The sequence below is a fragment of the Lichenicoccus sp. genome (assembly GCF_965277665.1).
Taxonomy (GTDB): Bacteria; Pseudomonadota; Alphaproteobacteria; order Acetobacterales; family Acetobacteraceae; genus Lichenicoccus.
In genome coordinates this window covers 1826582-1939055 of the sequence record NZ_OZ255835.1, presented here as the reverse complement: position 1 = coordinate 1939055, position 112474 = coordinate 1826582, and the positions used below count along the sequence as shown (strand labels likewise).

The following is a 112474-nucleotide window of genomic DNA, read 5'->3' as shown; positions in this document are numbered from 1 at the left end:
GGGCTTCCGCATGCTGTGGATCGGCCAGCCGGCTGGCACCTCCCCGGAAGGCCTTCATGTTCGCAAGCGTCGCCCGTGCCCTGTTCGGCTCCGCCAATGACCGGTCGCTGAAGGCGCACCAGCGCCGGGTGCCCGAGATCAACGCGCTCGAGCCGTCCATCCAGATCCTGGACGACGACGCGCTGGCTGCCAAGACCGCCCTGTTCCGCTCCCGGCTCGCCGCCGGCGCCACGCTGGACGACCTGCTGCCCGAGGCCTTCGCGGTGGTGCGCGAGGCCTCGCGGCGAGTGCTCGGCATGCGGCATTTCGACGTGCAGCTGATCGGCGGCATGGTGCTGCACTCGGGCCGCATCGCCGAGATGCGCACCGGCGAGGGCAAGACCCTGGTGGCGACGCTCGCGGTCTATCTGAATGCGCTGGCCCAGCGCGGCGTGCATGTGGTCACGGTCAACGACTACCTAGCCCGGCGCGATGCCGAGGAGATGGGCCTGCTGTATGGCTTCCTGGGCCTGTCGACCGGCGTGATCGTGCCGAACCTCACCGACGACGAGCGGCGCGCGGCCTATCATGCCGACGTCACCTACGGCACCAACAACGAGTTCGGCTTCGACTACCTGCGCGACAACATGAAGTACCGCCTGGAGGACATGGTCCAGCGCGACTTCGCCTACGCCATCGTCGACGAGGTGGATTCCATCCTGGTCGATGAGGCGCGCACGCCGCTGATCATCTCGGGTCCGGCGGAGGACAGCTCCGACCTGTATCGCCGCGTCGACGAGGTGGTGAAGCAGCTCGTGCAGGACCCGGCAACGTACGACAAGGACGAAAAATTCCGCACCGTCATCCTGACCGAGCCGGGCACCGAGACGGTCGAGCAGATGCTGGCGGAGGCCGGCATCGTCACCGACGGCGCGCTGTATGACATCCACAATATCAGCGTGGTGCATCACGTGCAGCAGTCGCTGCGTGCGCACACGCTGTTTTCGCGCGACGTCGACTACATCGTGCGCGACGGCAAGGTCATCATCATCGACGAGTTCACCGGTCGCATGATGGAAGGCCGGCGCTACTCGGAGGGTCTGCACCAGGCGCTGGAGGCCAAGGAGCACCAGGAGATCCAGCAGGAGAACCAGACGCTCGCCTCCATCACCTTCCAGAACTATTTCCGGCTCTACGAGAAGCTGTCCGGCATGACCGGCACGGCGATGACCGAGGCCGACGAGTTCGCCGAGATCTACAAGCTCGATGTGGTGGAAATTCCGACCAACGTGCCGGTGATCCGCCTCGACCGCGACGACGAGGTCTATCTGAATGCCGCCGAGAAGTACAAGGCGGTCAGCAACCTGATCGAGGAGATCAACAAGACCGGGCAGCCGATCCTGGTCGGCACCACCAGCATCGAGAAGAGCGAGATGCTGTCTGGGCTGCTCAACCAGCGCGGCGTCAGGCACAGCGTGCTGAATGCGCGCTTCCACGAGATGGAGGCCACCATCATCGCGCAGGCGGGCGCGCCGAACGCGATCACCATCGCCACCAACATGGCCGGCCGCGGCACCGACATCAAGCTCGGCGGCAATGTCGAGATGCGCATCCGCCAGGAGCTCGGCGGCGTTGAGGATCCGGTGGAAAAGGCGCAGCAGGAGACCGCGCTGCGCGACCAGGTTGCCGACTGGCACGAGGTGGTCAAGGATGCGGGCGGCCTGTTCGTGATCGGCACCGAGCGGCACGAGAGCCGGCGCATCGACAACCAGTTGCGCGGCCGCGCCGGGCGCCAGGGCGATCCCGGCGGCTCGCACTTCTTCCTGTCGCTGGAAGACGATCTGATGCGGATCTTCGGCTCCGAGCGCATGAGCGGCATGCTGCAGCGCCTCGGCCTGAAGGAAGGCGAGGCGATCGTGCATCCGTGGATCAACCGGGCGCTGGAGAAGGCGCAGAAGAAGGTCGAGGCGCGCAACTTCGACACACGCAAGAACCTGCTCAAATACGACGACGTGATGAACGACCAGCGCAAGGAAGTCTATGCGCAACGCCGCGAGTTCATGGCGGCGGCGGATGTCTCCGAGATCGTGGCGCAGATGCGTCGCGAGCTGATCGAGAGCCTGGTCTCGCGGCGCATCCCCGAGCGCGCCTTCGCCGAGCAGTGGGAGAGCCGCGAGCTGGCCGAGGATTTGCAGCGGCTGCTCGGCCTGGACCTGCCGGTGGCCGAGTGGGCGCGCGAGGACGGGATGGACGGGCAGGGCGTCGCCTTGCGCACCGAGCAGGCGGCCGAGGCGTCGATGGCGGCCAAGAGCGTCGCGTTCGGCGCCAACGTCATGCAGTATATCGAGAAGCAGCTGCTGCTCACCACGCTGGACGCGGTCTGGAAGGAGCATCTGCTGCTGCTCGACCAGCTGCGCCAGGGCATCGGACTGCGCGCCTACGCCCAGAAGGACCCGCTGAACGAATACAAGCGCGAGGCCTTCAAGCTGTTCCACGGCATGCTCGACGAGATGCGCGAGCGGGTGACGGCGATGCTGGCGCGGGTCGAGCTGATGCCGCAGGCGGAGGAGCCGGTGCCGTTCGAGCGGGTGTCGGCGGAGACAGGGCCAGTGCTGCGTCCTTCAGGAGCCAGCTTCCTGCCGGATCGTGGCGACACGCTGGTGATGGGCGGCGTCGGCGAGGCGCTGCTGCAGGAGGTGTCGGAGGCATCCGAGACGCATCTCGCCGCCTGGGCCGATACGCCGCGCAACGCGATCTGCCCGTGCGGCTCGGGGCGCAAGTTCAAGCACTGCCACGGCCGCTTGAACTGAAAATACGGACACACGCATGGCCGGCCATTCCCAGTTCAAGAACATCATGCACCGCAAGGGCGCGCAGGACGCGCGTCGGGCGCGCCATTTCGCCAAGGTGATCCGCGAGATCACGGTGGCCGCCCGCAGCGGCCTGCCGGATCCGGGCTCGAACCCCCGCCTGCGCGGCGCGATGGTCGCGGCGCGCGAGATCAACATGCCGAAGGACACCATCGACCGCGCGATCAAGAAGGCGGCAGGGGCGGCGGCGGCCGACGACTATGTCGAGGTGCGCTACGAGGGCTACGGCCCGGCCGGCATCGCGCTGATCGTCGAGGCGCTGACCGACAACCGCAACCGCACGGCGTCCGACGTGCGGGCGGCGTTCTCCAAGCATGGCGGCAGCCTGGGCGAGACCCACTCGGTTTCGTTCCTGTTCACCCACCTGGGCGTGGTGCGCTACCCCGCCGAGGTGGCGGCCGAGGAGGCGATGCTGGAGGCGGCGATCGAGGCCGGCGCCGAGAATGCCGAGAGCGGCCCCGACGGGCATGAGGTGACCTGCCCGGTCGAGAGCTTCTTTGCCGTGCGCGACGCGCTCGAGGCGCATTTCGGGCCGGCGGAGAGTGCGAGGCTCGACTGGCGCCCGGGCACCGTGGTGACGCTGGACGAGGAGTGCTGCAGCACCCTGCTCAAGCTGATCGATGCGCTCGAGGAGAATGACGACGTGCAGTCGGTGTATGCCAATTTCGAGCTGCCCGACGACGTGGCCGAGAAGCTGTCCGCCTGAGGCTCGCTTGACCCTGATCATGGGGATCGACCCGGGGCTCAGGTTCACCGGCTGGGGCCTGCTCGAAGCCACCGGCAACCGGTTGCGCCACGTCGCCGACGGGGTGATCGCCACCGACGGCGACGAGCCGGTGCCGCTGCGCCTGAAAATGCTGCACGACCATCTGCAGGAGCTGTTCGCGACGTTCTCGCCCCACGAGGCGGCGGTCGAGGAGACCTACGTGAACCGCAACGGCGCCGCCACGCTGAAGCTCGGCTATGCGCGTGGCGTCGCCCTGCTGGCGCCGGCCCTGGCCGGCATCGCGGTCAGCGAATACGGCGCGATGGCGGTCAAGCGGGCGGTGGTCGGCACCGGGTCGGCGAGCAAGGAGCAGGTCGGCATGATGGTCCGCCGGCTGCTGCCGGGGGCTGTGATCCGGCGCGCCGATGCCTCGGATGCGCTCGCGGTGGCGATCTGCCACGCGCATCTCCGGCAGTCGCACCTGCGCATCGCGTCCGGGACCCGCATGGCATGATCGCCCAGCTACCATGATCGCCCAGCTACCATGATTGCTCAGCTGCCATGATTGCTCAGCTCATGGGCCGCCTGGCGCAGGTCGAGGCGGACCGCTGCGTCATCGACGTGAACGGCGTCGGCTACCTGGTGCAGGCCTCGACCCGCACCCTATCGGCGCTGAAGCGGCCGCCGGAACCGGCCCGGGTGCTGGTCGAGACCATCGTGCGCGAGGACGCGATCCTGCTGTATGGGTTCGCCGACAGCGCCGAGCGCGACTGGTTCCGGCTGCTGACCACGGTGCAGGGCGTCGGCGCCAAGGTGGCGCTGGGCATCCTGTCCGGCCTGTCGCCGCGCGACCTGATCGCGGTGATCGCGGCGGGCGACCGCTCCAGCCTGACCCGGCTGCAGGGGGTCGGGCCGCGGCTCGCCGACCGGCTGCTCAGCGAACTGCGCGAAAAAGCCGGTGGCATGCCGACCGGCACCGGTGCCACGCTGGGACCGGTTGCCGGTGGCGGCACCGAGGCCGACGCGCTGGCGGCGCTGGCCGGGCTCGGGTTCCGGCGGCAGGAGGCGGCGCCGGCCGTCACGCGTGTGCTCGACCGGCTCGGCGCCGATGCGTCGCTGGATGCGGTGCTGCGGGACAGCCTGAAGGAGCTGGCGAAATGAACGACCAGCCATCCAGAACCATCGACCAGCGCCGACTCGAGGAGGACGCCGCCGAGGCGAGCCTGCGGCCGCAACATCTCGGCGAGTTCATCGGCCAGCAGGCCAGCCGCGAGAATCTTTCCGTCTTCATCCAGGCGGCGCGCGGGCGTGGCGAGGCGCTCGACCATGTGCTGCTGCACGGGCCGCCGGGGCTGGGCAAGACCACGCTGGCGCAGATCGTGGCACGCGAGTTGGGCGTCGGCTTCCGGGCGACCTCCGGGCCGGTGATCCAGCGCGCCGGCGACCTCGCCGCCATCCTGACCAACCTGCAGCCGCGCGACGTGCTGTTCATCGACGAGATCCACCGCCTGCAGCCCGCCATCGAGGAGGTGCTGTATCCGGCGATGGAGGATTTCCAGCTCGACCTGATCATCGGCGAAGGCCCGGCGGCACGCTCGGTACGGATCGACCTGTCGCCGTTCACCCTGGTGGCCGCGACCACACGCGCCGGGCTGCTGGCGACGCCGCTGCGCGACCGCTTCGGGATCCCGCTGCGGCTGGTGTTCTACACCGCCGCCGAACTGCGCCTGATCGTCTCGCGCGGCGCCGAGAAGCTGCGCTTCGCGCTCACCGACGACGGCGCCGAGGAGATCGCGACGCGAAGCCGCGGGACGCCGCGCATCGCCGGCCGCCTGCTGCGCCGGGTGCGCGACTTCGCCTCGGTCGGCGACACGCCGGCGCGCCCGGTCGACCGGGCGTTGGCGGATGCGGCGCTATCGCGACTCGAGGTCGACAAATTGGGCCTGGACGCGATGGACCGGCGCTACCTGAGGCGCATCGCCGAGCACCATCATGGTGGTCCGGTCGGCGTGGAGACGCTGGCGGCGGCACTCGCCGAGGCGCGCGACACGCTCGAGGACGTGGTGGAGCCGTTCCTGATCCAGGAGGGGCTGGTGCTGCGGACCAGTCGCGGCCGCATGCTGGGCGAGCGCGGCTGGCGGCATCTGGGGCTGGTGCCGCCGCCAACCCAGCCGGGCCAGCCCGAGCTGCTGTACGACCCCCCCCTGTCCGACCCCCCCCTGTCCGAGCCCCCCCTGTCCGAGCTAGAGGGCTGAACGATGCGCCACGTCTTCCGCCAGCGGGTCTATTACGAGGATACCGACGCCGGCGGCGTGATGTACCATGCGCAGTACCTGGCGTTTGCCGAGCGCGCCCGCACCGAGGCGATGCGCTGGCTCGGGCTGCCGGTCTCTGCCTTGCTGCGCGAGCACGGCATCGGCTTCGTGGTGCAGCGCGCCTCGGTGCTGTACCGGCGGCCGGTGCGACTCGACGACGAGGTCGAGGTCATCACCACCCTGCGCGAACTGACTGCGGCGCGCATGCGGCTCGACCAGGCGATCCGCGGCACGCCAGAGACCGAGCCCGATTTGAAGGCCATGCTCGAGATCGATCTCGCCTGCATCCAGATGCAGACACTGCGTCCGTCGCGCATCCCGCCGCACTGGCGCGACTTGCTGGCGCAGCTCGCCGACACCGAGGATGCGTCTCAGAAATAATTTGCCGCCGCTCCTGACCGCTTTGTAACGCCGCATGAAGAGAGTTCGCTTCTGCTTTGGCCGCGAAGGCTTTAAGCAGGCGCGCGACGGGCCGCAGCGCTTGGCGCTGCTCTTATCAAAAGCAAGCCGGGCATGATCGATCGATCTTGCCCGGACGGAGATCATGATGGCGGTTGTCGGAGGCGGTGTTGGATCGCGCGGTTGATGCGGTGAACCTCGGCGCTGCCGCCGCCGGCGACCTCTCGCTCTGGGGCCTGTTCATCCAGGCCTCTATCGTCGTCAAGCTGGTGATGATCGGCCTCGTGCTCGCCAGCGTCTGGGTATGGGCGATCATCTTCGAGAAGACCATCTCGCTGCGCCGCGCCAACCGCCAGGCCAGCGCCTTCGAGGACCGGTTCTGGTCCGGCGGCTCGCTCGATGACCTGTACGAGACCGAGGGCGCTAAGCCCGCGCATCCGATGGCCGCCGTGTTCGGCGCCGCGATGGGCGAGTGGCGGCGCTCGGCCCGGGTCAAGGGAGCGGACCTCAGCCGCGGCAGCGTGCAGGAGCGTGTCGACCGGGCGATGGGCATCACGGTGACGCGCGAGCTCGAGCGGATGGAGCGCTGGATGATCTTCCTGGCCTCGATCGGCTCGGTGGCGCCGTTCATCGGCCTGTTCGGCACCGTCTGGGGCATCATGCACTCGTTCTCCGCGATCGCGGCGATGCACAACACCAACCTTGCCGTGGTCGCCCCCGGCATCGCCGAGGCCCTGTTCGCGACCGCCATCGGCTTGGTCGCGGCAATCCCGGCGGTGCTCGCCTACAACAAGATCAGCTCCGACCTGTCGCGTTTTGCCGCCAGGCTCGAGGCGTTCGGCACCGAGTTCGGCGCGATCCTGTCGCGCCAGTCCGAAGAGCGGGCCTGAGCGATGGCGATGACCCTGGGTCCCGGAGGCGGCAGGAGGGGGGGTGGCAGGGGGCGCGGCCGCTATCGGCCGATGTCTGAGATCAACGTCACCCCGCTGGTCGACGTCATGCTGGTGCTGCTGATCATCTTCATGGTGACGGCGCCGCTGATGACCAGCGGCGTCAATGTCGACCTGCCGAAGACCGACGCGAGCCAGGTCAATGCCGACACCAAGCCGATCACCGTCACCATCAAGGCGGACGGCTCGCTCTACATGGGCGACGATGCGGTGACCACGGACGAGCTGGTGGCCAAGCTGCAGGACGCGTCGAAGAACGACCCGACGCACCGCATTTTTGTGCGTGGCGACCAGCACATCGATTATGGGCGGGTGATGGAGGTCATGGGCCGCATCACCTCCGGCGGCTTTACCCATGTCGCCCTGCTGGCCGAGCAGCCCGCCGGCCAGGGGCCTGCCCGATAATGCTACTACGCCGGCGATCCGACGCAGCTGCCTGCGCTTCCGGTGCTCACGGCCAAACGGCCGCTCCGCTCCGGTTCTCGGGAGCCACGCCGGCCGTGTCGCTTCGCGACACTCTCACTCGGCGTAGCGCATTCTCGGGCAGGCCCTGAGAACACTACATGGCGGCGCTCCTGCCTGACGACCCGCTGCTGCGCCGAGGGGCCTATGTGTCCGGCGGCCTGCATCTGCTGGTGCTGTTGTCGCTGATTGTGGTGATGCCGCTCGCCAAGCCGCCGGAGCCGCCGGAGCCGCCGGCGGTCGAGATGGACTTCACCGGGCCGCCGGCCGCCTCGGCGCGCGCCGACCAGGCCAACCCCTCGCCGCAGCCGCCGGCGCCGGTGCCCAACCCGGCGCCCCCCAGCCCGGTTCCCCCCGAGCATGTGCCGGTCGAGGAGGCGCCGCCACCGCCGCCGCCGCCGCCTCCGATGCCGCCGCCCCCCGAGGTGGCGCCGCTGCCGATCCCGCCGCTGCCGACGCCGCCGAAGCTGCAGGCGCCGTCGCCGGACAGCGTGCGCGCGCCGCCGCCGGTGCCGAACCCGCCGTCGCCGTCGCAGAGCGTGAGCCCGCCATCGCCCGCGCCGCTGCCCGCCTTGCCGCAGATGGCGTTGCCGTCGCACCTGACGCAGCCGAACAAGACCAAGAACGCGGCGGCGGACACGCATTCGCTGCTGGCCACCCTGGACAAGTTCCGCGCCGACCAGAAGCAGACGCATGCGCCGACCGCGCACGCCAATCCGGCACAGGGCGGGGCACCGACGCGTGGCCGCGACATCACCTCGGCGCTGAGTGCAGGCGACCAGCACGCGATCGCGGGCGCGGTGCGGCGCTGCTACGCCGAGGACACCGAGGCCCGCAACTACGCGCAGTTCCAGGCGCATCTGACGGTCACCGTGGACGCCACCGGGGAGGCGCGCATGGTGGCGTTCTCCGGGCCTGATCAGGCCCGCATGGATGCCGATCCGTCCTATCGGGCGCTGGCAGAGCGCGCGCGGGCCGCGGTGATGAACCCCGCCTGCGCCAAGCTGCCGCTGCCGGCCTCCGAGCTCGGCGCGGTGCACCAGATCAAGTTCGTCTTCCGGCCCTGAGCGGGGCTGCGACCCAAAAGCGTGACAAATAGGATGCAGACGATGGCTTCTGACTTCTTTTCGCGCCGCCAGGTGGTGGCGGGCTCGATCGGCGCGGGGCTGGCCGCATCGCCGCTGAGCGCATTCGCACAGGCACCCAATCCGGCGACGGCGAATGCCCCGGGGGCGGCCGAGATCACCGTCGACCAGGCGCACACGGCGCCGATCCCGATCGCGATCCCCTCCTTCGGCCCGGGCATCGGCGACCAGATCACCCAGGTCATCGGCGACGATCTCGGCGGCAGCGGGCTGTTCCGCGTGCTCGGCACGGCGGCAGCCGCCGGCGGCGCGGGCACACCGGACTTTTCGACCTATCGCAGCATCGGCGCGCAGGCGCTGGCCGCCGGCAACGCCTCGGGCTCTGGCGATCTACGCGTGGAATTCCGGCTCTGGGACGTGCTCGCCGGGCAGCAGATCCAGGGCACCGCCTACACCACGGGTGCTGCCAACTGGCGCCGCATCGCGCACAAGATCGCCGACGTCATCTACCAGCGCATGCTGGGCGAGCGCGGCTATTTCGACACCCGCATCTGCTACGTGGCGCGCTCGGGCCCGCGTGGCCGCCAGCAGACCAGGCTGGCGATCATGGACCAGGACGGCGCCAACAGCCGCTACCTGACCAGCGGGCGGTGGCTCGTGCTGACGCCGCGCTTCCATCCGACGCGCGACCAGATCGCCTTCATGAGCTACGCCAACGACCGGCCGCGGGTCTATCTGTTCGATCTCGCCAGCGGCCGCGAGGAGGTGCTGGGCGAGTTCGAGGGCATCAGCTTCGCGCCGCGTTTCGCCCCGGATGGCGGCTCGGTGGTGCTGTCGGCGACACGCGGCAGCGGCTCGGACATCTTCCGCGTCGACCTCGCCAGCCGGGCCTCGCAGCGCCTGACCAGCTCGGGATCGATCGATACCAGCCCGTGCTTCAGCCCGGACGGCTCGCAGATCGTGTTCAACTCGGATCGCGGTGGCAGCCCGCAGCTCTATGTGATGAGTGCGTCCGGCGGCGAGGCGCGCCGGATCAGCTACGGGTCGGGCCAGTACGGCTCGCCGGTCTGGTCGCCCCGGGGCGACCTGATCGCCTTCACCCGCATCGGCGGCGCCGGCTTCTCGATCGGCGTGATGCAGCCGGACGGCACCGGCGAGCGCATCCTGACCCAGGGTTTTACGGTGGAGAGCCCGACCTTCTGCCCGAACGGGCGGGTGATGGCGTATTGCCGGCAGAGCGCCGCCGGGGCCGGCGGTGCGGGGTTCTCGAGCAGCCTCGCCACCATCGACATCGCCGGCTTCAACGACCATCCGCTGCGCATGGCGGGCGGCGCGTCCGATCCGGCCTGGTCGCCGCTGAACGGCTAGGCGGGACTGAGGACAGAGCCGGAGCGGCAGGCAGCATTGCAGCGGCGACACGGCCGGGCAGAATTTTGCCACACAGGCCGGATCGGCGTTCAGGCGACTTGACCGGAAGCGAAACGACACCGTAATTCGCGACGAGTTAACGCTTGATTGCTGTTTCGACCCGTGACGCTCTCGAACTCCTCAGGAACCTGACCATGAAACTGAAGCTTCTCGGCGCCATCGGGCTGGCCGCCATGCTCGCCGCCTGCTCTGGCCAGAACGCCAACACGGGCGCCGCGTCCGGCATGGGCGCGTCCGCGGCTCCGACGGGTGCGGCGGCTCCCGGCAGCGAGGCCGACCTGGTGGCCAATGTCGGCGACCGCGTCTATTTCGCCCTGAACGAGAGCAACCTGTCGTCGGACGCCCAGGGCACCCTGGATCGCCAGGCCACCTGGCTCGCGCGCTACCCGCAGGTGACGATCCAGGTCGCCGGCAACTGCGACGACCGCGGCACCGAGGAATTCAACATCGCGCTCGGCGAGCGACGCGCCAATGCGGCGCGCGACTATCTGGTGTCCAAGGGTGTCTCGGCCGGCCGTGTGACCACGATCTCCTATGGCAAGGACCGCCCGACCGCGCTCGGCGACGACGAGCAGTCCTGGCAGCAGAACCGCAACGCGATCACGGCGGTCCATTAAGACCTCGCCGGGTGCATTGCGGCGTCGGGGCGGTTCAACCGCCTGTCGGACGATTGCTCTGAGTGAACGGCCGGACGCTTATCGTCCGGCCGTTGCTGTTTTAGGCTATCCACTGCGGCGCCGTTGGGGTGTCCAGGCGGATCGGGATATTCTTCATGCATTTGGCGTGCATCGGTCGGGTTGCGGCTTCGGGACTTTTTGCCCTTCTCCTCGCAGGCAGCCTGTCGGGCGGATCTGCCCACGCCCAGCTCGACAGCCGCGAGGCGATCTCGCTGCAGGACCAGATCCTGGAGCTGCGCCACGAGATGCGGCAGATGCAGTCCGGCGGCGGCGAGGGCAGCGCGCCACCGATGGCGCCGTCCAGCACCAGCGTCGACCAGGGTGCGGGCTCGCCGCTGACCTCGCAGCTGCTCGACCGGGTCTCGACGCTGGAGGCGCAGGTGCGCGACCTGCGCGGTCAGCTCGACCAGCTCAACAACCAGGTGCAGCAGCAGAACGCCGCGCTGAGCAAGCAGATCGGCGACATGAGCTTCGCCGTGCAGCAAGCCCATCCCGAGGGCGGCGTTCCTGGCGGCAACGCGGGCGACGCCGGGCCGCCGCCGCCGCCTGCCCGGCCGGAGCGGCGCACGCCCGAGCTGGCGCTGCAGCAGGGCAATGCGGCCTTGGCGCACCGCGACTATGCCGGCGCGCAGGCCGCCGCCCGCGAGGTGCTCGCCGGGCCGAAAGGGCCGCGGCAGACCGATGCGCAGTTCCTGCTCGCGCAGTCGCTCGCCGGCCAGCGCCAGTACCAGCAGGCCGCCACCGCCTATTACGACGTGTACACCCATGCGCCGCACTCGGGGCGCGCGCCGGACGCGCTGCTCGGCGTCAGCGCGTCGCTGCTGGCGCTGGGCGACAAGACCGACGCCTGCCAGGCGTTGCAGAAACTGCGCGCCGAATTCCCGTCGCCGCAGCCACGCGTGAGCCGCGCCTCGCTCGCCTTGCGCGGTCGCGGCGGCTGCCGCTGATCCGACGCGACCGCGATGCAGCCTGCCGTCTTCCAGGAGCTGGGGGCGGCTGAGTTCGAGCGCCTGATGCGGCCGCTCGGGCCTTGGGAGGGCCTCGGCCGGCTGGCGGTCGCAGTCTCCGGCGGCGCGGACTCGCTATGCCTGGCTTTGCTGGCGCAGCGCTGGACGACGGCACGCGGCGCCGGCTGCCTCGGCCTGATCGTGGATCATGGCCTGCGCGACGGCTCGGCCGACGAGGCGCAGGCGACCGTGCACCGCCTGCGGCGGATCGGCGTGGCAAGCCGCGTCCTGCGCCTGCACGGCCTGCAACGCGGGCCGGCCCTGGCCGCGCGCGCGCGCGCCGCTCGCTATGACGCCCTGACGCGGGCCTGCCGGCAGCAGGGCATCGTCGATCTCCTGGTCGCGCACCATGCCGGCGACCAGGCGGAGACCGCGCTGATGCGGCAGCGCGCCGGCAGCGGGCCGGACGGGCTGGCGGCGATGGCGCAGCTGGTCGAGACGTCGGCGCTGCGGCTGCTGCGGCCGCTGCTCGGCGTGGCGCCCGAACGGTTGCGCGCGACGCTGCGCGATGCCGGGTGCGACTGGATCGAGGACCCGTCCAACCAGGATGCGGCGGCGCTGCGCACCCGCCTGCGGCGCGAACTCGATGGCGCGGAGCCGGGCCGGCGGCCCACGCTGCTGCGGGAGGTTGCGGCTGCCGGGGCCGCGCGCATGGCGCGCCAGCAGGACCAGGCCCGGCAACTCGCCCGGCTGGCCGAGCTGCGGCCACAGGGCTTCGCCCTGCTGCCTCCTTGCCTGCTCGGGCCTCAGACGCTGGGGCCGCTGATCCGCACCGTCGCCGGCGCCGCGCATGCGCCGCCGATGCGCGCCATCGCGGCGCTGGTGCGCCGGCCGCGGGCGGCGACGCTGGGGGGTGCGAGGCTGCTGCCCGCAGGACGGCTCGGACCGGGCTGGCTGCTGGTGCGCGAGGCGAATGCCATGCAGCCGCCGGTGGCCGCCGCCGACGGCGTGCTGTGGGACGGCCGGTTCCGCCTGCACGCCCCGGGGGTGACGCTGCCGCCGGGCGCCCGTGTCGGGGCCGCGCGCGGGAGGCGCACCGCAGAGCCGTCCGAGGCGCGGCTGCCGGCGGTGGTGCTGGCCGCGATGCCGTGCCTGTACGACGACGCCGGGGCCGCGATCGCGCTGCCGGGGGGGGCCGGCTTTGCCTTCGAACCCGACGCTGCAGCAAGCCAGGCGGCGGCATTCGGCGGCCCGTGAATGCGCTGCGGGCCGACGTTGACGCTTTATCCGCATCCTGCCGCGCATCGGGGGTTTGCGGTGTTGCACCGCGACCCATGTAATGCTTGCTTCAAGCGACTGGCGCCAACTCCTGGGCCTCGGACCATCCGGACGCTCGACTTCGCCGGGCGGCACGGAGTAGTCCAGGACAAGCGCCTGTCGGGTAGGTTCCTGTGACCGTGGAAACGCAAAGTCGATGAGTAATTTTGGCCGCAACCTGGCGCTCTGGGTCATCATCGCGGTGATGCTCGTGCTGCTGTTCAACGTGTTCCAGCCGGGCAGCGGCCAGCACGCCTCACAGCAGCTCGCCTATTCCGACTTCATCGGCGACGTGAATGGCGGCCGTGTGCGGCAGGTGACGATCCAGCAGCACAACGTCACCGGGACGCTCACCGACGGCACCAGCTTCGAGACCTACCTGCCGGAAGACCCGACCCTGGTGCCGCGGCTGACCGAGAAGGGCGTCGAGGTCATCGCCAAGCCCGAGGACAGCGACGTCAATCCGCTGCTGCGCTACCTGCTGCAGTGGCTGCCGATGCTGCTCCTGATCGGCGCCTGGTTCTTCGTGATGCGGCAGATGCAGTCCGGCGGCGGCCGCGCGATGGGCTTCGGCAAGTCACGCGCCCGCATGCTGACCGAGAAGCAGGGCCGCATCACCTTCGACGACGTGGCCGGCATCGACGAGGCCAAGCAGGAGCTGCAGGAGGTCGTGGACTTCCTCAAGGACCCGCAGAAGTTCCAGCGCCTCGGCGGCAAGATCCCCAAGGGCGTGCTGCTGGTGGGGCCGCCCGGCACCGGCAAGACGCTGCTCGCGCGCGCCATCGCCGGCGAGGCCAACGTGCCGTTCTTCACCATCTCCGGCTCCGACTTCGTGGAGATGTTCGTGGGCGTCGGCGCGTCGCGCGTGCGCGACATGTTCGAGCAGGGCAAGAAGTCCGCGCCCTGCATCATCTTCATCGACGAGATCGACGCGGTCGGCCGGCATCGCGGCGCCGGCCTGGGCGGCGGCAACGACGAGCGCGAGCAGACGCTGAACCAGATGCTGGTCGAGATGGACGGCTTCGAGAGCAACGAAGGCGTCATCCTGATCGCGGCCACCAACCGCCCGGACGTGCTCGATCCGGCTTTGCTGCGTCCCGGCCGCTTCGATCGCCAGGTGGTGGTGCCGAACCCGGACGTGAACGGCCGCGAGAAGATCCTGCGTGTGCACATGCGCAAGGTGCCGCTGGCCAGCGACGTCGAGCCGAAGGTGATCGCGCGCGGCACGCCGGGCTTCTCGGGTGCCGATCTCGCCAACCTGGTGAACGAGGCGGCGCTGCTGGCGGCGCGCCTGGGCAAGCGCACGGTGGCGATGAGCGAGTTCGAGAACGCCAAGGACAAGGTGATGATGGGCGCCGAGCGCCGCTCGCTGGTGATGAGCGAGGAGGAGAAGCGCCTCACCGCCTACCACGAGGGTGGCCATGCGCTGTGCGCGCTGTACGAGCCGGAGAGCGACCCGCTGCACAAGGTGACGATCATCCCGCGCGGCCGGGCGCTTGGCGTCACCTTCAGCCTGCCGGAGAACGACCGGCTGTCGGAGAGCCGCGCCTACCTCAAGGGGCTGCTGGTCAAGATCATGGGCGGGCGTGTCGCCGAGGAGCTGATCCTGGGGCCGGAAAAGGTGACCGGGGGCGCCTCGAGCGACATCAAGCAGGCCACGCGGGTGGCGCGCATGATGGTCACCGAGCTCGGCATGAGCGACAAGCTCGGCATGATCTCCTACGGCGACAACAGCCAGGAGGTGTTCCTCGGCCATTCGGTGACGCAGAACAAGAACGTGTCGGAGCAGACCGCGCGCGAGATCGAGGCCGAGGTCAAGGCGATGATCGATGCCGGCTACAACCGCGCCAAGGAGATCCTGGTCAGCCATATCGACGAGCTGCACCTGCTGGCGAACGGGTTGCTGGAGTATGAGACCCTCTCGGGGGCGGAAGTGCGGCAGATCCTGCGCGGCGAAAAGGTGATACGCACGGTGATGGACGACCCGATGCCGGACAGCCGGCGCGCCTCGGTGCCGAGCACCGGCGGCTTCCGGCCGGACCCGGCGCCGCCGCCGGGTGGCGGCCTCGGCCCGGCGCCGCAGCCGGGCTGAGCGCGGGACACACGGGACCGGAGCAAGGGCGGGGCACATTCCCGCCTTTTGCTTGTCCGGCGGCTTCTCCGGGGATCATGCAGACACTCATCGAACCGCTCGGCCTGCTGACCGGCCGCGACGCGCAGGACGCGCTGGCATCCCGGCTGGCGCTGCCGTTGCAGGGCGGCGACACCGCCTTCTCGCTCGTGCGCCTGATCGGCGCGGGGGCCGACCGGATCGTCGCGGTCACCGCGGTGCCCCCGGAGTGGCAGGCTTGCCTGCGTCTGGTTTCGGCGCCCCCGCCGCTGGCCGGCCTGCCCGCGGGGCCGCTGGTCATGGGCATCCTCAACGTGACGCCGGACAGCTTCAGCGATGGCGGCCGGCATCTCGCGGTCGGCGATGCGATCCGCGCCGGCATGGCGATGCTCGAGGCCGGCGCCGACCTGATCGATGTCGGCGGCGAGAGCACCAGGCCGGGTGCGGCTTCGGTCGCGCCGGCAGCCGAACAGGCACGCATCCTGCCGGTGGTCGAGGCGCTGGCGCGCCATGGCGTCATCTCGGTCGATACCCGCAACGCGGCGACCATGCGCGCAGCCCTTGCGGCCGGGGCCACGGTGGTCAACGACGTGTCGGCACTTGCGCACGATCCGGCGGCGGCCGCCACGCTGGCCGACCAGCGCTGCACGGTCGCCCTGATGCACATGCGTGGCACGCCCGCAACCATGACCGGCCTCGCGAGCTACGGCGATGTCGCGGTCGAGGTGGTGCGGGAACTTCGGCACCACCGCGACGCCGCGATCGCAGCGGGGATCGCCCGCGACCGCATCCTGGTCGATCCGGGCCTGGGCTTTGCCAAGGATGCCGCGCAGAACCTCGCGCTGCTGCGAAGGCTGCCGCTCCTGGCCTGCCTCGGCCAGCGTGTGCTGCTCGGCGCGTCGCGCAAGCGCTTCATCGCGCAGCTCGAGGGTCAAGTCGCCGGCGCACGCGACGCGGCGTCGCGCGATCCGGGCAGCATCGCCGCCAGCCTGTCCGGGCTGGCACTGAACGGCTGCATCCTGCGCGTGCACGATGTCGCCGGCATGGTGCAGGCGCTGCGTCTCTGGCAGGCGATCCGGCACTAGGAGGCCGCCTGCAAACACCCTCTGCTGGCGATCCGACGCGGCTTTTCTGTGCTCCGGTGCTCACGGCCATCAAGGCCGCTCCGCTCCGGTGCTCGGAAAGTCACGCCGGCCGCGGTCCGGCGGACCGCTCTCATCCAGCAGCAGGCGTTTCCAGACAGCCTCCTCTATCAACCGACAAGCAGAGCATTATGCATGCATCATGCTCTGGGATAGGCTCGGCCGGATGGACGCCACACGCAGACTGTTCGGCACCGACGGCATACGCGGCACCGCCAACACCGACCCGATGACGGTGGAGGTGGCGCAGCGCCTCGGGCAGGCCGCCGGCCTGCGCTTCAAGCGCGGCGCGCACCGGCACCGCGTCGTGCTCGGCAAGGATACGCGGCTGTCCGGCTACATGATCGAGTGCGCCCTGGTTTCCGGCTTCCTGTCCGCCGGCGTCGACGTGACGCTGGTGGGACCCCTGCCGACGCCGGCGATCGCGATGCTGACGCGCAGCCTGCGCGCCGATCTCGGGGTGATGATCTCGGCGTCGCACAACCCGTTCGAGGATAACGGGATCAAGCTGTTCGGCCCGGACGGCTTCAAGCTCTCCGACGAGGCCGAGGCGGAGATCGAGGCGCTGATGCGCAGCGAGCTCGGCGGCCGACTGGCGGCACCCGACATGATCGGCCGCGCCTCGCGGCTGACCGATGCGGCGGGTCGCTACATCGAGAGCGCCAAGTCGTCGTTCCCGCGTGGGCGGCGCCTCGATGGCTTGCGCATCGTCATCGACTGCGCCAACGGCGCCGCCTACCGGGTGGCGCCCACGGCGTTGTGGGAACTGGGCGCCGATGTGATCCGCATCGGCTGCACGCCCGACGGCCTCAACATCAATCTCGGCTGCGGCTCGACCAGCCCGGCGGCCCTCAGCGCAGCGGTGCTCGAGCACAAGGCCGATCTCGGCATCGGGCTGGACGGCGACGCCGACCGGCTGGTGGTGGTGGACGAGCACGGCCGCGCCATCGACGGCGACCAGATCCTGGCCCTCATCGCCAGCTCCTGGCAGCGCGTTGGGCGTCTTGCGGGCGGCGGCGTGGTGGCGACCGTGATGTCGAACATGGGCCTGGAGCGGCAGCTGGCCGGGCTCGGCCTGTCGCTGGAGCGCACCGCGGTGGGCGATCGCTACGTGGTCGAGCGCATGCGCGAGCTGGGGATGAATCTCGGCGGCGAGCAGTCCGGCCACATGGTGCTGTCGGAATTCGCCACCACCGGCGACGGGCTGATCGCCGCCCTGCAGGTGCTTTCGGTGCTGGTCGAGCGTGGCCAGCCGGCCAGCGAGGTCTGCCGCATGTTCACGCCGTTCCCGCAGAAGCTGCGCAACGAGCGCTATGCCGGCGCCTCGCCGCTGCTCGATCCGGCGGTGCTGGAGGCGCGCCGCTGGGCCTGTGATCTGCTCGGCGAGCGCGGCCGGCTGCTGCTGCGCGAGAGCGGCACCGAGCCGCTGGTGCGGGTCATGGCCGAAGCCGAGGATGCGGCGCTGGTCGATCATGTCGTCGACCGCCTGTGCGAGACCATCCGCCGCGTCACCGTCGCGGCATGACGGGGCCGGCGGCCCGATCCTGATGCAGGGCCGATCCTGATGCAGGGCCGGGTCCTGGTCATCGCCGGCAGCGATTCCGGCGGTGGCGCCGGCATCCAGGCGGACATCAAGACCATCACCGCGCTCGGCGGCTATGCGGCGACCGCGATCTCGGCGCTGACCGCGCAGGATACCAATGGCGTGCACGGCGTCATGCCGGTACCGGCGGAGTTCGTCGGGCAGCAGATCGACGCCGTGCTGGACGATCTCGGCGCGGACGCCTTCAAGACCGGCATGCTCGACCGCATCGACGTGATCGAGCTGGTCGCGCAACGCATCGGCAATCATCCCGGCATCCCGTATGTGCTCGACCCGGTGATGGTGGCGAAGGGCGGCGCGCGGCTGCTGGCGAAGGATGCGGTCGGCAGCCTCAAGCGCAGCCTGGTGCTGCTGGCCAGCGTGATCACGCCGAACCTGCCGGAAGCCGAGGTGCTGTGTGGCCGCACCATCACGAGTGTCGCCGACATGCATGCAGCGGCAAGCGCGCTGCTCACCCTGGGCGTCCCGGCGGTGCTGCTCAAGGGCGGCCATCTGCGCGGCGACCGGGTGGTGGACCTGCTGGCGACGGAGGCGGGCGTCGAGGCCTTCGAGGCGCCCCGCATCGACACCCGGCACACGCATGGCACCGGCTGCACCCTGGCGAGCGCGATCGCCATCGGCCTCGCGCAGGGAATGACGCTGCGCCAGTCGGTGCGGCGCGGGCGCGACTATGTCCGTCGCGCCATCCTCGCGGCACCCGGCTACGGCGCCGGACACGGGCCGCTCGATCATGGCGTCACCGTCGATCTCGGCCGCCTCGGCGCCTGAACGCGGCCGGGCCGGCCTGTCGGCGGCGCTGCTGCCCGCCGGGCTGCTGGCAGCAGGACTGCTGGCAGGATGTGCGGCAGGCGGCCCATCGGCAACCCAGGCCTGCCGGATCGACCGGGTCGCCGACCTGCCGATCCTGCCCGACGCCCGCCTGCCGGCGGTTCGCGCGACGCTGGAGGGTGAACCGGTGGTGTTCTACATCGATACCGGTGCGGCGCTCTCGATCCTGACCCGGTCGGCGGCGGATCATTTCGCATTCCGCGGCGCCTCGGCGCTGCGCATGGGGCTGGGCGGGATCGGCGGTGTCATCGATGCGCCCGTCGTCATCGTCCACCGGCTCGACCTCGGGCACGGCGTCGCGCGCGACATCGCGATGCCGGTGGCGGGCAATCTCGGTCCGCCGGTACAGGGGCTCCGGGTTGCCGGCCTGTTCGGCGCCGATTTCCTGTCGAACTACGACGTCGACCTGGATCTGCCGGGCCATCGATTTGGCCTCTACGACCTCAGGCACTGTGCCGCGGCGATACGGCCGCTCGATGCGCCGGCGTTCGAGGTTCCGTTCCGCCTGGAGAGCACGCGGATCAACCTCCAGGTCAAGCTGAACGGCAAGCCGATCGATGCGGTGCTGGATAGCGGGGCGGTCGGCACCCTGGTCACGCTGGACGATGCGGAGCGGGCCGGGGTGACCCGCGCGATGCTGCGGTCGGAGCGCAGCGGCTTTGCGATCGGGATCGACGAGAGCCGGCTGCCGGCGCACCGGCACCGCTTCGATGCGCTGGAGATCGGGGACGAGACGATGCACGACTACCAGTTCGCGGTAGCGGACACCGACTTCACCTTGATCGGCGACGACTTCCTGCGGGCCAACCACGTCTGGATCTCGTATTCGCGCCGCCTTCTCTTCGTCCAGCCGAAACCCAAGCAGCCGCGCTAGCCTATGAAACCGGCCGGTCCGGTCATGGGCCGGCCGGTCGGTGGGCTTAGAGACCGTCTGAGAATGCGCTATGCCGAGTGAGAGGCGCCAACGGCGCCGGCCGTCGTGGCTTTCGAGAACCGGAGCGGAGCGGCCGTTTGGCCGTTAGCACCGGAAGCGCAGAAAGCCGCGTCGGATTGCCGGCATAGTAGCATTATCAAACGGTCTGTTAGTAGTAGCGCCAGTAGCGGCGGTGATGCGGCCCGTAGGCCCAGGCGCGATGGTGCCAATGCTGGCCGTGCCAGTAATAGTGTGGCCCGGCCCAGCCCGGCGGGGGCGGAGGATAGGGCTGCGCCGAGGCATCCACCGCGGGCAGGATGCAGACCGAAGCGATCGCGGCTGCCGCAATGACGCGACCGGCGCGCTCCGTCAACGTAGCAAGTCTCATTCGTGCCCCCTTTTCGGCATGGATATCGGCACACGTAACGGCGAGCCCTGAACAACGTTCCCGCCCACCATCGCCCACATGAAATGATTTCGTAACGAGGAATACCCTGACCTTGCCCTAACCGCATGGAACGACAAGCTTGCCCGCCAGTGTGTCAGGCCGAGGCAGAGGCGCCGCATGGCGCCGCCCGTCGTGCCTATCGAGAACCGGAGCGGAGCCGCCTTCTGGCGGTGAGCAACGGAAGCGCAGCCAGGCGCGTCGGATGCCCGGCCTGGCGCACTGGCGGGCAAACTTTTCAGGTGGTGCCGCTGAGGTAGCCACCATCGACGACAAGATTGGCTCCGGTGACGAACCCGGCGGCGGGGGAGGCGAGGAACAGGCAGGCGCCGACCAGGTCCTCGGCGCTGCCCCAGCGCTTCAAGGCCGAGCGCGCGGCGATCCTGGCTTCCGAGACCGGGTCCTGCCACAGCCCGGCCGTCATGTCGGTGCGGTGGTAGCCGGGTGCGACGGCATTGACCCGGATGCCTTCCGGCCCGAAGGCGTGCGCGAGATGCCGGGTGAGGCCGAGCACGCCGGCCTTGCTGGCGCCATAGGCCGGCACCGCCGGATCGGCGAGCGTGCTGAGCATGGAGGCGAAGTTGATGATGCTGCCCTGCGCCGCGCGCAGCTTCCCGCGGGCCGCCATCGACAGCCGCATCACGCTGTTGAGGTTGACGTCGATCACCGTGAGGTAGGCGTCCTCGTCGAACTCGCGGACCGGCAGCGCCACGCCGGCGGCGTTGACCAGCACGTCCAGGCCGGGCAGGCGGTCCACGAAGGTGCTGATCGCCTGGCTGTCGCGCACGTCCAGGCGCTCGAACCGCACGCTGGCGTCGGCATCCTCGGCGCGCAACGCGGCGAGCTTGCGCTCGGAGGTGCCGGTCGCGGTCACGCGGGCGCCGGCGCGTGCGAAGCCGCGCGCCACCGCGAGGCCGATGCCGCTCGATCCGCCGGAGACCAGGACGTGGCGGCCGGCAAACAGGCCGGTTGCGAAACTTTCGATCGGATCGGGCATGCTCGTCTCCGCGCTCAGTGGGATATCCGGTCCAGCGCGTCGTAAAGCGCCTGCGCCTGCGGGCCGCGACTGTGCGCGGTGACGGCGTCGAAGATCGGCTGCAGCCTGGCGTAGCGCTCGGCCCAGGCCGGATCGGGCAGGATCTCCCCGCGATGGCGCACGCAGCCGGCCACTGCCGCGCCGAGGGTCGCGTAATGGCCGAGCGCGGTCGCGGCCATCGCGGCACAGCCGACGATGCCGCATTCGGGCTCCTCGGGAACCAGCACGGGGACATTGTAGGCGCTGGCCTTGATCTTCAGCCACAGGTCGCTCTTCGATGCCCCGCTGGAGGCGACGACGCGTTCGATCGCATGGCCCGCGGCGGCGGCCATCAGCCGCAGCGAGTGGGTGGCGGCGAAGGCCACGCCCTCGACCAGGGCGCGGTCGAGATGGGCCAGGCCGTGCCCGGCGGAGAGGCCGAAGAACTGCGCCCGCACGTTGCGCGACGCGCCGAGCCGCTCGCCGGTCAGGTACGGCAGGAACAGCAGCCCGTCGGCACCGGCCGGCGCCGCCGCCGCGCGATCCATGATGGCGGCGTAGTCGGCGCGGCCGTCATGCAGCGCACGGCGGCCCCAGCGCACCGCATCGCCGCCGGTCTCCAGCAGCATGAACGCGCCCCAGCCGCCCTCGATGGTGGCGACGTTGCAGATCTCGGGATCGAGCAGCGGCCGCTCGCTGATGACCGTGATGATGCAGGAAGTGCCGGTGACGTCCGACGCCAGGCCGGGCCGGCAGACGCCCGAGCCGAGCAGGGCGACCGGGTAGTCCGCGCCTCCGACCAATACCGGTGTGCCCGCGCGCAGCCCGGTCAGCGCGGCCGCGTCCGCAGTCAACGACCCGAGGATCTCGAGCGGCTGGCGCAGGTCGGGCAGCATGCCGATGTCCAGACCAAGCAGCACTGCCATGCGGTCCGACCAGGTGCCGGTGGCCGGATCCATCAGGAAGCTCAGCGAGCCATCGCCGGGGTCCATCGCGGCGATGCCGGTCAGCCGGTAGTTCACGAAATCCTTCGGCATCAGCACGTTTCGGGTGCGCGCATAGGCGCGGGGGTCGTGTTCGCGCAGCCAGGCGAGCTTGAAGGCGGGCCAGGCCGGGGTGGCCGGGTTGCCGCTGTCACGCAGGTAGTCCTGCGGCCGATGCCGAGCCTCGAAATCCTCGACCAGCGCCGTCGTGCGCTTGTCGTTCCAGAGCGGCACGGTCTCGCGCGTCAGGCGCCCCTCGGCATCGAGCAGCACGGTGCCGTGCATCTGGCCGCAGGCGCAGATCGCGGCGATGCGGTCCTGCAGGTGCTCCACCGCGCCGGCAAGACTGCGGATGGTGGATACAACGCCATCCCACCAGGCGGCGGCGCGCTGTTCCGCCCAGCCGAATTGCGGGACGATCTGGTCATGCTCGCGGCTCACGACATGGATGATGCGCCCGGCCAGATCGACCGCTGCCGCACGCACGCTGCCGGTGCCGATATCGATCGCCAGCACGAGATCCTGAGCCATCGAGGGGTCTCTCCCGGCCAGCAAGACCGGTAGCGTTATTCCCGGCTTTGCCCCTCGTCAAGCAGGTCGGGCCGCCGTAACCGTTGAACAGCGACCAGAGAGGTAATAAAACTACCTAAATACCGCGGTTTTGCGTCACCGTGATCATGTCGATGGTCCGGCAGGCTGCTAGGCCGGGTCTCAGGTGGCTGGCTAGCAGACCGGTTGATGCGCCGGCGGTTCGGCTTCGAGGTCCGGACTAAAATCATCCGGATCGGGAAGCGCCGTGATGCCGCGCAGGACAGGGCTGCGCAGGGCGAGAAGTGTCAGCAGCCAGCCTGAGCATGCGGCGAAAGCAAGCGAGGCGCGCAGGCCTTCATGTTGTCCGAGCCACCCGCCGATCAGGGCACCCGGGGCGGCCGGAATAAGGATCAACCAGCGCATGGTGCTCGTCATGCGACCGAGCATCGCCGTCGGCGTCGCCGCCTGGCGCAGGGCGATGAAGTTGACGAAGATCAGGATTGCACCGAAGCCCAGCAGCATCAGATCGACGGCGAACGCGACCCGGCCCAGGTGCCCGGCGGGAGAGGCGGCGAGGACCAGCGAGCCGGACGCGGTGAGTGCAAAGCCCAGAATGATGCACCGGCCCGGACCGGCTCGCCGGCTCAGGCGTCCGCCAACCAGGCTCCCGAGCACGGTTCCCACGCCGAGGCAGACATAGGAGAGGCCGACCGCCGCGCCGCTCATCGCCAGGTCGCGCGTGGCAAACAGGATGTTCACACCGACTGCCGAGCCATTGCAGAATTCCCAGGCGGCGACAAACCCGGCCAGCACAACGAGAAGATGGGTCCGGCGGACGAACCGGCCGCCGGCCAGCAGCTCCAGCCAGAATCCGCCGGCACCGCGCGCTGGAGTCTCGTCGATGCTGATGCCGCCAAGGATCGAGGCCGACGTCAGCAGCAGGACGGCGTTGAAGAGGAGTGCCACGGGCGCCCCGAGAAACCTGATGAGCAGACCGGCAATCGCCGGCCCCGCGACCTCGGCGCCGGAGTTGGCGAGCGCGTTCTTCGCATAGGCTTCGATCAGGCGGTCGCGTCCGACGATCTGGTTGAGGACGATCTGCGAGGCGCTGCCGGCCGTGGTGTTGACCAGGCCCACGACGAACGCGACCAGCAGGAGCCAGGGAACCGACAGGAAACCGAGCCAGTGCGCGACCGGAACACTCACGGCCGCCGCCGCGAGCGCGAGCTCACCGGTGACATAGACCGGCAGCTTGCGCACGCGATCAAGCCAGACGCCGGATGGCAGCGAGAACAGGGTGAAGGGCAGGGTCTCCATCGCCGTGAGGAGGCCCATGGCGGTGGGGGAGGCGCGCAGCGACACCGCCGCGGTCAGCGGCAGGGCGAGCAGCATGATCTGCATACCGAACGAACTCGCCAGCACGGAGGCCCAGAGACGACGATAGGTGGGATCGCGGAGAAGGTCGTCCGGTCCGGCGGTGACGAGTTTCCGGAAGCCTTCGAGCAGGCGGGCCAGCCGCATAGGATCGCGGTCAGGCGGGCGGCAGCGGGCTGCAGGCGACCGCGGTGGCGCGCGCCAGTACCGTCATGCGGCGTGCGGCGACCGCGCCACCGGCCATCTCGCCCGCAAGATGCGCCAGCAACGGGGTGCTCAGCGCCGCGTGCGCCGCGCTGTTCACGGCGACCTCGGTGACCGCTGCGGCGCCCGCGGCCAGCGCCGAGCGGCGCAGCAGGGCCAGCGTGCCGAGCAGGCCGGGCCGCATGCCATAGACGCCGGCGACCTGGCGGATCAGCCGCAGCCCGCGCCAGCTGACCAGCAGCACCACCAGCGACGGCGCCGGGGTCGCCGCCATGCCGGCCACCACCTGCAGCGCCGCGCGCCGGCCGAGCGCATCCGAGCGGGCGCGCAGCCGGGCTTCGACGCCGGCGCGCAGCAGCGGCACGATGGCGTCGGGGTCGTTCAGGGCGGCCAGCGGCGGCAGCAGCGCGCGACCGCCCTCGACCTCTCCCAGCCAGCGCCGCGCGGCGCGCGTGCGGATCGCGGCATCCGGCGAGACCAGGTCCTGGCGCAGCCGGTCGACGCTGCGCAGGCGGAACAGCGCGTGGATCTCGCGCGCGGTGCCTGACAGGATCAGCCCGAAGCCGAGCACGGCGATGACGAGCGTGAGCCAGCCGAGCACCACGTTGCGCGCGAACTCGGCGGCGACGAAGTTGCCGGTCTGCAGCGCGGCCAGCCCGACTGCCAGGATTGCGGCGCCCCCCAGCATCAGGGCCGGCGTGCTCCAGCGCCCCGCGGCACCCGGGCCGTCGCGGTCCGCGGCGACGGCGCCCGGCAGCGCCTCGACGGCTTGCGGCTCCAGCCTGGCGGCGGTGCCCGACTCGGCCTCGATCCGCGGCATGATGCGTGGCGGGCTGCGTGGCGGGATGAGTGGCGATTCTGGGAGATCGACGCTCACAGCAGGTCCTCCAGCAGCCAGCCGAGCAGCGCCTCGACGCCGATATTGGGCACGCCGAGGCGGCCCTGTTGCGGCAGCCGCACCGGCTCGAAGGCAGGCAGGTTCAGGAACGGGTGCGCCCAGAAGGCTGCATCGGGCGCCCGGTCGGGAACCTCGCCAGGATAGGATCGCGTCATCTGGCGCTCGCCGAGCACCCGCCCGCGCACTGCGGAGACCGGATGGCCGTCCAGCGTCCAGACAAAATCCTCGGTGCAGCGAACCGCGGCGATGGCAAAGCCGGCGCTGCGGGCGCCATCGCTCGCCATCGTCTCGTCGGGCAGCTGCGCGATGCTGCGCACCAGGCGGCCCAGGTTGCCGCGCTGGCGTAGGGCGACGTGGTCGGCCTTGGTGGCGGCAAAGGCGACCCGTCGCACGATGCGCGGCGGCAGTTGCAGCCGGGCGAGCGAGGCGACCGTGTCCATCCAGGACCCGCGCCAGCGCAGCGCGCCGGCGGCGGCCGACAGGGCGGCCTGCGCATCGGCGAACGCCTCGGCTCCGGCATGCAGCGCGCCGAGCAGGTCTGCCAGCACCACCAGCCGGTCCATGTCGCCGAACAGCGGCGAGACCAGCGAGCTGCGGACGGCGTCGACATAGGCGTCGTAGCGGCGCGCCATCAGGCTGGCGAGGCCGCCGCTGCCCCGGCTCGGGAAGAACCGCTCCCAGGGCGGCGAGGCGCCCGGAGCCGGCATCAGGAAGCGCCCGGGCTGCAGCAGCGACAGGCCGGCCTCGTCGCGCAGCCGGTGCAGCAGGCTGCGGTACAGCCCGTGCCCCGCCTCGGCCAGCGCCTCGTCGGCAGCGGCGCGCTCGGGCAGGCCGCCGGCGAAGGCCAGGAAGTCGCGGGCCAGAGGCGCCAGGCGGGGCTGCTCCAGCCTCGCCAGCACGGCGCGGGAGAACTCGCCGTAGCTCTGGTCCAGCAGCGGCAGGTCGAGCAGCCATTCGCCTGGGTAGTCCAGCAGCTCCAGCCGGACCAGGCGCCGCGGCAGCAATGGTGCTGCGAGTTCCAGCTCGAGGGCGAGCAGCGAGACCTGGTCGGTGCGCTCCGGCCAGCGCGGCGGGTCGGCGGCAAGGGAGGCAAGGTGCCGGGCCTGGTCGAAACGCGGCAGCGGGCCGGCGCCGCTGGCGGCGACGCGGACCCGCCGGATGCGGCCGCCCAATGCCTCCGGGGCGAGCAGCGTGGCCGCGAGCGCGGTCAGCAGCACGGTCTTGCCGGCGCGCGCCAGCCCGGTGACGCCGAGGCGCACGACGCGCGGCCGGACATAATCGAGCGGGTTGTGCAGCCGGCGCAGGCTCCAGTTCGGCAAGGCGTATTCCTAGATGCTCTGAGAGCCTGTTTGCAAACGCCTGATGCTGGATGAGAGCGGCCTGAAGGGCCGCGCCCGGCGTGACTTTTCGAGCACCGCAGCGGAGCGGCCTACTGGCCGTGAGCAGCGGAGCACAGAAAAGGCGCCCATCCTTAGGAAAGTGGGGGATCGCCAGCAGCAGGCGTTTGCAGACAGGCTCTGAGCGCACGGACGATGCCCTGGTTGTGGTGCCAGGGCTACCCGCCCGTGCGTCCGGATCATGTCGGGTTGGCACGGATCATGCTCGGAGGCGCCGCGCCCTTGATGTTGCCGGGCCGCTTGGGCTTCCCGGGGTTCTCGCTTCACGACAAGCCATGAGAAGATTGCTGCATGACAAAGTATAAGCTCGAATACCTTTGGCTCGACGGCTATACCCCCGTGCCGAATATTCGGGGGAAGACGCAGATCAAGGAGTTCGACAGCGCGCCGACGCTGGATGCGCTGCCGCTCTGGGGCTTCGATGGCAGCTCGACCAAGCAGGCGGAAGGCGGCAACTCGGACTGCGTGCTGAAGCCGGTGTCGCTGTTCCCCGACAGCCAGCGCAAGAACGGCGGCATCGTAATGTGCGAAGTGATGCTGCCGGACGGCACGCCGCATCCGTCGAACGGGCGCGCCACCATCCTCGACGATCCCGGTGCCTGGTTCGGCTTCGAGCAGGAGTATTTCTTCTACAAAAATGGCCGCCCGATCGGCTTCCCGGAGAGCGGCTACCCGGCGCCGCAGGGGCCGTACTATACCGGCGTCGGCTACAGCAACGTGGGCGACCTCGCCCGCAAGATCGTCGAGGAGCATCTCGACATCTGCCTCGATGCCGGCATCAACCACGAGGGCATCAATGCCGAGGTCGCCAAGGGACAGTGGGAGTTCCAGATCTTCGGCAAGGGGTCGAAGAAGGCCGCCGACGAGATGTGGGTCGCGCGCTACCTGCTGCAGCGGCTGACCGAGAAATACGGCGTCGATATCGAGTATCACTGCAAGCCGCTCGGCAACACCGACTGGAACGGGTCGGGCATGCACGCCAACTTCTCCACCAGCTACATGCGCGAGGTCGGCGGCAAGGCGTATTTCGAGCGGCTGATGCAGGCGTTCGAGGACAGCCGCGAGGAGCACATCGCGGTCTATGGTCCCGACAACCATCTGCGCCTGACCGGCCTGCACGAGACCCAGTCGATCCACAGCTTCAGCTACGGCGTCGCCGATCGCGGCGCCTCGATCCGGGTGCCGCACAGCTTCGTCAACAACGACTACCGCGGCTACCTGGAGGATCGCCGTCCGAACTCGCAGGGCGACCCGTACCAGATCGCGTCGCGCATTCTCAAGACGATCGCCTCCGTCCCGACGACCTGAACGGCGGCCGTGACTGCCGCTGCCGAATGCCCGGTTCCTGGGCACGGCGGCGTGCAGACGCTTCGAAACAGCAAGGCCAGGGCGCTGCCCTGGACCCGTTGGGGCCTCGGGCCCCAAACCCCGTTTCCCCTCGCGCGTCGCGGCTGGGAAGTACATATCCTCAGGCGGCGAGGTGCAGGCGCAGTTCCTCCGAGTAGATCCTTATCTCTTCAAGCAGCTCCTTTGCCCTGGTCTCGCTGCCATGCTCTAGCTGCGTCCTGACCTGCGCCATCTTGCTTTCGACGATGGCCAGAAGATGTGGCGTGTCGTTCATTTATCCTGCTCCGATACACTCCGATAAGCTGCATCTACCCGCCCAGGTTGCGGTACGGCCAAGCCTTGCGTGCAAGCGGCAGACATGTCCTGGCCACAGGGCTCGCAACCCTTGGCCGCTTCCGGGGTCGATCCCTTCTCGAAACGTCTCGGAACTGTAATCGCCAGACGCTTTTCTGCCCTCGGGCGGCGACCTATGCAGAAGCCGCATATCACGCCCCTGAGGTCACTCGCCATGTCCCATCGCTTTCGCCTGACCTGTACCAGCACGATCGTCGCAGCTTCGATGGTCATGCAGCCGCTCGTCGCCTGTGCCGCGGGCGTGCAGGCCCAATTCGCCTCGCAGACCAGCAATGACGCGTCCATGGTCACGATCGGGCCGGCCTCGAGTGCGGCGGTGCTGGCGCAGACCCACTCACCTGCCGGCGAGCCGGTCCTCTCGCATGCCCGGAAGCTCGCGCTGCTGCGAAAGAAGGTGAAATACATCTTCGTGCTGTTCCAGGAGAACCGCTCGTTCGACTTCCATTTGGGGACCTTCCCGGGCGCCAACGGGCTGTTCAGCCAGCCGGCCGCACAGACCCCGGGGTTCACCCAGACGATCGTCAACACCGACGGCAGCGTCGGCACCGTGTCGCCGTTCCTGATCCCGAACACGGTGACCGCGGCCGGCGGCAAGACGGTGCAGCTCTACCCGGCCGACACAGACTCCGTCGACCACTCGCATACCGGCATCGACAATTCGCTCGATGTCAGCAGCGGCGTCGCCGCCAACGACCGCTATGCGCTGAACGAGGAAGGCCTGACCACCAAGGACGGCAAGATCGTCTCGCTCTCGACCGGGGTCGCGGCCACCAGCAACCCGACCCAAGCCTCCAAGCAGAAGGGTGAGCTTGTCATGAGCCACGACGACTGCAACACGGTGCCGTTCCTGTGGCAGTTCGCCGATCGCTTCACGCTGTTCGACGCGATGCACCAGACCATCATCGGGCCGTCGACGCCGAACGCGATTGCGATGATCGCCGGCCAGTCCGGCGAGACCCAGTGGGCGCTGCATCCCAGCACCGGCAGCAACAGCACCAACCCGGTGGTGGCGGCGACCGGTGGGGAGCCGGTGGTGAGCGATGTCGGTCCCTATGCCGGGTCGAACTACGACACGTCAGCCGCCCGCCCGCCATACGGGCCGAACGATGTGAGCCCGGCGACGCCCGGCCTGAACCAGACCTATGCCACGCTGCCGCTGTCCTTCATGGGCAACAAGATCGTGCAGACGATCCAGACCGACCAGAACCCCGCACTCGACCTGCTCGACGTGCAGGACGATATCCGCACCATCGCCAGCCAGCAGGTGGTACCCACCAACTGGGGCTGGTACCAGGAGGGCTACGACCTGGAGCCGACGGATACCAACGGCGTCGACAGCCACGCGACCTACATCACGCATCATAACGGGCCGCAATATTTTGGCTATGTCGGCGACAACCCGAAGGTGACGACCAACCTGCACGGTCTCGGCGACTTCTACGGCGACGTCGCCGCGCAGAAGTTGCCCGCCGCCGGCGGCGTGTTCTATGTGCGTGGCGGCTACGGCAACAATGACGGGCTGCTGCCGGTCGATCCGAACCCGACCGTGCGCAAGGCCTTCCCCGGCAGCGACGACCATCCCGGCTACTCGGACACGCAGATCGCCGAGACACTGCTGGCCGACGAGGTCAACGCGATCGCCGCCTCCCCGTACTGGAAGGATAGCGCGATCATCATCACCTACGACGAGACCGACGGGCTCTACGACCACGCCCTGCCGCACTTCCGCGAGCTCGACCCCGAGGGCAACCCGCTCGCGGCCGGTCCGCGCATCCCGCTCATCGTGATCTCGCCGTACAACCGCGTGCATGCGATCAGCCACGAGTATGCGGAGCACAGCTCGGTCATCAAGTTCATCAACGAGATGTTCAACCTCACCCCGCTCGCCGCGCTGCCGGACGAGGTGAAGGGCCGCGCGCTCGGCAAGCAGGAGTTCGGCCAGGATAACCTTGGTCCAGCCGACGGCGCCGACAGCCAGCCCGGCGACTTGTTCTCGGCGTTCGACAACTCCCGCCTGTCCGGCCAGATGTCGCCGCTGCCGGCCGAATATGCCGAAATCCCGGTCTCTATCACGCACAGCTTGCCGCACTATGGCGGTAACGGCTGCACCGCGCTGAACATCATCCCGACCGACTACGCCACCGGCAAGCTGATCGACCCGGCTCCGGCGGACTTCAACCCGCGTCCCAGCACCACCCCGGGCACCCCGACATCGGGCACCTGGACTCCGTGATCCGCTTCGGCTGCGCCGTGGCCGCCCTGCTTGTCGGGGCGGCCATTTCTTCGTCTGCATCCGCGCAGACCCGGCAGCGCACGATCGACCAGGTCCGGGCTGCCGGGCGGCTCTCCTGCGGGATCATCGTCGAGCAGGAGGACTTCACCAAGTCCGACACCCACGGCGACCTGTCCGGCTTCGCGGCCCCGTTCTGCGGCGCGGTGGCGGCCGCGGTGCTCGGCGATCCGCTCAAAGTCGAGCTGAAAGGCTTTCCGGACGAGGGGCATGCGCTGGCGGCGATGAAGGCCCGGCAGATCGCGCTCCTGATCGGCATGACGCCGGATGCGACGGGCGCCCTGCTGCACCATCTGCGCTTTGCCCCCTCCATATTCATCGACGGACAGGGCTTCCTGGTGGCAAAGCGGCTGCATCTGTACGCCCCTGTCGACCTCGCCGACCACCTGGTCTGCTACATCTCCGAAACACCGGCCGAGGACGGTCTGGTCGACTGGTCGGCCCGCAAGCAGGTCGCGATCCGTCATCATCCGTTCGAGGAGATCGGCGAGATGGAGGCGGCGCTGACCAGCGGCAACTGCGACGCCATCACCTCCAGCGTGTCGTGGCTGGCGGGCATGCGGTCGGGGTTCCACGCCATGCGGGACCAGTTCGAGATCCTGCCGCAGATGATCTCGATCGACCCGTTCGCGCCCGCCACCCGGGACGACGATCCTGCCTGGACAGCCGTCGTGAGCGATGTCGTCGCGGCTCTGGTGGAGGCGGAGCGGACGGGCGTCACGCGCGATGCGGCCGGTCGGCTGGTCGGCGATGCCACCGTGACCGGCCCGCTTATGCGGCCGACGCCCGGCCTGGTCAGCCTGCTCGGCCTGCAGGATGGCTGGGCCGCTCGCGCAGTGGCGGCCTCGGGCAATTACGGCCAGATCTTTGCCGCACGGGCCGGCGAGACCAGCCCGCTCAGGCTTGCGCGTGGTGCGAATGCGCTGTGGAACCAGGGCGGCCTGATCGACGGCGTGCGCTGAAACGCAGAGCGCCCCTCCCACCGTGGGTGGCAGGGGCGCTCGCCGCTCGCATGGATGCCCGCCCCGGCCGGGGCGGGCATGGCGCCATCAGGCGAGGCTGATCGCTGCGGCTTCCGGACCCTTCTGGCCCTGTACAACCTGCACACGGGTCGACTGCCCCTCGTTCAGGCTCGACAGGCCGGACCGCTCGAGTGCCGAGGCATGCACGAAGATGTCCTTGCCGCCGGTGTCGGGGGTGATGAAGCCGAAGCCCTTGGTGGCGTTGTACCACTTGACGATGCCGCGCACCTCCTCGGCCTGGGACAGGTCGGGGGTGGTGCGGCCGCTGCGGAAGCCGCCGCCGGTGCGTGGCGCGCCGAAACCGCCGGGCGCCGCGGAACGCGGGCGCTCCGGCTGCGCTGTGCTCTCGTCGACCGAGATCACCTCGGCGACCTGCCGCCCCTTGGGGCCCTGTCCGATGCGCACGCCGAGTGTGGCACCCGGACTGACGCTGTCATGACCGGACTGGCTGAGCGCGTTCGCATGCAGGAACACATCGCCGGAGCCGTCCGACAGCTCGACGAAGCCGAAGCCCTTCTCGCTGTTGAACCATTTCACGCTGGCGCTGATCTCCGGCCCCGAGGCAATGACCTGCGAGCCACCACCGCCGCCGCCCAACGGCCGGCGCGGCGGGCCGCCTCGATCCGTGAATGTGGGAGCTGGCACGAAATCATCGTCAAATCCGCCGCGGCGCGGGGAGCGGGGGCTGCGGTCGGTCCTGTTACTTCTCAACGGTCGTAATCCCGGGATCTAGGGGGTGCTGGCCTGTGCAGGCGCACCGTGTGGAGGCGGTAGGCGTTCGACAGCCTTCACTCTGGAAGGCGTCGGAGCATGGCATAGCATGGTCAGCACCGCACCGACGACCGCCACCCATCACGGTATCGTGTTAGAATTGCGCGGCAGGGTTGTCATCTAAGTTTAATGCTGTTGCAGGGTTGCATCACCAGCGGTCAAGCCAACCCTAAATCGTTGGGCCGTATGGATGCTCGGCGTGCCAGTGCCGGGCGACGTCGATCCGCCGCGCGATCCATACCCGCTCGCGGCGTTGCATATGGTCGAGGAACCGGGCCAGCGCGAGCGCCCGTCCCGGTCGTCCGGCGAGGCGGCAGTGCAGGCCGATCGACAGCAGCTTCGGCGCCGTCTCGCCCTCTGCGTACAGCATGTCGAAGCTGTCTCGCAGGTAGGCGAAGAAGTCGTCGCCGCTGGCGTAGCCGGCCGCGGAGGCAAACCGCATGTCGTTGGCGTCCAGCGTGTAGGGAATGACAAGCTGCGGCCGCCCGGCGCTGTTGCGGCAGGCGACATCCCAATAGGGCAGGTCGTCGGCGTAGCTGTCCGACCAGTACAGGAAGCCGCCATCCTCGGCGACCAGGCTGCTGGTGTGCGGGCTGCAGCGGCCGAGGTAGAACCCGAGCGGCCGGCTGCCGAGGATGCGGGTATGGGCTTCGATGGCGCGCCGCAGGTCGTCCTGCTCGCGGGCGCGCGCGACGAACTGGTAGTCGAGCCAGCGATAGCCGTGCGACGCGACCTCGTGTCCCGCCTCGGCCATGGCGATCGCCACCTCCGGCAGGCGCTCGATGGCCATGCCGACGGCATAGCTGGTGAAATGCATCCCGCGCTCCGCGAACACCCTCAGCAGGCGCCAGATGCCGGCGCGGCTGCCATATTCGTACAGGCTCTCCATGTTCATGTGCCGCGCGCCTGCGACCGGAAGTGCCGGGACGATATCGGACAGGAAGGTCTCGGATGCCGCGTCCCCGTGCAGGATGCAGGCCTCGGCACCCTCCTCGTAGTTCACGACGAACTGCACCGCGATGCGCGCATCGCCGGGCCAGCGCGGGTGTGGCGGGTTCGCCCCATAGCCGCGCAGGTCGCGCGGATACGGCGGCTCGGCACCGGGCAGGGGTTTGCTCAGGAGGATGAACCTCTTAGAAGGAAAGCGGTCGCAGGTGAACGCCCGGCCAGAAGGCGAGCCAGGAATACCGCATAGTGAGCACCATGACGCGTAGCTTTGTCACCCGTCTGCGCCGTCTTGGGCTCGGTTCGGGCCTGCTGGGGCTGGCCGCGGCCGGCGCCCTGACGAACCCGGCGGCGGCGACGCCGTTGCAGGACCCGTACGGCACCTGGACCCTGCAGGGCGAGAACGATGCGGTCTCCACCCTGAAGGGGACCTCGGACCAGTATTATACCAGCGGGCTCAGGATCGGCTGGACGTCCGGCACCGACAACCAGCCGCCGGCGATCTCCAACCTGAACCGGCTGATCTGGGGCGACGGCGTGCAGCGCATCGCCTTCGGCTTGCAGCAATCCATCTTCACGCCGCGCGGCACCCAGCTCGACCCGCCGAACCCGCTCGACCGGCCCTATGCCGGCGTGTTGCTCGCGACCGCCAACCTGATCAGCGACACCGACACCACACGCAGCGTGATCGGCGTGCAGGCCGGCGTGCTCGGCTCGTATGCCGGCGGCTACCAGGTCCAGAACGGGTTCCACAGCCTGATCGGCGACACCCCGAACCGTGGCTGGTCGTACCAGCTGCCGAACCAGCCGATCCTGCAGCTGCAGGCGAGCCGGACCTGGCGCTTCCCGGTGGTGGATGCCTACGGGATCTCGGTGGACCTGCTGCCCTCGGCCACCGCGGCCGGCGGCGACTTCAGGACCTATGCCCAGCTCGGCGGCACGGTGCGGATCGGCCAGGGGCTGAACTCCGACTTCGGCACGCCGCGCATCAGTCCGGGCCTCGACGGCACTGACGCCTACAAGGCGACGCGGCCGTTCGCCTGGTATGCCTTTGCCGGGCTCGATGGGCAGGCGGTGGCCTACGACGCGACGCTGCAGGGCAGCACGTTCCGCAGCGGCGAGCCGCACGTCTCCAAGATCTGGGATGTCGGCGAGTTCGAGGGCGGCCTGGCCCTGCTCTATCACGGGGTGCGGCTGGCCTATACGCAGACCTGGCAGACCGAGGAGTTCAACGGCCAGAAAGGCGGCCTGTTCAGTTTCGGCTCGGTCGTGCTGTCGGCGAAGTTCTGAGCCGCCGCCCGCACCGGGTTTCGGCATGTCACGCGGTGGAGCGGGTTAATCCACCATCCGGCCGTGCGTAGCGATTCCAATTGGACGGATGCTGCTCTAGGTCATGTGGACGGAATCGGCCAGGGATTCACAAGACGGTCGATCAGTGATTCATAGCGGGTCGGCAGAAGTGGACCTGTTTGATGCTGACGCGGATGAGCGAGGAGGATTGGGAGATCGTTCTGGAGGTCTTCCGGGGCTGTCTTCCGAGGCGGGGCGAGAAGGCTCGTGATGACAGACGCTTTCTCGAGGCGCTGCATTTCTTCACGCTGCAGAACGTCTCGTGGCGGGCGCTGCCAGCCGAATACGGGCTCTGGAACACGGTCTGGAAGCGGTTCTCGCGGCTGAGCAACAGCGGTGTCTTCGAGGCATTCTTTCAGTCGCTGGCCGAACTCAGCCCCAGAGCGCACCTCGTGCAGATGTTCGACAGCACTACGGTTCGCGCTCATGTCTCGGCCGCAGGTGCAAAAGGGGGCAGCAAAATCAGGCGCTTGGCCGGTCGCGCGGCGGCTTCTCGACCAAAATCCACCTCAAGACCGACTTCGATGGGCAGCCACTCGCCTTCCATCTGACCGGCGGCGAGGCCAACGACAGCCCGCAGTTCCCCCTGTTGCTCGGCATCGGTCCCGACATCAAGCCGCGTGCCGTGCTGACTGACAAAGGCTACGACGCCAAGAGCAACCGAAGCGCAGCACGAAAGCTTGGCATCGTCCCACTGATTCCGGTCCGCAAGATCACCGTCCACAGCCCCAGGCACTTCCCGAGGCTGCTCTACAAAACTCGCGCCCGTATCGAGCAGGCAGTCGGCAAGCTCAAGCGCTTCAAGCGAGTAACATTGCGATGCGAGAAAACCCGGCAGAACTACGAGTCAATCGTGGCCTTCGCCTGCGGCCTCATCTTGTCCAAATCCGTCCACATGACCTAGTGTCGCGCCGTCTGGGACGGAACAAGTGGGCCGGGACGAAGCCAGGAGTACAGGTCACGCGCTACAGCCTCAAGCGCAGGAATGGCAGGCCGGCCCCGCGCGGTACCCGACGGATCGTCGCGGTCCGCGTTTTCGCGTGTCTGTCGGCCCTCGCCTTGGTGAGTGCGTTCGCCATCGCCGCCTTGCTGCCGCCGCAGATGAGCCTCGGCGCCATGCTGCTGGCGATGGACCCCTCGATGCTCGGACGCCTGCACGGCTCGATCGTCCGGCATGCATGGGAAGGCCTCTGGCAACAGGGGCTGATGCCGTTCCTGCTGCGTCCGGCCTGGATGACGCCGCTGATGACCGGCCTCGTCGCGGGCGGCATCGCCTTCAGCCTGAACAATAATGGACCGACCCGACAAAGCACCCGCCGCAGCGGCTAGAGGCTACTTGTAAACGCCTGCTGCTGGTGGTCTCCCGAGACGGCGGATAACGGATGTTCATTCCGATACTTCGACGTTCAGGCCGGACGTATCGATGGTCGGCAAGAGATGATGCAGCGCATTGCAGGCGTGTCTCAGGTGCGCATCCAGGCCTGGCCTCGGATCGTCGAACCAGGCCTTTACGGCGTAGCCGAGGACGGCGATCCCGACCTTGGCCGCGAGGGTCGCGAGGCCGTCCTCGAAGCCCCGACGGCGTAGAGCCGCGGACAAGGCGCTCGTCAAGTTTGCCGTCTTCGTCAGCACCCGCTCCTGCAGCGCCGGAGTACGGGCGATGATCTCCTGCCGGGGCTCGGTGAAGCCACGATTGCGCTCAAGCATCGGCTCGACCGAGCGGAACGCGCAGAGCAGTGCGTCCATGGGGGCCAGCCCCGCGGGCGCCCCGCCAACCGCGTCGGTCAAGGCGTCGCGGAACGCCTCTTCTCCGTCGAACAACGCCTCCCGCTTGTCTGGGAAGTGCCGGAAGAAGGTGCGCTCCGTAACGCCGGCCCTGGCGGCGATCGCAGCCGTCGTCGTCACGTCGTAGCCGTGCTCGCGGCACAGCTCCAACGTCGCCTGCTGCAGGCGACGGCGCGCGTCGGCTCGGCTGCGTGGCATGACCAGCCCATACACTTATTGTCAGGCACCGTCTCTACGCTTATATGTCAGCCCCTGACGCTAACGGGAGATCCACGGCCGATGAAGACGCTTCGTTTCCATGCGTACGGCGAACCGGCGGACATGCTGCATCTGGAAGACGCCGCGGTGCCGATCCCTCGCGCCGGGCAGGTCGGCGTGCGGATGCACGCGTGCGGGCTCAATCCGGCGGACTGGTCTCTCTGCCGGGGCCTGTTCGCCGGCGATCTCCCGCGCGGCGTCGGCCTGGATGTGTCCGGAACGGTGCAGGCGGTGGGCGAGGGCGTGACGGACGTAGGGGTCGGAGATCGCGTGTTGGGCGTGCCCGATTACCGGGGCTATCCGAGCGCCGGAGCGTCCGACGAGGCGGTCCTGGCCGTTTGGACGCCGGCGCCGCAGGGCCTCGATCTCGTCGAGGCGGCAGCACTGCCGATGGCGGTCGAGACCGCCTGTCGGAGCCTCGACATCCTGGCGGTGGCGGCCGAGCGGACGCTCGTGGTGTATGGCGCGGGGACGATGGTCGGCTTCGCCGCCGTGCAGATGGCGATCATGCGCAAGGCGCGGGTGATTGCGGTCGCAGGCGACACCTTCGCCGGAAAGCTCTGCGCGCTCGGCGCCGAGGTTACGCCGTATGGGGACGGCATGGTCGAGCGGGTGCTCGACATCGGCGGGGGAGCGCCGGACCTGATCCTGGATGCCGGCCCCACCAGCGGCGTGCTGCCCGATCTCGTCACGATCGCCGGCGGCGATGGGCGCCGCGTGCTCACTGTCAGCAACCACGGCGCTGCGGCCGACGAGTTGGGTGTACGCAACAGCTTCGACAGCGAGCTGCGCTACAGCGTGCTTGGCGACTTCGCGAAGCTCGCCGCCGAGGGGCGGTTCACCGTGCCGGTCGCGCGCAGCTTTCCACTCGAGGACTGGCGCGAGGCGCTCGACCTCAGCCTGAGCGGGCACGCCCACGGCAAACTCATCCTCCTCCCGACGGGCGCTGCCGCCAGAGCTTGAAGTCGCTGCGGCAGGAAGGGCATTTGAGCCGCCTGGCCGTCGCACGGACGCGGGTTCCGTCGCCAACCAGCCGCTCGCCAGGAGCGATTCGGTCGGGCGAGAGTTTTGGCGGACGGCCGCAACGCTCGCCTCGCGCCTTTGCGGCCTCCGAGAGCGACCTGCGCAGCCTTCAGGCCTGGTCTTCCATCGCGCGGATCGAGCCGACCTGGCGTGGCAGGCGCGGGATCGGGCGGCCGATCAGGTAGCCCTGGATTTCCTCGCAGCCATGCGCGTCCAGGAACGCCAGCTGTTCCTCGGTCTCGACGCCCTCGGCGCAGCTGGTCATGCCGAGGGACTGCACCATCTGCAGCACGCCACGGGTGATGGCTTCCGCGCGTCGGTCGCGCCCGATCGCCTGCACGAACTGGCTGTCCAGCTTGACCTGGTCGAACGGGTAGGTTCCGAGCAGGCCCAGGCAGGAATAGCCGGTGCCGAAATCATCGAGCGCCAGCCTGACGCCCATCGCACGGACCTGCGACAGCTCGCGCCGGGTCATGCCGTCCGAGCCGAACGGCACCCGCTCGGACAGCTCGATCTGCAGCCGGGTGGGATCGAGCCCGGTCTCGTCCAGCACCCGCTGCAGGAGTGACGGCAGCCGGTTGTGGGAAATCCAGACCGGCGAGATGTTGACCGAGACGCCGAGCGCCTGCTCCCAGGATTGCGCCTCCCGGCACGCCGCCGCCAGCACCCAGCCGTCGATCTGCTCGATCAGGCCGGTGGCCTCGGCACAGGAGATGAAGATCTCCGGCGAGATGTCGCCGTAGCCGGGCCGGTGCCAGCGCGCCAGGGCTTCGAAGCTCACCACCTTCTCGGTGGCGGTGTCGATCACCGGCAGCCAGTTCAGCGTGAAGTCGCCGTTCATGGTGGCGCGCTGCAGGTCCTGCTCGATGCCGGCGCTGAGCTCGTAGGTCTGCAGCAGGTTCGGCGTCGCATGGATGTGCCGCCCGTCGCCCTGGCGCTTGGCATGGCTCAGCGCCGCCTCGGCGCTGCGCAGCAGGCCGGTGCTGTCGAGTGCGTCCGCGGGGTAGCTGGCAATCCCCGCGGACGGGCGCAGCGGTACGTCCAGCCCGTCGAGATGGGCGGGCTCGCGCAGCCGGTCCATCGCGCGGACCGCCACCGCCTCGATGTCGGCCGCCGTGACCCGACCGCCCACCACGAGCGCGAAGCCGCCGCCGCCGAGATGGGCCAGGAAGCCGGGAGAGGGCGTCACCGACTTCAACCGTCCGGCGATCTGCTTGAGCGCCTGGTCCACCGCGCCGCGGCCATGCATCTCGTTGAGCTCGGCCAGCCGGCCGATATCGATGCGCAGGACACCGAAGCCCGGCGGCAGCGAGGTGGTGTTGGCCCGCTCGGCGCCTTCCACCAGCCGGTCGAGCGCGCCCTCCAGCGCCTCGCGGCCGGGCAGCGCGGTGACCGCCTCGGAACCGATGTCGGTGCGTGCCTCCTGGCCGGGCTCGAACGCGAGCAGGGAGCCCGCGGCCCGGGCGAGGTCGGCCAGGATGGCGAGGCTCTCGCGGCCGAACCGGCGCCCCTTGTGGTCGAGGACGCAGAGCACCCCGATCGAGGCGCCCGAGCCGTCGCGCAGCGTGGCGCCGGCATAGGCGCCGAAGCCGGAGTGGCGCTCGTCCTCGGGAGAGGCGAGGAAGGCCGGATCATGCTGCAGATCGGCGATCTCCAGCGTCATCCGGCGCTGGCTGTCCATCTGCGTGCGGATGATCGAGATCGGCAGCGTCTCGCCGAGCGAGCGCCCGAAAGCGCCCCTGATCTGCAGCTTGCCGTGCTCGTCGACCAGCACCAGGGCGAGCGGGACGTCGAGCCCGCGCATGGCGACACGCGCAAAGGCACTGAACGCGCTGTCCTCGCCTTCGCCCAGGATCTGGCCCGGACGCGGCAGCACCAGGCGCTCGCTGCTGATCTTGACGGGCGGCGGACGGGCCATCCGGTCAGTGCCCGGACGCAGGAACGGCGTCGCGACGCAGTCTGACAGGAAGCCGCAGTCTGCCAGGAAGCCTAGGTCTCAGCACGCGTCGCTCCGATCCCGAAGAGGTCCTGTCGCCCAGGATAGTGACCCGGAAATGGTTACAACCTTGTGAAATCCGGGGCAATTTTATTCCACTAGGTCATGTGGACGGAATCGGCCAGGGATTCACAAGACGGTCGATCAGTGATTCATAGCGGGTCGGCAGAAGTGGACCTGTTTGATGCTGACGCGGATGAGCGAGGAGGATTGGGAGATCGTTCTGGAGGTCTTCCGGGGCTGTCTTCCGAGGCGGGGCGAGAAGGCTCGTGATGACAGACGCTTTCTCGAGGCGCTGCATTTCTTCACGCTGCAGAACGTCTCGTGGCGGGCGCTGCCAGCCGAATACGGGCTCTGGAACACGGTCTGGAAGCGGTTCTCGCGGCTGAGCAACAGCGGTGTCTTCGAGGCATTCTTTCAGTCGCTGGCCGAACTCAGCCCCAGAGCGCACCTCGTGCAGATGTTCGACAGCACTACGGTTCGCGCTCATGTCTCGGCCGCAGGTGCAAAAGGGGGCAGCAAAATCAGGCGCTTGGCCGGTCGCGCGGCGGCTTCTCGACCAAAATCCACCTCAAGACCGACTTCGATGGGCAGCCACTCGCCTTCCATCTGACCGGCGGCGAGGCCAACGACAGCCCGCAGTTCCCCCTGTTGCTCGGCATCGGTCCCGACATCAAGCCGCGTGCCGTGCTGACTGACAAAGGCTACGACGCCAAGAGCAACCGAAGCGCAGCACGAGAGCTTGGCATCGTCCCACTGATTCCGGTCCGCAAGATCACCGTCCACAGCCCCAGGCACTTCCCGAGGCTGCTCTACAAAACTCGCGCCCGTATCGAGCAGGCAGTCGGCAAGCTCAAGCGCTTCAAGCGAGTAACATTGCGATGCGAGAAAACCCGGCAGAACTACGAGTCAATCGTGGCCTTCGCCTGCGGCCTCATCTTGTCCAAATCCGTCCACATGACCTAGAGCCTGATCGTCTCAGGCTGAACCAGCCTGAGACGTGAATCAGTCTCTAGATCAATCTGGTAGAGCAAGTTTACCGGCTCAACTTGAGCCGGTCTTGCTCTAGCGGTGCAGCGTGCAGGTGGACGAGCGGCTGGCGCGTATCGGTGCATAGCATCGCGCCGACCAGGGTTCGGTGGCAATGCGCCGGATCGCGCTCGAAGCACAGCAGGCAGGCCCGGGTCTCGCGGGCCGCCTCGCGCGCCTCCGCCAGGGCGGCCTGCGGGCGATCATGCCGCATGTGCATGGAGAAGATGCGCTGCATGGTCGTGATGTCGCCGCGCCGCACCGCATCGCGGCCGGGCTTCGGGGTGCCGAGCGGCTGCAGGTGCAGGTAGCCGATCCCGGCCTCGGCCAGCCCCGCTGCCAGCACGCGCTTGGAGAAGCCGGGGCGGCGTGAGGCGGCCACGGCGCGAACGTCGATGAGCAGGCCGACACCGGCGCCCAGCAGGGCATCGCGCACCGCCGCAAAGCTGCAGGCCTGGTAGCCGATCGTGTGGAGCGGCGGCGGCGGCCGGCCGCGGTCAGCCGCCGGCAGGATGCACCGCGACCAGCTCGATCTTGAACACCAAAGCGGAATTCGGCGGGATCGGACCGGCCCCGTTGGCGCCGTAGCCGAGCTTGCTCGGGATGTAGAGCATCCAGATGTCGCCCGGCCGCATCAGCCGCAGGCCTTCCATCCAACCCGGGACCAGCCCGTTGAAGGTCATCCGGGCCATGCCGCCCTGCTGCTGGGTGCTGTCGAAGGTCGCGCCGTCGGTCAGCTTGCCGTCGTAGTTGAGTACGAGCTGGTCGCCGGGCGCTGGCGGCGACCCATGCGGGTCGCCGGATTGCAGCACCTTGTATTCAAGACCGGAGGGCAGCGTCTTGACGCCCGGTTGCGTCGCCATGTGGCGCATGAAGTCATCGCCCTCGTCGGCGCGCGCCGGACCGCACGACAGTCCGAGGACCGCCGCGAGGGCAACGACGCCGCACGTCAGGGCCCCCCACTTCAGGACCCTGCGCTTCAGGACCCCGCGCTTCAGGACCCCGCGCTTCAGGACAGGGTGGCCGGCTCGGGACAAGGTGCGGGCAGGTCGCATGGGCGCTCCGGGCAAAAGGCGGCGGATATCATCACGCCGGATCACGCTCGACAAGCGCGCCGGGGCCCTCAGCCGCCGACGAGGGTGCCGCTCCGGCCTGCCCGGCTCCTGGAACCGCGACGGGCACGGCGTGGCCGCTGGCGGTCGCACAGCAACGCCCCGAACGCGCCCAGCAGCATCAGCGCCGCCATCGGCACCGGGCTGCCGCGGCCGATCTCGCCCACCAGCACGGTGCTGAAGGCGCCGATGAAGAACACCGTGGTGCCGTACAGCGCCGAGGCACTGCCGGCTTCGGCGGCATGCGGCAGCAGCGAGCCGATCGCGGCACCGGGCAACAGGAAGCCGAGCGTCGCCATGCAGGCCATCATGCACAGCGCGATACCGGGCGCGCCCCACAGCCCGCTGAGCGCCAGCGCGAGCATCGCCGCGCAGGTGGCGATCAGCCCGAGCGCGGCGGCGGTCAGCACCCGGCCCGGATGGTATCGCCGTACCGCGCGGGCGTTCACCTGCACGCCGATGATGTAGCCGCTCGCGTTGAGGATGAAGATGGTGCCGAACAGCGTGGGCGACAGGTGGTAGCGGCCGAGGAACACCGTCGGCGCCCCGCCGAGGAAGGCGAACAGGCTGAAGGTGCCGCAGCCGCCCTCTAGCGCGTGGAAGCGGAACACGCGGTCGCGCCAGACGCGGCGATAGCGCAGCAGCGCCGGCACCAGCCGCAGCGTGACGTGCCGCTCGGGCAGCAGCGTGTCGGGCAGGTAGCGCCAGATCAGGGCGGTGCAGAGGACGCCATAGAGGGCCGCGACCCAGAAGATCGCCTCCCATCCCAGATGCTCGGCGATGACGCCGCCCAGGGTGGGGGCCAGGATCGGCACCACGCCCATCACGAGGGTCAGCCGGCTGATCAGCCGCGCCGCCTCGAGGCCGTTGACCACCAGGTCACGGATGACGGCACGCGGGATCACCAGGCTGGCGGCTCCCCCGAAGGCTGCGACGAGGCGCCAGCAGGACAGCACCGTCATCGAGGGCGCCGTGGCGCAGCCGATCGAGGCGATGGTGTAGAGCGCGGTGCCGAGCAGCAGCGGCACCCGGCGGCCATAGTGGTCCGACAGCGGGCCGTGCGTGATCTGGCCGATCGACAGGCCCAGGAACCAGGCGGCCAGCGTGATCTGCGCCTCGCCCGGCCGGGCCATCAGCTCCGCCTTCATCGCCGGGAAGGCGGGCAGGTACATGTCGGTCGAGATCGGGCCGACCGCCGTCAGCAGTGCCAGCAGCACGATAATCAGGCCAGGCGTCCTGGATCTCATCGGCGTCGGGAACTCGCGGGCCGGCTTGGGGGCTGCAGGCACCCCTGATCAGCCGTCGGCCGGGCGGTGTCAACGTCCGGCAGGCAGGCCGGCTCGCGTTATTGTTCGGCGCCTCGCAGGCGACCCGCGTCCAGCCCGGCCGCCGTCTCGAGGCAGAGGCTGCGGCTGCGATCGAGGTCGGCCGCCATCACGCCGAGATCCTGCTGCACCGCCTGCGCTCCCGTGCCGACGGTCTGCAGCAGGGCGGACAGGCGGCCGATCTCGTCGCGCCACGCCGCAACGGCGGTGCGCTGCTCGGCGAGCCGGGTCTCGAGCATGCGCAGGGCCGCCAGCAGCCTCGCCTCCGCACTGACGGGAATCCGGACGATCTCGGCCGATGACGAAGCAGGCTGCTGCACGGCTGATTGTCCAATTCCTGATCCCTGGATCAAAATTAACAATCGCTACCGAAACGTCAACCCGTGGTTCCTGTCGCTCACGCAGTGTTTGCGGGCGCCCGCTAAGCGGGGGCGCCTGCTTTGGCGCGGCGCCGGTTCCGGCCACGGCTTTCGTCGTCAGTCCGCCAGCCCGTCCAGCCGGCCGCGCAGCGCCTCGAGACGCCAGGTGCCGGCAAGCGATCCGGGGGCAGTGCAAGCCAGGGTCTGGCTGGGACAGATGCGGGCGAGCTGGATTTGCAGTGCCATGGTCTCCTCCGGGCCGGCGCCGGCGGCGCGGCACAGCGCCAGCAACCCCTCGCGGTCCCGCCGGGTGATCGCGGTCTCGACCATTGCGGGCGGAACGCCGGCGCGCGCCGCCAGGATCCGGCTGGCGCGACGGTGCGACGCTGCCGACAAGGCTTCCCCGAGATCCCCGTCCGGATCGCCTGCCTCGCCATCCTGCGGCGCCAGCCGGGCAGCGTGCGGGCCGGAGGCGTCGCGCCGAAGCGCCAGCAGCCGCTCCTGCAGGGCCAGGCGGTCCTGCTGGCTCAGCGCGTCGATGCTGCCCAGGGTCGCGACCAGCATGCGCCGCGCCCAGCTCGTGCAGATCCCGCCCAGGCTTGCCGTGTCTGTTCCGGCCTGCAGGGCATCGAGGACCTGCTCGCGGTGCTGCGGCGACGGCTGCGCCAGCAGGGTCGCGGCCATCGCCGAGCGGCCGCGGGCGCCGTCCGGCATCGGCAGCCCGAGCAGGGTGGCCGGACTCAAGGCGGCGGCCAGGCGAGGCAGCAGCAGCTCGGTTCCCGGGAGCGACGCCGCCGCCACGCGCAGCGCCTCGGCCGAGCCGGGCGCCAGTACCACGGCGCAGCTCTCGACCAGTGCGGACCAGGTGCCGGCGACAAGCCGCAGCAGGCTGGCCTCGATCGCGCCGGCAAGCTCCGGCCCCCCGGGACACGGTGCCAGCAGTTCGTCGAGCCGGGCCGCGAGCGCGCCGGAGGTCAAGGCATCGGCTCGTCGCTGGAGACCAGCCAGCGTCCGCCGCCCGCCAGCTTGACCGCCCGCATTGCTTCGGTCGCCCGGCGCAGCAGGCTGTCGACGGCCTCGAACGAGCGGCTCGGACGGGTGGCGAGGCCGATCGAGAGACCGATCCGGCCGGGTGCTGCGGAGCCGTTGCCCGGCAGCGGCGCGCCACTGCGCGCGAGGGACTCGGCGCGTTCGGCGGCTGCGAACTGGTCGGCCCCGTCGAGCCAGGTTGCAAAGACGTCACCGCCGAGCCGGGCGACGAGGTCGGTCGGCCGCACGCCGTTACTGAGAAAGCCGGCGGTGCCGACGAGGGTGGCATCGCCCACCTCGATACCGCTCTGGCCGTTGACGTGGCGCAGGCCGTCGATCGCGATCACCATGAGCGTGCCGCACAGCCCGTCCCGGTCGAGGCGGTCGAGCCGGCGCGTGACCTCCGGCTCGAAACCGCGCCGGTTGAGCAGGCCAGTCAACAGGTCGGTGCGCGATTGCCGCGCGGTCTCGCGCTGGATCTGCTCCTGCTCGATCGCCGGCTGGATGGCATGCAGCACCGAGCCGGCGAGGCCGGTCTCGGTCGCGGTCCAGCCGGCTTCCTCGCGCCACAGCGCCAGCACCGTGGTGGCGCTGAAATGATTGCCGCTGGCGCAGAGCAGCAGCGACACCCCGACATCCGGGATCTGCCGTATCCAGGGCACGCTTTTGTTTGCGCAGGCCTCCGCCACCAGCTCGCGCAGGGCTCGCGCGGTGCCGGGCCACGGCAGTCCGCCCTGAGCCAGGGTGTTCTGGGCCAGGGCGTGCTGAGCCAGCCGGGGCTGGACCAGCTCCGCCGCGGGCGCGGCGCCGGCGGCCTGGCTGTCGTGCAGGAGCAGGGCGGCGCTGCTGTCGTGCAGGAGCAGGGCGGCGCTGCTGTCGTGCAGGAGCAGGGCGGCGCCCTGGGCGTCCGTCGCGTTGACCAGCTCTTCGAGCGCGATCGCGAGCGACGGCGCCGGCAGCAGCGCATCGCGCATGCGGGCGAGGATGAGCCAGACATTCTCCTGCTGCAGCAGGTCGGAGGCGAGGCGGGCGTCGTAGCGGTCCTGCACCGTGATGTCGGTGCCGATACCGCGTACCGCGCCTGCCGCCGGGCCCGCGGCGTCCGCCCCCCCTTCTGCAGACACCGGCTCGCTGGAGAGCAGCAGGCAGGCGGCGGTGCCGTCGGCGTGCCGCAGCCAGACCCGTCGCCGCCGGCGCTGGCGGGTGACCGAGAACGGGTTGAACAGGCTGGGCAGCGGCGCCCCCGCCGGCTGCGCGAGCAGGGCGGCAGCCGGCGTGCCGATCAGCCGCGACGCCTGCCAGCCGAGCACGAGGTCGGGCGACAGCATGACGAAGCGGCCGTCGCGATCGGTCTCGAAGGCGATGTCGGCGCCAAGTGCCACGAGCGCGCGCCAGCGGTTGCGGCTGTCGCGCATGCAGGCCTCCAGGCCGGGGATCGGCACCGGCGCGTGGCAGGCCTGGGCCCCAGCCGGCGGGGAATGGGCCGGCGGGGAATGGGCCGGCGGGGAATGGGCCGGCGGGGAATGGGCCGGCGGGGGATCGACCAGGCCAAGTTCAATGAAGCTCATGCCGATGATCCATGCTGCGTGTCGCAGCTTGCGCCGGCCTTGGTGAAGGGCCGGTAAAGACGGCGCCACGTCGCCATGCGGAACGTTGACAGGCAGGAAGGGCACCACGCATGGTCCGCGCGATTTCGAACCTCAATCCTTCAGCACGGAACGCCGATGAAACCAGATCAGGCGGGGACACCAGGCCCGGCAGGATCGGACCGGGCCGCCCTGCGAGCCCGTATCCTGGCGCTCTGGGAGCGGCGCGACGGCATCACCGCCGCCACCCGGGGTGCGGATCGCGACGATGTCGAGCAGGTCCTGGCGGGCCTCGATGACGGCAGCCTGCGCGTGGCCGAGCCCGCCGCCGCCGGCTGGGTGGTCAATGCGTGGCTGAAGCAGGCCGTGCTGCTCTCGTTCAGGCTCAACGACAGCGTGCCGATGCCCGGCGCCGGCGGCGCGCCGGTGTTCGACAAGGTAGGCGTGAAGTTCGCCGGCTGGGATGCCGCGCGGTTCGCGCAGGCCGGCTTGCGCGCGGTCCCCGGCGCCGTGGTGCGGCGCTCGGCGTACGTCGCGCCCGGCGTCGTGCTGATGCCGTGCTTCGTCAATGTCGGCGCGCGCATCGACAGCGGCACCATGATCGATACCTGGGCGACCGTCGGCAGCTGCGCCCAGGTCGGCCGCAACTGCCACATCAGCGGCGGCACCGGCATCGGCGGCGTGCTGGAGCCGCTGCAGGCGGCCCCGGTGATCATCGAGGATGACTGCTTCATCGGCGCCCGCTCGGAGGTCGCCGAAGGGGTGGTGGTCGAGCGCGGCAGCGTGATCTCGATGGGCGTCTTTCTCGGCGCCTCGACCAGGATCGTCGATCGCGCGACCGGGGAGGTCTGCATCGGCCGGGTGCCGGCCTATTCGGTGGTGGTGCCGGGCAGCCTGCCGCCGGCGGTGCCGCAAGCCGGCGACAACCGGATGCTGCCGTCGCTCGCCTGCGCCGTCATCGTCAAGCGCGTGGATGCCCGCACACGCGCCAAGACCTCGATCAACGAGCTGCTGCGCGATTGAGCCCAAGCCAGCAACCCGCACTCGGCACGGCGGCGGTCGCACTCGCCCAGGCGCTGATCCGCGCGCAGTCGGTGACGCCCGCCGACGGCGGCGCCCAGGCGGTGTTGGCCGAGGCGCTGTCGGCCCTCGGCTTCACCGTGACCCACCTGCCGTTCGGCGCGCCCGGCCGCGTCACCCCGAACCTGTTCGCGCGCATCGGCGCGCACGGCCCGCACCTGTGCTTCGCCGGCCATACCGACGTGGTGCCGCCGGGCGAGGCGGCCTGGTCGATGCCGCCATTCGCGGGCGCGGTGCGCGATGGCGTGCTGTACGGCCGCGGGGCGTGCGACATGAAGGGCGCCATCGCCGCCTTCGTCGCGGCCGTCGCCCGGCATCTGCGGGACGCGCCGGCGCCCGGCGACATCGGCTGCTCGATCAGCCTGCTGATCACCGGCGACGAGGAGGGCCCCGCCACCGACGGGACCGTGCGGGTGCTGGAGTGGATGCGCGCGAACGGGCAGGTGCCGGATTTCTGCCTCGTCGGCGAGCCGACCAACCCGGGTCGCCTCGGCGAGGTGATCAAGGTCGGCCGGCGCGGTAGCCTGAACGCCGCCATCACCATCGAGGGCGTGCAGGGCCATGTCGCCTATCCGCATCGCGCCGACAACCCGGTGCACCGTTTGGTGTCGCTGCTGGCGGAACTAGCCGCGCACCGGCTCGATGACGGCAATGCCTGGTTCGAGCCGTCCGGACTGCAGATCACCAGCGTCGATGTCGGCAATGCGGCCCGCAACGTGATCCCGGCGCGGGCCTCGGCGCAGCTCAACATCCGCTTCAACGACATCCATTCCGGCCGCTCGCTGCAGCAATGGCTGCGCGAGGTGCTCGACCGGCATGCGTCGGGCAGCCGTCTCGAGGTCCAGGTCAGCGGCGAGGCTTTCCTTACCCGGCCCGGGCCCTATGTTGCGGCTCTGGCCGAGGTGGTGCGGGCGCATACCGGCACCACGCCCAGGCTCGATACCGGCGGCGGCACCTCCGACGCCCGGTTCATTGCCCGCACCTGCCCGGTTGCCGAATTCGGTCTGGTGGGCGCCAGCATGCACAAGGCGGACGAGAACGTGAGCCTGACCGACCTCGAACAGCTCGTTGCGATCTACCGGGACTTCCTGGTCCGCGTCGCCCAGCCCGACGGCCAGTCGGGCGCCGCTTCTGGCAACGCGTCTGCCGACGGCCAGTCGGGCGCCGCTTCTGGCAACGCGTCTGCCGACGGCCAGTCGGGCGCCGCTTCTGGCAACTCATCCGGCGGAGCCTCGGCATGAAGCTGCCGCTGAGACGCCGGACGCCGGTGCGCGGACCGGTGAGGACCAGCGTCGTGCAGGGGCTGCTGCTGATCGCCCGCGGGCGTCCAGAGGGGCTGCAATGTTTCGCCGCGACCCCGGATGCATTCCTGTCGGCGCTGGCGCCCTGGCTCGCCTTCCTCCTGGTCGGGCTGCTGCTGACGCTGCTGCGCGAGCCGACCGTCTCCGGCATCACGCTGATCCTGCTGTCGTTCTGCGCGTTGCTGCTGCCGCCGGTGCTGTCGCACGCCCTGGCCGCCTTCTGGACCCGCCGGCCGTTCTGGCTGCGCTACGCGACCGCGGCGATCTGGTGCGAGTGGCTGGTGATCATCGCCTACGCGGTTTCGCTGATGCTGGTCACCGCGCTGCTGCAGATCGGCGTGCCGGCGGATGTTGCGGGCCTGGTGTTCCTTGCCCTGGTCGCGGTGTACTGGCTCTGGCTGCACTGGTTCCTGGCCTGGCGCGGGCTGGCGCTGGGGGTCGGCCGGGCGGCGATGCTGGTGCTGGCGGTGGTGGTCTCCACCGCGGCGCTGTGCGCGATGGTTCAGGTGCTGCCGCCGCATGTCGGCCTGTTCAGCATGCCGCACGGGGGTGCGATCAGGCTCAGCCTGGAGGCGCCGGGTGCGGGTCAGGCAAACGGGTCGATCGGATAGGCCACCGCCAGCAGGCACAGCCCTTGCGGCGGCGCGGTCGGGCCGGCTTGGCTGCGGTCGCGCGCGGCCAGGGCGGCGGCGACATCCTCGAGGTTCCAGCGGTGGTCGCCGACCAGCTTCAGGGTGCCGGCGAGGTTGCGTATCTGGTGGTGCAGGAACGAGCGCGCCTCGGCCCTGAGCATGACGCTCTCGCCGGCGCGGGTCACGTCGAGCCGGTCGAGCGTGCGCACCGGGCTCCTGGCCTGGCACGAGGCGGCGCGGAACGAGCTGAAGTCGTGCCGGCCGACCAGGAGGGCCGCCGCCGCCTGCATGCGCGCGATGTCGAGATGCTGCCTGACATGCCAGGCGCGATTTGCATCCAGCGCCGGGCGCGCCGGGCGGTTGAGGATGCGGTATTCGTAGGAACGCCGTATCGCCGAGAACCGGGCGCTGAACTCCGGGCCGACCCGGGCGGCCCGCAGCACCGCCACCGGGTCGGGTTTCATGTGGAAATTGAGTGCATCGCAGAGCCTGGCGCCGGTCAGGCGTTCCGAGACCGCCAGCGGCAGGTCGAGATGCGCGACCTGGCCCGCGGCATGCACGCCGGCATCGGTGCGGCCGGCGACGATGCTGGCGACCGGACGGCCGCCGGTGAGCCGGGCGGCGGCGGCTTCCAGCACGTCCTGCACCGAACGTCCGCTGGCCTGGCGCTGCCAGCCGATGAAGGGCGTGCCGTCGTATTCGAGTTGCACCGCCCAGCGGCAGGCCTGCTGCGGGTCGTGAGTGGCGGCCACGCTCAGCCGAGTCGCCATCCGGGCGGCATGCGATGGCCGCGCAGGAAGTCGGCGGCCTCCAGCACGGCGCGGCCGGGGAGCTGCAGCCGGTCGATCCGCAGCGTGCCCCCGCGGCAGACCACGAGCAGGCCGTCGAGCACGCTGCCGGGCGCATGGTCGTGCCCGTGACCGGATGCATGGTCACCGGGCAGCGGCGTGGCCGCGATCACCTTCAGCACCTGGCCCTCGCTCAGCGTCCAGGCGCCGGGCCACGGCGTCATCGCGCGGATGCGGCGGTCGAGCATTTCGACCGGCTGCGTCCAGTCGAGGCGGCCATCCTCGCGCGACAGGCGCGGCGCGTAGGTCACCCCGGTCTCGGGCTGCGGTCGCGGTGCCGGCGCCTGTCGCAGCGCCTGCAGGACCAGGCTGGCGCCGAGCGGCGCGAGCGCATCGTGCAGCTGCTGCGCGGTGGTCGTGGCGCCGATCGGCAGCCGCCCTTCGAGCAGCATCGGCCCGGTATCGAGCCCCGGGTCCATCTGCATGATGGTAATCCCTGCCTCGCTGTCGCCGGCCAGGATGGCGGCCTGGATCGGGGCCGCACCCCGCCAGCGCGGCAGCAGGCTGGCATGGATGTTCAGGCAGCCGTGCCGCGGCGCCTGCAGCATCGCGGCCGGCAGGATCAGGCCGTACGCGGCGACGACCGCGACGTCGAGGTCCAGCTCGCGGAACGCCGCGTGCTCGGCGGCGACGCTGCGAACCCGCGCGGGCGTGCGCACGTCCAGGCCGAGCCGCTCCGCCTCGGCCTGCACCGGGGAGACCCGCAGCGCCTGGCCGCGGCCGGCCTTGCGCGGCGGCTGGGTATAGACTGCGGCGATCTGGTGCCCGGCTGCATGCAGGGCGCGCAGCGATGGGACGGCAAACTCCGGCGTCCCCATGAAGGCCAGGCGCATGGCTTACGCGCCCGCCTTGATCTTCTGTTCCTTGGCGAGGCGGCGCATCAGCATGTTCCGCTTCAGCGCGGAGATGTGGTCGACGAACAGGATCCCGTCGAGATGGTCGATCTCGTGCTGCAGGCAGGTGGCGAACAGTCCGTCGGCGTCGATCTCGTGCCGGGCGCCGTCGAGGTCCTGGTAGCGCACCCTGACCCGCTCCGGACGCACCACCTCGGCATACTGGCCGGGCAGCGACAGGCAGCCTTCCTCGCGGGCCACCGTCGACGTGCTGGCGGCGATGATCTCCGGGTTGATCAGGATGAGCGGTGCCGGCCGGTCCTGCTCCATGAGATCGAGAACGGCGAAGCGCAGCCCGACGCCGATCTGCGGCGCCGCCAGCCCGATGCCGGGGGCGGCGTACATCGCGGCGAACATGCCATCGAGCAGGCCGCGTATGCCGGCGACGTCCTCCGGCCGCACCCGGCGCGTCTTCTGACGCAGGATCGCCTGCGGCGCGATCAGGATCGTCGCCGGCAGAACTCCGGTCCCCGCCGGGCCGAACTCGGACGATACTGACGTGGGCTCGTTCATGCGCCGCATGTAGCGGCCCTCCGGCGCGAGGCCAAGGGTGGCGGCGCGAGGCCAAGGGTGGCGGGGCGAGGCCAAGGGTGCCACCCGCACCGCAGGATTTCCCTTCCTGCTTGCTTGTGCAGCGCCCGCGCCCATATCCTGTATAGCGGGATGCCGAACTGGGTCCCGGGAGTTGTTTCGCTCCAGATCCGTCTCGCTCGAAGGAGGAGGCTCGATGTCAGGCCGGCTCTTCACGTCCCCGCTGTTCCTGGGCTTCGACCATCTCGAGCAGATGCTCGAGCGGGCCAGCAAGACCTCCTCCGAGGGCTACCCGCCCTACAATATCGAGCAGATCAGCCAGACGGGCCTGCGCATCACGCTCGCCGTCGCCGGATTCTCGATGGATGACCTGCAGATTACGCAGGAAGATAACCAGTTGGTAATACGTGGTCGTCAGAATGACGACACGCAGGGGCGGGTGTTCCTGCATCGCGGAATCGCCGCCCGGCAGTTCCAGAGGGCTTTCGTGCTGGCGGAAGGCATCGACATCAGTGGCGCATGGCTCGATAGCGGCCTGCTGCACATCGATCTGGTGCGGCCGCAACCTGAGGTGCGCGTCAAGCGCATCGAGATTTCCAAGGGGGCGAATGGCGGCGGCGGCAAGTCCGGCAGCACCCTCGCACCGCCGGCGACGCGTCCGGCCCGGGTCCGGAACGTCGCCATAGATGACTGAAGTCTAAGACGCGGATCAGGCTCCGCTTCGTCAAATTGACACAATTCGCGGGTCCGATCGGATCTGCATCCGCTTCGTGGTGCAGGCGGGACACAATCCGATCCGAGGGCCTGCGTTGCCCCACAGGGTTGTTCGCCCGCTGGTGAAGGACATGCTCATGCGCACGATCAGCGATCAGGCCGTACCAGAGGCGGTAACACTGGTGGATATCCGCCACCTGTCCGAACAGCAGTTGCAGATGCTCGGCATGTCGCAGGTGGCCTACGTGAAGTCGGTGACGGTCGATGGCGAGGCCGCCTTTGCAATTCACGCCGCAGACGGCACGCCCATGGCCCTCGCCGACGATTGCGAGGTCGCCTTTGCCGCCATTCGCCAGCACGAGATGATGCCGACACTCGTGCACTGAATGACCCCGGACCAGGCTGACGGCCACCGTTGGTGTTCATGCTGATAGCGTATTGTTCTGTCAGCCGCGCCATGTCGGCGGTCGCTTGCTTGTTGGAAAGGTGCTTGCCCGGTCACGGCTCTTGCGGAACCGGCATCCTTGCGGTTGCTGTAGCGTAACGAAACCATCGACGGCGTGTCGGCGTCGGCGGCCGGACCGTCAGGCGGCCGTTGCGCGATCCGCGATCATCTCGCCGATCGGCAGGGCGGAGGTCGCCGCCGGCGAGGGCGCGTTGCACACATGCAGCATGCGCGGCGTCTGCAGGAACAGGAAATCCTGCACCATGCTGCCATCCCGCAGCACCGCCTGCGCCCGGATGCCGGCCGGCATCGGGGTCAGGTCGGCAAGTTCCAGCCCGGGCGCGTAGCGCCGGCACTCGGCCAGGTAGCGCCGTCGCGACAGGCTGCGGCCCAGCTCCGACAGGCCCGAGCGCCAGTCGCGACGCGCCAGCTTCCAGAACCCCGGGAAGGCCAGGGTGTCGGCGAGGTCGCGCGGCGCCACCGACAGGCGCGGGTAGCCCTCGCGCGCCATCCCGAGCACGGCGTTGGGGCCAACGGTGAGCCGGCCGTCGATCATCGGCGTGAGGTGGATGCCCAGGAACGGCAGCGCCGGGTCCGGCACCGGGTAGATCATGTGGTGCACGATGGCCCGCTTCTCCGCCCGGATCGCATAGTATTCGCCACGGAACGGCACGATCCGGTGCTGGATCGCCAGGCCGGCCTCGCGCGCCAGCCGGTCCGATTGCAGCCCGGCACAGACGATCAGGCGCGAGCAGCCCCAGCTCTCGCTGTCTCGCCCGGCGCCCGGGCCGCCGACATTGCCGACGATCTCCACCTCGTTGCCGCTCTCGCGTATGCGCGTCACCCGTACGCCGGTGCGCAGCACGGCCCCCGCCTCGCGCAGTTCCGAGGCGATCGCCTGGCAGATCCGCCGGTAATCGACGATGCCGCTCATCGGCGACAGGATGGCGCCGATGCCGGCAACATTCGGTTCGCGCCGGCGCAGTTCCTGCGCGTCGAGCAGCTCGATCGAGATGCCGTTCTCGCGCGCGGTCTCCGCGAGGCGGTCCATCCGGCCGCGCTCAAACTCGCTGGTGGCCACCACCAGCTTGCCGCGCGTCTCGTACGGGATGGCGTGCTGCTCGCAGAAGGCCCGGGTGGCATCCGCGCCCTGCTTGCACAGCACCGCCTTCAGGCTGCCGGGTTTGTAGTACAGGCCGGCATGGATGACGCCGCTATTGTGCCCGGTCTGGTGGACAGCGAAGCCGGCCTCCTTTTCCAGCACCAGGATGCCGGCGCCGGGATGCCTGCGGCTCAACGCACGCGCCGCAGCCAGGCCGACGATGCCGCCGCCGATGATGCAGAACTCGTATCTCAAGGCCACACTCTGAAGCTGGGAGGCCGCCGGTCAGGCCGGACGCCAGTCGGTGCGGCTGGCCAGCCAGCGCCGCAACGCCAGCAGGGTGTTCTCGTCCGCGACCATGGTGGCCAGCGCCGCGACGCAGTCGGGCGCCGGCAGCAGGGTGAGCTGTTCCGCATTCCGGGCGCCGGCGGCGGCGGGAGCGAGGATCGCCGTGCGGCAGGCGCCGCGCCATTGTGCGACCAGGGCGGCCGGCGTGAGCTGCGGCAACACCACGGCGGCATGCAGCCGGGCGGCGGCGGCGGTGGCGTTCCAGGCCTCGAGCAGGCCCGGCTCGCTCCCCGGCGCCGCCCGGCGCAGCTCGGGCAGGCTTGGGAGTGCCGCCAGTGCCGGATCACGCTCGCCGCCGCCATCCACACCCAGCGAGAAGATCGGCCGCAGCCCGGCGGCCGCCAGCGCCTGCACCCGGTCCGGGACGTTGCTGCCGGTGAGCAGGATCGCGTCCACCCGCCGGGCCGCGAACGCCGCCATCGCATCCTCGTACTCGGCCAGGCCGAAGACCGGCACCGCATGGATGCCGAGCAGGCTCAGCCCGAGCAGTGCGGCGAGCTCCGGACCGGCCGCCGTGGAGGCGGCGACGCGCAGCGGAGCATCCGCCACCCTGCCGGCCGCGCGATCGCGGGAGCGGGCGAGCAGCGCCCCCGAGCCGAAATCGGTCAGCGCGGGCACCCAGCGTCCGGCATCGAAATGCACCCGCGGGTCGCCGGCGAGCCACGCCATGCAGGCGGCCCCCGGCACCAGCAGGGCGGTGGCGCCGTCCGGATTGGTCAGCGCCTCGAAGGCGTTGGCTCCGGTGACACCGTCGCGGCCGCCGATCGCAGACACCGCCACCGGCCGCGAGTGCAGGGCATCCGAGAGCAGCGGTGCCAGCATCCGGGCCAGGCTGGCGGCTGGCGAGGTCGAGGGGCCGGCCACCATCATCGCAGGTTCGTTCAGGGTCGGCATGGTGCCGCCGGCATGGGCGCCTGCGGTGTTGCTCTGGAGCAGGGCGTGGGACACCGCGCCGTGCGCGCGCGCCTCGTCGAGCGCGGTTCCGGCGACAAGACCGGCACAGGCGGCGCCCATGCCTCGAAGCAGAGACCGCCGGTCCAGGCCCGACATGCCGCGGTTCATGCCGCTGGTCATGCCGGATGTCCGAACTGGGTCAACCAGGCGCATTCCGTCGTGTCATGACAGGTGCATACAGGAGAACCCCGGCGGCGCCAAAACCACGCCTTCGCGTGGCGTCCGATTACGGCCAGCGCACCTCGGGCGGCAGGCTCATCAGGATCGCGTCGACATTGCCGCCGGTCTTCAGGCCGAACAGCGTGCCGCGGTCGTGGATCAGGTTGAACTCGACATAGCGTCCGCGCCGGACCAGCTGCTGTTCGCGGTCGGCCGCCGTCCATGGCTGGTGCATGCGGTCGGCCACGATCCGCGGATAGACCGACAGGAACGCCTCGCCGACATCGCGGGTGAAGGCGAAGTCCGCAGCCGCGTCGGCGGTCGCGTGGTGGTCAAAGAAGATGCCGCCGAGCCCGCGCGGCTCGTTGCGGTGCGGCAGGAAGAAGTAGCGGTCGCACCATTCCTTGAAGCGCGGGTAGTAGGCCGGATCGTGCGCATCGCAGGCGGCACGCAACGCGGCATGGAAGCGCTGCGCATCCGCCTGCGCCGCAACGCTGTGCGGAAACATCGGGGTGATGTCGCCGCCGCCGCCGAACCAGCCGCGCGTGGTCACCAGCATGCGCGTGTTGAAGTGCGCCGCCGGCACCAGCGGGCTGCGCGGGTGCGCCACCAGGCTGATGCCGGACGCCCAGAAGCGCGGGTCCTCGGCGGCGCCGGGGATCGAGGCGCGGAACTCCGGGCTGAACTCGCCCTGCACGGTGGAGACGTTGACTCCCACCTTTTCGAAAACGCGGCCGCGCATCAGGCTGATCACGCCGCCGCCGCCTTCGAGCGGGCCCCCGCCTTCGAGGGAACCATCTTCGGGCCGGGTCCAGGCGGTACGCGCGAAGCGTCCCGCTGGCTGATCGGATCCGGAATCGGCATCCTCGACCGCCTCGAAAGCGCCGCAGATGCGGTCGCGCAGGCTCTCGAACCAGGCCTGGGCGTCACCGCGCAGCGCGTCATGCGGGGGACGCCGTGGCGAGGTTCCGGCGGTGCAGGCGGCGACAGGGCTCGGTGGCGTGCTCATGCGGCGCTGTCTTAGCGCAATCCCCGGCCAGTTGCAGCGCCCTGGCGGCGCCCGTAATGTGCCGCGGCGTAGGAATGTGCGAACGCTCCAGCCTGCCGGGGCAGGCGCGCGGAACGGCGGTGGTTGGCGCCCGGGCGGGTGACAGGCTGAAGGACCCCAGGATGGCCGGATCGCTGCACGGTGAGACAGTTTCCAACGCCGACCCGGCCGCATCCCCATCCGATGTCGCATCCGGGCTGCCGCAGGGCTACGGACCGTTCTCCCGCTGGCTCGACCGACGGCTGCCGGTGATCAGCGGCTTTCGGCGCGAATACGTGGTCTATCCGACCCCGCGCAACCTCAACTATCTGTGGAACTTCGGTGCGCTGGCGACCGTGGCGCTGGCGGCGCTGATCCTCACCGGCATCTTCCTCGCTATCAACTACACCCCGACCGCGGCGGGCGCGTTCGCCAGCGTCGAGACGATCGACCGCCAGGTCAGCAGCGGCTGGGTCATCCGCTCGACGCACATGGCCGGCGTCAGCATGTTCTTCGTGGCGCTCTACGGGCACACCTTCCGCTCGCTGTATTATGGCTCGTACAAGGCGCCGCGCGAGGTGCTCTGGCTGACCGGCATGCTGCTGCTGGTGCTGGCGATGGTGACAGCGTTCGCCGGCTACGTGCTGCCCTGGGGCCAGATGAGCTACTGGGGGGCGAGCGTCGTCTCCGGCGCGATCTCGTCATTCCCCGGCATCGGGCATCCGCTGGCGGTCTGGCTGCAAGGCGGCGACGCCATCGGCGATGCCGCGCTGCACCGCTACTACGCGCTGCATTGCGTGCTCGGCTGCCTGATCCTGGGCGCCGTGGTGCTGCATGGGGTGGCGCTGCACGTCACCGGCTCGGGCAATCCGCTCGGCATCGAGGTGAAGGGACCGCAGGACACGCTGCCGTTCCACCCCTACTACACCTCGAAGAATGCGATCGGCGTCTGCCTGTTCCTGATCGCCTTCGCGGTGCTGGTGTTCTACCTGCCGGGCTGGCTCACCCAGCCCGGCAACTATATCGAGGCCAACCCGTACTCGACGCCGTCGGACATCACGCCGGAATGGTATTTCGCGCCGTTCTACGCCGTGCTGCGCGCCGTGCCGTCGCAGTTCGGTGGCCTGCTGCTGTCGGCGGGCTCCGTGCTGGTGCTGTTCGCGGTGCCCTGGCTCGACACGTCGCCGGTGCACAGTGCGCGCTTCCGGCCGCTGTTGCGCCCGGCGATGGGCCTGCTGGTGCTGGCGTTCGGGGTGCTGCTGGTATGCGGCCTGCACCGTCCGGCGGGCATCTGGCTCGCTTTGTCGCGCATCGCCACGCTGTACTGGTTCCTGCATTTCCTGGTGCTGCTGCCGCTGCTCGGCAGCATCGAGACGCCGCTGCCGCTGCCGGACAGCATCGGCCGGCCGGTGCTGCCGCCACGGCCGACGCCCCGCCCGGCAGCCGGACCAGCGATCCCCAGGGGCGCCGTGTCGCAGCCGCTGGAGAAGACCTGATGCGCCGGCTTGGCAACGCGGCGCTGGCCTGCGGCCTGGCGGTCCTGGCGCCCGCATTGTGCAGCCGTCCGGTCGCGGCGCAGCAACTGCAGGCGCTGCCGGTGCCGCCGCAGACCTGGAGCTTCGAGGGCGCAACCGGCCGTTTCGACTATGCCGGCGTGCAGCGCGGCTATGCGGTCTATAGCCAGGTGTGTGCGTCGTGCCATTCGCTCAGGCAGATGACCTATGGCGACCTCTCGGCGCTCGGGCTGGATGCCGACCAGGTGCATGACATCGCAGCCACGCAGCCGGTGCCGGCCGGCACCGACGCCACCGGCAACATCGTGCTGCGTGCCGCGACCCCGGGCGATCGTTTCCGGCTGCCCTATCCGAACGCCGCCGCCGCGCGCGCCGCCAATGCCGGTGCGCTGCCGCCGGACCAGTCGCGGCTCGCCACCACCATCCAGGGCGGACCGAGCTTCATCCAGGCCTATTTGACCGGCTTCCGCGACACGCCTGCCAACGTCACCCTCGGACCTGGCATGCACTACAACGACTATGTCCCGGGCAATGCGATCGCGATGCCGGATGTGCTGCACGACGCGCACGTGACCTATACCGACGGCACCAAGGCGACGCCGGCGCAGATGGCGCACGACGTCACCAGCTTCCTGGCCTGGGCCGCGCAGCCGCACCTGGAGGAGCGAAGGCGCCTCGGCGTGCGGGTGTTGGTATACCTGACGCTGCTGCTCGGGCTGGTCGTCGTGCTCAAGCGCCGCGTCTGGGCAGATGTGAGGTGGTGAGAGAGTGAGCGGCATGATCGAACCGGTCATCGGCCTGATCGGCGGCTCCGGGCTGTATGACATCGCGGGCCTCGAGGACAAGCAGTGGCGCACGGTCGAGACCCCGTGGGGCGAGCCATCCGACGCGCTGCTGTTCGGACGCCTCGATGGCGTGCGCTGCGTGTTCCTGCCGCGGCACGGGCGTGGCCACCGGATCCCGCCGAGCCGGCTGAACTTCCGCGCCAACATCGATGCGCTGAAGCGCTCCGGCGTCACCGAATTGGTCTCGCTATCCGCGGTGGGGTCGCTGAAGGAGGAGTTGCCGCCGGGGCACTTCGTCATCATCGACCAGTTCATCGACCGCACCTTCGCCCGCGAGAAGAGCTTCTTCGGGACCGGGCTGGTGGCGCATGTGTCGATGGCCGACCCGCTCTGCCCGCGCATCGGCGACGTGTTGGAGGCCGAGGCGCGGGCGCAGGGCCTGCCGGTGACCCGCGGCGGCACCTACCTGGTGATGGAAGGACCGCAATTCTCCACCCGCGCGGAGAGCATCCTGTACCGGTCCTGGGGCTGCTCGGTGATCGGCATGACCAACATGCCGGAGGCCAAGCTCGCCCGCGAGGCAGAGCTTTGCTATGCCAGCGTCGCGATGGTCACCGACTATGATTGCTGGCACGACGGCCATGCCAGCGTGACCGTCGATGCGGTCGTGCAAGTGATGCTGTCAAACGCGCTCAAGGCGCGCGACCTGGTGCGCGCGGTGATCCCCATGCTCGGCCGACGGCGCGGACCGTGCCCGGCCGGTTGCGACCGCGCGCTCGACCACGCGCTGATCACCCCGGCGGAGGCCCGGGACCCGGCGCTGGTCGCGAAGCTGGACGCGGTCGCGGGGCGGGTGCTGAAGCCGGCCTGACCCTGCCGCGCCCCGCTTAGAGCCTATTTGCAAACGCCTGATGCTGGATGAGAGCGGCTCGCAGAGCCGTGCCCGGCGTGGCTTTCCGAGCACCGGAGCGGAGCGGCCTTCATGGCCGTGAGCACCGGAGCGGAGGAAAAGCGCGTCGGATCGCCAGCAACAGGCGTTTGCAGACAAGCTCTCAGATGCGTCCCATCACTAGCAGGATGATGACGATGATCAGGACGAGGCCCAGGCCGCCGGACGGGAAGTATCCCCAGCCGCCGCTATAGCCCCAGGTCGGCAGCGCGCCGATCACCAGCAGGATGATGACGATCAGCAGGATCGTGCCAAGCATCAGGGTCGTCTCCGTTTCTGCGTGGGTCCAACGCCTGGGACAACGACGACGGTTACAGCCGGTTCACGCAGCCAGCCGTTATTAGTTGATTGCTACAGATGGTGCTGCAGGAAGGCGAGGCTGCGCTCCTGCGCCAGTGCGGTGGCACGCGCCTCGTAGCTCGGGCGCTCGCTGCAGCCGAAACCATGGCCGGCGTCGTCGTAGATGAACAGCTCGATGCCGGGCTGGGCGGCACGGATCGCCTCGACGTCGCTGAGGGGGATGTGGTCGTCCAGTGCTCCGAAATGCAGCTGGACTGGGCAGTTCGGGTGCGCCGTTCGTGTCGCCGCGATGCCGCCGCCATACCACCCGATCGCGGCCTTGAAGCGCGTGCTCTGCGTCGCCGCCGCCCAGGCCAGCGCTCCGCCCCAGCAATAGCCGATGACGCCGACGCTTTCGCGCCCCAGATAGCCGGCCGCGGCCAGGATGTCCGCGAGGGTGGCGTCCGGGGCGATGGCGCTGCGCAGCTGCATGCCGCGCTGCCCGTCCTGGGGGGCATAGCCGAGCTCGACGCCGCGTTCCGCGCGGTCGAACAGGGCCGGCGCCACGACATGGTAGCCCGCATCGGCGAAGCCGTCGCAGACCGCGCGGATGTGGTGGTTCACGCCGAAGATCTCCTGCAGCACGACCAGGGCGCGCGGGCTGTCGGCAAAGCCGGCCTCCCAGGCGGAGAGGGCGTGTCCGTCGGCGGCATCGAGGGTGATGATCTGACCCAACTGTTCTGGTCCCCGAGCTTGATGCAGGCATCATGCTCTGCTTGTGTGTCGAAAAGCGTGGCTCTTCGTGTTGGCCGGCAACGCCGCGCGAGTTTCGCTCAACTCATGCTGCTCTTGCCTGCCGGATGTGCAAAGATGGCCCTATGGGCGAGATCGTCAACCTCAACCAGGTTCGCAAGCAGAAGGCGCGGGCGGAGGCGCGCCATCAGGCGCAGGAGAACCGGGTGCGGCATGGCCGGACCGGCGCGCAGAAGCTCAACGACAGGCGTGCCACCGACAGCGCCGACCAGCAGTCGGACGGCCACCGGCTTGTCGAGCGCGTTCCCGATCCCGACGACGGGCCTAAATAGAGCCTGTGCCGGCTTTGGTCAGTGCCCGGTTCTGGTCAGTGTAGCGTGAACACGCTGCCGGCGAGCCGGACCTCCGGCGCCTTGATCACGGTGACCGAACCGACCCGGACCGAGTGCAGCTTGCCCTCGATCTCCCGGCGCCAGAAGTCCAGGAACCGGCGCAGGATCGGGAATTGCGGGGCGAGATCGAGTTCCTGCCAGATGTAGGATTGCAGCACCGCGGGGTGGTCCGGCAGCCGGTACAGGATCTCGGCGGTGGTCAGGCGGTAATCCTTGAGCTGCAACGCGAGGCCCATATGCGTCTCCGAAGGTCCGGGTCATCTTGACAAGAAGATCGTGACCTGTCCCGCCGCCGCTTTGCAATGAAAATGTAATTGGGATCAATGGCTTGGCACTCAACGCCGTCGAGTGCTGCCGAACTTGACTTGACCCCGGCAGGAGCCTAAATCCGGCTCGGTCACGTCTGGCACTCAGTGCCGGAGAGTGCCAAATCCCCCGGCGGCGCCGCTTCATCGCAAGGGCGCCGTCTTTCGATCGAGGAGCGATCCGACTATGGCGAAGTTCCGTCCCCTGCATGACCGGGTCGTGGTCCGCCGGCTCACCGGCGAAGAGAAGACCGCGGGCGGCATCATCATCCCTGACACCGCCAAGGAGAAGCCGATGGAGGGTGAGATCATCGCCGTCGGCGCCGGCGCGCGCAACGAGCAGGGCCAGATCGTGGCCCTGGACGTGAAGGCCGGCGACCGTGTGCTGTTCGGCAAGTGGTCCGGCACCGAGGTCAAGCTCGACGGCGAAGAGCTGCTGATCATGAAGGAAAGCGACATCATGGGCGTCATCGACAAGGCCGCCTGATCTTCTGATCAGCGGGGCCTTTTCCTTGCCTCTCGCCGCTTTCCGATAGTGGTTCTGTAAACAACTGGAGAAGAAAACATGGCTGCCAAGGACGTAAGGTTCGGCGGTGACGCCCGCCAGCGCATGCTGCGTGGCGTCGACATCCTCGCCGACGCCGTCAAGGTGACGCTCGGCCCCAAGGGTCGCAACGTCGTCATCGACAAGAGCTTCGGCGCGCCCCGCATCACCAAGGACGGTGTGACGGTCGCGAAAGAGATCGAGCTCACCGACAAGTTCGAGAACATGGGCGCCCAGATGGTGCGCGAAGTGGCCTCGAAGACCAACGACATCGCCGGCGACGGCACCACCACCGCGACCGTGCTGGCACAGTCGATCGTCCGCGAGGGCCTGAAGGCGGTTGCCGCCGGCATGAACCCGATGGACCTCAAGCGCGGCATCGACAAGGCAGTGGCCATCGTCGTCGCCGAGCTCGAGAAGAACACCAAGAAGATCACCACCCCGTCCGAGACCGCCCAGGTCGGCACCATGGCCGCCAACGGCGAGAGCGAGATCGGCGAGATGATCAGCCAGGCGATGCAGAAGGTCGGCAACGAGGGCGTGATCACGGTCGAGGAAGCCAAGGGCATCCAGACCGAGCTCGACGTCGTCGAGGGGATGCAGTTCGATCGCGGGTACATCTCGCCGTACTTCATCACCAACGCCGAGAAGATGATCGCGGATCTGGACAACCCCTACATCCTGATCCACGAGAAGAAGCTCTCCTCGCTGCAGCCGATCCTGCCGCTGCTCGAGAGCGTCGTGCAGTCCGGCCGGCCGCTGCTGATCATCGCCGAGGATGTCGACGGCGAGGCGCTCGCCACCCTGGTGGTGAACAAGCTGCGTGGTGGCCTGAAGATCGCCGCGGTCAAGGCACCGGGCTTCGGTGACCGCCGCAAGGCGATGCTCGAGGACATCGCGATCCTGACCGCCGGCCAGGTGATCAGCGAAGACCTCGGCATCAAGCTCGAGAACGTGACGCTCGCCATGCTCGGTCGCGCTAAGAAGGTGCATATCGAGAAGGAGAACACCACGATCGTCGAGGGCGTCGGCGAGAAGACCGAGATCCAGGGCCGCTGCAACCAGATCCGCGCGCAGGTCGAGGAGACCACCTCGGACTACGATCGCGAGAAGCTGCAGGAGCGTCTGGCCAAGCTCGCGGGCGGCGTTGCCGTCATCCGCGTTGGCGGCTCGACCGAGGTCGAGGTGAAGGAGCGCAAGGATCGCGTCGACGACGCGCTGCATGCGACCCGCGCCGCGGTTCAGGAAGGCATCGTCCCCGGCGGCGGCACCGCGCTCGCCCGCGCCTCCCTGGTGCTGGCGCAGATGGTCCCGGAGAACGAGGACCAGAAGTTCGGCATCGAGATCATCCGCAAGGCGATCCAGACCCCGCTGCGGCAGATCGCCGAGAACGCGGGCGAGGACGGCGCGGTGATCGCCGGCAAGGTGCTCGAGAACCCACACTACGCGTTCGGCTTCGACGCCCAGCTCGGCGAATACAAGGACCTGATCGTGGCGGGCATCATCGACCCGACCAAGGTCGTCCGCACCGCCCTGCAGGACGCGGCGTCGGTGGCCGGCCTGCTGGTCACCACCGAGGCGATGATCGCCGACAAGCCCGAGAAGAAGGCCCCCGCCGGCGGACCTCCGGGCGGCGGCATGGGCGACATGGACTTCTAGGACCGCGACTTCTGGGACCGGGACTTCTGGGACCGGGACTTCTGGTCCGGCTCGGCTTCGGGTCCGGATCGTTTTTGAGAAAGGGGTGGTCCTTCGGGACCACCCCTTCTTTTTGGTCAGACTGCGGTCATGGAGATGTGATTGACTCCGTCTTTAATTTCGGGTTCTGTTACGTAACGGCAACCGAAGGCCACAGTGTGGGCCTCGGATTTGAGGCGTCCGGGCGTGGGGCCTGGCTGGGATTGAGGGGATGCACGGTCATGGCCGTAGGCACCGTGAAGTGGTTCAATACAACCAAGGGTTTCGGCTTCATCATGCCGTCGGATGGCGGTAAGGATGTCTTCGTGCATATCACCGCCGTCCAGGCTGCCGGCCTGCGCGGCCTGAATGAAGGCCAGAAGGTCACCTACGAGATTGCCATGGAGCGCGGCAAGGCCGCCGCCACCAACCTCAAGCCGGCCTGATCGCCGCCTTCGGATCGCCGCGCCGCAGGCGATCCCGGTCAGGCGATCCGGGTCAGGCTGCCGGTCCGCTCGACGGTCTCGACCCAGAGCGCGCCAGCCTCGCTGAGCACTCTGGTGGCCAGCGCCTCATGCTCGGGGTCGCGCGCCAGGGCGGCGAGCACCAGTTCGCCGCGTGCACCCTGCGCGTCATGGCGTTGCTCGCGGACGTTGGCGGCACCCTGGAACGTCGCCTGTGACAGGCCACCGGCGCTAAGGCCGGCCGCGACGGCAGCGGCCGCGGCAGGAATCGCCGCACCGCCGGTTGCGACCGAGGCCACCAGGCCGCCCATCAACGCCCCCGCGACGCCGACCGTGCTGTTGGCCAGCGTCCTGGCCTGGCGCGCATCATGCTCGTCGGTCGGGTTCTCGGCGCCTTGTTCGGGCGTGGTGTCCTGCGGGCTTGGCCGCGGCGCCGGCAGGCTGAGATCGTGCCGGTCGAACCCCGCGGTCAGCAGCGCCTGGGTGGCCTGCTGCAAGGTGCCCTCGTCCGGCATGATGCCCTGCACCTCGCGAATGGCATCGGACATGATCGGGATGGTGCCCGGGTTGCCTGGCGGTTCGTTCGGGGCGTCGCTCATCACGCGGCCTTCCTGCATGCGAGACCATTCAACGTCGCAGCGTGCCCGGAGTTGAGGCGGCCCGCGGCGCCAGGAAGCCGGCGGTCCGGGCCACCGCATCGGCCAGCCCGGTGCGCTCGGCGACCACGCCCGCGGGGAACGCCGACAGCAGCCGGGACGGCGTGCGACGGTCGAGCAGCACGAACACGCCGACATCGGTTGCCGACCTGATCAGCCGGCCGAACGCCTGGCGCAGCCGCAGGCGGGCGATCCGGTCGTCATAGACCGACGGTGCGCCGCCCGAGAGATGCAGCCGGCGCTCCCGGTGCAGGATGTCCGGGCGCGGCCACGGCACCCGCTCGAACACCACCAGCCGCAGCGCATCGCCCGGGACATCGACGCCATCGCGCATGGCGTCGGTGCCGAGCAGGCAGCTGTCGGTCTCGGTGCGGAACACGTCGACCAGGGTTGCATTGTCCATGGCATCGACATGCTGGGCGAAGAGCGGGATGCCGGCCGCTTCCAGCGGCGCCGCCAGCCGGCGATGCACCAGGCGCAGCCGGCTGATCGCGGTGAACAGCCCGAGCCCGCCGCCGCCCGCCGCCAGGAACAACGACCGGTAGGCGCCGGCAAGCTGCTCCGGATCGTCCCGCGCCACGTCGTTGATGACGAAGGTGCGGGTCTGCCTGGCATAGTCGAACGGCGAGGCGAGCGACGCGCGCAGCGCCGGCGAGGGCAGGTGCGAGGCGCCGACGCGGGCTTCCGCCGCCGCCCAGGAAATTTCGGCGTTCGCGCCGGTCTCGTCGCCTCTGGTGTCGTCGCGCCCCGTATCGTCGCGTAATGTCGCCGAGGTGATCAGCATGCCGTGCGCGGGCGCCGCCAGGACGGCGGCGAACGGCACCGAGGGATCGAGCCAGTGCCGGTGCAGGCCGATGTCGCGGTCGATCGCAGCACCCTGCGGTCCTTGCTCGGCATCCCGGCGCGCGGCATCCCGGCGATCCAGCCTGAGGAACATCACATGGTCCGGACGAACTGCCGGGTCCGGCGCCTCGGGCAGCGCGCGCAACATCGCGATCCAGGCTTCCAGCCGGCCGATCGCCCCCCTGCGTATGGTCCGGCTGATCGCCTCGATGCGGCCCCGGGCGGTGGCGTCGAGCGTGTCGGCCTCCGCCTCCAGCCGCGCGCCGAGCCTTGCGACCAGGGTCAGCAGGGGCTCGAGGATGCGCCCGAGGGCCCGCTCCAGGGTGGCCGCGGCCAAAGCGAGGTCGTCGGCCACCGGATGCAGGTCGCATTCGAGCGGGCCCTGGCGGCGCGACGCCGCCCCCCCGGCATTCGGCATCCGGGCCAGCACCTGTCGCCGCAACAAAAGCAGCAGCGCCTCGCTGGGATTGGCGCATCCCGCATCCGCCATCCGCACCGGCTCGGTGCCTGCCGCGGACGCCGCGACCGGCAGCTCGGGCTGGGCATCCGCAAGCCGCAGCGACCAGCCCGGCGCCGGCAGCGCCCGCGTCGCCAGCAACGCGGCGTCCATCGGGGTCTCCAGCGCCGGCAGTCCGGCGACCAGGTCGTCGAGCCGGCGGCGCAGCCCGCGCGCGCGCGACCGGCCACCTTCCGCGCCGAGCAGCCAGCGCCGCAGCTCCGCCGCCTCGAGGCCGGACAGCACCACGGCAAAGGCGCTGTCCGCCGCATCGGGCAGCTGGTGGCCTTCGTCGAACACGTAGCGCGTCGGCACCTGGTCCTCGTCGGTGCCGGCGGCCGAAAGGCTTCCTGCTCCTTGGGCATGCCAGGCGGCCTGGGTCAGCACCAGGGCGTGGTTGGCCACCACCAGGTCGGCCTGCCGGGCGCGTCGGATGCCATGCTCGATATAGCAGCGCTGGTAGTGCGGGCAGGCGCCGTGGATGCACTCGCCGCGCCGGTCTGCCACCCCCGTCACGGTGGACTGGCCGAACAGCTCGGCGAACCAGCCGGGCAGGTCGCCGCCCAGCAGGTCCCCATCGCTGGTGGCCGCCGCCCAGCGGGCCAGCAGGGCGAGCGGGACCAGCGATGCCGGTGCGCCAGTCCGGCTGCCCTGGCTGGCGCCGTTGACCGCCTCCTCGAGGTTGAGCAGGCAGAGATAGTTCTCGCGTCCCTTGCGCAGCACGACGCGGCGCCGGCGCTCGGCGTCGTTGGGGTGCAGCCGTTTGAGTTCGGTCTCGATCTGGCGCTGCAGGTGGCGGGTGTAGGTGCTGATCCAGACCGCGCCGCCGTTGCGCTCCGCCCACAGGCTCGACGGTGCCACGTAGCCCAGCGTCTTGCCGGTGCCGGTGCCGGCCTCCGCCAGCACCAGACGCGGATCGCCCAACCGCCGCCGGGCCCGGAACGCCTCGGCGGCGGCATCGGCATAGTCCGCCTGGCCGGGACGGTTCTCCGCGTCCGGACCGAGCAGACGGGCGAGGCGGGCGCGCGCCTCCTGCGGTGCCACCTCGGCGTTGCCGGGCGGCGGACGTGGCGCGGTCTCCTCCCATTTCGGCAGCCGGCGCCAGACCCGCAACGCCTCCGCACCCGACATCGGCGCCGGGCCACGGCTCGGCGCGACGTGCGCGAGTGCGGCGCCCAGCGACGGCGCCCAGCGCCAGCCGGCGTGCGCCAGCAGCTGCGCCAGCCCCGGCATGTCGGCGCCCGAGGGCGTGCGTCGCAGCCGGGCCGCGCGCTGCATGAGCAGGCCGGCGAGCTGCGGCAGCAGGCCGGCATCGGCACGGCCGATCTCGTCCGGTGCCAGCCCGAGCGCCTGCGCCAGCCCGCGTGGCGTCGGTGCGGCGCCGTGCGCCGGTATCACGAAGGCGAACAGCTCCAGCAGGTCGAGCGTCGGCAGGCTGGCTGCCCCGAGCCGCCTGAGCGTCGCCGGTGCGTGCACCACCAGCGGCGGCGGCAGGGTCCGCAGCAGCGCCAGCGCCGCGCCGGAGGCCAGCTCGAGCAGTTCGCCGTCGGGGGTGAGCAGGGAGGTGCGGCCATGCCCGGCCACCAGGGCAGGGGGCGCCCAGGATGGCGCAGAGGGCGGCGTTGCGGGATCAGCCATTCCCCCCCTCTATAGACCCATGTGCCGGCTGTCCTGGTTCGCGGCAGCGCCGGGTCCCGTTGCGCAGCAATTGACCCCATCGCCGCCGGTTCCTAGCTTCCGCACGATGTCCGCAAGCAGTTCCGGTTCCGCAGAGCCTTCCGGCCGCACTCCGGATTCCGGTCTGCCGAAAGCCTGGCCGTTCGACGAGGCGGCGAAGCTGGCGGCGCGAACGGCCGGCCGCGACCCGGCGCAACCGGCGTTGCTGGAAACCGGCTACGGGCCGTCCGGCCTGCCGCATATCGGCACCTTCGGCGAGGTGGCACGCACGACCTGGGTGCGGCAGGCCTACCGCGCGCTCACCGGCCGGCCGACCCGCCTGCTGGCGTTCAGCGACGACATGGACGGGCTGCGCAAGGTGCCCGACAACGTGCCGAACCAGGACATGCTGCGGGAATTTCTCGGCCGCCCGCTCTCGCGCGTGCCGGACCCATTCGGCACCCACGAGTCCTTTGCCGCCCACAACAATGCCCGCCTGCGCCGCTTCCTCGACGGCTTCGGCTTCGAATACGAGTTCGCCTCGTCCACCGAGTACTATACGTCCGGCCGCTTCGATGCGACGCTGCTGCGCGCCTTGCGGGCGCATGACGAGATCGTCGCCGTGATCGCGCCGACGCTGGGCGCCGAGCGCCGGGCCACCTATTCACCGTTCCTGCCGCTGCATCCGCGCACCGGGGTGGTGATGCAGGTGCGCATCGACGGCATCGACGCCGATGCCGGCACCATCGCCTGGGCGGACGAGACCGGTGCGCGCTACGAGACACCGGTGACCGGCGGCCACGCCAAGCTGCAATGGAAGGCGGACTGGGCGATGCGCTGGGCGGCGCTCGGGGTCGATTACGAGATGTCGGGCAAGGACCTGATCGACAGCGTGCGGCTGTCGACGCGGATCTGCCGCCTGCTCGGCACCGAGCCGCCGCTGAGCCTGACCTACGAGCTGTTCCTCGACCAGCACGCGCAGAAGATCTCGAAGTCCAAGGGCAACGGGCTGTCGGTCGAGGAGTGGCTGCGCTACGCCCCGGCGGAGGGGCTGGCGCAGTTCATGTACAGCAACCCGCAGCGCGCCAAGCGGCTGTTCTTCGACGTGATCCCGCGCGCTGTCGACGAGTACCTGGCGAACCTGGTCAAGGCGCACATCCAGGAGGCCTCCGCCGACGAGCCGGGGCTGCAGGCGAACCCGGCCTGGTTCATCCATGGCGGGAGGTTGCCGGAGGCGGCGGGCGGCGGCCCGGTCTCGTTCGGCATGCTGCTCAACCTGGCGGCGGTGGCCAACACCGAGAGCGCGGAGGTGCTCTGGGGCTTCCTGCGCCGCTACCAGCCCGGACTGGTCCCCGGCGCCGAGCCGCTGCTCGATCGCCTCGTCGACCATGCTATCTTGTACTACCGAGATTTCGTGCGCCCGCAGAAGCAGTTCAGGGCGCCGGACGAGCGCGAGCGCGCGGCCCTCGCCGACCTTGCCGAGACCCTGAAGGGCGTCGGCGACGAGCCGATGGCGCCAGAGGCGATCCAGGACCTGGTGTTCGAGGTCGGCAAGCGGCACCGTTTCGAGCCGCTGCGAACTTGGTTCGGCTGCCTGTACGAGGTGCTGCTTGGGCAGACGGAGGGGCCGCGCTTCGGCATCTTCATCGCGCTCTATGGCGTGGCCGAGACAGTCGCCCTGATCGAGGGGACGGCGCTGCTCGAGGCAAGCCGACCCGGCATGGCGGCGTCTGGCGAAGTCGACGCGGAACCGAGCCGGAAACGCTGAGCCGGATGCATCCGCTGCCGCCGTCCCGAGAGCCGAACCCGGACAGCAGGCGTTGCGCGCCGCCAACCTTGGTGCGGCGCCTCGGCCGACACCTGCCGCACCTTCTGGGACTGCTGCTGCTGGCGGGCGCGGTGTTCGTCGTGCAGCGCGAGTTCCGCCATCTCAGCTTCGGCCAGGTCCGCGCCGGGCTCACCGCGATCCCCACCCCGGCGCTGCTGGCGTCGGCCGGATGCACCCTGGTCGCCTACTTCGTGCTGTCGTTCTACGACCGGCTGGCGGCGATCCATGTCGGCCATCCGCTTGCGTTCCGGCGCACCTTCTTCGCCTCGTTCTGTTCCTACGTACTGTCGCACAATCTCGGCTTCTCGGCGCTGTCGGGGGCCGCGGTGCGCTTCAGGCTGTATGGCAACTGGGGGCTCGCACCCGCGGAGATCGCGCAGATCATCGCCTTCTGCTCGGTCACCTTCGTGCTCGGCGCCTGCGCGCTGATCGGCGGCGTCTTGCTGATCGAGCCCGGCTCGCTGCCGATCCTGGGCGCGCTTGCACCGCACCTGCTGCTGCGCGCGGCCGGCCTCGCCGGCTGGGGCGTGGTGCTGGCCTACGTGCTGCTGTCGTGCCGGCCGAGGGTGCTCGCGTTCCGGCGCGTGCGCGTCGAACTGCCCGGGCTGCGCATGGCGGTCGGCCAGGTCGTGGTCGCAACCCTGGACGTGGCCGCGACCGCCGCCATCGCCTACACCCTGCTGCCGCCCACCGAGGGGCTCGGCTACGCGACCTTCCTTGCGATCTACATCGCCGCCTACACCGCAGGCCTGGTGGCCAGCGTGCCCGGCGGCCTCGGGGTGTTCGACGGCGCCATGCTGCTCGGCCTGTCGCACTGGCTGCCGGCGCCGCAGATCCTCGGCATGGTGTTCGTGTTTCGCATCTTCTACTACATCGTGCCGCTGTTCATCGCCGGCATCCTGTTCGCCGGCCACGAGATGCTGCTGCGTGGCCGGGCGATCGTGCAGGCGCGCCGTCCGGCGGACGCACGATACGCCGCCGCGATCCGGCCCTCCGGGGCGGTCCGGCCCGCCTTGTCGCTGCGGCAGAGCGAGGCGGATTTCTCGGTGATCGTGGCGGTGGGCGCGGTCTCGCTCTGTGGCGCCATGCTGCTGGCCCTCGGCGTGCTCGATCCCGCCTCCGACCTCGACGCCTTCATCCCGCCCGCGACCGGTCTGTTCGAGCAGCCGACCGGCTTCGCCTGGGTCACCGCGATGGCCCGCGACTACGTCCCGTCGCTGATCGGGGCGGGGTTGATGGCACTGGCGATCGGCCTGTCCAACCGCGTGACCCTGGCCTGGGGCACCACCATCGCGCTGCTCTGCGTGGGCGCCGGCCTGACCTTCCTGCGCGGCACGATGCCGCTGGTGCCGGGCGCGCTGGTGCTGACGGCGCTGGTGCTGGCACCGTTCCGCCACTCGTACTATCGGCATGCCCGCGTGCTGAGTGAACCGTTCGCCCCAGGCACCGCGCTGCCGCTGCTGCTGCTGGTCGGCTGCGTGCTGACCCTGGGCCGGCTGGAGCCGAACCTGCGCGCGATCGACGCCAACAGCTGGTGGGCGGTGGTGATCGGCGACGACGCCTCGAACCGCACCCGGCTGGCGCTGGGCTGCGCGGTGCTGCTGATGCTGCTGACCCTGTGGCGGCTGATCCTGCCGGGACGGATCGCGATCATCCCGTGGACCGACGAGCTGCGCGAGCGCTACCCCGACGGCGTGCCCGGACCGTTATCCCCGGACGGTGCGGTGGGCAGCGAGACCGCGCGCGCGTTGATCGCCTTCAAGCGTATCGACCGGCAACTGCCGCTGTTGCTGGGGCTCGGCGATCCCGTGGGTGCGGCGTCCGACCAGGTTTCGGCAATCTGGCGGCTGCGCGACCTCGCCTCGCAGGAAGGCCGCGACGTCGCGTTCTGCAATGTCGGGCCGGAGCTGCTGGACGTGTACGCCAATCTCGGCCTGATCGCGTGGCCGTTGCGCCAAGACGGCGAGAATGCGCGATACCTGTGCTGCCGCGCCGAGAGCGGGCCGGCCCTGCTGATGCGATTACGCAGCCAGAAAGAAAACCAGCGTCGGCTGGTGCAGTGACGGAACAATCGGAAACGTCTGCGCCACGCTTTCGATTTCTTATTTCAGTCGCCGGCGATTTCATAATTATCACGCAATTTTTCCCCGGCCCGGCGTGATTCGCGGCGCATAGTCCGTGCAGTGCCGGCACGAAGCCGGCCGAATACGTCCGGCGAACCGGGCGATCGGGAGGATTGAATGTCGAGACACTTCGAAACCGGCCATACCCTGGCCGCGCAGCGCGCATGCGCCGCGCGCACTGCGTTGTTCGCGCTGTCACTCATGGCCGGCACCGCGCTCGCCTTGCCGGCCGCACGCGCCCAGACCCCCAGCTTCACGCCGATCCGGCCGCCGGCGGCGCCGCTGATCACACGTGGGCCGTATCTGAACGTCTGGCTGAACAACAGCAGCGGTGTGCTGCCGGGCACCTGGCCGCAGCATTGGGACGGCACCGTGAAGGCGATCACCGGCATCGCCTACATCGACAGCCACCCCTACCTGTTCCTCGGTGATCCCGTGCTGCCGGCCGGCTCGCCGACGCTCAAGCCGATGGCGCAGACCTCGCTCAAGACCACGGCAACGCAGTCCGTGTTCACCTTCAATGCGGCAGGCGTCAACCTGACGGTCGATTTCCTGTCTCCCGTCGAGGCGACCGACCTGAAGCGGCTCAGCATGCCGCTGTCCGACATCATCGCCACCGCGCAGAGCAGCGACGGCAGCACCCACCAGGTGAAGCTCTATTTCGACATCAGTGCGGAATGGACCAACGGCAACGAGAGCGCGCTGGTCTCGTGGGCACCCGAGACGATCCCGCTCGACAGCGACGGCACGGCGGCGACCGGCAATCTCGCGGCCTGGACCGCGCAGCCGACCGCGCCGCAGGTGTTAACCCAGACCGGCAACTTCGCCGATTGGGGCACGTCGCTGTGGGCCACCAAGCAGGTCGCGGGCCTAACCGTGCAGAGCGGGCAGGACATCGTGGTGCGCTCGCTGTTCGCCGCGACCGGGACGCTCGCCGGCACCAACGACCTGAACCAGCCGCGCGCGATCAACAACGACTATCCGGTGTTCGCCTTTGCCAAGAACCTCGGCAGCGTCGGCAGCGTCGCGACATCGCCGTTCACCTTGCTGCTTGGCCGCGAGCGGGATCCGGCGATCAATTATCTCGGCAACTCGATCCGCTCGCTCTGGACGCAATATTTCCCGTCCTACGAGGCGATGCTGGCGTTCGCCTCGCATGACAGCGCAGCCGCGGTGACGCGCGCCGATACGCTCGACACCAATCTCACCGCGGCTGCGACGGCGGTGGGCGGGACGCAATACGCGGCACTTGCCGCGGTCACGCTGCGCCAGGCGTTCGCGGCGACCGAACTCACCAACACGATTGCCAACCCTTACCTGTTTCTCGAGGAGATCAGCAGCAGCGACAACGTCCAGACGGTGGACGTGCTGTTTCCGGCAAGCCCGGTGTTCCTCTACACCAACCCGGAACTGCTGCGTTACCTGATCGAACCGGTCATCGATTATTCCGAATCCGGCCAGTGGCCGGAGCTGTTCTCGCCGCACGATCTCGGCGCCCTGTATCCGAATGCGACCGGGCACAATGACGGCGGCGGCGAGAACATGCCGGTGGAGGAGACCGCCAACATGCTGATCATGGCGGACGCCTACATGCAGCACGTCTCCGCCGCCGAGGCCGCCACCTACGCCAATGCGCATTACGCGATCTTCAAGCAGTGGGCGACGTATCTGAACACCATCCCCGCGGGGGTCACCTACTCGAACGCGGTCGATCCGCAATACCAGAACCAGACCGACGACTTCGCCGGCCTGATCGCGCACAGCGTCAACCTTGCACTCAAGGGCATCGAGGGCATGGATGCGTTTTCGCAGATCGCCACCATGGCGGGCCAGAGCAAGGATGCGAGGACCTTCCGCACTGCCGCCGAGGAAGGCATCAGCACGTGGGAGCAGTTGTCGCAGAACAGCACCGGCGCGCACCTGCTGCACACGTACAAGGAGGCCGCCAACGCGTACAGCCCGAGCACGCTCACCGAAGCCGACACCGACTGGAGTGACGACTACAACGCCTACCCGAACGCGCTGCTCAAGCTGAGCCTGATCCCGCCATCGGTGCTTGCGGAACAGGCCGCCTTCTACAAGACGCAGATCAAGCCGTTGGGTCTCGAACTGCAGCCCGAGCAGATCCTGCAGTTCGGCTCGAGCACCGTCTATGACTACATCGCCAAGGCGGACTGGGAGCTCTGGACTGCGGCGGCGCTGGGTGATGCGACCTTGTCCACGGATATCGTGAACGCGGTGTACACCTACGCCAACACGACCACGGCAGGCCGGGCGTTCCCGGATCTCTACGACCCGACCGCCACCTGGACCGGCTTCGAGGCGCGCCCGGTGATGGGCGGCGCGTTCGCACCGCTGGCGCTGACGCTCAAGTCCGGCAAGTAGAACATGGGGCTGCTGCGCGTCGCAGGCGTGCAGCAGCCGCCTCGCTTCAGCCCTGCTTCAGTTCCCCGGGCTTGTGCACCGCCTGCTTGCCGCTCTTGGCACTCTTGACCAGGACCTGCGGGTCCTCCTCGGTCGCCTTCGCGGTATGGCCCTTCACCTTGGTCGTGCTGGTGACGGTCTTCTCGACGGTGCCGTGGGTCTCGCCCTGCGCGGTATTCCACTTCACTTTATCACCAGGCTTGGTATCGCCCTGCTTCGGTGTGCTCGTCATGCGCGCCTCCTGTCCCGCAGGCTGAACCGGCGGACCCGGGTCCGGTTCAGACCTCTCCCGGCACCGTGACCGGGCCGCCCGCAAGGCGCGGCGCCGATGCCACCAGCGACGCGCTGTACGGGTCGCGCGGCCGGTTGACGAGCTGCTCGGTAGGCGCCAGTTCGACGATCCGCCCGGCCCGCAGCACCGCGATGCGGTCGGCGAGCCAGGCGATGGCGGCGATGTCGTGGCTGATCATCACGTAGGCGAGGCGCTCGTCGCGGCTGAGGTCGCGCAGCAAATTCAGCAGCATCGCCTGGGTCGAGACATCGAGCGCCGAGGTCGGCTCGTCCAGCACGATGATGTCCGGCCGCGCCGCCAGCGCCCGTGCCACCGCGACCCGCTGCGCCTGGCCGCCGGAGATGGCGTTCGGCCGTCGCTGCGCCAGCGCCGCATTGAGCCCGACCCGTTCCAGCAGGGCGGCGGTCTGCCGGCGCAGGCTGTCATGGTCGTGCTGGCCGCCGAGCCGGAGCGCCTCGGCGATGATCGCGCCGACGCGCAGCCGCGGGTTCAGGCTCTCGCGCGGGTCCTGGAACACCACCTGCACCCGCCGCCGCTCGCGCCTGCGATCCCCCGCCGACAGGTCGCCGAGCGCGCGGCCGTCGAGCAGGATGCGGCCCTCGTACTGCAGCATGTGCAGGATGGCGCGGCCCAGCGTGGATTTGCCCGAACCGCTCTCGCCGACGATGCCCAGGCACTCGCCGCGCGCCAGCTCCAGGCTGACGGAGTCCAGCGACGGCGCCACCGTTGTCCTGCGGCCGCCGAGCAGGCCGCCGCGCGCGCCGTAGCGGATGGTGACCGACTGCAGCTGCAGCAGGGCACTCCCCGGCACCGGCGCTGCCGCGGGTTGCGAGGCGGCGATCGCGGCGGCCACCGGGATGTCCGCCAGCGGGAACAGGCAGGCCGCCTGCGTGCGTCCGTCGCCGACCGGGGGAGGATAGGCCCGCGTGCACACCTCCTGCCGCTGCGGACAGCGCGGCGCGAAGCGGCAACCGGCCGGGCGATGCCCGGGGTCCGGCATGGTGCCGCCGATGCCGCGCAGGGTCGCCTGGCCCAGGCGCGGCACCGCGGCCAGCAATGCATGGCTGTACGGGTGGCGCGGATGCGCGAAGAAGGCCGGCGCCTCGCCCCATTCGACGCTGCGTCCGGCATACAGCACGCACAGACGCTGCGCGTGCTTTTCCACCAGCGAGAGGTCGTGGGTGATGAACAGCAGCCCCATGCGGTGGTCGCGCTGCAGCCGGGCCAGCAGGTCGAGGATCTGGCGCGCCACCAGCGGATCGAGGCCGGTGGTCGGCTCGTCGGCGATCAGCAGCTTCGGGTTGCAGGCGAGGGCGGCGGCGATCATCACCCGCTGCCGCTGGCCGCCGGAGAACTGGTGCGGGAACTCGTCGAGGCGTCGCGCCGGATCGGGAATGCCGACCTCGCCGAGCAGCTCGATCGCATGCCGGCGGGCAGCACGCGCGGAGGCGCCGGTATGCAGCCGGTGGCCCTCGGCGACCTGCCGCCCGATGGTCATCGACGGGTTCAGCGCCGAGAGCGGGTTCTGGAACACCATGCCGACGCTGCCGCGGCGCGCGCGCATCTGCTGTTCGTCGAGTTTTACCAGGTCGTCTCCGTTGAAGAGCGCCTGGCCGGTGATGCGCGCCCCCGGCGGCAGCAGCCGCATCACCGCGAGTGCGGCGATGGTCTTGCCCGAGCCGCTCTCGCCGACCAGCGCGGTCATCTCGCCCTCGCGCACCTCGAGGTCGAGATCCTCCAGCACCGGTGCGACATTCGACGCAAGGCGGGGCCCGTCGCGGCTGGCCAGCTCGACGCCGAGATGCCGCAGCGACAGCACTGTTCCAGGTCCCGTCATCGCGTGCCTCCGCGTGCCAGCAGGCCCTGGCCGATCAGCGAAGTCGCCAGCATCGCCGAAAAAATCATCAGGCCGGGCGGCACGATCAGCCACCAGGCATCGAGCGCCACCAGGTCTAGGCCTTCCTGCAGCAGGCCGCCCCAGCTGGTATGCGGCGGCTGCACGCCCAGGCCGAGGAACGACAGTGCGGAGAGCGCGAAGATCATGTCGCCGACCAGGAAGGTGAAGTTGACCACCAGCACCGGCGCCATCACCCGCAGCAGGTGGGTGCCGGCGATATGCGCCAGGCCGCCGCCGAGCTGGCGCGAAGCGTGCACGAAGTCGCGGTCGCGCTGCGCCAGGGTCTCGTTGCGCACCAGGCGCGCCAGCGACGGCCACGAGATCAGGCCGAGCAGCAGGATCAGGCTGCCGGTGGTGAGCGGCACGATGGCGCCGAAGAAGATCAGCACCACCAGCCCCGGCAGCGCCAGCACCGCATCGAGCAGCCGCATCAGTGCCTGGTCGAGCAGGCGCGGGCCGAGCCCGGAGGCCAGGCCGTACAGCGTGCCGACAAGGAAGGCGACCAGGGTGGCGGGGAGTGCGACGTAGAGCGTCGAGCGGCCGGCCACCAGCAGGCGGGCAAAGGCGTTGCGGCCGAGATCGTCGGTGCCGAAGGGGTAGGTGGCACTTGGAGCGGCCAGCACGCTGGCGGTGTGCAGCGCGAACGGGTCGCGGCCGTACAGCACCGGACCGATCGCCGAGGCCAGCAGGATCACCGCCGCCAGCGCCAGCCCGGCATTGAGCGTGGCATTGCTGCCGTCCAGCCGCAGCAGCCGCGCCAGGATCGACGACGCGCCGAGGCGCACCGGGACCGATGGTTGGGTGGCGTCAAGCCCAGGGACCTCAAGCATAGCCTGTCCTCGGATCGAGCAGCGTGTTGGCGATGTCTGCGAGCAGGTTGCCCAGCACGGTCAGGATGCCGATCACCAGCACGATGCCGATGAGCACCGGGTAGTCCTGCGCCAGCGCCGAACGCCAGAGCAGCCAGCCCAGGCCCGGATAGGAGAACACCGTCTCCACCACCACGCCGCCGGCGAAGATCGAGGGCAGGGAAAGCCCGAGCACGGTGACCAGCGGGCGCATCGCGTTGCGGATGACGTGGTGCACCAGGATACGCGACGGCGACGCGCCTCGGGCGGCGGCCGAGCGTACATAGTCGCGGCCGAGCTCCTCGTGCACCGACTGCGCGAAGTAGCGCGACAGCACCGGGACCGTCAGCAGGACGATGGTGACGGCCGGCAGCGCCATGTGCAGTGCGTTCGACGCGACGGTCTGGTGCGCGAGGCGAAGGTTCTCCAGGCCGCCTGCGGGAAACCAGCCGAGCTGCATCGAGAAGAACAGGATCAGCAGGGTGCCGCTGAAGAACGACGGCATCGCGTACAGCGCCAGCTCCAGGCCGCCGATGACCCGGCCCGGCGTTCGGTCATAGTACACGCCATGCGCCAGCCCGAGTGCCAAGGCGATCAGCAGGCTGCCGACCAGGGACACGACCTGCAGCGAGAGCGTGTTGAGCTCGTAGCTGACGATCAGGCTGCCGACCGGGCGTTCCACCGCATAGGACGTGCCCAGCTGGCCATGCGCGAGGTCGATCCACCAGCGGAAATATTGCTGCCAGAACGGCAGGTCGAGACCGAGCGCGTGGTTGAGCTCGCGGATCGAGGCGGGCGAGGCCTTGGGGCCGAGGATCTGGTACACTGGGCTGCCAGGGGCGATGTGCACCAGCACGAAGGTCAGCGTGATCAGGATGGCGAGCGACAGCGCGGCGCTGCCCAGCTTGCGGCCGATGCCCCAGACTATGCGGGTCATTGGATGCGCATCATCGATGTTTCACCGGGCTGCACGCTCCGCATTGCATGCCATGTCGCCGGACAGAGACAGCAATTCCGGCGACCACGAGCCGAGCGGGCTCTCCATCTCGCGCAGGCCGTGCACCTCCGGGCGCGCCAGCAGCGAGATCGCGCCGTCCGGCAGGAAGATCACCGGCTGCTGGCCGGCGGTGTAGTCCTGCGCCGCCTGCAAGGCCTGGGCCCCGGCGTCGCTCACCACGGCGCGGTTCAGCGCATCCATCTTCGCATCCTCGTAGTGTCCGTAGTTCGAGGCGCCGTCGGCGGAGAAGAATTGCTGGCCGTCCGGGTACCCCTCGATGGTCTGGCCGATCATGTTGCCCTCCCAGTCATGGCCGTTGCCCCTCATCGTCGCGATCAGGTCGTTGAATTCAAGTCCGTGCAGGTCGACGGCAATACCGACCGCGGCGAGGTTGCGCTGCGCCACCTGCAGCTCGACCAGGCGGTCGACGACGCCCGCCGAAACGCCGATCGAGAAGCGCAGCGCCCGGCCGTTCCTGGTGCGTATGCCGTCCGGTCCCGGTCGCCAGCCGGCCTCGTCGAGCAGGGCGCGGGCCTGTGCGGGATCATGCCGCAGCGACGGATAGCCCTCGCGTGCAGCCTGTGAGACGAAGCCGGTCATCGCCGGCGGCACCGGCCCATGCACCTCGCCGGCCTGCCCGTGCCAGGCGAGCGCGATCATCTCGGCCTGGTCGATGGCAAGCGCGATCGCCCGGCGCACCCGCACGTCGCGCAGGGAGGGCGCGGTCGCGCTGTGCATGTTCAGGTAGAGCACCATGTAGCCGAACGGGCCGTCGAGCCTCGTCGTGGCAAAGCCGGGCAGCGCGCGGGCGAGGTCCCAGAGCCGGAACGGGATGTCGGCGGCATCGATCTCGCCGGCACGCAGTGCCTGCAGCGGCGAGCCTCCCTCGAGGAAATCCACCACCAGCCTGTGTATCGCAGGCTTCGTGCCGCCATAGAGCGGGTTGCGCACCAGCGTCAGATGCCGGCCGACGACGAAATCGTCGAGCATGAACGGGCCGTCCGAGACCCGGAACAGGTCGGGATCGGTCTGCCGCATGCGCATCTGCTCCAGCGTCATGCCACGATAGACATGCTCCGGCAGCACCATGATGGAGAGCCCGGTGCGCAGGAACCAGTCCGGGTTGACGCTGCGGTCGAGCGTCAGCGTGACGTCGTGGCGGCTGTCGCTGCGGACGTCGGCGATGAAGTCGGGGATGCCGCCGATGCCGTAGCTGACATAGGCCGGCCCGAGCCGGCGGATCGTTTCGAAGGTGAACAGCACGTCGCTCGCGGTCACCGGCACGCCGTCCGACCAGTGCCAGGGCTTGATGGTGAAATGCCAGGTGCGGCCGCCATCCGAGGTCGTCACCGCCGAGGCCAGGCTCGCTCCGGGATCGTAGTTCACGTGGCGGTCGAGCCAGACCAGCGGCCGGTAGATCTGCTGCATGATCTGCAGGTTGTAGGTGAGGCTGGTGAGCAGCGGGTTCAGGGAATTCACCGCCTGCGGATCGGCCTGGCCGAGCCCCGAGGGCAGCACCACGGTGCCGCAGGTCGGCGCCGGGGCGGCGGCGGCGCAGATGATCGCCGCCGCCAGCATCGCGCCGGTCGTGTGCGCGTTCGTGACGCTCAACGCGCGCTCGTCCCGGCGGAAGCGGTCTGCGCCGGGCACGCCATGTCGCCCGACAGGCTCAGCAACTCCGGCGACCAGGTGCCGGTCGGGCTGGCCATGTCGCGCAGCCCGTGCAGCTCCGGCCGTGCCAGCAGCGAGATCGCGCCGGTCGGCAGGAAGATGAAGGGCTGCTGCTCGGCGGCGTAATCCTGCGCCTCGTCGAGCGCCTGGCTTCCGGCGGTGGTCGCCACGGCGGCGTTCAGCGCGTCCATCTTCTTGTCCTCGAAATGGCCGAAATTCTGCGCGCCGTCCGAGGAGAAGAATTCCTGGCTGTCCGGAAACGCCTCGACGGTCCAGGCGATAACGATGCTGTTCCAGTCATGGCCGTTGCCCTGCAACGTTGCAATCAGCTCGCTGAACTCGACGCCGCGTATGTCGATGCCGATGCCGACCGCAGCGAGGTTGCGTTGCGCTGCCTGCAAAACGATGAAGCGGTCGATGGCGCCTGACGACACCTCGACCTCGAACTGCAGTCGCTGGCCGTCCTTGACGCGTGTGCCGTCGGGGCCGGGATGCCAGCCGGCTGCATCGAGCAGTGCCCGCGCGCGCGCCGGCGAGAACTGCATGGACGGATAGCCTGCGCGCGCCTCGGGCGACAGGAACCTGGTGATCGCCGGAGGCACCGAACCGTGGACCGGCTTCGCCTGCCCGTGATACGCAAGCGAGATGATCTCGTTCTGGTCGAGAGCGAGTGCGATCGCCTGCCGCACCCGCAGGTCGCGCAGGAACGGAGCATTCCGGCTGCGGAAATTCATGATCATCGACAGGTAGCCGAACGGGCCGTCGAGCTTGATCGTGCGCAGGTTCGGCAGCGCGGTGGCGAGATCCCAGAGTTCGAACGGGATGCTGGCCGCATCGATCTCGCCGGAGCGGAGCGCCTGCAGCGCGTTGCCGCCTTCGAGAAAGTCCAAAACCAGCCGGCGTATCCTGGGCTGAATGCCCCCGTAGCGCGGGTTCGGCACCAGGACGATGTGCCGCCCGACGGCGTAGTCGGCGAGCACGAATGGTCCGTCCGACACCTTGAACAAGGTGGGGTCGGTTTGCCGCATGCGCATCTCGCGCAGGCTCAGGCTACGATAGACGTGCTCGGGCAGCACCTTCACGCTGTTGCCCAGGCCGAGCCGGAGGAACCAGTCCGGATTGACCGGATGGTTGAGGGTCATGGTGACGTCGTGCGGACCGGTCGCGCGCACGCTCTGGATGAAATCCGGGACACCGCCGATGCCGGAGAGGACGTAGGAAGGACCGAGCCGGCGCATCAGCTCGAAGGTGAACACGACGTCGGCGGGGGTGACCGGCACGCCGTCCGACCACTGCCAGGGCTTGATGGTGAAACGCCAAGTGTGGCCGCCGTCCGGGGTCACCGCCGCCGAGGCGAGGCTGAGCGCCGGGTCATAGTCCAGATGCCGGTCCAGCCAGATCAGCGGGCGGTAGATCTGGTAGATGACCTCCTGGTTGTAGATCGAGTTGGTCAGCAGCGGGTTCAGCGACGTCACCGCGGATGGCGCGCCTTGGCCAAGCCCGATCGGCAGCACCACCGTGCCGCAGGTCTGTACTGGAGCGGCGGCGGCGCACAAGAGCGCGCAGGTCAGCAGCGCGCCGATCCTGCGCGGGTTCGGAATGCTCAAGGCGCGAGCCGCGCGGCGGCGGCTGCAACCTGGGAGGTACACGCCATGTTACCTGACAGGGTCAGCAACTCCGGCGACCAGGCGCCATTCGGGCTGATCATGTCGGCGAGGCCGTGCAGGTCCGGGCGCGAGAGCACCGACACCTGGCCACTCGGCAGGAAGATGAACGGCTGCTGTTCGGCGGCGAAATCCTGCGCCGCGTCCAGCGCCTGGTGTCCTGCCGCTACCACCACGGCCTGGTTCAGGGCATCCATCTTCCTGTCTTCGTAATGACCGAAGTTCTGTGCCCCGTTCGAGGAGAAGAATTCCTGGCTGTCCGGATACCCGTTGACGCTCCAGCCGATGACGCCGGTGTTCCAGTCATGGCCGTTGCCCATCATCGTCGCGATCATCTCGTTGAACTCGACGGCGCGGATGTTCATCTCGATGCCGACGGCGGCGAGGTTGCGCTGGACGATCTGGAGATAGATCAGCGCGCTGGCCGTTCCCGAGGTTGCCTCGTCCTCGAACTGCAGCCGCCTGCCGTCCTTGACGCGGATGCCGTCCGGCCCCGGATGCCAGCCGGCGGCGTCGAGCAGCGCCCGCGCCCGCTCCGGCGCGTACTGCAGCGCGGGATAGCCGTCCCTGGCGCGGGGCGACAGGAAGCCGGTCATCGCCGGGGGCACCGGCCCGTGGATCGGCGTCGACTGGCCGTGATAGACGAGCGATCTGATCTCCTGCTGGTCGATGGCCAGCGCCATCGCCTGCCGCACCCGCACGTCGCGCAGAAACGGCGCGCTGCGGCTGCGGAAATTCAGGATCATCGCGTCATAGCCGAACGAACCGCCGAGCCTGGTCGTGCGCAGGTTCGGCAGCGCGGTGGCGAGATCCCAGAGCGGGAACGGAATGTTCGCAGCGTCGATCTCGCCGGAACGCAGCGCCTGCAGCGGATCGCCGCCCTCGAGGAAATCGATCACCAGGCGCTTCAGCGTCGGCCTGCTGCCGCCGTAGAGCGGGTTCGGCACCAGCGTGATGTATCGCCCGACCGCGAACGCGTCGATCAGGAACGGGCCGTCGGACACCCGGAACAGGCTGGGGTCGGTCTGGCGCATGCGCATGTCGCGCAGGCTCAGGTCGCGATACACATGCTCGGGCAGCACGGGAATGCCGGCGAGGCCGAGCCGCAGGAACCAGTCGGGATTGACCGCGCGGTTGAGCGTCAGGATGACCTCGTGCGCCCCGGTCGCGCGCACGTCCTGGAAGTAGTCCGGAACGCCGCCGATGCCGGAGTGGACGTAGGCCGGCCCGAGGCGCCGGATCAGGCCGAGGGTGAACACGAGGTCGGCCGGGGTGAGCGGCACGCCGTCCGACCACAGCCAGGGCTTGATGGTGAAGCGCCAGCTATGCCCGCCATCCGGGGTCACCACCGCCGCGGCGAGGCTGCGGGCCGGATCGTAGTCCAGATGCCGGTCCAGCGAGATTAGCGGGCGGTAGATCTGGCCGAACACCTCGGAATTGTATTCCGAATTGGACAGCAGCGGGTTCAGCGAGGTCACGGCGGCCGGCGCCGTCACGCCCAGGCCGGGCGGCAGCACCACGGTGCCGCAGGCGGAGGGTGCGGCATGCCCCGCGACCGGGACCGAAAGGGCAAGCAGCACGCCCAGAAATCGAGACAGCGTCTTCACGCTCTCGCGTTTAGGGCGGCGCTCCTGTCATGTCCAGGGCGCAACGCACCTCTGCTTGTAACGCAGGTAGCACGATCTCGCGGAACCACGGGTTACGGCTTTCCCACACGCCGGTGCGCCAGGAGGGATGCGGCAGCGGGAAGGTGCGTGGCAGGTAGTGTCGAAAATTCTCCACCCGCGCGGTCATCGCACCTGGGCCGAGCACGTGGTTCTGTGCGTAGGTGCCGATCAGCAGCGTGAGCCGGATGTCGGGCATCAGGCGCAGCACCCGGTCGCGCCACAGCGGCGCGCATTCCGGTCGCGGCGGGCGGTCGCCGCCCTGTGGCAGCCGGCCCGGGTAGCACAGCCCCATCGGCAGGATGGCGACCCGGCTGGTGTCGTAGAAGATCTCGCGGCCGATGCCGAGCCAGCCGCGCAGGCGCTCGCCGGACTGGTCCCAGAACGAGATGCCCTTTTCATGCACCTTGGTGCCGGGCGCCTGGCTGGCGATCAGCAGGCGGGCGGTGGGCGAGACATGCAGGATCGGGCGCGGGCCGAGCGGCAAGTGGGCGGCGCAGTGCCGGCACGCCCGCACCTCGGCGACCAGGCGGTCGAGTTTGCCGGCGTCGCTCACGCGGAACGGCGAGATTGCGCGCGTGGCGCCCGAACTGATGAACGCACTATCCCGCGCCGCGGCCGACGCGGTAACATCCGGTTCAGGAGGGTCCTGTTGGTAGTGTCAGTCCCGAAGTGTTCGAGGCCTTCCGGTCGATCAACGTCCCGGAGGACAAGGCGATGCGCGCCGCCACCGCGCTGAGCGAGCGCGACACGGACGTCGTCGACATCAAGCGCGACGTCGCGGTTCTGAAATGGATGGTGGGCAGTCTCTACCCGCTGATCGTCGCGATCTTGCTCAAGCTCTTTCTGCACTGATCTACACACTAGATGATGCCCGCGCTTAGAGACCGTTCGAGAATGGGCTCCGGCTCTGTCAGAGGCGCCCCAAGGCGCCGCCCGGCGTGACTTTTCGAGCACCGAAGCGGAGCGGCCTCCTGGCCGTGAGCATCGGAGCGCCGAAAAGGCGCGTCGGATGACCGCCGTAGCGCAGTCTCGGACGGTCTCTCAGGGTTCGTTGGTTTGGCTTTCTTGCACGCCTAGCGTGAACACCACGATGCGCTGGCCGCCATGCGCGAAGCTCAGCGAACAGGGCACCAGGGTGCCGCGCACCATCTCCTGGGTCGCCTGGGTCAGCGAGAATTCTGCCTGCACCGGCTGGTAGCGGCCATCGGTCGAGGCCGGGATGTCCAGCCCGTTGAACTGGCCGTTCGGGAACTGCCGCAGGCTGCCGTTGAGCAGCGCCATGTGGCCGCTGCCGGGGCAGGCCGCGTTGATCAGCCGGTCGGGCAGGCTGCCCTGGTTGGTGATCGTGGTCGAGAGCTGGGCCGCGTGGTCCTGGTCGTCGCCGTCGCCGCGCGAGGGGCCGATCTGTAGCGGGCCGGCGACCTGGGTCATCGCCTGACCCGGGACCGCGACCGCGAGGACGGGCACGGCGAGTGCCAGAGTTCTAGCCAAGCTCATAATCGACCTCCGGGTGATAGACCGCCTGCTCGCGGCCGAGCAGCGACGAGAACAGCGTGAAGTGCGTGATCGCAACGCTTTCCGAGCGCAGCAAGTTGTGCGCCTGGATCCAGCGCGCAACGGCGGGCTCGGCCGCCGCATCGACCCGGGCCAGTGACACGTGCGGCTGGAACCGCCTGCGCTCCGGCGGCAGGCCGATGCGGGCAAGTGCGGTCTCGATCTTGGCCTGCAGGCGCTCGAGCGGCTCGCTCCGCTCAACGCCCGCCCAGAGCGATACCACCTTGCCTGATCTGCCGAACATGCCGGTGCCGCTCAGCGCCAGCGCGAACCGCCGCCCGCGGAGTGCTGCGAGCGCATGGTCGATCTCCTCGGCCACCACCCGGTCGGCCTCGCCGATGAAACGCAGCGTCAGATGCAGGTTCGCGGGCGGGATCCAGCGCGCCCCGGCGAGGCTGCCGGCCAGCGCCGTGAGCCGCTCGCGCAGCGCATCGGGCAGGTCGAGGGCCACGAACAGCCTCACCTGTGCCGTGCCTCGCCGATCAGCGCGCGCACCTGCGGCATCAGCCTCGCCACGATGACGCGCACGCCCGCTGCGTTGGGGTGGATGTGGTCGCCCTGCTCGAAATCCTCGTGGGTGGCGACACCCTGCAGGAAGAACGGGTCGTACAGCAGGCCGGGTCGGTGCGAGAGCCGCTCGAAGGCGGCGGCGAAGGCGCGCGCATAATCCTGGCCCATGTTCGGCGGCGCCATCATGCCGGACAGCAGCACCGGGATGTGCCGGGTCTGCAGCCGGTCCAGGATGGCCGCGATGTTGCGCTCCATCTGCGCGGGCGGCTGGCCGCGCAGGCCGTCATTGCCGCCGAGCTCGACGATCGCGGCATCCGGATTGTCGCCGAGCGCCCAGTCGAGGCGGGCGACCGCCCCGGTCGAGGTGTCGCCGGAGACGCCGCCATCGAGCACGTGCGCATCGAGCCCGGCTTTGTCGATCGCCTGCTGCAGAACGCTGGTAAAGGCCTGCTCGTGCTCCAGCCCGTAGCCGGCGGTGAGGCTGTCACCCAGTGCCAGAAGCTGCACCGGTGCTGCCTGTGCCGAGGCCGCCGCCGGGGCCCACAGGCAAACCAGAACCAGGCAAACCAGGCCGGCGGCGTGCGTTGTCGTCCACCATGCAGCCAGGCGGAGATCACGTGGACGGATCGGCAGCTCTGCCTCCTCGGGACAAGGACTCGCATGCCATGCTGCAGGCGCGCGACCTCTGGCTGACGGTGCCCGCGCGTCCCGGGGCGGTCAACTCGCGCGGCACGTCCTTGGATATCGTGCGCGGCGCCTCGCTGGATCTCGCCGCCGGGGTCTCGCTCGGCATCGTCGGGCCGTCCGGTTCGGGCAAGACCAGCCTGCTGATGCTGCTGGCCGGGCTGGAACCGCCCTCGCGCGGCAGCGTGCGCATCGACGGCACCGACCTCGCCTCCCTTACCGAGGACCAGCGCGCGCAGTTCCGCGGCCGCTGCATCGGCATCGTGTTCCAGTCCTTCCACCTGATCCCGACCATGACCACGCTGGAGAACGTCGCCATCCCGCTGGAACTCACCGGCCGCGCCGATGCCGGCTGGATCGCGGCGGACGCCCTCGACCAGGTCGGCCTGTCGCACCGCCTCGACCACCGCCCGGGCCAGCTCTCCGGCGGCGAGCAGCAGCGCGTGGCGCTGGCGCGTGCCTTCGCGCCGGGGCCGCGCCTGCTGCTGGCCGACGAGCCGACCGGCAATCTCGACCTCGCCACCGGCGGCCGCGTCGCCGACCTGATGTTCGCCCTGCAGCGCGAGCACGGCACCACCCTGATCCTGATCACCCACGAGCCGGCCCTGGCCGCGCGCTGCGACCGGGTGCTGTCGGTGAGCGACGGCCAGCTGTCGGAGCCGCATCTGTCCGGCTCAGGCCGCTAGCGTGTCCCGCAGGACTGGTCCTCGACGTCCCGGCTGGCGGCTGGCGCTCGCGATCGCGCTGCGCGACATGCGCGGCACCCTGTCGGGCATGCGCGTCGTGCTGGCCTGCCTCGCCCTCGGGGTTGCCGCGATCGGCACCGTCGGCGGCCTGCGCGCGGCGATCCAGGGCGGCGTCGCCGCGCAACGGCGCGCCATCCTCGGCGGCGACCTCAGCCTGGACAGCCCGGACCCGCTGCCGGGTGGTCTCGAACCTTATCTGCAATCGCGCCACCTGCGCCTGTCGGAGACGGTCAGGCTGCGCTCGATGCTGTACGGGCCGCAGGGCCGCCGCATGCTGGTCGAGGTCGATGCGGTCGATGCGGCCTATCCGCTGGTCGGCGCGGTGACGCTCGATCCAGCCGGGGCCCTCCCGCGCGCCCTGCAGGACGGCCTACTGGTCGAGCCGCTGATCGAGGACCGGCTCGCCGTGCGCCCCGGCGACACGCTGCGGCTCGGCACCCTGACCCTGAGGCTGGCAGCCGGCCTCGCGCACACGCCGGACGGCGCCGGCAGCGCGTCGCTCGCCCCCGAGGTCATGCTGTCACGCGCCCGGCTCGACGCCGCCGGCCTGATCGCGCCCGGCGCCCTGGTCACCTACACGCTGCGCATCGCGCTGCCGGATGACCGGGCGCCCGGCCGAGTTCGCCGGGTGCAGGCGCTGGCGCACGACATCGCGCAGCGCTACCCGGACCAGCCGCTGCGCATACGCGACGTGCAGGATGCCGCCCCGGCGCTGACCCAGGTGGTGGCGCAGGTCTCGCAGTTCATGACGCTGATCGGACTGGCCTCGCTGCTGCTGGGCGGCCTCGGTGTTGCGTCCGGCGTGTCGGCTTGGCTGCAGGCGCGCACCGAGACGCTGGCGGTGCTGCGCTGCCTCGGCGCCGCGTCGGCCACCGTCGCCTGGATCGTCTCGCTGCAGCTCGGGCTGCTGTGCGGCGCCGGTGTGCTGGCCGGTGTGCTGGCCGGGCTGGTGGTGCCTGTGTTGGCGATCCGCGCGCTTGCCGGGCTGCTGCCGGTGGCACCGGACGGCAGCGTCCATCCCGGTCCGCTGCTGCTCGCCGCCGGCTTCGGGCTGCTGGTGGCGGTGCTGTTCACGCTGCCGCCGCTGCTGCGTGCCGTGCGGGTCTCGCCGGTCGCGCTGTTCCGCGACGATCCGGCCGAGCGCAGAGGCGGCGGCTGGCGGCTGCGGGGGATGCTGGCCGGGCTGGTCTGCGTGCTGGTGCTGCTGGCGACGCTGACCTCGCCGTCGCCGTGGCTGGCACTCGGCTTCTGTGCCGCCGCCGGCTGCATCCTGCTGCTGTTCCGCCTCGCCGGACTGCTGCTGCGCCTGGGCGCCGGCGCGGCCGGGCGGACCGGGATGCGCCCCGCCTGGCTCGGGCTGGGATTGCGCGCCCTGCACCGGCCCGGCTCGCCCGCCTCGGCGATGCTGCTGGCGCTCGGCGCCGGGCTCTCCACCCTGGCCGGGATCGCCCTGATCGAGGGCAACATCCGGAGCGCGGTGCTGGGCCAGCTGCCCGCCGACGCCCCCTCGTTCTACTTCATCGACATCCAGCCCGACGAGGCCGCCCGGTTCGATGCGGTGCTGCACGCGCTGCCGCAGGCCGGCGCGGTGCACCAGTTGCCGAGCCTGCGCGCGCGCGTGGTCGCGGTGGACGGGGTGCCGGTGGGACAGGTGCATGCGACGCCGCAGACACGCTGGGCGCTGCGCGGCGACCACGGGCTGAGCCTGTCGGCCGCGCCGCCGCCCGGCACCCATGTGGCAGCCGGCGCCTGGTGGCCGCACGACTATGCCGGGCCGCCGCTGCTGTCGTTCGACACCAACCTGGCGCGCGGCTGGGGGGTGCATGTCGGCTCGACGATGACGCTGAACGTGCTGGGGCGCGACGTCGCACTCCGCGTCGCCAGCCTGCGCGACATCGCCTGGCGCTCGCTGCAGCTGAACTTCGCCTTCATCGCCTCGCCGGGCCTGCTGTCGAAGGCGCCGCACACGCTGGTCGCCACCGTCGGCTCCAGCGGCCGTCCCGCCGACGATGCCGCGATCCTGCAGGCGGTGACCGACGCGCTGCCCAATGTCACCGGCATCCGGGTCGCCGACGTACTCGGCGAGATCGGCCGGCTGGTGCGCCGGCTGGCACTGGCGCTGCAGGCGATGGGGGTGCTGGCGCTGCTCTCGGGCGGCCTGGTGCTGGCGGCGACGCTGGCGTCGGGTCAGGCGGCGCGGCGTCGGGAGGCGGCGATCCTGCGCAGCCTGGGCGCCACCGGCCGCCAGCTGCGCGCGGCCTGGCTGGTCGAGTTCGGCGTGCTGGGCGCGGTGGCCGGGCTGGTCGCAGCCGGGGTGGGGGCGATCCTGAGCTGGCTGGTGCTGCACTATGTGCTGCAGGCGCCGTGGCGGCTGCTGCCCGGAACGCTGGCGGTAACCATCGCCGGCGCCATCCTGCTGATGCTGCTCGCCGGCCTGATCGCAACCCGGCAGGCGCTGCGCGCGAGCCCGGCGGAGCTGCTGCGGGAGAGCTAGAACAGGCTCAAAACCTGGATGGATGCGTCTTAATGCGAAATAAAGCGGCCGGGCGGACCGGCTGCTCCGGTTCCGCTTGACCTTGCAGTCGGTTCCACCAAGATATCCCCTGCGGTTCGGATCGACCGAACCAGAGGAACCGTACTCACATGGCCTTCAGTCCCGATTTCCGAAGCACCTCCCGCGCCACGGGCGTGGGTGCCCAGGCCGGGGTCATCGATGCCGGCCTGCGCGCCTACATGCTGCGCGTCTATAACTGGATGACCTCGGGTCTCCTGCTCACCGGCATCGTCTCATTCGGGGTGGCGCATTCGTCGCTCGCCAGCCTGTTCTGGAGCCGGGTCGAACTGGCGGACGGGCGGATCTTCCCGCATCCGACCGGTCTCGGCATGCTGTCGATCTTCGCGCCGCTCGCCTTCGTGCTGGTGCTGAGCTTCGGCGTGAATCGGCTGTCCCGCCAGGCGGTGCAGACGCTGTTCTGGCTGTTCTGCGCCGCGATGGGCCTCAGCCTGACCAGCGTGTTCTTCATCTACACCGAGACCTCGGTGGTGCGGGTGTTCTTCATCACCGCGGCGACCTTCGGCGCGATGAGCCTCTGGGGCTACACGACAAAGACCGACCTCACCAAGTTCGGCTCGTTCCTGATCATGGGCGTGGTCGGGCTGCTGATCGCGATGGTCGTGAACATGTTCCTGCACAGCTCCGCGCTGCAGTTGCTGTTCAGCGTGGTCGGCGTGTTCGTCTTCACCGGGCTCACCGCCTACGACACCCAGCGCATCAAGCTGAGCTACGCGCAGTTCGCGGCCTACGAAGGCGTCGAGGGTGCGGCCAAGCGCAGCGTCTATGATGCGCTGAACCTGTATCTGAACTTCATCAACCTGTTTCAGTTCCTGCTGCAGCTCACCGGCACGCGCAGCTCGAACAGCTGAACCGGCCGGTTCCGGTTCCAGGGCGGCTCCCTCACCGGGGAGCCGCCTTTTTCATGCGATCCGCCTCAGAGCCTGTTTGCAAACGCCTGATGCTGGATGAGAGCGGCTCGCAGAGCAGCCCTAGCTGCTCTGCCTCACTCTCAAGGAGAGCATGATGCATGCATCATGCTCGGGCCGTGCCCGGCGTGGCTTTCCGAGCACCGGAGCGGAGCGGCCTTGATGGCCGTGAGCACCGGAGCGGAGGAAAGGCGCGCCGGATCGCCAGCAGCAGGCGTTTGCAAACAGGCTCTCAGACCACCGGGTGCTTGGTCTGGTCCAGGTGGCCGGTGAACTGGTCGCCCAGGTCAAGATGGCCCTGCACCAGTTCGCGCGGCGTCAAGGCCAGCCACTGGTTCAGCGAGATGTCGGCAAAAGTCGGGCTGCGGAACATCTCCAGGAAGCGCAGCGTGCTGCTGCCGATATTCTCGATATAGTGGCCCATCGCGAACGGCACGTAGCCGACGTCGCCGGCGCGAAAGTCGAAGGTGCGCGCATTGCCGCCCGAGGCGAACACGCCCATCCGGCCTTCACCCGCGAGGTAATACTGCCATTCCGCCGCGTTCGGGTGCCAGTGCAGCTCGCGCATGCCGCCCGGCTCGACCTCGACCAGCGCCGCCGAGATGGTCTTCGACGCCTTGAAGTTGGTGGAGTCGACGATCCGGACCTGGCCGTGCGGCAGCTTCTGCGGCGCCTGCTGCAGCAGCCGGTAGCTGAAGCTCTCGGGCACGCGGCCGTTACCTTCGATGCGGTCGGCATCCAGCGCGCCCGGTACCGGCAGCGCGAAGATGTAGCGCCGCTCCTCGGGCGGCGTGTTGCCGAACATCGACGCGGGCTGCCCGAAATTCTTGCCCAGCACCTCCGGCGGGATGTGCCTGAACCAGTCGTTGAGCAGGAAGGTGCTCTCCTCGTTGAAGCTGCCGTCGTCGAACACCAGCAGGAACTCGCAGCCGTCGTCGTTCAGGCCCTGGATCGAGTGCGGCACGCCGGAGGGGAAGTACCAGAGGTCGCCCTCGTGCACGTCGTCGACGAAGTTGCGGCCATTCTGGTCGACCGCGGTGATGCGCGCACTGCCGTAGAGCATGTACGACCACTCGCCCTCCTTGTGCCAATGCAGCTCGCGGGTGCCCCCGGCCTTGAGCCGCATGTTGACGCCGGCGATCGTGGTCGAGACGCCGAGCTCGCGCTGGGTGATCTGCCGCGTCCAGCCGCCATCGGTCTGCCGCATATGGCTGTCGGCGAACGAGAAGCGCAGGTTCGGCAGCGTCCCCTGGTCGGTCAGCGGCGGATTGAGGATGTCGGGATTCTCGGCGTCGCGGACCGGATCGCGCGGTCCGGGATCGCTGGCGCCGACGCCCTGATGCGCCGGCTGTAGCACGCCCTGCGCGCGTGCGATTGCCGCAGCGGCGAGGCCGCCGGCGGCGCCGACGCTGCTGGAGAGGATGCTCCTGCGGGGGAACGGGTTCATGCGGTTGCCTCGATCACGTTGGTCGCAACCGAACGGATCGGGCGCCCGCTTGTTGCAGCGGCCGCGCACGTGGTCCGCACACGCTCTGGTTGACATGCCGCCGGATTGCCCGCAGGCAGGCGCCTCATCTCGCGGACACCGGAATGTTGAGCTTGGCCACCCGCTCATGCCTGCTGCTGGCGGTGCTCGCGATGTCGCCGGCGCCCGCGACCGCGGCGAGACCGGCCGGTTCTCCCCTGCACCAGTTCGGCGAGATCGCGCTGTCCCCGGACGGCGCCCGCCTGGCATCCCTCGAAGCCGACCTGCCCGTGAACGAGAGCCAGGATGTCGCGATATCGGTGCTCATCCGCCGGGTCGCCGGGGGCCACTCGCCGGTCTTGGTGCGGCTGCCGTGCGCAGGGCCCGACTGCATTCCGTCCAGCCTGGCCTGGGCCCCCGATGGTCAACGCCTGGCCTTCGTGCTGCAGCCCCCGCACGGTGGCGCGCGCGCGGTCTATGCCGTGCAGGCCAACGGCACCGGCCTCACCCGGCTGCTCAGCTTCAAGGGCACCCTGCAGGATCTGCGCTACGGGCCCGGGGGCGCCCTCGCCGTGCTCGCCACCGCCAATGCGCACAAGGAGCCCGGGGCCACCCAGGCGGCGGCGAGGCTGGCGGGAGAGATCGGTGCCAGCGAGGACGAGCAGCGCATCGCGACCATCACGGGCGGCTCGCTGCACTGGCAGTCGCCCGCCAGCCTCTATGTCTATCAGTACGACTGGCGCCCGGACCCGCAGAGCCCAAGCGCCCTCCGGTTCGTGGCGACCGCAGCACCCGGCAACGGCGACAACAACTGGTGGACCGCGCGGCTGTATGAGTTCGGCGACGCGCAGCCCCGCCTGCTCTATGCGCCGCCGCAGCGCCAGCAACTGGCGGACCCGGTGGTAGCACCCGACGGCAGCCGGGTTGCGTTCATCGGCGGCATCATGAGCGATTTCGGCTCGACCGGCGGCGATGCCTTCGAGCTGGCACTCGATCATCCGGCGCAACCCGACAACCTGACGCCAGGGCTTGCGGCCACCATCACCTCGCTGTCCTGGTCGTGCGGGCCGATGTCCGGTGCCAGGGGACTGACGGCCGGAGCGCTCGCCGGAGCCGCCACGCAGATGCTCGGTCTGAACGCGCACACCGCCCCGCAAATCCTGTGGTCGGGAGAGGCGGATCTGTCGCGCTCGCTGTACACCTCCGGCCTGAGCTGCAGCGGCGGCACCAGTGCCGCGATCCGCCAGACCTTCACCGAGCCGCCGGAGCTGCAGGCCGGTCCGGTCGGGCAGTGGCGCAGCCTGACGCACGAGAATGCCGGCCGGTCGGCACCGGCGCGCGTGCGGAGCATCGTCTGGAAGAGCGACAGGTTCGACGTGCAGGGCTGGCTGCTGTCGCCGCGCGATGCACCGGATGACGGCCCGAAAGGCCCGATGATCGTCAACGTGCATGGCGGACCGTCGGCTGCCTGGACGCCGTACTACCTGACGCCGCGCGGCGATGCGCTGTTCCTGCTGCGCGCCGGCTACCGGGTGTTCCTGCCCAACCCGCGCGGCAGCTTCGGCCAGAGCGAGGCGTTCGCGCAGGCCAATGTGCGCGATTTCGGGCATGGCGACCTGCGCGACATCATGGCCGGGATCGATGCGGTCGAACGCGCGGCGCCGGTCGACGACGCGCGGCTGGGCCTGACCGGCTACAGCTATGGCGGCTACATGACGATGTGGACGGTCACCCAGACCAACCGCTTCAAGGCCGCCGTCGCCGGTGCCGGGGTCTCGGACTGGCTGTCGTACTATGGCGAGAACGGCATCGACGAGTGGATGCTGCCGTTCTTCGGCGCCTCGGTCTATGCGGATCCGGCGATCTATGCGCGCTCCTCGCCGATCGCCTTCATCACCCAGGTGCGCACGCCGACACTCGAATATGCCGGCGACGCCGATATCGAATGTCCGTTGCCGCAGACACAGGAATTCTACCATGCGCTGCACACGCTCGGCGTGCCGACGCAGTTCGTGGTGTATGCGGGCCAGGGCCACGGCATGAAGGACCCGGCGAGCAGTGCGGACGCCAACCGCCGCACGCTGGCCTGGTTCGACCGCTACCTGAAGCCGGCTGGGCCGGGCGGCCAGTAGAGCCTGGTCGGCCGCAGCGTTAGTGCCTGGTGGGCCGCGGCGTTGCGGCGGGACGCATCAGACCGTCCCGGCTGCAAGCCGCGCGCAGGCAGCCTCGTAGATCGGCCAGTCGAGCCTGACCAGCGGCGCGATGGCTGCCCTTTCGCGAGCGGCCAGGGTGCTGGACGGGTGCCGGACAAACACGCTCGCAGGGTCGAGCACCATGTCCGAGAGCTTGTTGACGTGCGGCACCAGCCCCGGCGGCGGTGCATCGAGATGGCGCGACAGGACAAGCAGGCTGTCGCTCATGCGCTCCACGGTTCCGACGAAATCGATGCGGCCGAGCCCTGCAAGGGCACTGTCCAGCCAGCCCGCATCCGAGGGCATGGCATCCGAACTGCTCAGGTAGAGCCCGGTCAGCCTGCGTGCATAGACGTTGTCGATGAAGTCGCGCACCTCGGGCTCGGGGCTGCGAAGGAAGTCGAGGAGGCCGCGCGCGCGCGCGGCGATCATTCCCGCATGCGGCCGATTGTGCTCGATCTCTTCCGGCGTGATCGCCCGCCAATAGTCGTAGAGCGAGAGAATGCGCTGGTCCGGACGACGGAAGAATACGCACAGCTTGCGCTGCTGCCGGCTGCGCAGGAGGGCAGGGAGATCGTAATGGCCGTGCGTGAGGGCGTACTGGCGCCGAGGGTCCGGGATCGGCTGCAGGATATGGCCCGGTGCGCCCCGGTATGGATCGGGATCGATCGCACTCTCCGGATACAGGCTGGTCAGGTACGACACGACCGAACTGCCGGCGGTCTTCTCGATATGCATAAACGCCAGCGATGGCGGTATGCGACCAGACCCGGACATGGGGTTCAGGCACTTGGTCAGCCGGTGGCGGACATCCGTGACGGTTGCAAGCCCGCGCAGAAGCGGTGGGAGCGGCGTGCGCTCGCAGAAGGCGCGCCGGAAGCCGCGAACTTCATGAGCGTGCGGCCAGCGGCCCAGAGAGAGCCGAAGCACAGGAAGCTCGATCAGCCGGGAGACCAGATGCTGGGTGACTTGATGGAGCATCAGTTCGGCAATTTCCGCCACATGCCGTCACGCATGCAAGCAAAATGCCAGACATCGACCTAGTGTCCCGAACCAGAAGTTCGTAGGACTTCTGGTTCGGGACACTAGGCTTATCAACAAGATAGTGGCCTGCTCATCTCCGAAATTCGCGTGCGAATTTCGGAGGCAGGACACTAGCCCTGAATGGAGAGCCTCAGCGAAAGCTGAGTTGCGGATCGGCCGGCCGGTCGGTGGGCTGTGGGATGCGGCCGCCGGTGAGTGCGATCCGGCTGTCCGCCTCCGGCGTCCGCGTCACGTAGGGCACGTTCAGGCTGCTGGCCAGGAGCTGGTAGTAGCGGTCGCCGGTGAAATCAATCGGACCGTCCGGACGGCACTCCGCCACCGCGGACTGGAACGGCATCGTGCGGGCGGAGTAATCGTAGTACCGGTGGACGCAGGCATCGTCGGTCTCGTGAACCGGCCGCCCCGGCGCGGCACAGGCAGCGACAGTCGCCACCGCTGCAACGACCGGAATCTTCATCGTCCAGCGCATCTTTATCGTCCAGCGCATGTCGATCTCCTGAGATACACGCTCTTCAGATTGGTGGCGCCAACGCCGATACCAGGGAGGTTCGATCGCGCATGAGGTTCGCATTTCGGCAGGTGGACGTGTTCACCGAACAGCCGCTGCTCGGCAATCCGCTTGCCGTGGTGCACGACGCGGGCGAGCTGGACGCAACGACCATGCAGTCCTTCGCCAACTGGAGCAACCTGAGCGAGACCACGTTCCTGCTGCGTCCGACACATCCCGAGGCGGACTACCGGGTGCGTATCTTCACGCCCGATCGCGAGCTGCCGTTCGCGGGCCATCCGACCCTCGGTTCCTGCCACGCCTGGCTGCAGGCGGGTGGCGTCCCGCGCACGGACGTGGTGGTGCAGGAGTGCGACGCAGGCCTGGTGCGGATACGGCGCGACGCCGGCCGTCTCGCTTTCGCGGCACCGCCGTTGCTGCGAAGCGGCCCGGTCGCGTCCGACGTGCGAGGGCGCATCGTGCGCGGGCTCGGCATCCAGGCTGATGCGATCCTGCACGCGCAGTGGATCGACAACGGGCCGGGCTGGGTTGCGGTGATGCTTGCTACCCGGGCGGAAGTCCTGGCGCTGGAGCCGGACTACCCGGCATTGTCCGGACTGGAACTCGGCGTGGTGGCGCCGTGGGACCGCGAGATCGACGGCCCCGACGCCGCTTTCGAGGTGCGCGCGTTCGTTCCCTCCATGCAGCGCGAGGATCCCGTCACCGGCAGCCTGAATGCCGGCCTGGCGCAGTGGCTGATCGGCGCCGGGCTTGCACCGTCGCGTTATGTCGCACGACAGGGCACGGCGCTCGGCCGCCGCGGCGTCATCCATGTCGAACGCGATGGCGAGACCACCTGGGTCGGTGGCGCGACGGTCACCTGCGTGGCGGGCAGCGTCACCCTGTAGCGCGGTTTGACCGCCGGATTCCGCGTCGATAGCCTGATCCCGTCCGAACTCGACCGGGGAAGCGCCAGATAATGAAGAAGAGTTCGATCCTGCTGAGCGCCACGCTGCTGTGCTACGCTGCTCCGGCCGTCGCCGCACCCGCCGCCTGTCCGGCCTGGAATGCCTCGGTGCCCCCGGGTGCGAACATCACCGCCGCCTCCGCACCGTTCTTCATCGACACCTCCGGCCTCGACCTCAAGACCGCACCGCCGACGCGCGATCCCGCCAATCCGGACTATCCGCGTGCGAGCGCACTCGCCGACGGGGCGGTGCCGTCGCCTCGGGCAGATGGGAATTTCATCATCGGCCCGAGCCATCCGGCGGCCTCGGAGACCGCCGTACATCCCGGCGTGCCGCGGGGCCGCGTGCTGTCGTTCACGATGTCCTCGACCGACAGCGTGATCTACCGCCCCGGCATGGTACGCGACGATGCCGATGATTGCCTCAACGCCGCCATCTACGGCGCGCATATCGCGCCGGGTGACGCTTCCGACGTCATCGTCACCAGCAGCCATCCGGGGCAGTGGACGCGCAGCGTGGATGTCTATGTGCCGGCCGGGCACCTGCCGCGTGCGGCGCCGTTCATCGTGTTCGGCGATGGCGGTCCGGCCGGCTTCTTCAACGAGCGTCAGTTCTTCACCACGCTGGACAACCTGATCCACCGGCACCGCCTGCCGCCGATGCTCGCGATCGGCATCGGCGCTGGCGGCCAGGACGCGCAGGGCAGTGAACGCGGCCGCGAGTACGACGCGGTCAGCGGCACCTACGCCGAGTGGGTCGAGCGCGAGGTGCTGCCCCGCGTCGAGCATACCGCGCATGTGACGCTGACCCGTGACCCGGACGCCCGCGCCACCATGGGCATCAGCTCGAGCGGCGCCGCAGCCTTCACCATGGCCTGGTTCCATCCGGAGCTTTACCACCGCGTGCTGGCATACTCGCCAACCATGGTGAACCAGCAATGGCCGCACGACAGTGCGCTGCCCGGCGGCGCCTGGGAATATCACGACGACTGGGCCGGCCCGAGGCACGCCGCCCGCTCTGTCGAAGGCGTGCATCTCAAGGCGGCGGATGGCTCCCCCGGAGCGCCGTTGATTGCGAACGCGCCGCACAAGCCGATCCGCTACTGGTTCGAGACCGGCGACCGGGACCTGTTCTATCCGGCAGCACCACTGGCGGACGGCATGCACGACTGGGTGCTGGCGAACGAGCACATGGCGAAGGTGCTGGCCGCCGCGAACTACCGGTACCAGTTCGTGTTCGCTCGCGACGCGGTGCATGTCGACAAGCCGACGGTCGCGCAGACCCTGCCGGAGGCGCTCGAGTGGGTCTGGCAGGGTTACAAGAACTAGACCGGCGCGCCCCGATGATCACCCGCCGCGCGGCTCTGTATGGGCTTGGTGCCTCCGCTGTGGCGTTGCCGGCGAATGCCGCTGCGGCCGGCGCCCGGCAGCTGGCACCGGACTTCGCCGGCTTGAGCTATGAGAAGACCCAGCTCCGGGTTCCGTACTTCACCCCGGACAACTCCGCCCTCGTACGCCTGTATCGTCAGCTCGGTCCAGGCTCGCTGAGGATTGGGGCGAATGGCGTCGATACCTCGAGCTGGCGTGGCGCTGTTGCGGGGCTTGCTCCCATCGAGCCCGGACAGGTGGACGCGTTCGCCGCCTTCGTGCGCCGGACCGGCTGGAGCGTGATCTGGGGCGTGAACTTCGCGCGGAACACGCCCGGTGCGGCGGCGGAGGAAGCAGCCTACGTCGCGCGGCGCCTGGGACCATCACTGCAGGCGATCGAAATCGGCAACGAGCCTGACCTCTATGCCGGCAATGGTTTCAGATCGTCATCCTACCGATTCCAGGACTTCCTCGGCGAGTGGCGACGCTATGCGACCGCCATCAGGTCAGCCGTGCCGCACGTGCGCCTGAGCGGGCCTGCCGCCGCCCTGGACGCACAAAACTACACCCTGCCCTTCGTGCGTGAGGAGGGGCGTGCCGTCGATCTGGTCACGCAACACTACTACCGGGCGAATGGCCAAAGCCCCTCCTCAACTCTCGACCTCCTGCTCCGGCCGGACCGCAGGGTGATCGAGGAGGCGCAGGCGCTGAGTGCGGCCGCGTCCAGCAACGACATCAAGCTGGGCTGCCGCTTCGCCGAGTGCAATTCCTTCTACAATGGAGGTGCTCCGGGCGTCAGCCGCAGTTTCGGCACCGCGCTGTGGGTGTTGGACTTCCTGTTCCAGCTTGCGGCGAACGGGATATCCGGCGCCAACCTGCATGGCGGCGGCAATGGCCCGGGATATACCCCGATCGCCGACAGCAGCGGCGTCGTCGTCGGTCCGAGGCCGATCTTCTACGGCTTGCTGGCGTTCAGGCAGGCAGGCACCGGACACGTCGTTCCCGTGCATTTCGCGCGTCCCTACCCGGCCTGGTTCAGCGCTCACGGCGTCCTCAAACAGGATGGGCTGGTCGATCTTGTGCTGCTGAACAAGAACCCGACGGCTTCGCTGGAGGTGGCGTTGCCGAAGAGCGCGGGCGGCCGGATCTCCGTGCTGAGGTTGCAGGCGCCGGCGCTCGATGCGATCGCTGGCGTCACATTGGGCGGCGCCACGATCGGTGCCGATGGCTCCTGGCACCCGGCAGCCGAGGAGATCGCGTCGAACCGGGAGACCGTCGTGCTGCACCTGCCTCGGGCGAGTGCCGCCATCGTGCAGCACCGGGCATAAGGCGGCTCAGCGCGTCAGGTAGTCGGTCAGCGTCATGGCGAACATGATCGCGACCCATAGGAAACCGAGGAGGCCGAAGAAGCGGATGATCGGCGGCTCGAGGATCAGTTCCATCGAAAACAGCAGCACCAGCAGCACCATCACGCCGGCGATCGCCGCCTCGACATAGCCGGCGCCGCCGAAGGCGATCTGGCCCAGCAGCACGTTGCCGGCAAGCAGTGCCAGGAGTGCGGCGAACACCATCAGCGGCACCCGCATCGCGCGCCTGAACTCCGGCGTCACGCGCGGTTCACCACGTAGAGCGTGGGAAACACGATGATCCAGACCAGATCGATGAAGTGCCAGTACAGGCCGAAGATTTCGATGCGGTTCTGGTGCAGCGACAAATATCCCGCCCGGCTCGCCTGGCGCGTCAGCACCAGCAGGATCAAGACTCCGGTGACGAGGTGCAGTCCGTGCAGGCCGGTCGCCGCGAAGTAGTCGTTGACGAACAGCATGCTGGCATGGTCGTACGGCAGCGCATACGGCCGCCATGCCAGGAACGGAATCATGTGTTCGCTGAAATCCGCATAGTATTCGTAGCCCTTGAGCACCAGGAACAGGGCGCCGAGGCAAGCCGTCGCCAGCATGCAGCGCACCATCAGCGTCTGCAGGCCCTGGCGCGAGGCGGTGATCGCGCCGGACATGGTGAGGCTGGAGCAGATCAGTACGACGGTGTTGGCAGCCCCGATCCAGAACTTGAGATGCCTCGCCGCCGCGGTGACCGAGGCCGGGTATAGTACCCGCAGCACGGTGGCGATCAGCAGCAGGCCGGCGAACAGCAGCAGTTCGGTGATCAGCCAGCACCACATGCCGAACCTGGCCGCGTGGCGCTGCTGGGCCTTGGTGGTGAACTGCTCGTCGAGCGTGATGTCGACAGGCAAGTGGGCGGCAGTGCTCACACCCGGCTCTCCCGCTCGCGATAGTCGTACGGCTCGAAATCCACCGTCGGCGGCGTCGCGAAATTATGCTTGGGCGGCGGCGAGGTGGTCATCCATTCCAGCCCGCGCGCATGCCATGGATTGGCCGGTGCCCGCTTGCCGAACCGCAGCGACCAGACGAGGTAGATCATCGGGAAGATGTAGCCGAGTGCGAGGATCAGCGAGCCGGCCGAGGAGAGGATGTTGAGCAGCTGGAACTCGGGCGGATAGGTGTGGTAGCGCCGCGGCATGCCGAGATAGCCGAGGATGAATTGCGGAAAGAACGTCGCGTTGAAACCGACGAAGATGAAGAAGGCCGAGACCCGGCCCCAGCCTTCGGGATACATCCGGCCGGTGAATTTCGGCCACCAGTAGTGCAGGCCGCCGAGGAAGGCGAGCGCGGTGCCACCCACCATGATGTAATGGAAATGCGCCACCACGAAGTAGGTGTTGTGCACGTGTTCGTCGATCGACAGCGTCGCCAGGAACAACCCGGTCAGGCCGCCCAGCACGAACAGCCCGATATAGCCCATTGCATACAGCATCGGCGTGTCGAGCTTGATGCTGCCTTTGTAGATGGTGGCGGTCCAGTTATAGACCTTGACCGCCGAGGGCACCGCGACCGCGAACGACAGCACGGAAAAGGTGAGGCTGGCGGTCTCGCTCTGGCCGTTGACGAACATGTGGTGGCCCCACACGAAGAAGGTGAGCGAGGCGAGGCCGATGCTGGCATAGGCCACGAAGCGGTAGCCGAACAGCTTCTTCTGCGCGAACGCCGGCACGATCTCGCTGATCACGCCCATGCCCGGCAGCACCATGATATAGACCGCCGGGTGCGAGTAGAACCAGAACAGGTGCTCGAACAGCACCGGGTCGCCGCCGAGTGCGGGATCGAAGATGCCGATGCCGAAGGCGCGCTCCAGCACCAGCAGCAGCAGGGCGATGGTGATCACCGGGGTCGCCAGCAGGAAGATCAGGCTGGTTGCATACATGGTCCAGCAGAAGATCGGCATGCGGAACCAGGTCATGCCGGGCGCGCGCATGGTATGCAGGGTGACGACGAAATTGAGCCCGGTGAGGATCGACGAGAAGCCCACGACAATGACGCCGAGCAAAGCCGGGATCACCCAGCTGTTGGAAAACGTGGTGCTGAACGGCGCATAGAAGGTCCAGCCGGTATCGACGCCGCCGACCACCACCGTGAACAGGGTGAACAGCGCGCCCGCCACGAAGATGTACCAGCTCAGCCGGTTCAGGCGGGGGAATGCCACGTCCTTGGCGCCGATCATGATCGGCAGCAGGAAGTTGCCGAACGTGGTCGGGATCGACGGGATCAGGAAGAACCACACCATCACCACGCCGTGTATGGTGAACAGCTTGTTGTAGGTGTCGTTGCTGAAGATCTGCCCGTTCGGCACCACCAGCGACAGACGGATCAGGCCGGCAGCGACCGAGCCCAACACGAAGAAGCAGGTGATCGCCAGCAGATACAGGATGGCGATGCGCTTGTGGTCGATGGTGAAGAACCACGACCGCAGCGTGTGCTCGTCATGCAGGTAGTCGGGCGGCCTTCCGATGGTGCTGCGCGGCGGGCTCGGATCGCGATGCAGCAGGGTCTCGGTCAGGCTCATGGCGTTGCTCCGCTCTGGTCCGGCGACCGGCCACCCAGCGATTTGATGTAGGACACCAGCGCCATCATCTCGCCCTCGTCGATCGTGCCTTTGAACACCGGCATGAGCTGGCGGTAGCCGGCGATCAGGTTGCGGTCCGGATCGAGGATCTTGTCGCGGATGTATCCGTCGTCGGCGAGGATGGTGCCGCCGGCGGCAAGCGGCACCGGGGAGCCGAACAGGCCGGCGAGCGACGGTGCCCGCACCACGGAGCCGGCGACGTGGCAACCCAAGCAGCCATGCGCGCTGAATGCCGCGCGGCCCTGCGCCACCAGCGACCCGGAAGTGGCCGATTGGCCCAACCATTTCTGGTAGTCGGCCGGCTGCATGATGGTGAGGTAGCCGCCCATCACCGAATGATCGGTGCCGCAATATTCCGAGCAGTACAGGCGATAGATGCCGGGCCGGTCGGCCTTGAACCAGAGCTGCGTGTAGCGGTCGGGCAGCGTCTCCATCTGGATGCGCAGCGCCGGCAGGTACAGCGCGTGGATCACGTCCTGCGAGATCATGGTGATCACCACCGGCTGGCCCGTCGGCACGTGCAGGTCGTCGATCTCGGCCTGTCCGCCGGGATGCTGGAATTTCCACATCCACTGCTTGCCGATGGCGGAAATCCGGATCGCGTCGCCGGGCGGGTGCTTGTGGGTGTCGAACATCCTGGCACCCCAGTAGAAGAAGACCAGCGTGAGCAGGAACGGGATCAGCATCCAGCTCACCTCGAGCAACCGGTTCCGCCTGTCGCTGTAGGTGCGATACGCGATGCGGCCGTCGCGGAACCAGATCGCGAACCAGGTGATGGCGATGAAGATCGGCACCGTCAGCAGCAGGGTCAGCAGGGTGAAGCCCAGGACCAGGTGGTCGGTCTCCGCCGCACTGAGCGAGGCCGAGGTCGGCCAGAGCGCCAGCGCCTGGGCGTCTGGCTTCACGGTCGGTCGTCCAGCGAGCGGCCGAGGCTGAGCGCCATGCCGCGCTGCACCGGGACGCGGGCGCGCGTATGCGCGACATCGATCCAGCGCCACGACCCCACCGCCTGATCCATCGCATGCATCGCGCGGGTGTAGTCCTGCCTGGGGTCCGCCTCGAGGTGCGGCCGCGGCGGCACGATCACCGCCTGCTGCTGCCGGCTGGGGCCGGGTACCAGGCTGCGCTGGTGCGAGAACGCCTTCAGCATGCCGATCATCAGCCCGAGCGAGACGATGGCGACCAGGAACAGCACGGCAGTACTGCGCGCCAGTGTCGCAGCTTTCATGTCCGCCGGTTCGAAACCCCGCTCCAGCGCGGCCGCACCGGGCGGCGTTCCGGGCAGCCCGCGTGCGCCCGGATCCTCGCCTTCGGCATCCGGATCCGGGGTCGCCTGGCGCCATCGCCAGAGCAGGCCGCCACCGAAAACGGCGGCCGCACCGGCGACCGAGCCGATGGCGGCCGCAAGCAGCAGAGCGGGATAGCGGTGATCAGGGCGCGGCATGGCGCACCGCCAGCCTGCCGGGACGCACCGCCAGGAGCGCTGCCGCTACCCCGGCCATCGCCAGCAAGGCGGCCAGGTCGAGCCAGGTGATGGAAAACCGGCCGCGCAGGCTCGGCGTCACCAGCCAGAACATCTCGACCACATGCAGCGCCAGCAGGCCGACCGCGCAGGGCGCGAGCGTCACCGACGGGCGCCAGGCGAGCAGCGGCACGGCCACGCCCAGCGACGCCGGCAGCAGCCATGGCGCCCCGGCGCCGAGCCCGCCGCTGCGTGCCAGATACCAGTCTGCCTCACGCGGCAGGTCGGCCGACCAGACGATCAGGAACTGGGTGAAGTGCAGGAACGCCCACACAGCGAGCAGCACCGTCAGCAGCACGGCAAGCCGTCCGGCATCCCTGTTTCGCACCGCGGCCGGCAGCAACAGGATCGCGAGCGAGGCGGCAGCGCCCGACTGCGCGCTCAGCAGCACCAGTCCAAGGTCAGCCGGCAGCAGTCCGGGATGCAGCGACGCGATCCAGTCGGTGGCGGCCAGCGTCACCAGCGCCACATGCACCAGCAGGCCGAGGCCGCCCGCGATGCGCCGGCCACGGGTCCGCGGGGCGCGTGCGAACAGCAGGACCAGCAGGCCCCAGGCCAGCAGGACCAGGGCTTGGCGGACCAGGAACGCGTCGCGCGCGAACCAGGCGCCGGGGAGGTCGGGCCACGCGCTGCGCTCCAGCACGGGCGCCGCCAGCACCGCCGGGATCATCAGCGGCAGAATCCGGCGTAGCGCGCTCGCAATCGGCCGGTCGGCGGCGCCCGCCGCCTCCAGGCCCATCAGCACCGAAAGCGCCCCCAGCGGCAATGCCGCCAGCGCCAGCCAGGCGCCGAGATAGGACTGCATCGCGACCCCGCCGGCGAGCAGCAGCCAGACCAGCACCGCCACGGCCGGAACGCCGGCGAGCCCGGCGAGGCGGCGGCTCATCGCGACGGCTCCCGGCCTGGCCCGGCCTGGTCGAGCTTCTCGCGGTCGTCGGCGGTCAGCGCCGAGGCCGGCACGTCGCCGCTGCGCTGCAGGGCGCGCAGATAGGCGATCACCGCCCAGCGATCGGCCGGGCCGATCCGGTCGCCATAGCCGTACATGACGCCGTAGCCGCGATCGATGACGTCGTAGAGCCCGGCGGCCGGCATCCGGCGCAGCGCCGCCGCGTGCAGGTCCGGCGGATGCGGAAAGCCGCGCCGCACGATCATGCCGTCGCCGATGCCGTCGCGTCCGTGGCACGGCGTGCAGTAGATCGCATAACGCTGCCCGCCGCGCGCCAGCAGCGCCGCGTCGATCACGGCCGGCTGTGGCGCCGGCGGGTGGTTGTCGTCCGGCGACACGGTGCCCGGCACCGGCGGCTGCACCACGCGGCCGTGCGGCAGCAGGTGGCTGACGCTCCAGGTGCGCGACTTGTCCTGCACCGCCATGTCCTCGCGCTTGCAGCCCCCGACTGCCAGCAATGGGACTGCCAGCATCGCTGTCGCCAGCCGCGCAGCGCAGGCCGCTCTCATCGCGGTACCCGGCTGATCTGCACCGGTCCGGCCTGCAGCGCATGCAGCGCCGCCAGCGCCTTCTCGGCCGGAAAGCTCTCCACCAGCCCCTCGAGCACCAGGAAATACCGGTCGTGCGAGGCATGGTTGAAGTTCGGGATGTTGAACGCCGGATGGTTCAGGCGCGGCAGCCGGTTCTTGACCAGCAGCACGCCGACGGTGCCCAGCGCGGCGCAGAGCAATCCGGACGAGACGCTCGGGACGATGAAGGACGGCCAGGAGAACCAGGGCCGGCCGCCGATATCGAGGACGTAGTAGGTCGTGCTGACAGTGGCGCAGTAGCCGAACATCGAGAGAGCACCGAGCAAAAAGCCGGTGACGGCCGCCTCCGGCACCCCGCGCGAGGCCAGCGCAAGGGCCGCGTCCGCGTCCGCCAGCGGCACCGGGGAGAACAGGTCGAGCCGCGAGATGCCGGGGCGGACGATGCCGTGCTCCTGCATCATCTGGCGCGCCGCCTCGATCATCCGGCCGGGCTGGTCGAACTCGGCCGCGACCCCCCAGAGCGGCGCGCCATGCGAGGGCGACTTGAACTGCGCCGCCGGATGCGGGTCCTGCTGCGTCCGCAGCGACAGCACCACCGCCGGCAGGATGCGCAGCAGCACCAGCAGCAGGAACAGGAACAGGCCGCCGGAGCCTGCGAACGTTGCCAGCCCCCAGAAGCCGATCGTGTATGCGTGCGCCGACGACGGCAGGAAGTCGTGCTCGAGCGCGGGCACGATCACCATGAAATGGTCGGCCCACATGCCGAGGCAGATGCTGGCGCCGAGGCTGGCGATCGCGGCGGCCGAGCGCCGCACGAACGGCAGCCAGAACAGTTGCGCGGCCAGCGGGCCGGCAGCGAGCATGGTCCAGAACGCCCAGGCCTGGTCGCCGGCCAGGCGGCGGTGCAGCGACGCGATCTCGGTGCTGTCGCCGCCGAGCAGGGTGGCATAGATCCCGGCCGCCTCGCAGTACAGCTCCGCAAGGCCCAAGCCCAGCAGCAGCCAGGCGAGCAGCGCCAGCGGGCGCGCATCGATGCTGCGTTGCAGACGCAGCGCCGAGCGCGCGACGATGCTGACCAGCGCCACCGCGGCGACCCCGGAGAACACCGCGCCGACCAGGAAGCTGACCGGCATGATGGTGTCGTGCCAGCCCGGCAGCACGGTGCCGGCGAACATCACCGCGGCACCCGACTGCAGGGTCGGCACGATCAGCAGCCCGAGCACGGCGAGACAGCGCATCGCCTGTCGCCAGCGATGCCAGTGCATCGCCGAGCCGCGCCAGCCCAGGGCGGCGACGCCGTACAGCCGGGCCCGCAGCCGGCGCCGGTTCTCGTAGTCCGGATCGCCTTCGGTGATACGCTCCGACGCGCGGTCGCGCAGGCGGGCAAGGTCCGGCAGCAGCCCGGTCGCCCAGAACGACACGCTGATGGTGAGATAGGCGAGGATGTCGATGGCGTCCCAGAATAGCGGGCTGCGCACCTGCGGCTGCAGCAGCATGGTGTTCGGGTATGGCAGGTTCCAGTAGAAGAACCAGGGGCGGCCGAGATGGATGATCGGATAGACCGCCGCCGCCACCGCCGCGAGCACCGCAACCGTCTCGGTGATGCGATTGAGCGCGTCGCGCTCCGGCGTCCCGAACAGCAACATCGCCGACGATACCAGCAAGGCGCCGCAGGCGATCCCGATCCACCAGTCGTAGCTGACGATGTCGAGCGCCCAGGTGACGGGGATGTTGTTGCCCCACACGCCGGTGCCCTCGTAGAGCAGCCAGCCGAGCGAGATCAGCAGCACGCCGATGAGGCCGATGGACGCGGCCAGCCCCAGCCACCAGCGCAGCCCGGGCTGCAAGGCCGGCGGCGTCATGTGCGGTCCGCTTTCGGCGCGTACTCGGCCAGGTAGGTCGTGCGCGGCCTCACCCCGAGCTCGCCGAGCAGGCTGTAGTTGCGCGGATCATGCCGTTTCGCACGCACCGCGCTGTGCGCATCGTTCAGGTCGCCGAAGCTGATCGCCTGCGTCGGGCAGGCGGTCTGGCAGGCGGTCTGCACGCTGCCGTCGGCGATCGCATTGCCGCTCTTGTCGCTGTCGATGCGACCCTGGGCGATGCGCTGCACGCAGTACGTGCATTTCTCCATCACGCCGCGGGCACGCACGGTGACATCCGGATTGCGCTGCTCGGCGAGTTGTGGCGCGGCGCCGGCGCTGTAGTCGAGATAGTTGAAGCGGCGCACCTTGTACGGGCAGTAGCCGGAGCAGGCGCGGGTGCCGATGCAGCGGTTATAGACCATGACGTTGAGGCCTTCATGGTCGTGCACGGTCGCTTCCACCGGGCAGCCGACCTCGCAGGGCGCATCCTCGCAATGCATGCACGGCACCGGCTGGAAATGCGTCGCCGGGCTTTCCACGTCGCCCTCATAGTAGCGGTCGATGCGCAGCCAGTGCATCTCGCGGCCCTCGGCCACCTGATCTCGCCCGACCACGGCGATGTTGTTCTCCGCCTGGCACGACACCACGCAGGCATTGCAGCCGATGCAGCTATCGAGGTCGATCACCATGCCCCATGCGCGATTGTCGGCCGGAGAACTGCCGGTGGCGGACTTGCCGCCATAGAGCATGTCGGGTGCTCCCGTCCGGTCGCCGACCGGGGCCGCGCCGACCTGCTGCACCCGCACCAGGTCGTGGCCCTCCATCGTGTTGTGGTTCTGCGTCGTCGCCAGCTCGTGCCGGCGACCGGTGCGGGTGATCGATGCCGATGCGAGATGGAAGGGTGTTGCCGCCGGCCGCAGCGGCGCCGCGTCGTAGCCGATCCCGGTGGCCAGCATGTCGGGACTGGTGCGGCCATAGCCCAGCGTCAGGGTGACGCTGCGTGCGGCCTGCCCGGGCATGATCCAGGCCGGCCCCTCGACCGCGCGGCCGCCAGCCTCCGGTCCCGTGGCCTCGAGGCGCAGCACGTCCCCCTCGGCGGCGCCCAGCTCGACCGCCAGGGCTGGGGACACCAGCACCGCATTGTCCCAGACGATCCGGGTCAGCGGGCGCGGCAGCTCCTGCAGCCAGGCATTGTTGGCGCTGGCACCGTCACGCAGGACGGGATCGGGCCGGAACAGCACCTCGACGGTTCCGGCGGGTGGCGCCGGGGTTGCGGGTGGTGCCCGGGTTGCCGCGGTCGAAGCGACCGTAACCGACGCGGCCTGGGTCTTGTCGATGAACCCGGCCAGCAGCGCCCTGCGCCAGGCCGCCTCGAAATCCTGCCCGAGCCTCGTGCGCCAGTACGAGCGCAGCAGCGTCTGTGCGTCCTGCGGCTGGGCATCGGTCAGCAGCGACAGGATCTCAGGCGCCGAGCGCCCGGCATAGAGCGGCAGGATGGTCGGCTGGATCAGGCTGACGGTGCCGTCGGCGGCGCGCGCATCGCCCCAGCTTTCCAGCGGATGCGCCAGCGGCAGGTGCCAGTCGCATAGGGCGGCGGTCTCGTCCACATACAGGCCGGCATGCAGCTTCATCGGCACCCGGTCCAGCGCCTGGGCGAAGCCGAGTGCCGCGGGGGCGTCCTGCACCGGGTTCGCGCCCAGCACCAGCAGCGTCCGGACCTGGCCCTGCTGCATCGCCTGCACCAGGGCGGCAAGATCCTCCGCTTGTGCTGCTACCGGTTCGACATGCAGCACGCCGCGGCCGACATTGCCCAGCCGTGCGTTGAGCCGATGCACCGCCTCATGCACCGACGCGGCTTGCCACGCGCCCGCGAGGACAATCGAGCGGCCGGGCGCCGAGGCCAGCGCCCGTGCCACGCGCTGTTGCCAGGCGCTGGCATCACCGCCGCCGTCGAGCAGGGTGTGCGCCAGGCGCTCGATCTCGCCTTGGCTCGCGACCAGGGTGTGGTCCGCCTTGCTGCTGGTGAGCGTCGGCGTCGGCGCCGCCGCATGCAGGGTGAGCAGCGATCCCCGGTCGGCCGAGGCACGGCGGGCCGCCGACCAGCGCGATGCCAGACCGACCTGGCGCGGACCCGGATCGAGGAAGTCCCCGTCGAGCGACACTACCGTCTGCGCCTCTGAGAAATCGTACAGCGTGTCGAGCGGGCGGCCGAACGCGGCGGCGGCACCTTCCTGCGACGCCCGCGCATCCGACGGCGCATGCACATGCCAGCGCATGCCTGGAAAGCGTTGCTGCAGGCCCTGGATCTGCGCCAGCAGCGACGGCGAGGTGACCGGCCCGGTCAGCAGATGCAGCCCACCGCGCGGCAAGGCATTGAGCGCCGGGCGCAGGCTGTCCCAGTCGTCGGGGCGCCCGAGCCTGAGCACCGCCTGCGAGCGGAACGGGTCCCAGAAATCCAGCACCGAGGCCTGGCCGGCGATGTCGGTGCCGCCACGGCTCCAGGGATGCGCCGGCGACCCCTCGATCTTGACCGGCCGTCCGTCGCGCGTCAGCACGATGACGCCGTTGGCATGCCCGTCGATGAGTGTCGACGAGGCGTAGCGCATCACCTGGCCCGGCCGCGCCTGCTGCGGCTGGTCGACATAGGGGATTTCCTTCGAGCGCGGATCGTCGTCCGGGTCGTCGCAGCCGGCGAGCCCGGCCAGCGACAGCGAGGCCGCCATCACGCGCAGGAAGGCACGCCGGTCGAAGCCGCGCGCCGGGGTCGTGCCGACGCTTGCAGCCTGGGGGAACTCGGTGTGCAGGAAGCGGCGGAAGGCGTCGTTGTCGTCGAGCTGGTCGAGGCTGCGCCAGAGCGCGCCGTGCCCGGCGGAAAGCCGGCGGCGAAGGTCAGTCAAGCCGGGGTGATCGCGACTCATCCCGATCGCGCCCTCAACGATGGCAGATCGAGCAGTCGGAGAGCTGGGCTCCGCTGCGGATGTGGTACAGCGCAAGGAATGCCTTGCCGCGCGCGGCCTGGTCGGCGGGCGGCGTCCATTCGGTGTTCCAGACCTGATCGGGCGGGCGCAGCCGCATCGCCGGGTTGCGGTGGCAGTCGAGGCAGAACTGCATGGTGAGGTTCTGCGCGCGTGCGGTCAGCTGCATCCGGTCGACCGCGCCGTGGCACGACGAACAGCCGACGCCTTTCGCGATATGGATGCTGTGGTTGAAATAGACGTAGTCGGGCAGCCGGTGCACCCGGACCCAGGCCAGCGGCTGATCGCGGGCGAGGCTGTCGCGCACGGGTGCGAGCATCGCCGCCCCGGTCCAGAGCTGCGAGTGGCAGGTCATGCAGGTATGGGTCGGCGGCAGTCCGGCGCTGGCGCTGACCTCGACGCCGGTGTGGCAATACCGGCAATCGATGCCGAGCTCGCCGACATGATGCTTGTGGCTGAACGGCACCGGTTGTTCCGGAGCGATGCCGACGCGCGAGACATAGGCCGAGTGCTGCAGCATCTCCAGGATCAGCACGCTGCCGCCGGCCAGGAGCAGCAGGGACAACAGCACCAGGCGCATCCACGCATCGGCGCCGGGCGCGAAGAGTTGCCGCATGGACGCGCGCCTGCCAGTCAGGCCCGTCGCTGTGCCGGATGTGCCTTCCTGGAACCCGTCATGCCCATCCCCGCCTCACAGCCGAATGCGCGGAACGTTGCGCAACGCTGTTATGCGTGGCGGCAGCGCTGGCTGCCAGAGTGCCCGAGCAAACGTTTCCGTCAGGCGCCCCAGATGAAGTTCAGCCGGAAGATTGGCCCGGCTCGGGCGAGAAGAATTCCGCCTTGTCGGGCTTGTCCTTCCACTCGTCGGCATCGGCCGGCGGGGTGCCCTTGCGGGTGATGTTCGGCCAGGTCTTGGAGAACTCGGTGTTCTTCTCGGCCCACGCGCCGGCACGGTCGTCGCTGTCCGGGAAGATCGCCTCGACCGGGCATTCCGGCTCGCAGACCCCGCAATCGATGCATTCGTCCGGATTGATGACGAGCATGTTCTCGCCGACGTAGAAGCAGTCGACAGGACACACCTCGATGCAATCCATGTATTTGCAGCGGATGCAGCTCTCGGTGACCACGTAGGTCATCACCATCTCCAGGCTAGATTGGTCGGCAGCCGTCCTGTGGCCGGGACGCGACGGGCGCCGAGATATGCGGACGTTTTGCGCGCAAGCGCAAGCCGCCCGCGACGGTTCCCCGCTTGGGCTTCAGCAGCCTGGCTCGGGGATCTCCTGATACAGCCCGCGCGCCTCCACCGCCGGTCCACGGCGCTTGGCGAGCGCCACGATGCGCAGCACGGTCACGCCCTGGTCTCGGCGCGGCAGGGTCACCACGTCGCCCGGCCGCAGCCTGGCATGCGGCTTGTCGGTCGGCTGGCGGTTGACCCGGATCAGCCCGCCTTGCACCAGCCGGGCGCAGTCCGAGCGGGCCTTGAGAAACCGCGCGCACCACAGCCACGTATCGAGACGCTGCCAGTTGCGGTCTTCCTGCTCCGGCTGGCCGCCCGGCCGGCTCAGCGCCCGGCTCAGCGTCCGCCTCCACGATCCACCCGCAGCGCGGCCAGGGCGGCGAACGGACCGTCGCGACGGGTGCGGCCGGGTGCGTCGGGCAGCGGTGCCGCCTGTGTGACCGGCTGCGGATCGCGCCGTCGCGCCAGGCTCATCAAGGGCGGGCAGGGGGCCCCGGCATGACCGTCCGGCAGCGGGGCCGCCGGCCGCAGCCTGACATCGAGGCCACGCAGCACCGCGGGCAGCAGGTCCGCTTGCACCGACAGTAGCGAGGCCAGGTCCGACGGCAGCGCCGCGGGCCTCTCACGGGTCAGCCAGGCGACCTCCGCCATCACCCGCTCGGCGATGTCGAGCCGCAGCCAGACCGGCCCGGCCGCCACCCACCCCAGCGCGCCCAGCAGTGCGGCCGGGGCCATGTCGGCCGCGCCGTCGCGCGCGACGCTGACCGCGCCCGCGGGCGGCAGCGGCGGCAGGCTGACGCCGGCGCGCACCGCCAGCAGCACCGCGCGCAGGCGCGACTGGCGCGGCTTGAGCAGCGCCGGCATGAACAAGGCGAGCCGGCCGGCGCGGATGCCGAGCGGCTTGAGGCGCCGGCGCAGCAGCGGCGACACCGATATTGCGGTTGCACCGCCGACCAGGCCGGCTTCCTCGACGAGGCGGTGCAGCAGGCCGCGCAGCAGCGGATCCGCCTGGGCCTGCGCCTGCGCCTCGAACAGCGGCGCCAGGGTCGCGGCGATCTGGCCGTGCAGCCAGGCCTGCAGCCTTGCCCGCACCCGCTGGCGCTGCGCGCCGTCGAGAAACTCGCTGTCCAGCACCTCGACCATCGGCTGCAGCAGCGCGGCGCCCGGCCGCAGCCGCGCCACCGGCGCAGCACTCCCCGGCGTCGACGTCCAGAGCAGCCGTTGCGCGTCCCCGGACATGCTGAAGGCCGCATCGGCGGCGGCCACCAGCGCCTGCACCCGGCGCGGCATTTCCTCGCGCAGCGCCCGGCGCGCGGCGCGCAGCACCAGCCGCCTCGAAGGGCCCTCCGCCAGCGGGTCCGGCTGGAAGCCGAAGCCCGCCACATGGCCGACCGAGTGCCCCTCCACCACGACCTCGCCCTGGGTGGTGACCGCGGACAGCATGTCCTGGCCTGCCGCCTCGTCGAGCCGTCGGAACAGCAGCGCCGCGCGGCGGTCGACGAAGCGCGTGGTCAGCCGCTCGTGCAGGGCGTCCGACAGCAGGTCCTCGACCTCGCGCGCCTTGCCCTGCCAGTACGGCGCGTCGTCGAGCCAGTCGCGCCGCGCTGCGATGTAGGAACAGACCCGCACGCCGGACAGGCGCTGCATCAGCGTGTCGATGTCGCCCTCGCTGCGCGACAGCGCGGTGATCTGCGCCGCCAGCCAGTCGGTCGGCAGCCGCCCGGTCTGCATGACGCTGGTGAAGACGCGCGCGCACAGCCTGGTGTGGCTGTCGTCGCCGAGCTTGCGGAAGTCCGGGATCTGGCAGGTTTCCCAGAGCAGGCGGGTCGCCGTCCTGCTTCCGGCAAGCCGGCGAATGTCGTCGTCGCGGGTCAGCGCATCGAGCGTCAGCAGGTCGGCCGCCTGGTTGCCGGCGACGAGTCCCCGACGCGGCGGCGGCACCTGCAGGCTGGCCAGCAGCAGGTCGGGACTGCCGAAATCCAGCGCGCCGTTGCGCCAGAAGATCTGCTC

105 protein-coding genes and 2 pseudogenes (1 of these 107 only partly in view) are annotated in these 112474 nt (G+C 69.6%); 52 read left to right on the top strand and 55 right to left on the bottom strand.

Annotated elements, in window-relative coordinates; genetic code table 11:
• Nucleotides 1-56 precede the first annotated feature (56 nt).
• From secA to ACQY4O_RS08805, 18 genes are all read left to right on the top strand, one after another.
• Entirely contained in the window at nt 57-2789 is a 2733-nt protein-coding gene (gene secA / locus ACQY4O_RS08890; protein ID WP_428375887.1) for a preprotein translocase subunit SecA, read from the top strand.
• 16 nt (nt 2790-2805) lie between these two features.
• The gene (locus ACQY4O_RS08885; protein ID WP_428375885.1) at nt 2806-3555 is read left to right on the top strand and encodes a YebC/PmpR family DNA-binding transcriptional regulator; all 750 of its coding nucleotides are present in this window, start codon (nt 2806-2808) and stop codon (nt 3553-3555) included.
• Nucleotides 3556-3574: 19 nt separating this feature from the next.
• Nucleotides 3575-4069, top strand: coding sequence for a crossover junction endodeoxyribonuclease RuvC (ruvC, locus tag ACQY4O_RS08880; protein WP_428378147.1), 495 nt, complete (start codon nt 3575-3577; stop codon nt 4067-4069).
• 47 nt (nt 4070-4116) lie between these two features.
• The gene (gene ruvA, locus ACQY4O_RS08875) at nt 4117-4716 is read left to right on the top strand and encodes a Holliday junction branch migration protein RuvA (RefSeq protein ID WP_428375884.1); all 600 of its coding nucleotides are present in this window, start codon (nt 4117-4119) and stop codon (nt 4714-4716) included.
• Nucleotides 4713-5810: a Holliday junction branch migration DNA helicase RuvB gene (gene ruvB / locus ACQY4O_RS08870; protein WP_428375882.1), complete on the top strand. Its 1098-nt coding sequence runs from the start codon at nt 4713-4715 to the stop codon at nt 5808-5810. The genes ruvA and ruvB overlap by 4 nt, the downstream gene beginning before the upstream one ends.
• A 3-nt stretch (nt 5811-5813) precedes the next feature.
• The gene (locus ACQY4O_RS08865; RefSeq protein ID WP_428375881.1) at nt 5814-6251 is read left to right on the top strand and encodes a YbgC/FadM family acyl-CoA thioesterase; all 438 of its coding nucleotides are present in this window, start codon (nt 5814-5816) and stop codon (nt 6249-6251) included.
• 188 nt (nt 6252-6439) lie between these two features.
• The gene (gene tolQ, locus ACQY4O_RS08860; protein WP_428375880.1) at nt 6440-7159 is read left to right on the top strand and encodes a protein TolQ; all 720 of its coding nucleotides are present in this window, start codon (nt 6440-6442) and stop codon (nt 7157-7159) included.
• Nucleotides 7160-7162: 3 nt separating this feature from the next.
• Nucleotides 7163-7624 carry a protein TolR gene (tolR, locus tag ACQY4O_RS08855; RefSeq protein WP_428375879.1) on the top strand — a complete coding sequence of 154 codons (462 nt, stop codon included), beginning with the start codon at nt 7163-7165 and terminating at the stop codon, nt 7622-7624.
• 158 nt (nt 7625-7782) lie between these two features.
• The gene (locus ACQY4O_RS08850) at nt 7783-8748 is read left to right on the top strand and encodes an energy transducer TonB (RefSeq protein ID WP_428375877.1); all 966 of its coding nucleotides are present in this window, start codon (nt 7783-7785) and stop codon (nt 8746-8748) included.
• A gap of 42 nt (nt 8749-8790) precedes the next feature.
• A complete protein-coding gene (gene tolB, locus ACQY4O_RS08845) occupies nt 8791-10134 on the top strand; it encodes a Tol-Pal system beta propeller repeat protein TolB (protein ID WP_428375876.1) in 1344 nt (447 codons plus the stop codon).
• A gap of 194 nt (nt 10135-10328) precedes the next feature.
• Nucleotides 10329-10811, top strand: a complete 483-nt coding sequence (gene pal / locus ACQY4O_RS08840) for a peptidoglycan-associated lipoprotein Pal (protein ID WP_428375874.1) — start codon at nt 10329-10331, stop codon at nt 10809-10811.
• Nucleotides 10812-10966: 155 nt separating this feature from the next.
• The gene (locus tag ACQY4O_RS08835) at nt 10967-11818 is read left to right on the top strand and encodes a tetratricopeptide repeat protein (protein ID WP_428375872.1); all 852 of its coding nucleotides are present in this window, start codon (nt 10967-10969) and stop codon (nt 11816-11818) included.
• Nucleotides 11819-11833: 15 nt separating this feature from the next.
• Nucleotides 11834-13075, top strand: coding sequence for a tRNA lysidine(34) synthetase TilS (tilS, locus tag ACQY4O_RS08830; protein WP_428375871.1), 1242 nt, complete (start codon nt 11834-11836; stop codon nt 13073-13075).
• Between the two features lie 217 nt (nt 13076-13292).
• A complete protein-coding gene (gene ftsH, locus ACQY4O_RS08825; protein ID WP_428375869.1) occupies nt 13293-15227 on the top strand; it encodes an ATP-dependent zinc metalloprotease FtsH in 1935 nt (644 codons plus the stop codon).
• A 77-nt stretch (nt 15228-15304) separates the two neighbouring features.
• Complete coding sequence (folP, locus tag ACQY4O_RS08820; protein ID WP_428375868.1) at nt 15305-16330, top strand: dihydropteroate synthase; 1026 nt, start codon at nt 15305-15307, stop codon at nt 16328-16330.
• A gap of 223 nt (nt 16331-16553) precedes the next feature.
• Entirely contained in the window at nt 16554-17912 is a 1359-nt protein-coding gene (glmM, locus tag ACQY4O_RS08815; RefSeq protein WP_428378146.1) for a phosphoglucosamine mutase, read from the top strand.
• A 39-nt stretch (nt 17913-17951) separates the two neighbouring features.
• A complete protein-coding gene (thiD, locus tag ACQY4O_RS08810; RefSeq protein WP_428375866.1) occupies nt 17952-18758 on the top strand; it encodes a bifunctional hydroxymethylpyrimidine kinase/phosphomethylpyrimidine kinase in 807 nt (268 codons plus the stop codon).
• Nucleotides 18721-19692: a retroviral-like aspartic protease family protein gene (locus ACQY4O_RS08805; protein ID WP_428375865.1), complete on the top strand. Its 972-nt coding sequence runs from the start codon at nt 18721-18723 to the stop codon at nt 19690-19692. The genes thiD and ACQY4O_RS08805 overlap by 38 nt, the downstream gene beginning before the upstream one ends.
• Nucleotides 19693-19900: 208 nt before the next feature.
• Here the strand turns inward: ACQY4O_RS08805 and ACQY4O_RS08800 are convergent, their stop codons facing one another.
• The 6 genes from ACQY4O_RS08800 to ACQY4O_RS08775 all read right to left on the bottom strand — a co-directional run bounded on the left by ACQY4O_RS08800 (nt 19901) and on the right by ACQY4O_RS08775 (nt 26500).
• On the bottom strand, nt 19901-20104 hold the full coding sequence (locus ACQY4O_RS08800; protein WP_428375863.1) for a hypothetical protein: 204 nt from the start codon (nt 20102-20104) through the stop codon (nt 19901-19903).
• Nucleotides 20105-20414: 310 nt separating this feature from the next.
• Nucleotides 20415-21173, bottom strand: a complete 759-nt coding sequence (locus tag ACQY4O_RS08795; protein WP_428375861.1) for an SDR family NAD(P)-dependent oxidoreductase — start codon at nt 21171-21173, stop codon at nt 20415-20417.
• A gap of 14 nt (nt 21174-21187) precedes the next feature.
• Complete coding sequence (locus ACQY4O_RS08790; protein ID WP_428375859.1) at nt 21188-22705, bottom strand: xylulokinase; 1518 nt, start codon at nt 22703-22705, stop codon at nt 21188-21190.
• A 192-nt stretch (nt 22706-22897) separates the two neighbouring features.
• On the bottom strand, nt 22898-24226 hold the full coding sequence (locus ACQY4O_RS08785) for an MFS transporter (protein WP_428375857.1): 1329 nt from the start codon (nt 24224-24226) through the stop codon (nt 22898-22900).
• 10 nt (nt 24227-24236) lie between these two features.
• Complete coding sequence (locus ACQY4O_RS08780) at nt 24237-25103, bottom strand: DUF697 domain-containing protein (RefSeq protein WP_428375856.1); 867 nt, start codon at nt 25101-25103, stop codon at nt 24237-24239.
• Between the two features lie 53 nt (nt 25104-25156).
• On the bottom strand, nt 25157-26500 hold the full coding sequence (locus ACQY4O_RS08775) for a YcjX family protein (protein ID WP_428375855.1): 1344 nt from the start codon (nt 26498-26500) through the stop codon (nt 25157-25159).
• Between the two features lie 369 nt (nt 26501-26869).
• Here ACQY4O_RS08775 and ACQY4O_RS08770 point away from each other — a divergent pair, with 369 nt between their 5' ends.
• Nucleotides 26870-27886: a glutamine synthetase beta-grasp domain-containing protein gene (locus tag ACQY4O_RS08770; RefSeq protein WP_428375853.1), complete on the top strand. Its 1017-nt coding sequence runs from the start codon at nt 26870-26872 to the stop codon at nt 27884-27886.
• Between the two features lie 160 nt (nt 27887-28046).
• Here ACQY4O_RS08770 and ACQY4O_RS08765 read toward each other — a convergent pair whose 3' ends face one another.
• Nucleotides 28047-28199, bottom strand: a complete 153-nt coding sequence (locus ACQY4O_RS08765) for a hypothetical protein (RefSeq protein WP_428375851.1) — start codon at nt 28197-28199, stop codon at nt 28047-28049.
• A gap of 234 nt (nt 28200-28433) precedes the next feature.
• Here ACQY4O_RS08765 and ACQY4O_RS08760 point away from each other — a divergent pair, with 234 nt between their 5' ends.
• Complete coding sequence (locus tag ACQY4O_RS08760; protein ID WP_428375849.1) at nt 28434-30512, top strand: phospholipase C; 2079 nt, start codon at nt 28434-28436, stop codon at nt 30510-30512.
• On the top strand, nt 30509-31531 hold the full coding sequence (locus ACQY4O_RS08755; RefSeq protein WP_428375847.1) for a hypothetical protein: 1023 nt from the start codon (nt 30509-30511) through the stop codon (nt 31529-31531). Before ACQY4O_RS08760 ends, ACQY4O_RS08755 begins: the two co-directional genes overlap by 4 nt.
• Before the next feature lie 87 nt (nt 31532-31618).
• On the opposite strand, the gene ACQY4O_RS08750 is transcribed toward ACQY4O_RS08755, so the two are convergent.
• Both ACQY4O_RS08750 and puuE read right to left on the bottom strand, forming a co-directional pair.
• Nucleotides 31619-32302, bottom strand: a complete 684-nt coding sequence (locus ACQY4O_RS08750) for a cold-shock protein (protein ID WP_428375846.1) — start codon at nt 32300-32302, stop codon at nt 31619-31621.
• A gap of 229 nt (nt 32303-32531) precedes the next feature.
• Nucleotides 32532-33470, bottom strand: a complete 939-nt coding sequence (gene puuE / locus ACQY4O_RS08745) for an allantoinase PuuE (protein WP_428378145.1) — start codon at nt 33468-33470, stop codon at nt 32532-32534.
• A 95-nt stretch (nt 33471-33565) separates the two neighbouring features.
• Here puuE and ACQY4O_RS08740 point away from each other — a divergent pair, with 95 nt between their 5' ends.
• From ACQY4O_RS08740 to ACQY4O_RS08725, 4 genes and pseudogenes are all read left to right on the top strand, one after another.
• Nucleotides 33566-34597 carry a lipid A deacylase LpxR family protein gene (locus ACQY4O_RS08740; protein ID WP_428375844.1) on the top strand — a complete coding sequence of 344 codons (1032 nt, stop codon included), beginning with the start codon at nt 33566-33568 and terminating at the stop codon, nt 34595-34597.
• A 194-nt stretch (nt 34598-34791) separates the two neighbouring features.
• Nucleotides 34792-35208, top strand: coding sequence for a transposase (locus ACQY4O_RS08735; protein ID WP_428375103.1), 417 nt, complete (start codon nt 34792-34794; stop codon nt 35206-35208).
• Nucleotides 35142-35561: pseudogene (locus ACQY4O_RS08730) on the top strand (transposase); the annotation flags it as partial. The gene ACQY4O_RS08735 and the pseudogene ACQY4O_RS08730, both read left to right, overlap by 67 nt.
• Nucleotides 35562-35719: 158 nt before the next feature.
• Nucleotides 35720-35986, top strand: a complete 267-nt coding sequence (locus ACQY4O_RS08725; protein WP_428375842.1) for a hypothetical protein — start codon at nt 35720-35722, stop codon at nt 35984-35986.
• 57 nt (nt 35987-36043) lie between these two features.
• Here the strand turns inward: ACQY4O_RS08725 and ACQY4O_RS08720 are convergent, their stop codons facing one another.
• Nucleotides 36044-36655, bottom strand: a complete 612-nt coding sequence (locus tag ACQY4O_RS08720; RefSeq protein WP_428375840.1) for a TetR/AcrR family transcriptional regulator — start codon at nt 36653-36655, stop codon at nt 36044-36046.
• A 66-nt stretch (nt 36656-36721) separates the two neighbouring features.
• Here ACQY4O_RS08720 and ACQY4O_RS08715 point away from each other — a divergent pair, with 66 nt between their 5' ends.
• The gene (locus tag ACQY4O_RS08715; protein ID WP_428375839.1) at nt 36722-37663 is read left to right on the top strand and encodes an NADP-dependent oxidoreductase; all 942 of its coding nucleotides are present in this window, start codon (nt 36722-36724) and stop codon (nt 37661-37663) included.
• Nucleotides 37664-37832: 169 nt separating this feature from the next.
• On the opposite strand, the gene ACQY4O_RS08710 is transcribed toward ACQY4O_RS08715, so the two are convergent.
• A complete protein-coding gene (locus tag ACQY4O_RS08710) occupies nt 37833-39641 on the bottom strand; it encodes a putative bifunctional diguanylate cyclase/phosphodiesterase (protein WP_428375838.1) in 1809 nt (602 codons plus the stop codon).
• 274 nt (nt 39642-39915) lie between these two features.
• Here ACQY4O_RS08710 and ACQY4O_RS08705 point away from each other — a divergent pair, with 274 nt between their 5' ends.
• Both ACQY4O_RS08705 and ACQY4O_RS08700 read left to right on the top strand, forming a co-directional pair.
• Nucleotides 39916-40332, top strand: coding sequence for a transposase (locus tag ACQY4O_RS08705; RefSeq protein WP_428375103.1), 417 nt, complete (start codon nt 39916-39918; stop codon nt 40330-40332).
• Nucleotides 40266-40685: pseudogene (locus ACQY4O_RS08700) on the top strand (transposase); the annotation flags it as partial. The gene ACQY4O_RS08705 and the pseudogene ACQY4O_RS08700, both read left to right, overlap by 67 nt.
• Before the next feature lie 70 nt (nt 40686-40755).
• Here ACQY4O_RS08700 and ACQY4O_RS08695 read toward each other — a convergent pair.
• The 6 genes from ACQY4O_RS08695 to ACQY4O_RS08670 form a co-directional block, all read right to left on the bottom strand.
• The gene (locus ACQY4O_RS08695) at nt 40756-41184 is read right to left on the bottom strand and encodes a DUF488 family protein (protein ID WP_428375837.1); all 429 of its coding nucleotides are present in this window, start codon (nt 41182-41184) and stop codon (nt 40756-40758) included.
• Between the two features lie 61 nt (nt 41185-41245).
• Complete coding sequence (locus ACQY4O_RS08690) at nt 41246-41803, bottom strand: FKBP-type peptidyl-prolyl cis-trans isomerase (RefSeq protein WP_428375836.1); 558 nt, start codon at nt 41801-41803, stop codon at nt 41246-41248.
• Nucleotides 41804-41871: 68 nt separating this feature from the next.
• A complete protein-coding gene (locus tag ACQY4O_RS08685; protein ID WP_428375834.1) occupies nt 41872-43107 on the bottom strand; it encodes a multidrug effflux MFS transporter in 1236 nt (411 codons plus the stop codon).
• A gap of 98 nt (nt 43108-43205) precedes the next feature.
• Nucleotides 43206-43505, bottom strand: a complete 300-nt coding sequence (locus ACQY4O_RS08680; RefSeq protein ID WP_428375833.1) for a hypothetical protein — start codon at nt 43503-43505, stop codon at nt 43206-43208.
• A 156-nt stretch (nt 43506-43661) separates the two neighbouring features.
• Nucleotides 43662-44522, bottom strand: a complete 861-nt coding sequence (locus tag ACQY4O_RS08675) for a hypothetical protein (protein WP_428375832.1) — start codon at nt 44520-44522, stop codon at nt 43662-43664.
• Entirely contained in the window at nt 44519-46141 is a 1623-nt protein-coding gene (locus ACQY4O_RS08670; RefSeq protein ID WP_428375831.1) for a diguanylate cyclase domain-containing protein, read from the bottom strand. Before ACQY4O_RS08670 ends, ACQY4O_RS08675 begins: the two co-directional genes overlap by 4 nt.
• A 156-nt stretch (nt 46142-46297) precedes the next feature.
• Here ACQY4O_RS08670 and dapD point away from each other — a divergent pair, with 156 nt between their 5' ends.
• The 3 genes from dapD to ACQY4O_RS08655 are packed head-to-tail and all read left to right on the top strand — an operon-like array spanning nt 46298 to nt 49151.
• Complete coding sequence (gene dapD / locus ACQY4O_RS08665; RefSeq protein ID WP_428375830.1) at nt 46298-47182, top strand: 2,3,4,5-tetrahydropyridine-2,6-dicarboxylate N-succinyltransferase; 885 nt, start codon at nt 46298-46300, stop codon at nt 47180-47182.
• Complete coding sequence (gene dapE, locus ACQY4O_RS08660) at nt 47179-48480, top strand: succinyl-diaminopimelate desuccinylase (RefSeq protein WP_428375828.1); 1302 nt, start codon at nt 47179-47181, stop codon at nt 48478-48480. Before dapD ends, dapE begins: the two co-directional genes overlap by 4 nt.
• Entirely contained in the window at nt 48477-49151 is a 675-nt protein-coding gene (locus ACQY4O_RS08655; RefSeq protein WP_428375826.1) for a hypothetical protein, read from the top strand. Before dapE ends, ACQY4O_RS08655 begins: the two co-directional genes overlap by 4 nt.
• Here the strand turns inward: ACQY4O_RS08655 and truA are convergent.
• From truA to def, 3 genes are read right to left on the bottom strand one after another with little or no spacing between them, the layout of a single operon-like run.
• On the bottom strand, nt 49127-49942 hold the full coding sequence (truA, locus tag ACQY4O_RS08650; RefSeq protein ID WP_428375825.1) for a tRNA pseudouridine(38-40) synthase TruA: 816 nt from the start codon (nt 49940-49942) through the stop codon (nt 49127-49129). The two genes, ACQY4O_RS08655 and truA, sit on opposite strands and share 25 nt — an antisense overlap.
• Complete coding sequence (fmt, locus tag ACQY4O_RS08645; protein ID WP_428375824.1) at nt 49927-50853, bottom strand: methionyl-tRNA formyltransferase; 927 nt, start codon at nt 50851-50853, stop codon at nt 49927-49929. The genes truA and fmt overlap by 16 nt, the downstream gene beginning before the upstream one ends.
• Nucleotides 50854-50856: 3 nt before the next feature.
• Nucleotides 50857-51426 carry a peptide deformylase gene (def, locus tag ACQY4O_RS08640; protein WP_428375823.1) on the bottom strand — a complete coding sequence of 190 codons (570 nt, stop codon included), beginning with the start codon at nt 51424-51426 and terminating at the stop codon, nt 50857-50859.
• A 214-nt stretch (nt 51427-51640) separates the two neighbouring features.
• Here def and ACQY4O_RS08635 point away from each other — a divergent pair, with 214 nt between their 5' ends.
• Both ACQY4O_RS08635 and ACQY4O_RS08630 read left to right on the top strand, forming a co-directional pair.
• The gene (locus tag ACQY4O_RS08635) at nt 51641-52138 is read left to right on the top strand and encodes an Hsp20 family protein (RefSeq protein ID WP_428375821.1); all 498 of its coding nucleotides are present in this window, start codon (nt 51641-51643) and stop codon (nt 52136-52138) included.
• A gap of 157 nt (nt 52139-52295) precedes the next feature.
• Nucleotides 52296-52544 (top strand): DUF1150 family protein, encoded by a 249-nt coding sequence (locus ACQY4O_RS08630; RefSeq protein WP_428375819.1) that lies wholly within the window; start codon nt 52296-52298, stop codon nt 52542-52544.
• Between the two features lie 198 nt (nt 52545-52742).
• Here ACQY4O_RS08630 and lhgO read toward each other — a convergent pair whose 3' ends face one another.
• From lhgO to hemF, 3 genes are all read right to left on the bottom strand, one after another.
• Nucleotides 52743-53960 (bottom strand): L-2-hydroxyglutarate oxidase, encoded by a 1218-nt coding sequence (gene lhgO, locus ACQY4O_RS08625; protein ID WP_428375818.1) that lies wholly within the window; start codon nt 53958-53960, stop codon nt 52743-52745.
• A gap of 30 nt (nt 53961-53990) precedes the next feature.
• Nucleotides 53991-55127, bottom strand: a complete 1137-nt coding sequence (locus ACQY4O_RS08620; RefSeq protein WP_428375816.1) for a hypothetical protein — start codon at nt 55125-55127, stop codon at nt 53991-53993.
• 106 nt (nt 55128-55233) lie between these two features.
• Nucleotides 55234-56175: an oxygen-dependent coproporphyrinogen oxidase gene (hemF, locus tag ACQY4O_RS08615; protein WP_428375815.1), complete on the bottom strand. Its 942-nt coding sequence runs from the start codon at nt 56173-56175 to the stop codon at nt 55234-55236.
• Nucleotides 56176-56336: 161 nt separating this feature from the next.
• Here hemF and ACQY4O_RS08610 point away from each other — a divergent pair, with 161 nt between their 5' ends.
• Genes ACQY4O_RS08610 through ACQY4O_RS08600 form a run of 3 tightly spaced genes read left to right on the top strand, consistent with a single transcriptional unit; the run spans nt 56337 to nt 59363 of the window.
• Complete coding sequence (locus ACQY4O_RS08610; protein ID WP_428375813.1) at nt 56337-57689, top strand: cytochrome b; 1353 nt, start codon at nt 56337-56339, stop codon at nt 57687-57689.
• Nucleotides 57689-58471, top strand: coding sequence for a cytochrome c1 (locus ACQY4O_RS08605; protein ID WP_428375812.1), 783 nt, complete (start codon nt 57689-57691; stop codon nt 58469-58471). The genes ACQY4O_RS08610 and ACQY4O_RS08605 overlap by 1 nt, the downstream gene beginning before the upstream one ends.
• A 13-nt stretch (nt 58472-58484) precedes the next feature.
• Nucleotides 58485-59363, top strand: a complete 879-nt coding sequence (locus tag ACQY4O_RS08600) for an S-methyl-5'-thioadenosine phosphorylase (protein WP_428375810.1) — start codon at nt 58485-58487, stop codon at nt 59361-59363.
• 181 nt (nt 59364-59544) lie between these two features.
• Here ACQY4O_RS08600 and ACQY4O_RS08595 read toward each other — a convergent pair whose 3' ends face one another.
• A complete protein-coding gene (locus ACQY4O_RS08595) occupies nt 59545-59700 on the bottom strand; it encodes a DUF3309 family protein (RefSeq protein WP_321983449.1) in 156 nt (51 codons plus the stop codon).
• 92 nt (nt 59701-59792) lie between these two features.
• Nucleotides 59793-60455 carry a dienelactone hydrolase family protein gene (locus ACQY4O_RS08590; RefSeq protein ID WP_428375808.1) on the bottom strand — a complete coding sequence of 221 codons (663 nt, stop codon included), beginning with the start codon at nt 60453-60455 and terminating at the stop codon, nt 59793-59795.
• A gap of 143 nt (nt 60456-60598) precedes the next feature.
• Here ACQY4O_RS08590 and ACQY4O_RS08585 point away from each other — a divergent pair, with 143 nt between their 5' ends.
• The gene (locus ACQY4O_RS08585; RefSeq protein WP_428375806.1) at nt 60599-60805 is read left to right on the top strand and encodes a DUF4169 family protein; all 207 of its coding nucleotides are present in this window, start codon (nt 60599-60601) and stop codon (nt 60803-60805) included.
• A 35-nt stretch (nt 60806-60840) separates the two neighbouring features.
• Here ACQY4O_RS08585 and ACQY4O_RS08580 read toward each other — a convergent pair whose 3' ends face one another.
• Nucleotides 60841-61101 carry an usg protein gene (locus tag ACQY4O_RS08580; RefSeq protein WP_428375805.1) on the bottom strand — a complete coding sequence of 87 codons (261 nt, stop codon included), beginning with the start codon at nt 61099-61101 and terminating at the stop codon, nt 60841-60843.
• A 256-nt stretch (nt 61102-61357) separates the two neighbouring features.
• Between ACQY4O_RS08580 and groES the strand changes: the two genes are divergently transcribed.
• The 3 genes from groES to ACQY4O_RS08565 all read left to right on the top strand — a co-directional run bounded on the left by groES (nt 61358) and on the right by ACQY4O_RS08565 (nt 63837).
• The gene (groES, locus tag ACQY4O_RS08575) at nt 61358-61657 is read left to right on the top strand and encodes a co-chaperone GroES (protein ID WP_428375804.1); all 300 of its coding nucleotides are present in this window, start codon (nt 61358-61360) and stop codon (nt 61655-61657) included.
• A 78-nt stretch (nt 61658-61735) separates the two neighbouring features.
• Nucleotides 61736-63373: a chaperonin GroEL gene (gene groL / locus ACQY4O_RS08570; protein ID WP_428375803.1), complete on the top strand. Its 1638-nt coding sequence runs from the start codon at nt 61736-61738 to the stop codon at nt 63371-63373.
• 260 nt (nt 63374-63633) lie between these two features.
• Nucleotides 63634-63837: a cold-shock protein gene (locus ACQY4O_RS08565; RefSeq protein WP_428375801.1), complete on the top strand. Its 204-nt coding sequence runs from the start codon at nt 63634-63636 to the stop codon at nt 63835-63837.
• A gap of 38 nt (nt 63838-63875) precedes the next feature.
• On the opposite strand, the gene ACQY4O_RS08560 is transcribed toward ACQY4O_RS08565, so the two are convergent.
• Both ACQY4O_RS08560 and ACQY4O_RS08555 read right to left on the bottom strand, forming a co-directional pair.
• Nucleotides 63876-64454 (bottom strand): hypothetical protein, encoded by a 579-nt coding sequence (locus ACQY4O_RS08560; RefSeq protein ID WP_428375800.1) that lies wholly within the window; start codon nt 64452-64454, stop codon nt 63876-63878.
• A gap of 28 nt (nt 64455-64482) precedes the next feature.
• On the bottom strand, nt 64483-67488 hold the full coding sequence (locus tag ACQY4O_RS08555) for an ATP-dependent DNA helicase (protein ID WP_428375798.1): 3006 nt from the start codon (nt 67486-67488) through the stop codon (nt 64483-64485).
• 106 nt (nt 67489-67594) lie between these two features.
• On the opposite strand from ACQY4O_RS08555, the gene ACQY4O_RS08550 reads away from it, so the two are divergent.
• From ACQY4O_RS08550 to ACQY4O_RS08540, 3 genes are all read left to right on the top strand, one after another.
• Nucleotides 67595-69274: a lysine--tRNA ligase gene (locus ACQY4O_RS08550; protein WP_428375796.1), complete on the top strand. Its 1680-nt coding sequence runs from the start codon at nt 67595-67597 to the stop codon at nt 69272-69274.
• A gap of 5 nt (nt 69275-69279) precedes the next feature.
• Nucleotides 69280-71397: a lysylphosphatidylglycerol synthase domain-containing protein gene (locus tag ACQY4O_RS08545; protein WP_428375794.1), complete on the top strand. Its 2118-nt coding sequence runs from the start codon at nt 69280-69282 to the stop codon at nt 71395-71397.
• Between the two features lie 177 nt (nt 71398-71574).
• A complete protein-coding gene (locus tag ACQY4O_RS08540; protein ID WP_428375792.1) occupies nt 71575-73842 on the top strand; it encodes a glutaminase domain-containing protein in 2268 nt (755 codons plus the stop codon).
• 46 nt (nt 73843-73888) lie between these two features.
• On the opposite strand, the gene ACQY4O_RS08535 is transcribed toward ACQY4O_RS08540, so the two are convergent.
• From ACQY4O_RS08535 to ACQY4O_RS08500, 8 genes are read right to left on the bottom strand one after another with little or no spacing between them, the layout of a single operon-like run.
• Nucleotides 73889-74113 carry a DUF2945 domain-containing protein gene (locus ACQY4O_RS08535; RefSeq protein ID WP_428375791.1) on the bottom strand — a complete coding sequence of 75 codons (225 nt, stop codon included), beginning with the start codon at nt 74111-74113 and terminating at the stop codon, nt 73889-73891.
• 46 nt (nt 74114-74159) lie between these two features.
• A complete protein-coding gene (locus ACQY4O_RS08530; protein ID WP_428375790.1) occupies nt 74160-76010 on the bottom strand; it encodes a dipeptide ABC transporter ATP-binding protein in 1851 nt (616 codons plus the stop codon).
• A complete protein-coding gene (locus ACQY4O_RS08525; RefSeq protein WP_428375788.1) occupies nt 76007-76900 on the bottom strand; it encodes an ABC transporter permease in 894 nt (297 codons plus the stop codon). Before ACQY4O_RS08525 ends, ACQY4O_RS08530 begins: the two co-directional genes overlap by 4 nt.
• The gene (locus ACQY4O_RS08520; protein WP_428375786.1) at nt 76893-77855 is read right to left on the bottom strand and encodes an ABC transporter permease; all 963 of its coding nucleotides are present in this window, start codon (nt 77853-77855) and stop codon (nt 76893-76895) included. Before ACQY4O_RS08520 ends, ACQY4O_RS08525 begins: the two co-directional genes overlap by 8 nt.
• 21 nt (nt 77856-77876) lie before the next feature.
• Nucleotides 77877-79565, bottom strand: a complete 1689-nt coding sequence (locus ACQY4O_RS08515) for a peptide ABC transporter substrate-binding protein (protein WP_428375784.1) — start codon at nt 79563-79565, stop codon at nt 77877-77879.
• The gene (locus ACQY4O_RS08510; protein WP_428375783.1) at nt 79523-81193 is read right to left on the bottom strand and encodes a peptide ABC transporter substrate-binding protein; all 1671 of its coding nucleotides are present in this window, start codon (nt 81191-81193) and stop codon (nt 79523-79525) included. Before ACQY4O_RS08510 ends, ACQY4O_RS08515 begins: the two co-directional genes overlap by 43 nt.
• A complete protein-coding gene (locus ACQY4O_RS08505) occupies nt 81190-82857 on the bottom strand; it encodes a peptide ABC transporter substrate-binding protein (RefSeq protein ID WP_428375781.1) in 1668 nt (555 codons plus the stop codon). Before ACQY4O_RS08505 ends, ACQY4O_RS08510 begins: the two co-directional genes overlap by 4 nt.
• A gap of 10 nt (nt 82858-82867) precedes the next feature.
• A complete protein-coding gene (locus tag ACQY4O_RS08500) occupies nt 82868-83470 on the bottom strand; it encodes a uracil-DNA glycosylase family protein (RefSeq protein WP_428375779.1) in 603 nt (200 codons plus the stop codon).
• A 116-nt stretch (nt 83471-83586) separates the two neighbouring features.
• On the opposite strand from ACQY4O_RS08500, the gene ACQY4O_RS08495 reads away from it, so the two are divergent.
• On the top strand, nt 83587-83769 hold the full coding sequence (locus tag ACQY4O_RS08495) for a hypothetical protein (RefSeq protein WP_428375778.1): 183 nt from the start codon (nt 83587-83589) through the stop codon (nt 83767-83769).
• A gap of 189 nt (nt 83770-83958) precedes the next feature.
• Here the strand turns inward: ACQY4O_RS08495 and ACQY4O_RS08490 are convergent, their stop codons facing one another.
• The 3 genes from ACQY4O_RS08490 to ACQY4O_RS08480 are packed head-to-tail and all read right to left on the bottom strand — an operon-like array spanning nt 83959 to nt 85488.
• Nucleotides 83959-84414 carry a hypothetical protein gene (locus ACQY4O_RS08490; protein WP_428375777.1) on the bottom strand — a complete coding sequence of 152 codons (456 nt, stop codon included), beginning with the start codon at nt 84412-84414 and terminating at the stop codon, nt 83959-83961.
• Entirely contained in the window at nt 84401-84934 is a 534-nt protein-coding gene (gene thpR / locus ACQY4O_RS08485) for an RNA 2',3'-cyclic phosphodiesterase (RefSeq protein ID WP_428375776.1), read from the bottom strand. Before thpR ends, ACQY4O_RS08490 begins: the two co-directional genes overlap by 14 nt.
• Nucleotides 84931-85488: an arylesterase gene (locus ACQY4O_RS08480; protein WP_428375775.1), complete on the bottom strand. Its 558-nt coding sequence runs from the start codon at nt 85486-85488 to the stop codon at nt 84931-84933. The genes thpR and ACQY4O_RS08480 overlap by 4 nt, the downstream gene beginning before the upstream one ends.
• A gap of 158 nt (nt 85489-85646) precedes the next feature.
• On the opposite strand from ACQY4O_RS08480, the gene ACQY4O_RS08475 reads away from it, so the two are divergent.
• The 3 genes from ACQY4O_RS08475 to ACQY4O_RS08465 all read left to right on the top strand — a co-directional run bounded on the left by ACQY4O_RS08475 (nt 85647) and on the right by ACQY4O_RS08465 (nt 89834).
• Nucleotides 85647-86351 carry an ABC transporter ATP-binding protein gene (locus tag ACQY4O_RS08475; protein WP_428375774.1) on the top strand — a complete coding sequence of 235 codons (705 nt, stop codon included), beginning with the start codon at nt 85647-85649 and terminating at the stop codon, nt 86349-86351.
• Between the two features lies 1 nt (nt 86352).
• Nucleotides 86353-88905 (top strand): ABC transporter permease, encoded by a 2553-nt coding sequence (locus tag ACQY4O_RS08470; protein ID WP_428375772.1) that lies wholly within the window; start codon nt 86353-86355, stop codon nt 88903-88905.
• 149 nt (nt 88906-89054) lie between these two features.
• A complete protein-coding gene (locus ACQY4O_RS08465) occupies nt 89055-89834 on the top strand; it encodes a Bax inhibitor-1/YccA family protein (RefSeq protein WP_428375771.1) in 780 nt (259 codons plus the stop codon).
• 289 nt (nt 89835-90123) lie between these two features.
• Here the strand turns inward: ACQY4O_RS08465 and ACQY4O_RS08460 are convergent, their stop codons facing one another.
• Complete coding sequence (locus ACQY4O_RS08460; protein ID WP_428375770.1) at nt 90124-91338, bottom strand: oxalate decarboxylase family bicupin; 1215 nt, start codon at nt 91336-91338, stop codon at nt 90124-90126.
• A 152-nt stretch (nt 91339-91490) separates the two neighbouring features.
• On the opposite strand from ACQY4O_RS08460, the gene ACQY4O_RS08455 reads away from it, so the two are divergent.
• Nucleotides 91491-93488 carry an alpha/beta hydrolase family protein gene (locus tag ACQY4O_RS08455; RefSeq protein ID WP_428375768.1) on the top strand — a complete coding sequence of 666 codons (1998 nt, stop codon included), beginning with the start codon at nt 91491-91493 and terminating at the stop codon, nt 93486-93488.
• Between the two features lie 57 nt (nt 93489-93545).
• Here the strand turns inward: ACQY4O_RS08455 and ACQY4O_RS08450 are convergent, their stop codons facing one another.
• On the bottom strand, nt 93546-94325 hold the full coding sequence (locus ACQY4O_RS08450; RefSeq protein ID WP_428375766.1) for a hypothetical protein: 780 nt from the start codon (nt 94323-94325) through the stop codon (nt 93546-93548).
• A gap of 24 nt (nt 94326-94349) precedes the next feature.
• On the opposite strand from ACQY4O_RS08450, the gene ACQY4O_RS08445 reads away from it, so the two are divergent.
• Nucleotides 94350-94592: a hypothetical protein gene (locus tag ACQY4O_RS08445; protein ID WP_428375764.1), complete on the top strand. Its 243-nt coding sequence runs from the start codon at nt 94350-94352 to the stop codon at nt 94590-94592.
• Between the two features lie 130 nt (nt 94593-94722).
• Here ACQY4O_RS08445 and ACQY4O_RS08440 read toward each other — a convergent pair whose 3' ends face one another.
• Nucleotides 94723-95079 carry a hypothetical protein gene (locus ACQY4O_RS08440; protein ID WP_428375763.1) on the bottom strand — a complete coding sequence of 119 codons (357 nt, stop codon included), beginning with the start codon at nt 95077-95079 and terminating at the stop codon, nt 94723-94725.
• A gap of 71 nt (nt 95080-95150) precedes the next feature.
• Between ACQY4O_RS08440 and ACQY4O_RS08435 the strand changes: the two genes are divergently transcribed.
• From ACQY4O_RS08435 to ACQY4O_RS08425, 3 genes are all read left to right on the top strand, one after another.
• Complete coding sequence (locus tag ACQY4O_RS08435) at nt 95151-95987, top strand: PhzF family phenazine biosynthesis protein (protein ID WP_428375762.1); 837 nt, start codon at nt 95151-95153, stop codon at nt 95985-95987.
• 71 nt (nt 95988-96058) lie between these two features.
• Entirely contained in the window at nt 96059-97375 is a 1317-nt protein-coding gene (locus ACQY4O_RS08430) for an alpha/beta hydrolase (protein ID WP_428375760.1), read from the top strand.
• Between the two features lie 14 nt (nt 97376-97389).
• On the top strand, nt 97390-98742 hold the full coding sequence (locus tag ACQY4O_RS08425; RefSeq protein ID WP_428375758.1) for a glycosyl hydrolase family protein: 1353 nt from the start codon (nt 97390-97392) through the stop codon (nt 98740-98742).
• Between the two features lie 6 nt (nt 98743-98748).
• Here the strand turns inward: ACQY4O_RS08425 and ACQY4O_RS08420 are convergent, their stop codons facing one another.
• From ACQY4O_RS08420 to ACQY4O_RS08360, 13 genes are all read right to left on the bottom strand, one after another.
• A complete protein-coding gene (locus ACQY4O_RS08420) occupies nt 98749-99024 on the bottom strand; it encodes a hypothetical protein (protein WP_428375756.1) in 276 nt (91 codons plus the stop codon).
• Nucleotides 99021-99683, bottom strand: coding sequence for a cytochrome c oxidase subunit 3 (locus ACQY4O_RS08415; protein ID WP_428375754.1), 663 nt, complete (start codon nt 99681-99683; stop codon nt 99021-99023). Before ACQY4O_RS08415 ends, ACQY4O_RS08420 begins: the two co-directional genes overlap by 4 nt.
• Complete coding sequence (ctaD, locus tag ACQY4O_RS08410; RefSeq protein ID WP_428375753.1) at nt 99680-101332, bottom strand: cytochrome c oxidase subunit I; 1653 nt, start codon at nt 101330-101332, stop codon at nt 99680-99682. The genes ACQY4O_RS08415 and ctaD overlap by 4 nt, the downstream gene beginning before the upstream one ends.
• Complete coding sequence (locus tag ACQY4O_RS08405) at nt 101329-102297, bottom strand: cytochrome c oxidase subunit II (protein WP_428375752.1); 969 nt, start codon at nt 102295-102297, stop codon at nt 101329-101331. Before ACQY4O_RS08405 ends, ctaD begins: the two co-directional genes overlap by 4 nt.
• A complete protein-coding gene (locus ACQY4O_RS08400) occupies nt 102294-102836 on the bottom strand; it encodes a hypothetical protein (RefSeq protein ID WP_428375751.1) in 543 nt (180 codons plus the stop codon). The genes ACQY4O_RS08405 and ACQY4O_RS08400 overlap by 4 nt, the downstream gene beginning before the upstream one ends.
• Nucleotides 102823-103800, bottom strand: a complete 978-nt coding sequence (locus tag ACQY4O_RS08395; protein WP_428375749.1) for a hypothetical protein — start codon at nt 103798-103800, stop codon at nt 102823-102825. Before ACQY4O_RS08395 ends, ACQY4O_RS08400 begins: the two co-directional genes overlap by 14 nt.
• A complete protein-coding gene (locus tag ACQY4O_RS08390) occupies nt 103797-104333 on the bottom strand; it encodes a c-type cytochrome (RefSeq protein WP_428375748.1) in 537 nt (178 codons plus the stop codon). Before ACQY4O_RS08390 ends, ACQY4O_RS08395 begins: the two co-directional genes overlap by 4 nt.
• Before the next feature lie 32 nt (nt 104334-104365).
• Nucleotides 104366-106252, bottom strand: a complete 1887-nt coding sequence (locus tag ACQY4O_RS08385) for a quinol:electron acceptor oxidoreductase subunit ActD (RefSeq protein ID WP_428375746.1) — start codon at nt 106250-106252, stop codon at nt 104366-104368.
• A complete protein-coding gene (locus tag ACQY4O_RS08380; RefSeq protein WP_428375745.1) occupies nt 106249-109149 on the bottom strand; it encodes a TAT-variant-translocated molybdopterin oxidoreductase in 2901 nt (966 codons plus the stop codon). The genes ACQY4O_RS08385 and ACQY4O_RS08380 overlap by 4 nt, the downstream gene beginning before the upstream one ends.
• Nucleotides 109150-109183: 34 nt before the next feature.
• The gene (locus ACQY4O_RS08375; protein WP_428375743.1) at nt 109184-109843 is read right to left on the bottom strand and encodes a cytochrome c3 family protein; all 660 of its coding nucleotides are present in this window, start codon (nt 109841-109843) and stop codon (nt 109184-109186) included.
• A 181-nt stretch (nt 109844-110024) separates the two neighbouring features.
• On the bottom strand, nt 110025-110363 hold the full coding sequence (gene fdxA / locus ACQY4O_RS08370) for a ferredoxin FdxA (RefSeq protein WP_428375741.1): 339 nt from the start codon (nt 110361-110363) through the stop codon (nt 110025-110027).
• Nucleotides 110364-110483: 120 nt separating this feature from the next.
• On the bottom strand, nt 110484-110792 hold the full coding sequence (locus ACQY4O_RS08365; protein WP_428378144.1) for an RNA-binding S4 domain-containing protein: 309 nt from the start codon (nt 110790-110792) through the stop codon (nt 110484-110486).
• An 8-nt stretch (nt 110793-110800) separates the two neighbouring features.
• Nucleotides 110801-112474, bottom strand: partial view of a helicase-related protein gene (locus ACQY4O_RS08360; RefSeq protein ID WP_428375739.1) — the 3' portion only. The gene runs 969 nt beyond the window's last position; 1674 of the gene's 2643 nt are visible here — the last part of the coding sequence; its start codon lies off the right edge, out of view; its stop codon occupies nt 110801-110803.

What these genes read in the sequence shown, in the direction of transcription:
- secA (WP_428375887.1), top strand. Translation starts at nt 57, where the DNA reads ATGTTCGCAAGCGTCGCCCGTGCCCTGTTCGGCTCCGCCAATGACCGG.
- ACQY4O_RS08885 (WP_428375885.1), top strand. Translation starts at nt 2,806, where the DNA reads ATGGCCGGCCATTCCCAGTTCAAGAACATCATGCACCGCAAGGGCGCG.
- ruvC (WP_428378147.1), top strand. Translation starts at nt 3,575, where the DNA reads ATGGGGATCGACCCGGGGCTCAGGTTCACCGGCTGGGGCCTGCTCGAA.
- ruvA (WP_428375884.1), top strand. Translation starts at nt 4,117, where the DNA reads ATGATTGCTCAGCTCATGGGCCGCCTGGCGCAGGTCGAGGCGGACCGC.
- ruvB (WP_428375882.1), top strand. Translation starts at nt 4,713, where the DNA reads ATGAACGACCAGCCATCCAGAACCATCGACCAGCGCCGACTCGAGGAG.
- ACQY4O_RS08865 (WP_428375881.1), top strand. Translation starts at nt 5,814, where the DNA reads ATGCGCCACGTCTTCCGCCAGCGGGTCTATTACGAGGATACCGACGCC.
- tolR (WP_428375879.1), top strand. Translation starts at nt 7,163, where the DNA reads ATGGCGATGACCCTGGGTCCCGGAGGCGGCAGGAGGGGGGGTGGCAGG.
- ACQY4O_RS08850 (WP_428375877.1), top strand. Translation starts at nt 7,783, where the DNA reads ATGGCGGCGCTCCTGCCTGACGACCCGCTGCTGCGCCGAGGGGCCTAT.
- tolB (WP_428375876.1), top strand. Translation starts at nt 8,791, where the DNA reads ATGGCTTCTGACTTCTTTTCGCGCCGCCAGGTGGTGGCGGGCTCGATC.
- pal (WP_428375874.1), top strand. Translation starts at nt 10,329, where the DNA reads ATGAAACTGAAGCTTCTCGGCGCCATCGGGCTGGCCGCCATGCTCGCC.
- ACQY4O_RS08835 (WP_428375872.1), top strand. Translation starts at nt 10,967, where the DNA reads ATGCATTTGGCGTGCATCGGTCGGGTTGCGGCTTCGGGACTTTTTGCC.
- tilS (WP_428375871.1), top strand. Translation starts at nt 11,834, where the DNA reads ATGCAGCCTGCCGTCTTCCAGGAGCTGGGGGCGGCTGAGTTCGAGCGC.
- ftsH (WP_428375869.1), top strand. Translation starts at nt 13,293, where the DNA reads ATGAGTAATTTTGGCCGCAACCTGGCGCTCTGGGTCATCATCGCGGTG.
- folP (WP_428375868.1), top strand. Translation starts at nt 15,305, where the DNA reads ATGCAGACACTCATCGAACCGCTCGGCCTGCTGACCGGCCGCGACGCG.
- glmM (WP_428378146.1), top strand. Translation starts at nt 16,554, where the DNA reads ATGGACGCCACACGCAGACTGTTCGGCACCGACGGCATACGCGGCACC.
- thiD (WP_428375866.1), top strand. Translation starts at nt 17,952, where the DNA reads ATGCAGGGCCGGGTCCTGGTCATCGCCGGCAGCGATTCCGGCGGTGGC.
- ACQY4O_RS08805 (WP_428375865.1), top strand. Translation starts at nt 18,721, where the DNA reads ATGGCGTCACCGTCGATCTCGGCCGCCTCGGCGCCTGAACGCGGCCGG.
- ACQY4O_RS08795 (WP_428375861.1), bottom strand. Translation starts at nt 21,173, where the DNA reads ATGCCCGATCCGATCGAAAGTTTCGCAACCGGCCTGTTTGCCGGCCGC.
- ACQY4O_RS08790 (WP_428375859.1), bottom strand. Translation starts at nt 22,705, where the DNA reads ATGGCTCAGGATCTCGTGCTGGCGATCGATATCGGCACCGGCAGCGTG.
- ACQY4O_RS08785 (WP_428375857.1), bottom strand. Translation starts at nt 24,226, where the DNA reads ATGCGGCTGGCCCGCCTGCTCGAAGGCTTCCGGAAACTCGTCACCGCC.
- ACQY4O_RS08780 (WP_428375856.1), bottom strand. Translation starts at nt 25,103, where the DNA reads ATGCCGCGGATCGAGGCCGAGTCGGGCACCGCCGCCAGGCTGGAGCCG.
- ACQY4O_RS08770 (WP_428375853.1), top strand. Translation starts at nt 26,870, where the DNA reads ATGACAAAGTATAAGCTCGAATACCTTTGGCTCGACGGCTATACCCCC.
- ACQY4O_RS08765 (WP_428375851.1), bottom strand. Translation starts at nt 28,199, where the DNA reads ATGAACGACACGCCACATCTTCTGGCCATCGTCGAAAGCAAGATGGCG.
- ACQY4O_RS08760 (WP_428375849.1), top strand. Translation starts at nt 28,434, where the DNA reads ATGTCCCATCGCTTTCGCCTGACCTGTACCAGCACGATCGTCGCAGCT.
- ACQY4O_RS08740 (WP_428375844.1), top strand. Translation starts at nt 33,566, where the DNA reads ATGACGCGTAGCTTTGTCACCCGTCTGCGCCGTCTTGGGCTCGGTTCG.
- ACQY4O_RS08735 (WP_428375103.1), top strand. Translation starts at nt 34,792, where the DNA reads ATGAGCGAGGAGGATTGGGAGATCGTTCTGGAGGTCTTCCGGGGCTGT.
- ACQY4O_RS08715 (WP_428375839.1), top strand. Translation starts at nt 36,722, where the DNA reads ATGAAGACGCTTCGTTTCCATGCGTACGGCGAACCGGCGGACATGCTG.
- ACQY4O_RS08710 (WP_428375838.1), bottom strand. Translation starts at nt 39,641, where the DNA reads ATGGCCCGTCCGCCGCCCGTCAAGATCAGCAGCGAGCGCCTGGTGCTG.
- ACQY4O_RS08705 (WP_428375103.1), top strand. Translation starts at nt 39,916, where the DNA reads ATGAGCGAGGAGGATTGGGAGATCGTTCTGGAGGTCTTCCGGGGCTGT.
- ACQY4O_RS08690 (WP_428375836.1), bottom strand. Translation starts at nt 41,803, where the DNA reads ATGCGACCTGCCCGCACCTTGTCCCGAGCCGGCCACCCTGTCCTGAAG.
- ACQY4O_RS08685 (WP_428375834.1), bottom strand. Translation starts at nt 43,107, where the DNA reads ATGAGATCCAGGACGCCTGGCCTGATTATCGTGCTGCTGGCACTGCTG.
- ACQY4O_RS08670 (WP_428375831.1), bottom strand. Translation starts at nt 46,141, where the DNA reads ATGAGCTTCATTGAACTTGGCCTGGTCGATCCCCCGCCGGCCCATTCC.
- dapD (WP_428375830.1), top strand. Translation starts at nt 46,298, where the DNA reads ATGAAACCAGATCAGGCGGGGACACCAGGCCCGGCAGGATCGGACCGG.
- ACQY4O_RS08655 (WP_428375826.1), top strand. Translation starts at nt 48,477, where the DNA reads ATGAAGCTGCCGCTGAGACGCCGGACGCCGGTGCGCGGACCGGTGAGG.
- truA (WP_428375825.1), bottom strand. Translation starts at nt 49,942, where the DNA reads ATGGCGACTCGGCTGAGCGTGGCCGCCACTCACGACCCGCAGCAGGCC.
- fmt (WP_428375824.1), bottom strand. Translation starts at nt 50,853, where the DNA reads ATGCGCCTGGCCTTCATGGGGACGCCGGAGTTTGCCGTCCCATCGCTG.
- def (WP_428375823.1), bottom strand. Translation starts at nt 51,426, where the DNA reads ATGAACGAGCCCACGTCAGTATCGTCCGAGTTCGGCCCGGCGGGGACC.
- ACQY4O_RS08635 (WP_428375821.1), top strand. Translation starts at nt 51,641, where the DNA reads ATGTCAGGCCGGCTCTTCACGTCCCCGCTGTTCCTGGGCTTCGACCAT.
- ACQY4O_RS08630 (WP_428375819.1), top strand. Translation starts at nt 52,296, where the DNA reads ATGCGCACGATCAGCGATCAGGCCGTACCAGAGGCGGTAACACTGGTG.
- ACQY4O_RS08620 (WP_428375816.1), bottom strand. Translation starts at nt 55,127, where the DNA reads ATGACCAGCGGCATGAACCGCGGCATGTCGGGCCTGGACCGGCGGTCT.
- hemF (WP_428375815.1), bottom strand. Translation starts at nt 56,175, where the DNA reads ATGAGCACGCCACCGAGCCCTGTCGCCGCCTGCACCGCCGGAACCTCG.
- ACQY4O_RS08610 (WP_428375813.1), top strand. Translation starts at nt 56,337, where the DNA reads ATGGCCGGATCGCTGCACGGTGAGACAGTTTCCAACGCCGACCCGGCC.
- ACQY4O_RS08605 (WP_428375812.1), top strand. Translation starts at nt 57,689, where the DNA reads ATGCGCCGGCTTGGCAACGCGGCGCTGGCCTGCGGCCTGGCGGTCCTG.
- ACQY4O_RS08600 (WP_428375810.1), top strand. Translation starts at nt 58,485, where the DNA reads ATGATCGAACCGGTCATCGGCCTGATCGGCGGCTCCGGGCTGTATGAC.
- ACQY4O_RS08595 (WP_321983449.1), bottom strand. Translation starts at nt 59,700, where the DNA reads ATGCTTGGCACGATCCTGCTGATCGTCATCATCCTGCTGGTGATCGGC.
- ACQY4O_RS08585 (WP_428375806.1), top strand. Translation starts at nt 60,599, where the DNA reads ATGGGCGAGATCGTCAACCTCAACCAGGTTCGCAAGCAGAAGGCGCGG.
- ACQY4O_RS08580 (WP_428375805.1), bottom strand. Translation starts at nt 61,101, where the DNA reads ATGGGCCTCGCGTTGCAGCTCAAGGATTACCGCCTGACCACCGCCGAG.
- groES (WP_428375804.1), top strand. Translation starts at nt 61,358, where the DNA reads ATGGCGAAGTTCCGTCCCCTGCATGACCGGGTCGTGGTCCGCCGGCTC.
- groL (WP_428375803.1), top strand. Translation starts at nt 61,736, where the DNA reads ATGGCTGCCAAGGACGTAAGGTTCGGCGGTGACGCCCGCCAGCGCATG.
- ACQY4O_RS08565 (WP_428375801.1), top strand. Translation starts at nt 63,634, where the DNA reads ATGGCCGTAGGCACCGTGAAGTGGTTCAATACAACCAAGGGTTTCGGC.
- ACQY4O_RS08560 (WP_428375800.1), bottom strand. Translation starts at nt 64,454, where the DNA reads ATGAGCGACGCCCCGAACGAACCGCCAGGCAACCCGGGCACCATCCCG.
- ACQY4O_RS08555 (WP_428375798.1), bottom strand. Translation starts at nt 67,488, where the DNA reads ATGGCTGATCCCGCAACGCCGCCCTCTGCGCCATCCTGGGCGCCCCCT.
- ACQY4O_RS08550 (WP_428375796.1), top strand. Translation starts at nt 67,595, where the DNA reads ATGTCCGCAAGCAGTTCCGGTTCCGCAGAGCCTTCCGGCCGCACTCCG.
- ACQY4O_RS08545 (WP_428375794.1), top strand. Translation starts at nt 69,280, where the DNA reads ATGCATCCGCTGCCGCCGTCCCGAGAGCCGAACCCGGACAGCAGGCGT.
- ACQY4O_RS08540 (WP_428375792.1), top strand. Translation starts at nt 71,575, where the DNA reads ATGTCGAGACACTTCGAAACCGGCCATACCCTGGCCGCGCAGCGCGCA.
- ACQY4O_RS08535 (WP_428375791.1), bottom strand. Translation starts at nt 74,113, where the DNA reads ATGACGAGCACACCGAAGCAGGGCGATACCAAGCCTGGTGATAAAGTG.
- ACQY4O_RS08530 (WP_428375790.1), bottom strand. Translation starts at nt 76,010, where the DNA reads ATGACGGGACCTGGAACAGTGCTGTCGCTGCGGCATCTCGGCGTCGAG.
- ACQY4O_RS08525 (WP_428375788.1), bottom strand. Translation starts at nt 76,900, where the DNA reads ATGCTTGAGGTCCCTGGGCTTGACGCCACCCAACCATCGGTCCCGGTG.
- ACQY4O_RS08520 (WP_428375786.1), bottom strand. Translation starts at nt 77,855, where the DNA reads ATGACCCGCATAGTCTGGGGCATCGGCCGCAAGCTGGGCAGCGCCGCG.
- ACQY4O_RS08490 (WP_428375777.1), bottom strand. Translation starts at nt 84,414, where the DNA reads ATGAGCTTGGCTAGAACTCTGGCACTCGCCGTGCCCGTCCTCGCGGTC.
- ACQY4O_RS08475 (WP_428375774.1), top strand. Translation starts at nt 85,647, where the DNA reads ATGCTGCAGGCGCGCGACCTCTGGCTGACGGTGCCCGCGCGTCCCGGG.
- ACQY4O_RS08465 (WP_428375771.1), top strand. Translation starts at nt 89,055, where the DNA reads ATGGCCTTCAGTCCCGATTTCCGAAGCACCTCCCGCGCCACGGGCGTG.
- ACQY4O_RS08460 (WP_428375770.1), bottom strand. Translation starts at nt 91,338, where the DNA reads ATGAACCCGTTCCCCCGCAGGAGCATCCTCTCCAGCAGCGTCGGCGCC.
- ACQY4O_RS08450 (WP_428375766.1), bottom strand. Translation starts at nt 94,325, where the DNA reads ATGTCCGGGTCTGGTCGCATACCGCCATCGCTGGCGTTTATGCATATC.
- ACQY4O_RS08440 (WP_428375763.1), bottom strand. Translation starts at nt 95,079, where the DNA reads ATGCGCTGGACGATAAAGATGCGCTGGACGATGAAGATTCCGGTCGTT.
- ACQY4O_RS08435 (WP_428375762.1), top strand. Translation starts at nt 95,151, where the DNA reads ATGAGGTTCGCATTTCGGCAGGTGGACGTGTTCACCGAACAGCCGCTG.
- ACQY4O_RS08430 (WP_428375760.1), top strand. Translation starts at nt 96,059, where the DNA reads ATGAAGAAGAGTTCGATCCTGCTGAGCGCCACGCTGCTGTGCTACGCT.
- ACQY4O_RS08425 (WP_428375758.1), top strand. Translation starts at nt 97,390, where the DNA reads ATGATCACCCGCCGCGCGGCTCTGTATGGGCTTGGTGCCTCCGCTGTG.
- ctaD (WP_428375753.1), bottom strand. Translation starts at nt 101,332, where the DNA reads ATGAGCCTGACCGAGACCCTGCTGCATCGCGATCCGAGCCCGCCGCGC.
- ACQY4O_RS08400 (WP_428375751.1), bottom strand. Translation starts at nt 102,836, where the DNA reads ATGCCGCGCCCTGATCACCGCTATCCCGCTCTGCTGCTTGCGGCCGCC.
- ACQY4O_RS08395 (WP_428375749.1), bottom strand. Translation starts at nt 103,800, where the DNA reads ATGAGCCGCCGCCTCGCCGGGCTCGCCGGCGTTCCGGCCGTGGCGGTG.
- ACQY4O_RS08390 (WP_428375748.1), bottom strand. Translation starts at nt 104,333, where the DNA reads ATGCTGGCAGTCCCATTGCTGGCAGTCGGGGGCTGCAAGCGCGAGGAC.
- ACQY4O_RS08385 (WP_428375746.1), bottom strand. Translation starts at nt 106,252, where the DNA reads ATGACGCCGCCGGCCTTGCAGCCCGGGCTGCGCTGGTGGCTGGGGCTG.
- ACQY4O_RS08375 (WP_428375743.1), bottom strand. Translation starts at nt 109,843, where the DNA reads ATGCGGCAACTCTTCGCGCCCGGCGCCGATGCGTGGATGCGCCTGGTG.
- fdxA (WP_428375741.1), bottom strand. Translation starts at nt 110,363, where the DNA reads ATGACCTACGTGGTCACCGAGAGCTGCATCCGCTGCAAATACATGGAT.